Origin of the sequence: Pseudomonas caspiana, from assembly GCF_002158995.1 — a bacterium.
Lineage (GTDB): Bacteria > Pseudomonadota > Gammaproteobacteria > Pseudomonadales > Pseudomonadaceae > Aquipseudomonas > Aquipseudomonas caspiana.
Genome location: NZ_LOHF01000011.1, coordinates 1 through 115,343, shown reverse-complemented (window position 1 = coordinate 115,343; position 115,343 = coordinate 1). Strand labels below are relative to the sequence as shown.

Below are 115,343 nucleotides of genomic sequence, written 5' to 3'. Positions count from 1 at the left end.
CTACAGCGAGCAAGAATCCTTGGGACAGACTCCGCGGCTGCTCGCCTCAGGCCTGCATGACAGCGCGTTCTACGCAGCCATGTGGTATCAGTTGACCGCCGAAGGGCATTGGCAGGGGGAGATCAGTAATCGAAGAAAAAACGGGGAGATTTACCCAAGCTGGCTGACGATCAGCGCTGTAAGAAACAAGGAACAGTTCATCACCCACTTCGTTGCGGTCTTCGCCGACATATCCAGCCTCAAACATGCGCAGGCGCGCCTGGACTATCAGGCCCATCACGACCCGCTCACAGGTCTTCCCAACCGAACGCTGTTCGAAAGCCGCCTGCAAGCAGCCCTGCTGCACAGCGTGGAATCCAACAGCCTTGGTGCTGTACTGTTTCTCGATCTGGACCGCTTCAAACACATCAACGACAGCCTCGGCCACCCAGTGGGCGACCTGCTGCTCAAAGGCATCGCACAACGCCTGAAAGAAACCCTGCGCGATATCGACACCGTCGCACGCCTGGGCGGGGACGAATTCATCATCCTGCTGCCTGGCCTGCTTCATCCTGGCGATGCGGAAGCCATCGCCACCAAACTACTGGCCTGTTTCACAGCCCCCTTTCAAGCGGATGAACACGAGTTTTTCATGAGCGCCAGCATTGGCAGCTGTCTGTTCCCCACCGATGGTCACGATGTGGCCACCGTCGTGAAAAACGCCGATGCCGCCATGTACCGCTCCAAAGCCAAGGGTCGCAACCGGGTCGAAAGCTATACGCAAGACCTGACGTCCCAGGCCAGCGCCCGAATCGCCCTTGAACACGAACTGCGCAGAGCTATCGAGCGTAATGAATTCAGCCTCTGCTATCAGCCGAAAATCAGTCTGGTCAGCCAGCGACTGGTCGGTGCAGAAGCCTTGCTGCGCTGGACGCATCCGACGCTAGGTGAAGTACCGCCCGAGCACTTCATACCGCTGGCTGAAGAGAACGGCATGATCCTGCAGATCGGCGACTGGGTGCTCGAACATGCCTGCCAGCAAATGCACGACTGGAACCAGCTCTACAAATCCTTTGGCGCGCTGTCGGTGAACCTGGCTGGCGCTCAGTTACGTCAGCCGAACCTACTGAGCCGCATTCAACAACTGCTCTCAGACCACCACCTGGCTCCGGATTGCCTGCAACTGGAGATCACCGAAAACTTCATCATGAGCCAGGCCGAGGAAGCCCTCGCTGTCCTGCACAAACTCAAAGCTCTGGGTGTCCAACTGGCCATCGACGACTTCGGCACGGGCTACTCATCCCTGAGCTATCTGAAACGCTTGCCGCTGGACATCCTGAAAATCGACCAGTCATTCGTGCGCAGCCTGCCCGAAGACCCACACGACGTCGCTATCGTGCGCGCCATCATCGCCCTGGGCCGCAGCATGCAACTGACCGTCATCGCCGAAGGCGTGGAGAACAATGAACAACAGCAATTCCTCGCGAACGAAGGTTGCGAACAGATCCAGGGCTACATCGTCAGCCTCCCTCTCCCACCCGATGAATTCAGCGCGAAATTTCTTCGTACGACTCTTTCGGACTTTTCGGATAGCACAGCATCGAAACCGCCGTTATAATCCGCGACCTACTGAGGGCCTATAGCTCAGTTGGTTAGAGCAGGGGACTCATAATCCCTTGGTCCACGGTTCGAGTCCGTGTGGGCCCACCAAATTAAAAAGCCGCGCTAATGCGCGGCTTTTTTGGTTTTGGGTAGAAGGCTTTCATGCCACCGAACGCTTGAAAGGTCCTTAATAGGGACTTATCGGTCCCTTTTTAGGACCGATCGATTTTATATGCCACCTCTACCCTTAAGGTACTACCACGCCGCGCAGCAACGGGCGGCAAAGCCTATGTTCCACTGCAACACTATCTGCGCCGGAACGGACGCCATCGCGAGCAAGCTCACTCCTACAGGAGGTCGGTAGTTCCCGTAAAGATCTGTCGCCTGTTATGCCGCATTCGCGAATGAATTCGCACACAGGTATACCGCGTTTGCAGTTTCGCCCTCTCAATCCACCACAACATGCGGCAAAAACCGGCTGCTGTCCTTGGTGATCAAGCTGTCGTCTTCACGAATACCAATACCTGAAGCCAGGTCGCCCACGACCCATGAACCGATGAGCGTGTAGCTGTCGCCGAAGCGTGGCAGCGGGGCGAACTGTTGCAGGATGTAGGGCGCGTCGTTGTAGGGACCGTCTTCGAAAATAACTTCGTCACCCGGGGTGCGGATTTCGATGTTGGCGCCTTCACGGGAGAAGTAGGGTTTGCGGACCCAGCCTTTCGGGACAGGCGCTCGTGGGTCTTTGTCGACGAAGGTCGGCAGCAGGTTCGGATGCCCTTCGTTGAATTTCCAGAGCAGCGGCAGGATGCCTTTGTTGGAGATGATGGACTTCCACGCAGGTTCGATGAATTGCGTGTCGCATTGCGGGACTGCCTGGCCATGGGGTTCGTGGAACACGTGCTCCCAGGCATGCAGTTTGAAAATACGCTCGATCCAGCGGCCCTCAAGATCGACGAAGCGGCCCTGTGAATTCAGACCAATGTCTTCGATATCGATGTGCCGGGTTTCGATGCCGACATGCTCGGCCATCTTGCGCAGGAATTCAGTGGTGCCTCGGTCCTCGGCTGAACCTGACATCGAGGAGAAGTAGAATGGCCCGCCCTCTCTGATAGCCGCGAAGGCTCGAACCAGATCCTCTGCCAACGAGTTGAACTGCGAAGCGTGTGCAGGCAATACGCCTCGGGCGATCTGCTCTTCCAGCCAGATGAGCTGAAATGCGCCAGCCTCATAGGCAGAGGTTGGCGTATCCATATTGCCTTCCAGGAGTTTCGCCGGATTTACACCGTCGTAACTGAAGTCGAAGCGCCCGTACAAATGCGGGTGCCCCTCCTTCCAGGACGTCCGGACCAGATCGAAGAACGCTGGCGGGATTGCCAGTTCGGTCAGTAGCTCCTCGCTCTCTACCACCCGCTCAACGGCATCCATACACATGGCATGAAGCTCCTGAGTCGGTGCTTCAATGTCGCGGGTTATCTGAGCTTCGCTGAACTGATAGTAGGCGCGCTCATCCCAGTAGCGCTCACCGTCGATGGTGTGGAAATCGAAGCCCTCACGCTCGGCGGTTTCGCGCCAGTCAGGCCGCTCTTCGACACTGATTTTCTTCATGGCTGGCGCTCCCGTTAGCCGCCGAAGCCGCTGCTTTTGCCGCCCCAACCGCTGCGAGCAGTTGCCTGACTGCCAAACCCGCCACGAGAAACCGACGACGAGACTGACGAGTTACGGCCCAGCGTGCTCTTGGTGTAGGCACCAGTTGAGCTGGTGCGCGCCTGAGTGGAATTGCCGAACGTCTTGCCGCGCTCGATCTGACGGGACAGCGTCGAGGACTGATAGCCGCCGCGCCCATCACGCTCCTGATAAACCGGTTGAGAATTGTAGCGACCACCACCGCCAAGGTTGCTGACCATATTGCTGACCAACATGCCCATCAGGAATCCATTGACGCCTGAGCTGGCGAAACCAGAGCCCCCCGACTGACCGGCCTGAGCGTTGGCCGCATCGACCTGCTCTTTGGGTAACTGACCGGAAAGCTCCAGCTGGAAGCCGCCGAGTTTTGGCGTGAACTTGCCATCAGAGTTCTGCTGGCAGTAATCAGGGACAAAGTCTGCCTCACATGCGGCCGCACTGTCGTACGTTGGCGCAATGCGCCGGTGATCCGCCAAGGCCGTCATGTAGGCATCCGAGCAGACGTCGACAGGAACCTTCTGATCCACGCAGGCTTGTACTGTCGGAAATGTCTGTTGCGCCGTGACGTCGACGGTGTCGGACTTGCCGCACGCACTGAGTGCAAGCGGCAACGTGCTGGCCAGGACCAGCTTCAAAGAACTACGTCTCATCGAATACTCCTTTCGATCACAGGCAATCAGGTCGACGGCGTCATGCAGGCCGAATTGAGGAAGCCGACACTGATCGAAACGCTGGCCGCGTAAATGGCAGCGGCCAGTTCGCCACGGGTGATGCGAGCCGAGAGGTCCTTAAGAACAAAATTGGTCGCGGTGAACGCCAGCAATTGCACAACAGCTGCAATGACCGCCCAGATCACCACGTCCAGCACGCTGATGCTGTAAGTGATCACGTTGCTGGCAGGCAGAGCGAAGCCGATCAACGCACCGCCCAGTGCAACAGCGGCAGCGACATTGCCTTCGCGAATCTGCACGAACTCTTTGTGCGGAGTCAGGCGGGTGTAGGCCATCTGGAACAGACAGAACAAACCACCCGCCACAATGATGTAGATAACGAAGCTCAGCACCGACTGAAAGCTGAGGGACAAACTAAGCGCATCAAGCATTTTTACTTCCTTTTAGATGACGGTGAAGTCAGTGGACTGCAGCGTGACGCCAACCGAAGTAGTGAGAGAAACGATGCCCTCTTCATCCTCCTCAACCGACAACAGCAAAAACTCACGACGATCAATCAAGCCCGTGTCGCGGGCGTACAGCATACTCAAATGCTCGATCCGGTAGCTGCCTTCGGGGTTGGCAACCTCTTCGGTCATGGGGGTCAATTCAGTTTGACCTTCTTCCGTGCCCCACTGCCGCTCGTACTCCCAGCCGTCGTGCTCGTACAACGGCAAACCGATTTTGGATTCGGGGCCTACCAGACGCTTCAATTCCGACTCGCTGTTGATGGTCACAACGCTGCTGTAGCCGAACAGGATAACGTCCTGCACATCTTCGGCGGCTGGGCCATTCATCATGACCTGCATCCAGTAGTCTTCATCTTCGAAGTAGAAGCGCACCAGCCGAATGGATTGCCCAAGGTCCACGTGACCCACAGACCAGACCACCTCTTCATTGGGTACAACCAGTTCCGAATGCCCATCAAGCAGCAACTTGAGCGAGTCATCAAGATCCAGCATGCGTCCGCTTGCCAGGCCAAACGGCGTGAGCAACGCTGCACTATTTAACGGCGCGACCGCTGCGGGTGGCTTTGGCGGCGCCAATCCCAAGGCTCGTTTGATCCAACTCATAATGCGTTTCCTTTCATTGGCGCCGAAGCGATGCTCAGCGCGAAAATTGCTCACACCGACGGATTTTCAACCAGCCCTTTTGCGTGCATCAGCCAGGCCACGACAATACCGGCAAGCGCGCCCGCAATGTGTGATTCAACCGAGACGCCCGGCACCGGTATGAAGCCCACGATCAATCCGCTGTAGCCGACCAATGTAACCAATGCGACGGCGAAGCTGATCAGACTGCGCTGAAACCAGGCGCGCGCCAAGAGATAAGCCCACAACCCAAAGATCAATCCACTGGCCCCGACATGAATCGTCGACCGCCCCACTGCCCAGACCAACAGCCCACCCAGTAGCGTTACCAGCAACACTACACGGACATAACGCTGCAAACCTTCGGTCGCCACCAGCCAGCTCAGCACGATAAAGGGCAGCAGGTTACTCAGCAGATGACGAACAGAACCGTGCAGAAACGGGGAAAAAATAACGCCTTGCAGCCCCGACCAGGTTCTGGGGACCAGACCATGATTCAGCAGGCTGTTTGCGGTCAGCGAGTTAATCACCTGAACTGCAATCATCAAAGCAGCGAGGCCAAGAATAACGCGTAGTCCGCTTCCGACTTTCATGTAGGCACCGTTCGAACCAGTAAAAGCAACCAAACAAAAAAAGGGACAAACGGATTTCCGCTTGCCCCTTTTTTCAGACCTTACTGACCCGCGTTGCCGCCTTGGCTCTGCGCTTTTAGACGAGCCAGAACGTCAGCAGCACCACCGGTTTTCGCACCGATACCGGCATCCTGCAAACGACGCTCCAGATCACCACCGTTCGCCGCGTTGTCCAGTTCCTCTGCGGCTTCGAGCTTGGCGTCCTGTTCATCCTGACGCTGCTTGATGCGCGCCAGCGAACCCACGGCAGTTTCCAGACGGCCATTGGCACCGCCTGTGGCCGCGGCGGCGTTGATCTGCGCTTTCTGTACGCTGTCACGCGCCTTGGCCATGTCGGCTTGCTGACGCAGGCCTTTGATCTGGCTTTCGGCCTTGGTGACCTGAGCGGTCAACTTAGTGACCTGAATGCCGAACTGGTCAGCGGCGGCTTTTTCCTGATCACGCAGTGCGGTCAGTTCGGAAACCTTTTCCGCACACTCCAGAGCCAGACCTTCTTCGCCCTTGTTCATGGCGGCGATGGCTTTCTGTTCCCAGTTGGCGATGTTCTTGTCGTGTTCATCCACACGCTGTACGGACAGCTTGTGCTTGGCTTTTATCTGAATCAGCTGGTTACGGGCGGCGAGCATCGAAGCGTCGGCGTCACGGATTTCCTGATCCAGAATTCGTAGGGCTTGAGCGTCGACGATTGCCTCACCGACCTCGGAGGCGCCGCCACGCATAGCGGTAACCATTTTCTTCCAAAGGCTCATTGATTTGTCTCCCGATTACTGTGAGTCAACTGTTAAAAAATCTTCGTAGGCATCAGCGGCGCGGATCACGTTGTCTGCCAGGGTAAACACTTCCTGGACAATGACGGTCAGTGAAGAAGCCGCGCTCAGTGCGCCAAACATGCTGTAGACGGTCTCGCCGTTGGGCATGGTTTCGATACCGATGGACGACAGCGGGAAGATGTCCCGGCTGCGCAATACGGTGTCGTTGAATGCCGCGACGTCTTTTACCTGGGAGGCGTAAACCAGTACGCAATCCACAAGAATCTGGTCGCCCGCAATTGCAATGATGATCGGCAGGCCGCCGAAGTTATTCATCGTCACGCTCAAGCTTGGCTCGGCCCCCTGGACCAGCGTCAACTCGACTTCATTACTCTTTACCACGTCCAGCTCAACGAGCGCCGAGTGCAGCGTGTCGATGGTCCAGTTGGTATTTTCGCTCATGAATTCCTCCAGTTTGATGCGGTTACCCAAATAGGGCTGGCGTAACACTTTTTCGACGTTTCTCAAGACTTCAGCGTTTTCAGGAAGCACATACAGCTCTCTTTTGACGTACCCGGCCGCCGTCAGCCGTGCACGCATTTCACGCATGTAGTCGGTTGAAGTTTTTCGAGCCATCCAAGCGCCTTCCAGAACATCACATGTGATAGGCCAGCAAGCTACGCCGATAAAATCTCACATGCAACACCTCACATGTGATGAAACATTTCATCGCGACTGTGGCTTAGTGACGTCATCCCGCGTCTCTTCCGGGATCGATTCCCAAACCGCGCGGTCTTTAAACGCATGACCAATACCCGCTCTCTCCGTTTGCCTTTCTGGTTGCGTCGCGTTTTGCGGCCCTTGCTGGATCCTTACCGCCGCTATCGCCATGCTCGCCTGATCCATGCGGCGCGGATTGCGGTCGGGTTGCTGGTGACGATTCTATTGACCACGGGGCTGAATCTGCCTCACGGCGAGTGGGCATCGGTCACCATGCTGATCGTGATTGGCGGTCTGCAGCATCACGGCAATATCCGCAAAAAGTCCGTCGAGCGTGCCTACGGAACATTGATTGGTGCGGGGCTTGGGTTGCTGGTCGTTGTGCAGCAGGGTTATCTGGAGATGCCGTTGCTGACGTACGCGATGATGTCGGTGATGTGCGGATTCTTTGCGTATCACGCGATCGGCAAGGGCGGGTATACCGCGTTGCTTTCGGCCATTACGCTATTCATCGTTGCAGGCCATGGTTACAACCCGATCAGCGACGGGTTGTGGCGTACGGTCGACATTCTTATCGGTATCGCGCTGGCGTTGGCGTTCTCCTTCGCCCTACCGCTTTATGCAGTGTTCTCCTGGCGCTACAACCTGGCCAGCGGTTTGCGTGACTGCGCCAAAGTGTATGGCCGCATTATCCATGGCCAACCCGTAGCGGCTGACGAGCATCTGAAGCTAATGGCGCGCCTGAACGCCACCATGTTACAGCTGCGCTCGCTGCTGCCTTCAGTGTCCAAGGAAGTGCGAATATCCATGGTCGAGCTTGATGCGATTCAAGGGCACTTCCGCATGTGCCTGAGCACGTTGGAAATCCTCGCCAACATTCGCCCGGAAGATCTGGATCAAGCGGCCGGCCCGGAATGGCGTGCACGCCTGGATACGGAGTTCCGGCAAACCCGCCGTCAGTTGATCGGTATGGCTCGTGCGTTGCAAACAGGTGCGACGGAGCGCCTGCAGCGTACATCCGAAACGAACCTGCCAGACCTGGGTTACCCGATCCCCGTGCAACTCACCGGGTATCACCTGCTGATGCTGCAGCTGGCGAGCAATATCGACGGCTTGCAACAGCGACTGGCGAAAACTTCAAGACGCTGGAAAATCTGATCAGTCCAGGCAAACGGTAGCGCCCTGCGCGCATTCATACCGGCAGATGACAGACCACCGAAACTGCGATAGCTTGCCTAAAGACACGGTGACATCAGCCGATGACCAAAAAGGAAGTTCAAACTTCCGCACTCCAAGGGGCAATCAATAGCCCCTTTTTCTGTACCTTTTTTTGCACATTGTTTATGTGAAGGCTGCCGCCTCCTATAACTTTTTGAAGCAGAAAGCACATGATCGAACCCGAACGGATAGTCACTCTCTCCCGAGAAGTGGAAGCGTTAGCGAATCGAGGTGTCAGCGACATACAAATGATCACGCGGCAAACTCGACTCTTGGCGATCAATGCACTGATTGAAGCGGCGCATGCGGGTAAAGCCGGATTGGGATTTTCCGTCGTGGCGGAAGAGGTCAAGGACATATCCGAACGGATTTCGAAAATCGCCAGTGGCCTGACCCAGGATTTGCAGGCATCAGTCAATGAACTGACTGATCTGGGCCGAGGCATGTGCTTTGACGTACGCGGTCAGCGGCTGGCGGATCTGTCGCTGAACATGATCGAGATCATCGACCGCAACCTTTATGAGCGTACGTGCGATGTCCGTTGGTGGGCGACCGATGCTTCGCTGGTCGATGCATTAACCACAACCACGCCGGAAACCAGCGCTCACGCCAGCGGGCGGTTGGGAATCATCCTCGACAGCTACACCGTGTATCTGGATATCTGGGTTGCAGACACCAAAGGACGCGTCATCGCCTCGGGTCGGCCTGACACTTTCGGCAAGGTCATCGGTGCCAACGTGGCAGAGGCACCATGGTTCAAGCAGGCCGTGCGGCACTCATCCGGTGATCAGTATTTTGCCGGGGAAGTGGCGGTGGAACCGTTACTTAAAGGCTCGCAAACCTGCGCATTCAGTGCGGCTGTACGCAGCAAGGCCGGCAAGCAAACGCCGGTAATTGGTGTGATCGGGATTTTCTTCGACTGGAAAAATCAGGCGGACTCGATCATCAACGGCGTGCGCTTGAGTGACGAAGAGCGCGCTCGAAGCCGGGTGATTCTGGTCGACGCCAAGCACAACGTCATCGCCAGCTCCGACGCCCAGAGCCATTTGGGGCAGAACGTTGATTTGCAGATCAAAGCCGGACAGGCCAGCGGTTATAGCACCCAGCCCAACAATGTCATCCAGGGCTACTCGATGACGCCTGGATTCGAGACCTATCCCGGCATGGGCTGGCTGGGTGTGATTGAGCAGCAATTGCCAGCGATAGAGGGGTAGCGCGGCGTAGCTCAAGCGAACTGCCTGAAATGCACTCCTGTAGGAGCTGCCGAAGGCTGCGATTTAATTATCCTGAAACACCGCCTTCGCAGCCTTCGGCAGCTCCTACAGGGGCCGTGTTGTTGCGTGATTACACTCAATACCCCGCCGCCGCCCCATTACTACGCGGATCAAACGCACCTTCGAAAGAACCATTTGGCAAGCGTACTGCCGCTGCCGCATGCCCCATGGTTTCGGTAAAGGGCGCGAGTATCTCGACCTCATGACCGAGGGCTTTCAGTTGTTCGATCACTTCGGGCGCGATACGCGACTCCAGCTTCAACGTGTCGCTGCTGTCGCCCCAGGTTCTGCCCAGCAACCAACGCGGCGCGGTGACGGCCTGCTGCAATGATTGATTGAACACCGCATACCGACTGAACACGGCAGCCTGGGTTTGGGGCTGGCCGTCGCCACCCATGGTGCCGTAAACCAGCGTGCGCCCGTCACTCAACCGCGCCGCCGCAGGGTTCAACGTGTGGAACGGTTTCTTGCCCGGCTTCAGCGCCAACAGATGATCGGGATCGAGACTGAATGAGGCGCCTCGGTTCTGCCAGTTCAGGCCGCTTTCCGGCAACACTACGCCGCTGCCGAACTCGTGATAGATGCTCTGGATAAACGACACCGCCAAGCCATTGTTGTCGATGATGCCCATCCAGATCGTATCGCCCGGCCCCTTGCCCTCGCCCCACGCCGCTGCGTGCTGCGGATCGATTCGCTCGGCCAGAGTGTGCAGGTAATCCGCTTCGAGACAGGCCTGCGGCTCGATGGTCATGTGCTCGGGATCAGTAATGTGTTCATCGCGCACAGCGAAGGCCAGTTTGGTGGCTTCCACCAGCGTGTGAATGTGCTCGGCGCTGTCGGCCGTGCATTGGCTCAGACCGGCATGATTTGCGATGCCGAGGATCAATTGCGACACCAACCCCTGACTTGGGGGCGGCATATTGAACACGGTGCCAGCGCTGTGCTGGAGCGCCAAAGCCCGAACACGCTTGGCGCGATATCCCTCCAGGTCGCTACGCGTGACCGGAGCACCCACCCGCTCTAAATCCTTGGCGATGGAGTCCGCCAGCGAACCGCGATAGAAACTGTCCAGCCCCTCTTCTGCCAGCGTTCGCAGGGTCCCGGCGAGGCGAGTCTGTTTGAACAGGCTGCCCGCTCCGGGCGCTTGTCCGTCGTGCAGAAAGGTTTCGGCAAAGCCCGGAATATCCTGTAATTCAGCCTTCTTGCTGGCGGTTGCCATGTGCTGGGACGGGGTGACCGGGATGCCGGATTGCGCATAGAAAATCGCATCAGCCAACAGCCGGGGCAGTGGCAGACGACCGTCCCTTTCAGCGCTGACTTGCAACGCTTCTTGCCAACCGCCGACAGTACCGGCAACTGTCAGCGCCGCGTCAGGGCCGCGAACCGGGATGCGCGTCATGCCCGCGTAGCGCTCCATCGTCGCAAGGCTGCCGGCCGGGCCGCTCGCATCAATGGCAATTGGCTCGCCTTCGGGTGGGACAATCAACCAGAAGCCATCGCCACCCAAGCTGTTCATGTGCGGATACACCACCGCAATCGTAGCGGCCGCCGCGACCATCGCCTCAATCGCGTTGCCGCCCTCGCGCAATATGGCCAATGCCGATTGAGCAGCAAGGCTATGAGGCGCGACGGCAATGCCACGGGCTGCGAGCGTTGTATTAAGCATTCAGACTCCTTGGTTGACAGGCTGCGGGGCATTCTTCGCCAGCCAGTTGATACGCATGCGTTTGAGGACGAAAAAGGCCAGTGCGGCGGTAATAATGTCGAAGCTGATCGCGACGGCAAACACCGGAACCCAACTGTCGGTGTATTGGTGCAGCAATGCCGCCACCGGACCGCCGAAGATTGAGCCAATGCCCTGCGCCATGTACAAAAAGCCGTAGTTGGTCGTCGCGTTTTTGCTGCCGAAGGTATCCGTCAGCGTCGAAGGGAACAGCGAGAAAATCTCACCCCAACCGAGAAATACCACGCCCGACAGCAGTACGAAAAGCACCGGGTTGTCGATGGTCAGAAACCACAACGTCATAGCGACGCCTTCAAAAAAGAAGGCGAAGGCCATGGTGTTTTCCCGGCCCCAATGATCAGAGATCCAGCCAAACAATGGCCGGGTCAGGCCGTTGCAGATGCGGTCGATGGTCAACGCAAGGGGCAAGGCAGCCATGCCCATGACCATCACGTTGGTCATGCCGAAGTCCTTGGCGAAACTGGCCATCTGCGAGGTGACCATCAAGCCCGAAGTGGACATCATGGTGAACATCGCGAACATCAGCCAGAAAAGCGGTGTTTTAAGCATCTGACGGGGCGCCACATCGGCCACCACTCTGCCCACAATCGGCACAGGCTGTTCGGCAAGTTGCGCGGGCGGTTGACGCAAGAACTGAGAAGCGACAAAACCCACGACGCCGAGGATCAGGCCGAAGGTCATCAGCGTCGACTCCATGCCGACATCCTTGAGGCTGTTGCTGATCGGGAAGGTCGTGAGCATTGCGCCCATGCCATAACCCGCCGCGACAGCACCCGCCGCCAGACCACGACGATCCGGGAACCAGCGCACCATCAAACCGACGATGCCGACATACACGATGCCAGTCCCCAGCCCACCCAGCAGGCCATAACTCAGGTACAACGCCGTCAATGAAGTCGCCTGACTGGCCAGCACCCAACTCAAACCGGATAGCACGCAGCCCGTAGCGATCAACTTGCGCAGACCAAAACGATCAATCAACCAGCCTTGGGCCGGTGAAAAGAATGTCTGCAGAATAATTAACAGGGAGAAAGTTATTTGCACCTGAGCCAGTGAAACACCCAACTTCTGTGTTAATGGGCCGGTGAATAAAGTCCACACATACTGCGGACTGGAAATGGCCATCATACAAACCATGCCGATAACCAGCTGATACCAGCGCGAACTGAAAGCCCCGACAGCTGGCTGCTCTAGCGTAAGCGTCTTGCTGACCATAACGATTCTCACTGTGCAAGTGGGTTATGCGTCTTGTTCAGCAAGTGACATGCCAACTCAACTTGAGCGCTCATGGATATAGATGATGGACTTTATATACGCCAGGCAACGTTATGAAAAACAGTCGCCCGCACTTTAAACTTCCGAGGCAAGAGTCGAAATAACGGCATTAATAGTGTTCAGATTAAATTGAGACATTACTTATTAACGACCTTCACTCTACGCCTACCCTCCGGACTCATCTAACGCTAGCCAGACACAAGACATCGCTTAACGGACACATTGCCTTTTTAGTTCAAGAATCGGCTCATGGCGAGCGCACCAGAATGATTCTTCTTGCTTCGTTTTAGCTCGTGGCAACCCATTGGCAGCCACCACAGGTAATATGCCCGCAGCCTTGAAGGAGAGAAGCTTGTCCACAACCCGCCAGCCCGTCCTCGATGAAATCGACCGCCAGTTGATCGCGGCCCTGCAGCTCAATGCTCGCGAAAGCGTTGCGATGCTCGCACGGCAACTGGGTATCGCCCGCACCACGGTCACGTCCAGGCTGGCACGGCTGGAAAGCGCCAAGGTCATCACCGGCTATGGCGTACGCCTGAGTCAGCGTGTAGTCGACGGCGGTCTGCAGGCGTATGTCGGGATCACCGTGCAACCGCGTTCAGGCAAGGAAGTGCTGCGCCGCCTTAGCAGCCTGGCTCAGGTTCAGCAGCTGTGTGCTGTGAGTGGCGAATTCGATTACGTGGCCTGGCTTCGTACCGACTCCCCCGAGCAACTGGACCAACTGCTGGATTTGATCGGCAGCGTTGATGGCGTCGAGAAAACCACGACCTCAATAATCCTCAGCAGCAAGATTGATCGCGGGCAGCCTGTTTAAAACACCGCGCCCCCTGTAGGAGCTGCCGAAGGCTGCGATGCATTTATCCTGAACACCGCCATCGCAGCCTTCGGCAGCTCCTACAGAAAATGTATTTCAATCCAAATTGACCGATACTTTCGTCATATCGCACAAAATCACTCCATAACGACGACACTTTGCGTCTTATCTACGTTCCTGCGCTTGTCTAGACTGTGCCTTTCGCGTTCCAGCCAGGTCAGTCATGAAAAACAATCGCCATCCCGCAGACGGTAAGAAGCCGATCACTATTTTCGGCCCGGACTTCCCCTTCGCTTTCGACGACTGGATTGAGCATCCCGCCGGGCTGGGCAGTATTCCGGCCGAAAATCACGGTCAGGAAGTGGCGATTGTCGGCGCGGGCATCGCCGGGCTGGTGGCGGCCTATGAACTGATGAAGCTGGGCCTCAAGCCCGTCGTCTACGAGGCATCAAAGATGGGCGGCCGTCTGCGCTCCCAGGCTTTCGAAGGGACGGAAGGCATCATCGCGGAGCTGGGCGGCATGCGTTTTCCGGTGTCCTCCACGGCGTTCTACCACTATGTCGACAAGCTTGGCCTGGAATCGAAGCCCTTTCCAAACCCGCTGACCGCTGCCTCGGGCAGTACCGTTATCGATCTGGAAGGCGTGACCTATTACGCGCAGAAACTCTCGGATCTCCCCGCGATGTTTCAGGAAGTGGCCGACGCCTGGGCCGATGCGCTGGAAGAAGGCTCGGGCTTCAAGGATATTCAGCAAGCGATCCGCGACCGGGATGTGCCGCGCCTCAAAGAGCTATGGAACACCTTGGTGCCGTTGTGGGATGACCGCACGTTCTATGATTTCGTCGCCACCTCCAAAGCGTTCGCCAAGCTGTCGTTCTACCACCGCGAAGTTTTCGGCCAGGTCGGTTTCGGCACCGGCGGCTGGGATTCGGATTTCCCCAACTCGATGCTGGAAATTTTTCGCGTGGTCATGACCAACTGCGACGACCACCAGCACCTGATCGTTGGTGGCGTCGAGCAAGTGCCGCTGGGCATCTGGCGGCATGTTCCGGAGCGCTGTGCCCACTGGCCTGAAGGCACCAGCCTTGCCTCATTGCACCATGGCGCGCCACGTACCGGCGTAAAGCGAATTGCCCGCGCCGAAGACGGTCTGCTGGCCGTCACGGATAACTGGGGCGATACCCGCCACTATGCTGCCGTGCTGACCACCTGCCAGAGCTGGTTGTTGACCACCCAGATCGAGTGCGAAGAGTCGTTGTTCTCGCAAAAAATGTGGATGGCGCTGGACCGTACGCGCTACATGCAATCGTCGAAAACTTTCGTGATGGTCGACCGTCCATTCTGGAAAGACAAAGACCCCGAGACCGGCCGCGACCTGATGAGCATGACCCTCACGGACCGCCTGACCCGCGGCACTTACCTGTTCGATAACGGCGACGACAAGCCCGGCGTGATCTGCCTGTCTTACTCGTGGATGAGCGACGCGCTGAAGATGTTGCCGCAGCCCATCGAGAAACGGGTCAAACTGGCACTCGATGCGCTGAAGAAGATCTACCCTAAAGTCGACATCGCGGCGCGGATCATTGGCGACCCGATAACCGTTTCCTGGGAAGCGGACCCGCATTTCCTCGGTGCCTTTAAGGGTGCATTGCCAGGGCATTACCGCTATAACCAGCGGATGTACGCGCACTTCATGCAGCAAGACATGCCCGTCGAGCAGCGCGGCATGTTTATCGCTGGAGACGACGTCTCCTGGACACCCGCCTGGGTCGAAGGCGCAGTTCAGACCTCACTGAACGCAGTGTGGGGCATCATGACCCACTTCGGCGGCAAGACCCACGCCGACAACCCTGGCCCCGGTGATGTGTTCCACGAGATTGGTCCCATCACCCTGACCGACTGAACAAAAGGCTGAATCATGCGCATCGCCCTGTACCAATGCCCGCCCCTGCCACTGGATATCGGCGGCAACCTGCAACGGCTGGATGATAAGGCGCGAGAGGCGGCAGCGCTCGGTGCGGAGCTGCTGGTTTGCCCGGAAATGTTCCTTACCGGCTACAACATCGGTGCCGAGGCGGCGCGTACATTGGCGCAACCCAGTGATGGCTTCGCCGCGGGGGATATCGCCGCGATCGCCAAGGGTTACGGCATCGCGATCCTCTATGGATACCCGGAGTTGGGCGTCGACGATCTGATCTACAACTCAGTGCAGCTGATCGACGGCCACGGCAAAACCCTTTGCAACTATCGCAAGACGCACCTGTACGGCGAACTGGACAAGGCGATGTTCAGCCCGGGCGAGGACCGCTTCCCGATTGTGGAATTAAACGGTTGGCGGCTGGGCTTTCTGATCTGCTACGACGTTGAGTTTCCAGAGAACACCCGACGACTGGCGCTGGAAGGTGCCGAGTTGATTCTGGTGCCGACGGCTAACATGGCGCCTTATGACTTTGTCGCCGAAGTGACCGTTCGCGCCCGAGCTTACGAGAATCAGTGCTACGTGGTTTACGCCAACTATTGCGGCAGCGAAGACGACATCCATTACTGCGGCCTGAGCAGCCTCTGCGCCCCTGACGGCAGCCGCCTGGCCGTGGCACAACAGGATGAAGTGCTGATCTGGGGCACGCTGGACCGAGAGTTGATGGAGCAGTCGCGGTCGATCAATACCTACTTCAATGATCGGCGGCCGGGGTTGTATGTGGGGTTGGGTCAGGGTTGAACTGTAGCCTCTAACGATTTACAAATCACTGAATTGAAATGCACTTTCTGTAGGAGCTCACGAGCACCGCGAGGCCGCGATGGCGTCTTGTCTGATATACCGCCATCGCGGCCTCGCGGTGCTCGTGCGCTCCTACAGGTCTATGGTTTACCGCGAAGCCGCGCGGTGCCATGCACAACCAATTCCGCTAGCATGCCCTGATCACGCCACCCGGAACGCCCATGCCTGCCTCCCCCGCCACCGAACATCTGACGCTCGCCAACGGCCTGAATGTCGTGTTGTGCCATGCGCCGCGGCTCAAGCGCTGCGCCGCTTCGTTGCGGGTTGCGGCGGGTAGTCATGATGTGTCGGCGGCATGGCCGGGGCTTGCGCATTTTCTGGAGCATCTGTTCTTCCTCGGCACCGATCGGTTTGCCGGGGATGAAAAGCTAATGACTTTCGTCCAGCGTCATGGCGGGCAGATCAACGCCAGCACCCGCGAGCGAACCACTGATTTCTTTTTCGAGCTCCCCGAACCGGTCTTTGCTCAGGGATTGGAACGTCTCTGCGACATGCTCGCTCACCCGCGCATGACGCTGGCCGACCAACTGCGCGAGCGGGAAGTCCTGCATGCCGAGTTCATCGCCTGGTCTCGAGACGCCACTGCGCGCCAGCACATACAGATGCTGGAAGGCATCTCTGCCCGCCATCCCCTACGCGCATTTCACGCAGGCAACCGCTACAGCTTGCCGGTGCCACGTCCGGCGTTTCAGCAGGCGTTACAGGCTTTCTATCAGCGGTTTTATCAGGCCGGGCAAATGACCTTGTGCCTGGCGGGACCGCAGTCAATGGACGAGCTAAAACAGCTGGCGACGCGTTATGGCGCAGGGCTGGTCAGTGGCGTGAAGGTCACGCAAGCACACCCGCCTAAGCTGGTGGATGACGAGCGTCGAATACTCGTCAGCCCCGATCAGCAACTGCTGCTGGTCTGTGAGGATTTGCCTGAGGGAGCGGATGAAGCTGCCGCGTTTTTGTGTCATTGCCTGAATGGCAGTCGAGCGGAGGGGGTGGTTGAGGCGTTAAAGGCGGAGGTGGTTTATGAGTTTGCTGGTCAGATTTTGATCAAAGTCGACACCATCGCGAGCAAGCTCACTCCTACAGGAAATGGTGATTCATCTGTAGGAGTGAGCTTGCTCGCGATGGCGTCAACGCTGATTCTGGATTGGATCTGCGCTTTCAAAACCCATTGGTCATCCCTGCGCGACGACTACAACCGCCTTCAGCAACGGCACCTGGATGTCAGCTCCCCTCTTGAGCTAGCGCACTACCACGCCCGCAACCTGCCAAAAGGCCTGTCCAAGAAAGGCTGTACAGCGCTGATCGCTTTGCTGGAGCAGATTCAACCGAACACACGACCTCCAGAAACCCATTGGCAGTTCCCGAAACCCAACCCATTCCTGAACGTACCGAGCAATGGCCACGAAGGCGCGCTTTACCTGCGCTGGTTACTGCCCGCCCCACAGCCGACGCTGTGGCGGATGTTTGATCAAAGCCTGAAGGCTCTCGCTCGAGATGCCAAGCAATCAGGCGTCAGTCTTGAGCTCAGTGCTTACGGCCGTTACTGGCAACTCAAGCTGACCGGCCTAGACGCTCCCATGCCGGATATCCTGAAGCATGCGTTACAACGGCTGAGCGCTCCGGACGATTCGGCACTGGCGTACCTGAGCCAGCCGAGCGATGAACCCGCTCTGATTCCCATTCGACAGTTGCTCAAAGCGCTGCCCGATTGCTTTCTGAACGCAGCCCCCGCCTGTGAAACCACCGATGTTCAAGCTTTCTGGCCAGCGACGCAGTGGATCAGCTTCACCTCAGGCCTTGCACAGGAAACGATCCACGCGCTGAACACCGTATTACTCAGTACGCCGGGCCAGCGCGACGAGCAAACACTGCAAGCGCCAGCACTGGCACCCGGTAAACATTGGCAAGCCGCCGCGCCACACGCCTCGGAAGCCGCCGTGCTGCTGTTCTGCCCCGCGCCCTCTTCGTCCATCGTCGACGAAGCCGCCTGGCGATTATTGGCGCATCTGGCACAAGGCCCGTTCTACCAGCGCCTAAGGGTCGAGCTGCAACTGGGTTATGCGGTATTCAGCGGCCTGCGACAGATCGCCGGACGAACGGGAATACTTTTCGGCGCCCAGTCACCTAACGCCTCGGTGCCGCAGTTGGTCGAGCACATTGAACAATTCCTGAACGATCTACCGCGCTGGATAAACGAAGTGGATATGGCCGCTCAAACTGACGCCCTTATCGCACAACTGGACATCAACGCCATGGAAGCCCCGCAAGCCGCAGAGCTACGCTGGCAGGCGCATCTGGCGGGCCGCGACGAACGATTTATGTCGGCGCTGCATGAAACATTAAGAAACCTCGGCAGGCACACTGTGTTGCAGGCCGCTGCTAGCCTTCAGCATGCAATCGGCGGCTGGCTCTGCCTGACCAACAGCCCGAAAAAACCATGGCACGCCGCGTGATCGTTACCAAAGCTGCAAAAGCTTTGTTCACTAATCCGACAGCCAGAATTTGTTAAATTAAGTAACATAGCTTCCTAACCATCGAACGTATGCCGTCGCAGGTGTACTAACGATTTACCACCCACCGCTGCAATCACCCAGAAGGAGTCTTTTATGTGGACTAAACCTGCTTACACTGATCTGCGTATCGGTTTCGAAGTCACCATGTACTTCGCTAGCCGTTGATTACAACGCGGTGCAAAGCCTCGGTTCGCCGGGGCTTTTTTTATTGGTGAGCTGTTTTTTCTTTTTAGATCCTCCTTTCCATGCCTCGCCCCAGGGAGCTGACATGTACATCCAGATTCTAGGTTCCGCTGCTGGCGGCGGTTTTCCGCAGTGGAACTGCAATTGCGCGAACTGCGCCGGTTTTCGCGACGGTAGCCTGCGGGCTCATGCCCGGACCCAATCGTCCATCGCGCTCTCTGACGATGGCATCAACTGGGTGTTGTGCAACGCCTCTCCAGACATTCGCGCACAGCTTGCTGGCTTTGGTCCTATGCAACCGGGCCGCGCCCTGCGGGACACCGGGATCAGCGCAATCATCCTGATGGACAGCCAGATCGACCACACCACCGGCCTGCTCAGCTTGCGCGAAGGTTGCCCGCATCAGGTCTGGTGTACCGACATGGTTCACGAAGACCTGAGCACTGGCTTCCCGTTGTTCAACATGCTCAAGCACTGGAACGGCGGTCTGATCTGGAACCGGATCGAGCTGGAAGGCAGTTTCGTGATTCCTGCATGCCCTAACCTGCGCTTCACGCCATTCCCGCTGCGCAGCGCCGCGCCGCCCTATTCGCCGCATCGCTTCGATCCGCATCCGGGTGACAACATCGGCCTGATGGTTGAAGACCTCAAGACCGGCGGCAAGCTGTTCTATGCGCCGGGGCTGGGCAAGGTTGATGATGCGCTGATGGAAAAAATGGTCGCCGCTGACTGCTTGCTGGTGGACGGCACGATGTGGGACGACGATGAGATGCAGCGTCGTGGCGTCGGTACGCGAACGGGTACTGAAATGGGCCATCTGGCACAAAACGGCCCTGGCGGCATGCTTGAAGTGCTGGAGCATCTGCCGAAACAGCGCAAGGTGCTTATCCACATCAATAACACTAACCCGATCCTCGACGAAGACTCGCCCGAGCGCGCGGAGCTTGCTCGGCGTAACGTTGAAGTGGCGTTTGATGGGATGAGTATTGAGTTGTAAGAGCTTTGAATACTGACCTGTGGGAGCGGTGCTTGGTCTGGGCGGCATTCCGACGATAAAGACACCTCGATTAAAGTGAACCGCGTCCAGCCTTATCGCGGGCAAGCACCGCTCCCACAGGTCGAGTCATTCAGAAAGAGATGTATTGTTACAGGAGCCAAAATGAGCGAAGCAACGCCGCTGTCCCCCGCTGAATTCGAACAGGCTTTGCGTGCCAAAGGCGCGTACTACCACATCCATCACCCGTACCACGTGGCGATGTATGAAGGCCGTGCGACCCGCGAACAGATTCAGGGCTGGGTCGCCAACCGTTTTTACTACCAGGTCAACATCCCGCTCAAGGATGCCGCCATTCTTGCCAACTGCCCGGACCGTGAAATTCGTCGTGAGTGGATTCAGCGCCTGCTGGATCACGACGGTGCGCCCGGCGAAGACGGTGGCATTGAAGCCTGGTTGCGTTTGGGCCAGGCCGTTGGCCTGGACCCGGATCAGTTGCGCTCCCAGGAACTGGTCCTGCCCGGCGTACGTTTCGCCGTAGACGCCTACGTCAACTTTGCTCGCCGCGCCAACTGGCAGGAAGCCGCCAGCAGCTCGCTAACAGAGCTGTTCGCCCCGCAGATCCACCAGTCACGTCTGGACAGCTGGCCGCAGCATTACCCGTGGATCGATCCAGCCGGCTACGAGTATTTCCGTACCCGGCTGAGCCAGGCGCGTCGCGATGTGGAGCACGGCCTGACCATCACCCTGCAGCACTACACGACTTATGAAGGCCAGCAGCGCATGCTGGAAATCCTGCAGTTCAAACTCGACATTTTGTGGAGCATGCTGGACGCCATGAGCATGGCCTACGAGCTGAACCGCCCGCCTTATCACAGCGTGACCGACCAACGGGTCTGGCATAAGGGGATTGCCCTATGAGCTTTGATCGACAACAAGTCCCAAGCTGGCGTCGGGGCTACCGCTACCAGTTTGAACCGGCGCAAAACGGCCACGTGCTGCTCTACCCGGAAGGCATGATTAAACTCAATGAAAGTGCCAGCGCGATTGGTGGCCTGATCGATGGCCAGCGCAATGTGGCGGCCATCATTGAAGCCCTGAACCAGCAGTTTCCGGGCTTTCCCGAGCTCGGCAGCGATGTCGAGCAATTCATGGAGGTCGCCCGTGGCGAACACTGGATCGAACTTGCCTGAGTCGACCCCGGTCGAGTCAGCCATCAAGATTCCGCCCAAGCCCGCGGTCGGTCTGCCGCTTTGGCTGCTGGCCGAACTGACCTATCGCTGCCCGCTGCAATGCCCGTATTGCTCGAACCCATTGGACTTCGCCAAGCAAGGTCAGGAGCTGACCACCGAGCAATGGTTCAAGGTCATGGCCGAAGCGCGGCAGATGGGGGCGGCGCAGATTGGCTTCTCAGGCGGCGAACCGCTGGTGCGTCAGGATCTGGCTGAGCTTATCCGCGAAGCCCGGCGGCTCGGTTACTACACCAACCTGATTACCTCGGGTATTGGTCTGACCGAACAGAAGATCATCGACTTCAAGGACGCCGGGCTCGACCACATCCAGATCAGTTTCCAGGCCAGCGATGAGCAAGTGAACAACATGCTCGCAGGCTCGAAAAAAGCTTTTGCGCAAAAGCTGGAAATGGCTCGTGCGGTCAAGAAGCACGGCTACCCGATGGTGCTGAATTTCGTCACCCACCGGCACAACATCGACAAGATCGATAAAATTATCGAGCTGTGCATCGCCCTCGAAGCGGACTTCGTCGAGCTGGCGACCTGTCAGTTCTACGGCTGGGCGCACCTGAACCGCCAAGGCTTACTGCCCACCAAGGATCAACTGGTTCGTGCCGAGCGTGTCACCAATGAATACCGCGACAAGCTCGCCGCCGAAAACCATCCCTGCAAACTGATCTTCGTCACCCCGGATTACTACGAGGAACGTCCCAAAGCCTGCATGAACGGCTGGGGCAATATCTTCCTCACCGTGACCCCGGATGGCACCGCCCTGCCGTGCCATGGTGCGCGGCAAATGCCGGTGCAGTTCCCCAACGTTCGCGACCATACGATGCAGCACATCTGGTACGACTCGTTCGGTTTCAACCGTTTCCGTGGTTACGACTGGATGCCTGAACCGTGCCGCTCCTGCGATGAAAAAGAAAAGGATTTCGGCGGCTGCCGTTGTCAGGCATTCATGCTCACCGGCGACGCCGCCAATGCCGATCCGGTGTGCAGTAAATCGCCTCATCACGGGATGATTGTGCAGGCTCGAAAAGAAGCCGAATATGCTACCCAAACAATTGAGCAGCTGGCCTTTCGCAATGACAGAAACTCGCGCCTCATCGCCAAATCCTGACACGTTCACCGCAGCCCAGGCGGTCGCCGCCGGAGTCGACTTCGCCGAGCTGGCAGTCAACCCGCTGGGCTTGTTCTGGAATGAATACCGGCCTGAGGATGGCGCGAGCCGCATCTGGCGCTGGTTTGAGGGCAATAAAACCTGCCTGACACCCGATGGCTTCAGCGTGCGCAGCCGAGTGTATGAATACGGCGGTGGCTCGTTCTGCCTGACTGACGATGCGTTGGTGTTCGTCAACGAAAGCGATCAGCAGCTCTATCGCCAGCCCTTGGTGTTTGATGAGTTCGAAGGCGAGGGTCTGCCTGAAGCCATCACCACCGGCAAGAAACGCTACGGTGACCTGGTGTTCGCCAGCGGGCAGATTCTTGCTGTTGAAGAAGATAAGGACATCCACCAACTGGTCAGCATTGACGTCGCCAATGGCAAGCGTCTGGTACTGGCGCGTGGGGCGGATTTCTATGCGTCGCCGACCCTCAGCCCTGACGGTCAGCGTCTGGCCTGGATTGAATGGCAGAAGCCGCACCAGCCCTGGACCAGCACGTTGTTGATGAGCAGCAAGCGTCAGGCGGCGGGCGGTTGGTCCGAGCCACGCTGTCTGGCGGGCGACCGGGATGAGGAGTCCATTCAGCAAGCGCGTTTTGACGCCACGGGACGTTTGTATTGTCTGAGCGATCAAGGCGGTTTCTGGCAGCCTTGTGTGGAAGGCTCATTCGGCCTGACCCACCTCAAGGCGTCCGACGCCGATCATGCGCCAGCGCCGTGGCAGCTAGGCGGTCGCAGTTGGTTGCCGCTGCCCCACGGTGCCTACCTTGGCACTTGGTCCGAGAATGGAACCGGAGTGTTGGGAATGCGCGACTCCCACGGCACGCTGGAGGACTTCAGCGGTGAGTACAGCCGCTTCCGCAGCCTGGCGCTGGATGATCAATACGTCTATTGCATCGCGGCCTCAGCGACCAGCCCTTCCGCGGTGCTGGCGATCAGTCGCAAAGATCATAGCGTTCAGGTCCTGGCCGGTGGTGTTGCCCCCCTGCCGGCCGAACAGATCAGCCGTCCGCAAGCCCTGAGCTACAAGAGTGGCGACGGTGAAGCTCACGGTTATTTCTATCCGGCCATGAATGCTGTCGGCGCGCCGCCGCTGGTGGTGTTTGTCCACGGCGGACCGACCTCGGCCTGCTACCCGGTGCTTGATCCGAAAATCCAGTACTGGACCCAGCGCGGCTTTGCCGTGGCGGACCTCAACTATCGCGGCAGCACCGGTTACGGCCGGGAATATCGCCAGAGCCTGCACCTGAACTGGGGTGTGGCCGATGTGGAAGATGCCTGCGCGGTGGTTGCTCACCTGGCGGGACGTGGACTGATCAATCCGGATCAAGCGTTTATCCGCGGCGGCAGTGCCGGGGGTTATACGACCCTGTGCGCGCTGGCGTTCAAGAAAGTCTTCCGCGCCGGTGCCAGCCTGTATGGCGTCAGCGATCCACTGGCGCTGGCCAAAGCCACGCATAAATTCGAAAGCGATTATCTGGATTGGCTGATCGGCGATCCGGAAGAGGACATCGACCGCTATCACGCTCGCACGCCGCTGCTACATGCCGCCGAGATTCAGGTGCCGGTGATTTTCTTCCAGGGCGAGCTCGACGCCGTGGTCGTCCCTGAACAAACCCGCGCCATGCTGATGGCCCTGAAATCCCGAGGCGTTGTGGCTGAAGGGCATTTTTACGCCGACGAACACCACGGCTTCCGCAAGGCGATCAACCAGGCAGATGCATTGACGAAGGAGTGGGCGTTTTATCGCAAGGTGATTGATGGGTGATCAACGCTGATTGACTCACCTGACTCTGGCATCGCGGTGTACCTGCAGGAGCTCACCGAGGTTACGAGGCCAGCGATAGTGGAGTGGCAGAAATACCGCTATCGCTGGCCTCGTAACCTCGGTGAGCTCCTACAGATTGGGGTCAACTTATCGGTTCCTTCAAACCGAAGGCTGGGTCGCCTGCATCGACGGTCTCTGGCTGACTTCAAAGTACCAGTTGGCCAAACGCGGATAGCGGCTGCGCCAAGCCAGGTCCGGCTGGCGGAAGTCGATGTAACCTAGCGCCGCGGCGACGCTGATGGATGCCACGTCAAAAGAGGTGCTGAGTTCAGTTATCGCTTCCTGCTCGAAATAGCTGAGGCTGCGCTCGATCTTCTCTTGCTGATTATCAAGCCAGACGTCCCAGTGCTTTTCCGCCGGGCGTAACGCTTGCTCGTACCGAATCAGTAACGCAGCATCCATCAAAGCGTCGGCCAGCGAAGCGAGGGTCAGACGCCGCCAGCGCGACGACCCTTCACGAGGGATCAACGGATTGCCTACATGCTGGTGATCGAGGTAATCGAGAATGACCCGGCTGTCGTGGATGACGTTGCCATCAGCCAGTCTTAACGCCGGTATCTTGCCCGCCGGATTGTCGTTATTCAGCTCTTCAACCGGGGCGACGGGCGTCAGAAGAGTCGGTTGCAGCGTCACCCGGCTCAGTTGTCCGGTTTCATGCAGTACAAGCATCACCTTGCGGGCAAACGGCGAAGCAGCGTTGTAGTACAACGTCATGGTCGGCGCGGACATGGATGTTCCTCGAATAAGACAGTCCATCAGACTAGCCAGCGCCACAGCGGTCCGCAATATTTGCTTTCAGGACTTGCGAGCCAGCAAGCCTCTGATGCTGAACGCTGCGGCTACGCCCATGCCCAGCCAGGCCAGTGCATCCCACCAGCCATCCCCCAACAACGCAGCAAAAAGCCCCAGCCCGGTCAGCAAGGCAATGACTCCCGGCGCGGCAAAGGTCTTCCAGAATGTGGAACGCTTCATTGCAGCGTCTCTTGTGGCAGCGCATCGACTGGCCGTGCCGCCCTTCTGCGTACCCACCAAAGATACAGCCCGCTGGACAGGACAATGATCGTCAGCACATCGAGCACCGCCCACAGCACTTTCATCGGCATGCCGCCGTAATCACCAAAGTGCAGCGGCTGGGACATGCCCAACGCATCCATATACCAAGGCCGCTCGACCACCGCCGTAACGTCCAGGGTTTGCGCATCGATCAGCACCGGCGTCATCAAGTGCGCCGTCAGATGCGTATTCCCTTTCATGAACACCCCATAGTGGTGCTCGCTGGAGAAGCGCGTTCCGGGGAAGGCAATGAAGTCGATCTGCATACCGGGCGCTGCGGATTCGGCGATCTCCCCCAGACGCGTTGCGGGGGCAAGTTGAGTCAGCGGCGGCGCACCGCGATAAGGTTCGATCATGGCGGCCAGCGTGTCGTTGCGCCACGAGGCGATCAACAGGTCGGCGCAGGCACTGATGACTCCGGTCACGCCCACCACCAATGCCCAGGTCAGGGTGACGACGCCGATCAGGTTGTGCAGATCAAGCCAGCGCATGCGCATTGATTTTTCGACGCGCACGGTGGCGAATTTGAGTTTGCGCATGAACGGCGCGTAAAGCACCGTCCCGGAAACAATCGCCAACACGAACATCAGCCCCATGAACGCCAGCAGTAACTTGCCGGGCAGCTCCGCGTACATGTCCACATGCAGACGCAACATGACCATCATGAAACCGCCATTGGCAGATGGCGTCTCCAGGGCTTCGCCGGTGCGTGAATCGAGCATGAACGAGTGTGAATCGTTGGGCTCTGTCCCAGCCGTTTTGGCCATGATCGCCCACACACCGTTCGGGTCGTCGTCCTCCCAACCGAAATACTGCATGACCTCGCCCGGACGATGGGCCTCGGCAGCCACGACCAGTTGCTGCAGATTCAGGTGCGGTGTGTCGGCCGGCATTTCCTTGAATTCCGGCGAATTGCCCAGCAGGTGATCGATTTCATGGCTGAATACCAAAGGCAGCCCGGTCAGCGCCAGCATCAACAGAAACAGGGTGCAGATCAGGCTCGTCCAGGTATGGATAAAGGACCAGCGGCGCACGGTTTGGCTTTTCATGCTCTTCTTCTCGAAAACCTTAATCCAAAACAAAAAGGCCGCTGATCAGCAGCGGCCCTTCAAGGCAAATGAAAAATAACAAGAACGATTCGCGATTCTGTCAGAGCCAATGATTACTGGCAAATGCTGACTGTCGGATGGAATTCTTTGGTAAAACTTTGAGAGAGGTACGCCGTGTCGCTGACGCCGTGGGACCGGCTTTAGCCGGGAAGACTGCATTACTGACGATGGATATGCAGCGGCTGTACCGGCCCTTTCCCGGCTAAAGCCGGTCCCACGTCAAATTGCAGATAAACATAGATCTCCCACTGGTTTACCTCACCACGCCTTCCTCAATCAACAACTTGAGGATCGCCTCTGCACCCGCCTCTGGCGTCACACCCTTGAGCACTTGCCCGCCGCCACCGCTGGCTTTGGCCGTTGCGGCCTTCATCCGGTCCGCGCCGCTTTTGGCCTTGATGACTTTCAGGCGTTTGGGCCGGGGTTTGGCCGGTTGCAGGACTGAGCCGCTGAAAAGTTCGTCGCTGACAATTTCCACCTGTTCGGCTGCAAGTGTGCCGCGCTGCGCAGGGCCGTAGGCGCTTTGCCGGGGCTTGGGCGCGGCGTTGTCCACCGTCGCCAGAAACGGCAGCCGTACTTTCAAGCGCCGACGCTGACCACGAGGTAATGCCTGCAATACAAGCGCGGTGCCGTTATCCAGCGACTCCACTTCAGCCAGGCCCACCACCAGCGGCCATCCGAGCTTTTCCGCCAGTAGAAATGGCAACATGCCAGAGCCTTCTCCGGTTTCTGCCTGGCTTCCAGTGAGCACCATTTGCACACCAGACTCCCGAATGTAATCCGTCAAAGCAGGCAGCGCGTCGGCGTTTTCCGGTTGCTCCAGCACATGCAACTCGTCCAGGCCCATGCCCAGATAAGCACGCAACGCAGGCTCTGCTGCGCTCCCCGCGTGCAGCACGTGCAAGTTATCCCCAGCCAGTTGCAAGCCCAACTCAACGGCGCGGGCATCCTGCTCAGCGCGACGCGCGCGGCCGGATGTAGGATGCGCGCCGATGGAGACCAAGCTGATGACGTGCACCGCAGCGCTACCCACAGAGGAAGCAGTTGGCTCAGGCCGCATCTTGTTTCGCTCCATGACGATAGGTTTCCACTGCGTCGATCAGCGCCGCGAGGATTGCCGCGCTGTCGCCGATCACAGAAAGGTCGGCGCGTTTGATCATGTCGCAACCCGGATCAAGGTTGATTGCCACCACCTTGTCGCACGCACCAATGCCCTGCAGATGCTGGATCGCGCCGGAAATACCCACCGCCACGTACACCCGCGCCGTGACCCAAGTGCCGCTCGCGCCGACCTGTCGATCACGGCCCATGAAGCCGTCATCCACTGCCACGCGGGACGCACCTTCAGTCGCGCCAAGGGCCGCAGCAGTGCGGTGAAACAAATCCCAATCCTTGACGCCGTTGCCGCCGGAGAAGATGAACTCCGCTTCCGCCATTGGAATCATGGCCGGGTCGACGGCGACAGCGCCGAGGTCTTCAATGCGCGGCAGGCTGCGCGCTACGCTTGTGGATAACTCAACCGGCAGAGCCTCATGGCGGGTTTCGCTGACCGGCTCAGCGCATTCGGCAGCAGCGAGAATCAGGCGCGCCAATGGTCTTGCGAGATCCTCCTGGCCCGCACCGGCGCGACCAATGCATTGCTCATCCTTGACTTGCCAGACACGCGTGGCAGGACGCTCGCCCAAACTGGCCGCGAAGCGACGACCCAATTCACCGCCACCGCTGCGACTGTCCGGCAGCAGCCAGTGACGAGGGCTGAACTGGTTATCCACAGCCCGCAGGCCCTGGACACGTTGCTCCGGTGAGTAACCGCTGAACTCGCTACCTTCCAGAACCAGCAAGCGATCAACGCCTGCCGTCGTGAAAGCACTCTCTTTATGCTCGCCAAACACCACCGCGAGTACAGCGCCACTCTGACCGGCAAGTTGATGAGCCAGGCCCAGCAGATCACGGTCGTGGCTGCTCAAGCGCCCACCAACCATGTCCGGCGCAACGCAAATATAGAAAGCCGGTTGCGGCACTTGATGCAGCGGTAACTGCACTTCGGCAGCGGCCGAGCGTTTCACCGCCCCGCCTTGCTGAGCGCCACTGCGGTCGATTCGTTTGATGCCGTTGGGACCGATAAACCCTACGCCATGCACATTCTTGCGCATCAGGCCGTTGGGGCCCATCCAGCTGGATTGTGCCGGTTGCATGGCAGCGTGCAGCGGGTGCAGGCGGTTGCGGGCGATCCATTCAGCGCGAGGATCACGACGGATAATGTCGCTCATCAGTGCACCTCCGCAGGTTCACGTTTGACTGGCGCAGGTTTGCTGGGGATAACTTCTTCCACCAATGCGTCAGCCACTAATTCAGCAATGTCTTTGATCATCGGTCGCGGCTCGACCACGCCTTCGAGCATCGCGGTGCATTGCGGGCAACCGACGGCCACCAGTTCGGCACCGGTTTCGCGGATGTCTTCCATGCGCATGTCAGGAATCCGTTGCTTGCCGGGAATATCCGTAATCGGCGCACCGCCACCACCACCGCAGCAACGGGAGCGGAAACCGGAACGCTGCATTTCCTTGACATCGATTCCCAACGCACGCAATACATCACGCGGTGCTTCGTACTCGCCGTTGTAGCGGCCCAGATAGCACGGGTCGTGATAGGTGACGCTGGAGCCTTTGTGCTGACCCAGATTCAGCGCGCCACCTTGAATCAACTCCGCCATGTAAGTGCTGTGGTGCTGCACCAGGTAATTGCCATCGAACGCGCCGTACTCGTTTTTCAGCACATGGAAGCTATGCGGGTCGCAGGTGACGATGCGCTTGAAGCTGTATTTGCTCAGGGTCTGAATATTGCGTCTGGCGAGCATCTGGAAAGTCGCTTCGTCACCAAGACGCCGCGCTACGTCGCCGCTGTCACGCTCTTCAAGTCCAAGCACGGCGAAGTCGACTTTGGCTGCCTTCAGGACTTTGACGAAGGCGCGCAAAGTACGTTGATTGCGCATGTCGAAAGCGCCGTCGCCGACCCAGAACAGCACGTCGACAGATTTTTTGTCGGAGAGCAGATTCAAACTCAAATCCGCGGCCCAGTTCATCCGTCCGCCCGGTGCGAAACCGCCGGGGTTGTCGGTGGCGATGAGGTTTTCCAGCACTTCAGCGCCCTTGTTTGGCGTCGCGCCTTTTTCCAGAGTCAGGTGGCGGCGCATGTCGACGATGGCGTCCACGTGCTCGATCATCATTGGGCATTCTTCGACGCAGGCACGGCAAGTGGTGCAGGACCACAAGGTCTCAGCGTCTACCAAACCGTTGACGATGGGTTGATGCGGATTGCCGCCGTGCAGACCGATCTCTTTGCCGGGATACGGGCTACCGGCAAATTTGGCGTCAGTGCCGCCGGCCAGGCCAACGACCATGTCCTGAATCAGTTTTTTCGGGTTCAACGGCTGACCGGCTGCAAACGCCGGGCATGCGGCTTCGCACTTGCCGCATTGCACGCAGGCGTCAAAACCCAGTAGTTGGTTCCAAGTGAAATCCTTGGGTTTTTCTACGCCAAGCGGAGCGGTCTTGTCGGCCAGATCCAGTGGCTTGAGGCCCGTCGAGCGACCACCGCCAAAACGTTCGGCGCGACGGTGCCAGGCCAGATGCAACGCACCGGCGAAGGCGTGCTTCATCGGTCCACCCCAAGTCATGCCGAAGAACATTTCCGACACGCCCCACAGGCAAGCCAGGCCCAGCAACGCGACCAGCACCCAGCCGCCGAAGTCCTGCGGCAGGATACCCGCCACTGGCAGCGTGACCAGAAAGAAGCTGACGGAAAACGCCATGAGGCTTTTCGGCAGGCGCATCCATGGGCCTTTGGACAGGCGTGCTGGTGGATTGCGACGGCGCAGGAACATGAAGATTGCGCCGACGAACATCAAGGTCGATGCCAGTAACAGGGCATAACCGAGGATGCGGCTGTGCAAACCAAAACCGTGTACGACGATGGCCAGCAACGCTGAAAGCACAAACCCAAGCGCTGTCGCGACGTGGGTATTGGCGATGTATTTATCCCGAGCCACGACATGGTGCAGATCGACCATATAGCGCTTGGGCATGGCCAGCAGCCCGCCGATCAGGTCGACTTTAGAGGCCCGGCCGTTGCGCCACATATTCATCCGCCGCACAGCCCCCAGGGCAGCAAGGCCCAGAGCAGCGAACAGCAGGATGGGAAGCAAGGTGTTCAACATGTGAAGCTCCTACGGCACGCGGTCCGACAGAGGTCATCGGTCTCCTGAAGGAGTGAGCTTGCTCGCGATAAGGGCGCTGCGGTTCATCAGGACAACCGCGTCATCGTTCATCGCGAGCAAGCTCGGCTCCTACAGGGGTACTCGTTTCTCCTGTGGGAGTTGGGCTTGCCCTCGATAAGGACGCTGCGGTTCATCAGGACAACCGCGTCATCGTTCATCGCGAGCAAGCTCGGCTCCTACAGGGGTACTCGTTTCTTCTGTGGGAGCTGGGCTTGCCCGCGATTTAGGCGCTGCGGTTCATCAGGACAACCGCGTCATCGTTTATCGCGAGCAAGCTCGGCTCCTACAGGGGTACTCGTTTGTTCTGTGGGAGCTGGGCTTGCCCGCGATAATGGCATGCGGTGTATCAGGCAAACCTCGTCATCGTTTATCGCGGGCAAGCGCGCTCCTACAGCGGGTAATCGATCGTCAGAAATCCTTACAAAGACGCAAGCCGTCATAGATCGCCGCATGGGTATTACGTTGTGCCACGCAGTCACCGATACGGAACAACAGGTAGCCGTCACCCGGCTCGCTCAGACACGGTTGCGGCTGAATGGCGAACAGCGCTTCGATGTCGATCTGGCCTTTGTTACGCGAGTCGGCTTTAAGGGCGTAGTAGAGTTCTTCGTCCGGGCGCACGCCGTTTTCGACGACCACCTGATCCACCACGCGCTCTTCTTTGGCGCCGGTGTATTCGTTCTCCAGCACCGCCACCAGCTTGTCGCCTTCGCGGTAGACCTTCTCCAGCATCATGTCGCCGGTCATGATCACTTCTTTCGGATACATGCTGCGGTAGTAAGTCGGGAACGATGTCCCGCCAATCGCCACGCCCGGTTTGATATCGTCAGTGACGATCTCCACCTGGCTGCCTTTGTCGGCCAGGAAATCAGCCGCCGACATCCCGGTGAATTCACAGATGGTGTCGTAAACCAGCACGTTCTTGCCCGGCGCGACCTTGCCGTCGAGGATGTCCCAACTGCTGACCACCAAACCTTCCGCCGCGCCCCAATGTTCGTTCTGCTCTAGAAACGGATGACCGCCCACCGCCAGCACGACGATGTCCGGACGCAGATCCATGATGGTGGCCGGGTCCGCAGCCGTGCCCAGACGCAGATCGACTTTCAAGCGCGCCAGCTCCAGCTGGAACCAGCGGGTGATACCGGCAATCTGGTCACGCTGCGGCGCTTTCGAAGCAGTAGTGATTTGCCCGCCGATAAATTCCTTCTTCTCGAACAGCGTTACGTCATGGCCACGCTCGGCCGAAACCCGCGCGGCTTCCATGCCTGCAGGCCCGGCTCCAACGATCACCACCTTGCGTTTCGGCCCGGTGGATTTTTCGATGATGTGCGGCACGCCCATGTATTCACGGGAGGTCGCGGCGTTCTGAATGCACAGAACGTCGAGGCCCTGGTATTGACGGTCGATGCAGTAGTTGGCACCGACGCACTGTTTGATCTGGTCGATCTGGCCCATCTTGATCTTGGCGATCAGGTGCGGATCAGCGATGTGCGCACGAGTCATGCCGACCATGTCGACGTAACCGCCCTCGAGAATCCGCGTAGCCTGGTTCGGGTCCTTGATGTTCTGCGCGTGCAGCACCGGCGCCTTGACCACTTCCTTGATACCGGCTGCCAGATGCAGAAATGGCTCCGGTGGATAACTCATGTTCGGAATAACGTTGGCCAAGGTGTTGTGGGTGTCGCAACCCGAGCCGACGACGCCGATGAAGTCGATCATGCCGGTCTGGTCGTAATACTTGGCGATCTCCTTCATGTCTTCATGGCTGAGACCGTCAGGGTGAAACTCGTCGCCACAGATACGCAGGCCGACGCAGAAGTCAGGACCGACCTCTTTACGCACCGCCTTGATGACTTCAAGGCCAAAACGCATGCGGTTTTCGAAGCTGCCGCCCCATTCGTCTGTGCGTTTGTTGACCCGCGGGCTCCAGAACTGGTCGATCATGTGCTGGTGCACAGCCGACAGTTCGACACCGTCCAGGCCACCGGCCTTGGCCCGCGCCGCAGCGCTGGCGTAGTTGCCGATCACGCGCCAGATTTCTTCCGGCTCGATAGTTTTGCAGGTTGCGCGGTGTACTGGCTCGCGGATGCCCGAAGGCGACATCAGGGTCGGCCAGTGATCACCATCCCAACGGGAGCGACGGCCCATGTGGGTAATCTGAATCATGATCTTGGCGCCGTGCTTATGCATGGCGTCAGCAAGGTTCTGGAAGTGCGGGATGATTTTGTCGGTCGCCAGGTTGACCGACTTCCACCAGCCTTGCGGGCTGTCGATAGCGACGCTGGAAGAGCCACCACAAATCGCCAGACCAATCCCGCCCTTGGCCTTTTCTTCGTAGTACTTCACGTAACGATCGGTGGTCATGCCGCCATCAGTGGCGTAGACCTCGGCGTGCGCAGTACTCAGTACGCGGTTGCGGATCGTGAGCTTGCCGATTTGAATCGGCTGAAACATCGCTTCGAAAGCCATAACACGATCCTCGACTTACAGCGGCTTGACGATGAACAGGCCGTCGTCGTGGCCTTCTTCCGAACCACCGTAAACCTGCTCGGCGACGGTACGAATCGGGCTGCCCGCTGCGGCGAGAATCTGGTCCATGGCACCGGCAAACCAACCGGTGAACATGTAATCAACCTTGCGGCCGACTTTGCCGTAGACGTACACAAAGCAGGAGTGCTCAAGTTTGATGCTAGCGGTGCCTTTCTCCAGGTCGATGTCCTGAATCTTGAACAGCCCCCAGCCACGCTGCGACAGACGCTTCATGTAATGCTCGAACACCGCAACGCCTTCCAGACCGTGACATTCGGCTTCTTTCTCGCACCAGTGCCAGGCAGATTTGTAGCCCGCCTTGTAGAGAATTTCGGCGTAGGCATCAGCGCCCAACACTTCTTCAATGCCCATGTGGTTGTTCACGAAAAAGTGGCGCGGCACGTAGAGCATCGGCAATGCGTCGGAGGTCCAGACGCCGGTTTCGCTGTCGACTTCGATAGGCAGTTGCGGGGCGATTTTAGCCATGGGGTCAAACTCCAGATGTTCGGGTTACGCCCACTGCGCGAAATGGCAGTGGGGTGATCAATTCAGTAAAGGTTTTGCTCGTGATCGGGGTATTACTCGCCCCAGACATCCTTGAGCACATTCACCCAGTTCTCGCCCATGATCTTGCGCACTACGCGCTCGGAGTGGCCGCGTTTGAGCAAGGTCTCGGTCAGGTTCGGGAACTCGCCAACCGTGCGGATACCCAGCGGGTTGATGATCTTGCCGAAGCTGGTCAGGCGGCGGGCGTAGCCCTTGTCATGGGTCAGGTATTCGAAGAAGTCCTGACCATGGCCCTGTGTGAAGTCGGTGCCAATCCCGATGGCGTCTTCGCCGACGATGTTCATGGTGTATTCGATGGCTTCGGCGTAATCGTCGATGGTCGACTCAATGCCTTTGGCGAGGAACGGCGCAAACATGGTCACGCCGACAAAACCGCCGTGATCGGCGATGAACTTGAGTTCTTCGTCGGACTTGTTGCGTGGATGCTCTTTAAGGCCGGAAGGCAGGCAGTGGGAGTAGCAGACTGGTTTTTTCGATTCCAGGATGACTTCTTCTGAAGTCTTGGAACCCACGTGGGACAAGTCGCACATAACGCCGACGCGGTTCATTTCAGCGACGATTTCGCGACCGAAACCCGACAGCCCGCCATCACGTTCGTAGCAGCCGGTGCCCACCAGATTCTGGGTGTTGTAGCACATCTGCACGATGCCAACGCCGAGCTGTTTGAAGATCTCGACGTAGCCGATCTGGTCTTCATAAGCATGTGCATTCTGAAAGCCGAAGAGGATGCCGGTCTTGCCCAGCTCTTTCGCCTTGCGGATGTCGGCGGTGGTCCGTACCGGCATTACCAGGTCGCTGTTTTCGCGCATTAGCTTCTGGCTTTTGCAGATGCTGTCGATAGTCGCCTGGAAACCTTCCCACACCGAGACGGTGCAGTTGGCCATGGTCAGGCCGCCTTTGCGCATGTCTTCAAACAGCTCACGGTTCCACTTGGCGATGATCAGCCCGTCAATAACGATGCTGTCGGCGTGTAATTCGGCTGGGCTCATCAGGCTGTCCCCTTATTAGGTGCTTGTGCGCCGAATCGTATGCCGACGCTATTGAGGCCAGCATATGCCTGAGGGTCGGCCGAGCCGGGTGCAAAAACGACAGGGGGTTTGCCGAAAGCGTCAAGAAACGACAAAGGGCGACAGGACGCTGCCGGCGTGTATCTCGCCAACCTGTTATTTAGGGCGCGCTTAGGCCAGAATCCAGCTCATCAAATGGAGTGGAGAGACTCGATGAACAAGGTTTTCCTGGCTTTGGTTCTTTTAGCGACCGGCATTGCGGGCGCTCATGCAGCACAAAACCCTGATGTCTCGCCATGTGACGGCGTCGAAGAGGACCAGCAGACCCTTGAGTGCTCCAAGTACAGCCGCGACACGGCTGAGGAGTTGCTGAAAGAGAACTTCCAGAACCTGTTACAGCGGGTTAACACCCAGTTCGGGGCCAATAAGTCGCAGGCCAATGCCTTCGCGGAAAAACTCAAAGCAGCCCAGCTAGCCTGGGAGAAGCTTCGCGACGCCGATTGTGCCGTGGAAGTGTTCCCGGCAGCGGCTGGCAGCAAGGCGTTCAACATCGCCCAGAACGATTGCCTGGCGCGTACCAGCGATGAGCGCTCCGAGTATCTGGAATCGATCGCGCAGGAATGAACACCTGAATGAGCTATGGTGTCTGCCTTTTAACCAAGGCTGTAACGTAAAGGCTCATTCATGATCATTTGTGGTGTAGAAATCAAAGGCAGCGAGGCTATTTTTGCGTTGGCGACCCGCCAGCAAGGTGGCCTCGAACATTTGCCGCTGGCGACCAAGAAGCTGGCCCTTGAAGATGATGACGAGTCGGCCAATGTCAAAACCTTCGCGACCCAGATCGCCAGCTTCGTGCGTGAAAACGGCATCAGCCATGTCGTCATCAAGAAGCGCAGCAAAAAAGGCGAGTTCGCAGGCGGCCCGACGACGTTCAAGATCGAAACGGTTTTCCAGTTGCTGCGCGATTGCGAAGTGACCCTGTTGTCGCCGCAAACCATCAACGCGCAGAACAAGAAACACAACTTCGACCTGCCTGCTTCGCTGAACAAGTATCAGCACGAGGCGTACAAGGCGGCGTGCTCGGGACTAATGAAAACCAAATAAATGCATTCCCTGTAGGAGCTGCCGAAGGCTGCGAAGCATTCATCCTGACACACCGCCATCGCAGCCTTCGGCAGCTCCTACAAGTCCAACGCTTGCCCGAGACAGCGTGATGCCTTACATCCCGAGGCGGCCCCCCACAGAAACATCCCCTCACTCCAACAAAAACGGCCGCGATCATTGCTGATCGCGGCCGTTTTGTTTGCTGCGCGTCAATCGGTCAATTCAACACAGCCTTGCCGGCTCGTTCACCCTTGCGACGACGGGCCACCAGGACACCAGTGGCAATCACCAGAATACTCAGCAAGCCGGTCGCGATGATCTCCACGCGGTGCGACTCCTGGACCAGCATGACGCCCAACACACCGACGATGAACACGATCACCAACCAGGTCAGGTACGGGAACAGCCACATGCGGAACGACAGGGTTTCACCTGCAGCGATGCTCTTCTGGCGCATGCGCAGTTGGGAAACCGCGATCACCAGGTACACCAACAGTGCGATCGCACCGGAGCTGGCGAGCAGGAATTCGAACACGGCAGCCGGGGCTACGTAGTTGGCAAATACCGTCAGGAACGCGGCCGCTGTAGACAGAATGACCGCCCAGTAAGGGGTGCCGCTTTTGCTGGTGCGCGTCGCAACCGCTGGTGCGTCGCCGCGCTTACCCAGCGAGTAAAGCATGCGCGAGGCGGTGTACAGCGCCGAGTTCAGGCAGCTTGTGACTGCGATCAGAACTACGATGTCCACAATCAGCTTGGCGTTAGGGATGCCCATCATGTCCAGCACGGTCTGATAGGAACCCACTTCAGCCAGACGCGGGTCATTCCACGGTACAAGCGAAACAACGATGAAGATCGATACCAGATAGAACAGGCAGATACGCCAGATCACCGAATTGGTGGCCTTGGTGATCTGCTTTTCCGGATTTTTCGATTCAGACGCGGCGATGGTGACGATTTCGGTGCCCATGAACGAGAACATGGTGGTCAGCATCGCCGCCAGCACAGCGCCCATGCCATTCGGCAAAAAGCCCTGAGTATCGAACAGATGGCTGACACCGCTGACCTGGCTATTGGGCAGCAGGCCGAATATAGCCGCAACGCCCAAAGCAACGAAACCGATGATCGCCAGCACTTTGATCAACGCGAACCAGAACTCGAACTCGCCGTAGTTCTTCACGCTGAACAGGTTGGTGATGGTGAGCAGCAAGGTGATCACCAACGTGAACACCCAGATAGCGATGTTCGGGAACCAGGCATGCAGAATGGTTGCGGCGGCGTTGGCTTCCAGGGGAATTACCAACACCCAGAACCACCAGTACAACCAACCAATGGTGAAACCGGCCCAATGCCCGATCGCACGATCGGCATAGGTCGAAAACGATCCGGTGTCCGGCGACGCAACCGCCATCTCAGCCAACATGCGCATGACCAGAACCACCAACGTACCGGCTGCAGCGTAAGCCAGGAGTACCGCCGGGCCCGCTTCGGCAATCGCATGCCCGGAACCTACGAACAGACCGGCACCGATGACACCGGCGATGGACAACATCGTGATGTGCCGAGGTTTGAGCCCCTGATCGAGCTCTGAAGCGTTAGGGATACTGCTCATTCAAAAACTACCTTTGCGTGGTAATCGACTGCCTGACCGTCTTCGTAAAAAGAAAAAAACGGGGCGTTTTTTATTATTTACGCAAATTCTGCGCCAAAATGATTCAAAAACGACGTCGCTCAGGGAAACGCTGGCGCTAGAGCTCAAGGATTAGCGACAAGAAGAATCGTTTCAGCGAACAGGTGACATGTTTTGTTACCGATGTGCACAGCCCCGTCCGCAGAAAACGCACCAAAAATACACAGGACGTTTAAGCGCGCACTATTGAAGTGCTCTGGATCGGTGGTACGGAAACAGCACAAAGCTGCAGGACGACGTAGTGAGCTAGTGGCTATCTTGCGACATGTACAGACATCTATGGCACCACGCTGTCGCGAAGCAAACACTAGACCTGTAGGAGCTGCCGAAGGCTGCGATGACCGCGTGTTCAGGATGAGTGCTTCGCAGCCTTCGGCAGCTCCTACAGAAAGTGCATTTCAATTCAGCGCTCTTATGTGTGTATTGATGCGCAAATGCTGAACCCCGCCGATACATGGCTTAACAAATGCTTCAGGCGACCAGCGACATTTTGCGGTAACTCATGTCCAACAGCAGTCGTCCCCACAGCAGCCCAATAAGTCCCGCAATTGCAACGGAGCAACACCCATGCAGATGTACAAAAAATTCCTGCTGGTCGCAGCCGCCACACTGGCTATCACGACCAGTGCTTTTGCTGTGGAGAAATTGAAATTCGGTGTCGAGGGCGCTTATCCACCGTTCAACGGTAAAGACGCCAGCGGTCAGGCGGTAGGCTTTGACGTCGAAATCGGTCACGCACTGTGCGCAAAAATGAAAGTCGAGTGCGAGGTAGTTACCACCGAATGGGAAGGCATCATCCCGGCGCTCAATGACAATAAGTTCGACTTCCTGATTTCATCAATGTCGATTACCAAAGAGCGCGCTGAGCTGGTGGACTTCACCGAGCCGTACTACTCCAACAAATTGCAGTTTGTGGCGGCGAAAGGCAGCGAGCTCAAAACCGACAAGGCCTCCATTCGAGACTCACTGTTAGGCAAGACAATTGGTGCTCAGGCGTCGACGTTGTCAGCCTCGTGGCTGCAGGAAAATCTGGGCATGGATATCACCCTGAAGCTCTATGACACTCAGGAAAGTGCTTTCACTGATCTGGCCGAAGGGCATGTGGATGCGATCCTCGCCGATAAATATGTCAGCTATGAATGGCTCAAAGGCCAGGCCGGCTCGAGCTTCGAGTTCAAAGGTGACCCTGTTGTGGATAACGACAAAATTGGCATCGCCGTACGCCTGAACGACCCACTGCGCGCTCGACTGAACCTGGCGATCAAGGAAATCATCGAAGACGGCAGCTACAAGAAGATCAACGACAAGTACTTCCCGTTCAACATTCTGTGATCCAAATCGCCTGGCCAACACTTAAGTATTAATATTTTTCTGAGTTCAGACGTCCTTTACGCGTAGACGCCCGATCAGGGCGCTGTTATGAAGAGGGCTGGCGTTTTTCCGCCAGCCCTTTTACGCGTTTGAACCCGACAGCTGACCATGGCCAACGACCTCGCTTTGCACGACGAACAGCTCCGCAGTCGATTCCGGGCCCTGGACAGTTTCCTGTTTGCCTGGCAGCCGCTGTGGCGTCCCCGACCGTTCACTCACTTGCATTTGCCTTGGGAGCGTCAATATCCCGAGCTCGCAGGCTGGCTACGCCAACGCACGTTAAGCGAGGCCGAAGCGGCCCATAATCATCCGGAACAACTCGCAGCGCCGTTCCCGTTTCCACAACTGGCGGCTGAGGCTCAGGCACTGAGTCAAGTACAAACGCTGCCCGCCTTCGACCTTGCTCCGGTAGAGCCGCGCATGAGCGTCGACGTCCCTGGCCGCAAATGGCAACAGATCGAAGCCTTCGCCAGTTGCCTGAGTTTTGAACACAAACCGGCACACTGGCTGGACTGGTGTTCGGGCAAAGGCCATCTGGGGCGACGTTTACTCGAGCCAGACCAGACACTGACCTGCCTGGAACGCGACCCGACGCTGGTCGAAGCCGGACGTCAACTCAGCTCGCGCCTGAACGCCGAGGCCACACATGTACAACAAGACGTCATGGCAGACGATGCCTGGCGCCGACTTCAAGCTCATCACTCACCGGTAGCGCTGCATGCCTGCGGGGATCTGCACGTCCAGTTGATGCGCCTCGCCAGCCAGGTCGGCTGCACTCAGCTGGCTGTTGCACCATGCTGTTACAACCGCATTGAAGCGGAGCATTATCAGCCGCTCTCCGGTGAGGGCCAAACATCTGCCCTGAAACTGTCCCGGGACGATCTCGGCTTGCCGCTAAGCGAAACAGTAACCGCTGGAGCCCGTGTCCGTCGCCAGCGCGACCAGTCCATGGCTCGCCGCCTGGCCTTTGACTTGCTGCAACGACAGTTGCAAAACAGCGACGAATATCTACCCACGCCGTCACTGCCCAGTGCCTGGCTGGATAAACCTTTTGCCGATTATTGTCGTGATCTGGCAGCGCTCAAGGGCCTGCCTGCGGTGGGCGAACAACATTGGTCCACCCTTGAAGCAGCGGGCTGGGAGCGCTTGGCTCAAGTGCGAAATCTGGAATTGGTTCGCAACTTGTTCCGTCGGCCACTGGAGCTGTGGCTGGTGCTCGACAAAGCCCTGTATCTGCAAGAACAGCATTATCGCGTGAGCGTTGGCACCTTCTGCGAAAGCCGTATCACGCCTCGCAATTTGCTCTTGATCGCTCAGTTAAACTGACTTTCGCTACCTGAATAGCCTGTGGATAACTCTGTTGATGAAAATCCGATTGTCGCGCTATTTGCTTAGCAAGCTACTTATCCAAACGGTCAGATCCTAGCCCGCCGACCAAACAAAACACCTTATAAAACATTTAGTTATCTGAAAATTCAAAGATTTCCAGAAATTTCATTCCATTTGGTTATTTTCGCTCACCGCTTGTGCATAAAGATTTGAGCACAAGCGGTACAGAGAGCCGCAGTAACCCATGCTGCAATGTCATCAGGATGCTCACTCGCATCGCCCGTTACGCCGACCGACTACTTGAGGAAGGAAACGTCTGATGAAAAATCTTGAAGCTGCCAAAGAACTGCGCAAAGCCGACTTGCACACGCCCAACAGCCTGGGGGAAGAGGCCCGCCGTAATCTGTCAGCGGAACTCAACACCTTGCTCGCTGATATCTTCGGCCTGTACCTGAAAACCAAGAACTTCCACTGGCATATGTCCGGCCCGTACTTCCGCGACTATCACTTGCTGCTCGACGACCAGGCTGATCAGATTTTCGCAACCACCGACGCCATCGCCGAGCGCGTACGTAAACTGGGCGGCACCACTTTGCGCTCCACCGGGCACATCCAGCGCCTGCAACGCATTGCCGACAACGATGCCGACTTCGTCACCCCGGCCGACATGCTCGCCGAACTGCGTGAAGACAACATGCAACTGGCCAACTACATGCGTGAAACTCACGCACTGTGCGACGAACATAACGACGTCGCCACCGCCAGCCTGCTGGAAAACTGGATCGACGAAGCCGAACGGCGTATCTGGTTCCTGTTTGAGTCTGGGCGTACGGCCTGAGGGAGACGCCATGTTGGCGTGATGTCGTGGGACCGGCTTTAGCCGGGAAGAGGCCAGTACAGTCGCTACATTTTCGTCGTCAGAAATGCCGCCTTCCCGGCTAAAGCCGGTCCCACGTCACCTTGCGGACACACATGATATCTTCCACAAAATTCTGGATATCCAGAAGAACCACCACACCCAACAACTCCTCTGTTGCCCCTCCCCCCCGTGGTCATTAGACTTACGCCTCATTTAAGCGAGAGCAGGGTCGATGTCCACGGTCTTTCCCGAAGATTCTGTCGGTCTAGTCACGCCGCAAACGGCACATTTCAGCGAGCCTCTGGCACTGGCCTGTGGCCGCTCGTTGCCTGCCTACGATCTGATCTACGAAACCTATGGCCAACTCAACGCCGCACGCAGCAATGCCGTGTTGATCTGCCATGCCCTTTCCGGTCACCACCACGCGGCGGGCTATAACAGCGTCGATGACCGCAAACCCGGTTGGTGGGACAGTTGCATCGGTCCCGGCAAGCCTATCGATACCAATCGGTTCTTCGTCGTCAGCCTGAATAATCTGGGCGGCTGCAATGGCTCAACAGGCCCGAGCAGTATCAACCCGGAAACCGGCAAACCCTTCGGTGCCAACTTCCCGGTCCTGACGGTTGAGGACTGGGTCCACAGCCAGGCGCGCCTGGCTGATTTGCTGGGTGTCCAGCAATGGGCAGCAGTAGTCGGCGGCAGTCTGGGCGGCATGCAAGCGCTGCAATGGACCATGACTTACCCGGACCGAGTGCGCCACTGCCTGGCGATTGCCTCGGCTCCTAAACTGTCGGCGCAAAACATCGCGTTCAACGAGGTGGCCCGTCAGGCAATCCTGTCAGACCCGGAATTCCATGGCGGCGACTTCCAGGAGTTCGGTGTCATCCCCAAACGCGGCCTGATGCTGGCGCGCATGGTCGGGCACATCACTTATCTGTCCGATGACTCAATGGGTGAAAAATTTGGCCGCGGCCTGAAGAGCGAGAAACTCAACTACGACTTCCACAGTGTGGAATTCCAGGTTGAAAGCTACCTGCGCTATCAGGGCGAAGAGTTCTCCGGCCGCTTCGATGCCAACACTTACCTGTTGATGACCAAAGCGCTGGACTACTTCGACCCGGCAGGCGCGTTCAACGACAATCTGGCCGCGACCTTCGCCAATGTGACCGCAGACTTCTGTGTCATGTCGTTCACCACCGACTGGCGCTTCTCACCTGCCCGCTCCCGGGAACTGGTAGACGCACTGATGGCAGCGAAAAAGAACGTCTGCTACCTGGAGATCGACGCGCCTCAGGGCCACGATGCGTTCCTGATTCCGATCCCGCGCTACTTGCAGGCGTTCTCCAGCTACATGAACCGAATTGTAATTTGAGGACGCCATGAGAGCCGATCTGGAAATCATCCAAGAATGGATCCCTGCGGGCAGCCGCGTGCTCGACCTTGGTTGCGGCGACGGCGAACTGCTGGCCTGGCTGCGCGATAACAAGCAAGTCACTGGTTATGGCCTGGAAAACGACGCCGACAATATTGCCCGCTGCATCAGCAAGGGCGTCAACGTCATCGAGCAGGACCTGGACAAGGGCTTGGGTAACTTCGCCAGCGACAGCTTCGACATCGTGGTCATGACCCAGGCGTTGCAAGCCGTGCATTACCCGGACAAGATCCTCGACGAAATGCTGCGCGTGGGCCGCCAGTGCATCATTACCTTCCCGAACTTCGGTCACTGGCGCTGCCGCTGGTACCTGGCGACCAAGGGCCGGATGCCGGTGTCGGATTTCCTGCCTTACACTTGGTACAACACGCCGAACATCCACTTCTGCACCTTCGAGGACTTCGAAGAGCTGTGCCGTGGCCGCCACGCCAAGGTCATTGATCGGCTGGCAGTGGATCAACAGCATCGGCACGGCTGGGCCAGCAAACAATGGCCTAACCTGTTAGGTGAGATCGGTATCTACCGGGTCAGCAGTCCGGGTTTGCAGGAACACAAGATCGCGGTTTGAAGCAAACCTGAAACCGGAATCTGTAGGAGTGAGCTTGCTCGCGATTCGGTTTCACTGGCACTAAATTACCGTCTGAACAGACGCTATCGCGAGCAAGCTCACTCCTACAGGATCGTATTTTTCAATTCATAGACAGGAGAAAGATGATGCGTCGCCTGGCAATCATCTTGATGTGCGCCCTGAGCCTGTCGGCATTTGCTGCTGACTACGCCAAGCCCAACCGGCAGGAAACGTTTGGCGACGTGACCGTTTACTACAACGCGTTTGCCTCGACCACGTTGTCAGCGGACGTGGCGAAATCATCCGGCCTGATCCGCAGCAAACAGCTGAATGTATTGAACATCACCGTTCTAAAGACGGGCAAACCAGCGCCGTCCGTGGTGGCAGGCACCTACAAAGACCTGACCGGACGCCCAGAGCCTCTGACCTTCAAGCAAGTCACAGACAAAGGCTGGATCAGCTACATTGCGCAGTTCCCGGTTGAACAAGCCGGAACCTACACCTTCAACATCGATGTGAAAGCCGGGAATCAAGACAACCATTCCTTCAGCTTCAATCAAGAACTCTATCCAGGCGAATGATGACTTTCCCGCAGCTCGTACTGGCCAGCCACAACGCTGGCAAACTCAAAGAACTCCAGGCCATGCTCGGCGACAGCGTGCAACTGCGCTCTATCGGCGAGTTCAGCAGCGTGGAGCCTGAAGAAACCGGTTTGTCGTTCGTTGAGAACGCGATTCTCAAAGCCCGCAACGCGGCACGCATTTCCGGCTTGCCAGCGCTGGCTGACGACTCGGGGCTGGCGGTGGATTTCCTGGGCGGCGCACCGGGTATCTATTCCGCGCGCTATGCCGATGGAAAAGGCGATGCCGCCAACAACGCCAAGCTGCTCGAAGCCCTTAAAGACGTCCCGCAAGAGCAACGTGGCGCCCAGTTCGTTTGCGTACTGGCGTTGGTGCGTCACGCTGATGATCCATTGCCGATCCTCTGCGAAGGCCTGTGGCACGGGCGCATACTGACCGCCGCCAGCGGCGAGCACGGTTTCGGTTACGATCCATTGTTCTGGGTGCCGGAGCGGGACTGCTCCAGCGCCGAACTGAGCCCCGCCGAGAAGAACCAGCTCAGCCACCGCGCCCGCGCCATGGCCATCTTGCGTCAACGCCTGGCTTTGAAATGACCCACGAAACGCCTGCAACACCGCTGTTCCTCGGCACCACCGGCTTCTCATCGACCGAGCCGAGGACAGCCTTGCCGCAACTGCCGCCGCTGTCGTTGTACATCCACATCCCGTGGTGCGTACGCAAATGCCCGTACTGCGACTTCAATTCCCACACCGCCAGCCCTGTGCTGCCGGAAGCGGAGTACATCGACGCACTGCTGGCCGATCTGGATCTGGACCTGCCTTACGTTTATGGTCGCGAGCTCAGTTCGATCTTTTTCGGCGGCGGCACGCCAAGCCTGTTCAGTGCAGACGCCCTGGGCCGTTTGCTCAAAGGTGTCGAGCAACGCATTCGCTTCGCCAGTGACATCGAAATCACCCTGGAGGCCAATCCCGGCACCTTCGAGCAGGTCAAGTTCAGCGCCTATCGCGGTCTGGGCATCAATCGCCTGTCCATCGGCATCCAGAGTTTCCAGGAAGCCAAACTCAAGGCACTGGGCCGCATCCATAACGGCGATGAAGCCATTCGGGCCGCCGACATGGCGCGTCAGGCGGGCTTCGACAACTTCAATATGGACTTGATGCACGGCTTGCCTGACCAGTCACCTGAGGATGCATTGGGCGATCTGCAACAAGCCATCGACCTGAAACCGACGCATTTGTCCTGGTATCAGCTAACGCTGGAGCCGAACACGGTGTTCTGGAACCAGCCGCCGACGCTGCCAGAAGACGACATCCTGTGGGACATTCAGGAAGCCGGGCAGTTGTTGCTGGCGCAGAACGGTTACGCACAGTACGAAGTCTCGGCTTATGCGCACCCCGGCAGACCGGCGCGGCATAACCTGAATTACTGGAGCTTCGGCGACTTCATCGGTATTGGTGCCGGAGCCCATGGCAAACTCAGCCATCCGGACGGGCGCATTGCGCGCACCTGGAAGACTCGTTTGCCGAAGGATTATCTGAATCCGGCCAAGCCGTTCAAGGCCGGTGAGAAGTTGCTCAGTGTCGAAGAATTGCCCTTCGAATTCCTGATGAACGCGCTGCGCCTGACAAATGGCGTGGACGCTGCATTATTTCGCGAACGCACCGGTCTAAGCCTCGATTCGCTGGCCAGTGCGCGCCAGCAAGCAGAGCAACGTGGGCTGCTGCAAGCTGATCCGACCCGATTGGTCGCAACGCCGCAAGGCCAGTTGTTTCTCAACGACCTGCTGCAATATTTTCTGATCTAAGGACCCTGCATGGATTTGATACTCGACCTGCTCGCCACCATCTCCCGCTGGAGCCGCAGCAACCTCTCGGAAATATCCCTCGCCCTGGTGGGCTGTTTGCTGGTGTTGTTTGGCGCTGACTTCAAAGGCTGGGTCGAACAACGCATCAGCAGCTTCGCAGGTGCCTTGCGCATCCCTTTGATGGCGTTACTGGTTACCATCGGCAGCGGCGCGGCGTTGATCTACGCCACGCCGTGGGTGATCCGCGGCCTGAGCCAGTTCAACAACTACAGCCTGGCGCCGGTATTGGTGGTGGTGCTGGTGTTGATCGGGGTTGTTGCGGATCGTAAGTAAACTCACCCTGTAGGAGCTGCCGAAGGCTGCGAATGACCGGGAACCGGTCGCTGCGGTTTCGCCATGCTCGCAGCCTTCGGCAGCTCCTACAGAGGGATTGGTGTCAGTTAATCCACCTTCTCGAATTTCAAATCCCAAACCCCATGCCCCAAACGCTCACCACGGCGTTCGAACTTGGTGATTGGACGCTCGGCCGGGCGCGGTACGCATTTGCCGTCTTCGGCCTGGTTGCGATAGCCCGGCGCGACGTTCATCACTTCCAGCATGAATTCGGCATACGGTTCCCAATCGGTAGCCATGTGCAGAACACCGCCGACCTTGAGTTTGCTGCGCACCAGTTCGGCAAAAGCAGGCTGCACGATACGGCGCTTATGGTGGCGGCTCTTGTGCCAAGGATCCGGGAAAAACAGCATCAGACGATCGAGGCTGTTATCGGCGATGCAACGGTTGAGCACTTCAATCGCGTCGCAGTCGTAGACCCGTACGTTGGTCAGGCCCTGAGTCAGCACGCCGTTAAGCAATGCGCCGACACCCGGATAGTGAACTTCAACCCCGATGAAATCCTGATCCGGCGCAGCCGCTGCCATTTCCAGCAGCGAGTGGCCCATGCCGAAACCAATTTCCAGCGTGCGCGGCGCGGAGCGACCGAATACCTGATCGTAATCCACCGGTGCGTCGGTCAATGGCAGCACATACAGTGGACGGCCCTGGTCCAGACCACGCTGCTGGCCTTCAGTCATGCGACCGGCGCGCATCACGAAACTCTTGATACGGCGGTGCTGGCGCTCTTCGCCTTCTTCGGCAACAGGCAGCTCTGGGTTTGGAACGTCTGGATCAGTCATCAACAAAGTCTCATCAAACAACACGTACTATCTGAATTAGTGCTTTCCTGTAGGAGCTCACGAGCAACGCGAGGCAGCGATAGCGGTGTGTCAGGCAAACCGCTATCGCTGCCTCGCGTTGCTCGAGCTCCTACATAGTTACTGTTTTACCGGATCAACCCATCCAGCGGCGAAGACGCACTGGCATAAAGTTTTCTGGGCATACGGCCGGCAAGGTAAGCCATGCGACCGGCAATCACCGCGTGCTTCATGGCTGAGCCCATCAGGATCGGGTCCTGGGCATGAGCGATGGCCGAGTTCATCAGCACCGCTTCGCAACCCAGCTCCATGGCGATGGTAGCGTCGGACGCAGTGCCGACACCGGCATCCACCAGCACCGGCACTTTGGTTTCTTCCAGGATGATCTGCAGGTTGTACGGGTTGCAGATCCCCAGACCGCTGCCAATCAAGCCAGCCAACGGCATGATCGCGATACAGCCGATTTCAGCCAGCTGACGCGCAATGATCGGGTCATCGCTGGTGTAAACCATCACGTCGAAACCTTCCTTGACCAGCACTTCGGCGGCCTTGAGGGTTTCGATGACGTTAGGGAACAGGGTTTTCTGGTCGGCCAGAACTTCCAGCTTGACCAGATTCTTGCCGTCGAGCAGTTCTCGGGCCAGGCGGCAGGTACGCACCGCCTCGATAGCGTCAAAGCAGCCCGCCGTGTTCGGCAGGATGGTGTAGCGATCCGGCGGCAGGACATCCAGCAGATTCGGCTCACCCGGGTTCTGGCCCAGGTTGGTACGACGTACCGCGACAGTGACGATCTCGGCACCCGACGCTTCGATGGCCAGACGGGTCTGCTCCATATCCACATACTTGCCGGTACCCACCAGCAGGCGCGACTCGAAAGTCCGACCGGCCAGGACAAACGGCTTGTCGCTGCGAACATTGCTCATTGGAAATCCTCTTGGAAGTTGAGGTCTTGCAGTTGAATCAGAAAACGTCGAAGCCTAGCCGCCGCCAATCGCGTGGACGACTTCGACCTGATCGCCTTCGCTCAGGGCCGTGGATTCATGCTGGCTGCGCGGCACGATATCCAGGTTCAGCTCGACTGCGACACGACGCCCGACAAGATCAAGGCGGGTCAGCAATGCCAGAACGGTCGCGCCGTCCGGCAATTCAAAGGGTTCACCGTTCAACTGAATGTGCATGCGCGGGAGCAGCCATCATTTTTGGGGGCGAGCATTCTAGCCCGATCAGCCGGTATGACCAAGGTAAAGCGATGTGTGGGAGCAGAGCTTGCTCGCGATAGGAACGCCATAGATATCAGGTCCACTGCGTGCAGGCCTATCGCGAGCAAGCTCGGCTCCCACATTGACATCATTTCAATTCAAAAATGGACGATCAAACCCCGCCCAACCGCCAAGCGGTCAAGCCCAGCAACGCCCAACCCACCAGAAACGCTAGCCCACCGAACGGTGTAATGATGCCCAGTTTGCTGATGCCGGTCAGGGTCAGCAGGTACAGGCTGCCGGAAAACAGCACAATCCCCAGCGCGAAAGAGAAGCCCGCCCAGGTCATGAGCCTGCCCGGAAGCTGAGCGGCCAGCACCGCCACGCCCAGAATCGCTAACGCGTGGATCAGTTGATAAAGCACGCCGGTATGGAAAATCGCCAGATACTCCGGGCTCAGGCGGTTCTTGAGGGCATGCGCAGCGAAGGCTCCCAGCGCTACGCCGGTGAAACCAAAGAACGCTGCCAACATTAAAAAGCTACGAACCATAACTAACTCCGTTCAAAAATCGTCCAAAGGCGCACGGTCTGTATAATGGCCCGCTCAACGGGTTCGGCCAAGCCATCTCTATGCTGCGTTCACTAGTACGTCTTCTCATTAAAGCCCTGCTCTGGTTTGCAGCGGGCAGCGTGTTGCTGGTCCTGATCTTTCGCTTCGTGCCGCCACCGGGCACGGCGCTGATGGTTGAGCGCAAGATTGAATCATGGGTCGATGGCAAGCCGATTGATCTGCAGCGCACCTGGCAGCCATGGGACAAGATTTCCAACGACCTCAAAGTCGCGGTCATCGCGGGTGAAGATCAGAAGTTCGCCGAGCATTGGGGCTTTGATGTGGAAGCTATTCAGGCCGCCATTGCTCACAACGAGATGGGTGGTTCGATTCGCGGTGCCAGCACCCTGAGCCAACAAGTCTCCAAGAACCTGTTCCTGTGGTCGGGTCGTAGCTATCTGCGCAAAGGCCTTGAGGCGTGGTTTACCGGACTGATTGAAGTCCTCTGGTCCAAACAGCGGATCCTTGAGGTATACCTGAACAGCGTCGAGTGGGATGACGGTGTCTTCGGTGCCCAGGCGGCGGCGCAGCATCACTTCGGCGTGAACGCCAGTGCGCTTTCGGCGCAGCAAGCCAGCTATCTGGCCGCCGTACTGCCTAACCCTCGAGTCTGGAGCGCCAGCCGTCCGACCAGTTACGTCGCAGGCCGCGCCAGCTGGATTCGCCGGCAGATGCAGCAGTTGGGTGGGGATGATTACTTGCTGGGTTTGAATAACAGCCGCAAGTTTTAGCGGGCGGACTCAGTATCACGACCTAATGAACTGCAACGCTACTTCTGTGGGAGCCGAGCTTGCTCGCGATGGGGACGACTCGATCCGAAACCGCGCCGCCCTTATCGCGAGCAAGCTCGGCTCCCACATAAGATCGTATTTCACCACCCGGCTTTAAAACGCTGGCACCACATCCCCGTGGTATTTCTCCAGGATGAACGCTTTCACTTCAGGTGAATTCAGCGCGGCACCCAGCTTTTTCACAGCAGGCAGGTCTGCCTTGTCACGGCGCACATACAGATAGTTGGCGTAAGGCGATTCAGAGCTTTCGATGAATAGCGCATCTTTATGCGGCTCAAGCTTGGCTTCCAAAGCGTAGTTGGCATTGATCAGCGCCAGATCAACCTGGCCAAGGGCACGAGGCAGCATCGCCGCTTCCAGCTCTTTGAACTTCAGGTTTTTCGGGTTGCTGGTGATGTCCTGACGGGTTGCCATGATATTGCCTGGGTCTTTCAGGGTGATCAGGCCTTGTTTGGCGATCAACAACAGCGCACGCCCGGAGTTGGTCGGGTCGTTGGGGATGGCGATAGTTGCGCCATCCTTAAGCTCGGCAATAGATTTGATCTTCTTCGAATAAGCACCGAACGGTTCGATATGCACCGCAACCACCGGCACTTGATCACTGCCCGGATGGCTCTTTTTGTAGGCGTCGTAATACGGCTTGCTCTGGAAATAATTGGCATCCAGCAAACCTTCATCCACCTGACGATCCGGCTGTACGTAATCCGAAAACACTTTCACATCCAGGGTCACGCCTTCCTTGGCCAGTGTCGGCTTAAGGAATTCTAGGATTTCCGCATGGGGCACAGGTACCACTGCGATTTTCAGGGTGTCGGCATAAGCAGAACCTACAGCGGCGACCAATAGCGCCAAGGACAGAGCAACACGTTTCACGATACTTCACCTTTCAAAGTGGGCAGATAAATACAGGAATCGGGGGTTTCAACGCTGATCGTCGAAACGCTTCAAGGAAAAGGCCGACAGGTCCACATCGCTTTTGCCGTTGATGCACCACTGCGCGAGTGCTTCGCCCAGCCCGGCTGAATGCTTGAAGCCGTGGCCCGAGCAGGCGGAAACAACCAGCACGTTTTTCATGGCCGGATGTTCGTCGATGATGAAGTTGTAATCGGGAGTGACGGTATAAGCGCACACCGAGGATTTGACGACCCGCGAGGTCACGCCCGCGATCTTGCCGCGAACCTGAGCGTTGAACATGTCCTGCTCTTCTGCGGTACTGATGGTTCTGTCCAGTGAACCTGCCGAAGAGGCATCACGATACTGCTCAGTGGCGACCTTCATGCTGCCCTCACCCGGCAGGGGCGGAAAACCGTAGTTGATGTCCACCTCACCGGGACCATGCGTCAGGATGAAGCTCGGTGACTGCGGTGCAAAACTCGCGTCCTCCTCCAGCTCGAACCAGAACAGCTTTTGTCGACAGACCCTCAACAATTGATTGAACGGAGCGCCCAGCAAATCCGCCGACCACATGCCCGCGCTGACAACGACTTTATCGGCGTGGATTGTGCGCTTATCTGTGGCGATCGTGACGCCCTGCTTGGTTGAACTGATGCCGGTCACGATCTCACCGGTCAGCAACGTCGCGCCATGCTCTCGTGCCAGCTTTAGCTGCACATCGATGCAGCGCTCTGGTCGCACGTAGCCGCCGTCTGGTTCGAAATAGCCAATAGCAGTGTCCAGCACTGGAGCAAACTGCGGAAAGCATTGGCGAATCTGCTCCGCATTGAGCACTTCGTGATCGATGCCGTAAGTCTTGGCGAGGTGAATGGTGCGATGGGTGAAATCGTTTTCGTCTTGAGGGTCATAAGCAGGACTTGACGTCATCACCAGGACGCCACACTGCTCAAACAACGACTCCCCTGTCAGCGCCTCAAGTTCGCGCCAGATACGGTGAGAGTTGTGGACGATCGGCACATACTCAGCGCCTTCACCCACGGCCAGACGGGTGATACGGGTGTCGCCGTGGCTGGAGCCTTCAGTGTGGGGCGGATTGAAGCGGTCAACGCCGATGACATCAATCCCGGCTTTAGCCAGTTGATACACCGTCGCAGCGCCCATCGCGCCAAGGCCTAACACCGCTACTTCACACCGCTCGTCCATCGACTCATTCGCCCAAAAAGCGAACATTTGAGTATTTATGCTTATGCGAGGCAACGATCAAAAAGCCATAAGCTTATGCCGGAAAAAGCACACCCCTACCTGCGTAAATCAGATAGCGAGTGGTGTTTTACAAGAGGTGCCCAATGTCTCTGAGACCACGCTATTGCGAGCAAACGGGTGACCTGTAGGAGCCGAGCTTGCTCGCGATGAACGATGACGCGATGGACCTGAGAGGCAGCAGCGCCTGCATCGCGAGCAAGCTCGGCTCCTACAGAAGATCATCGGTCGCTACAAAACAAAAACGCCCCAACCGGTTTCCCGGTCAGGGCGTTTCTTTGTCGATGAACCGATGTTACGCGGCTATCGACAATTTGAGCTTGTTCATCGCGCTCTTTTCAAGCTGACGAATACGCTCGGCGGAGACGTTGTACTTCTGCGCCAGGTCATGCAGCGTAGCTTTTTCTTCCGCCAGCCAGCGCTGGTAGAGGATGTCACGGCTGCGGTCGTCCAGCACTTCCAGAGCCTGATGCAGATTGGCAGTGGAGTTGTCAGTCCAGTCGGAATCTTCCAGCTGACGTGCTGGATCGTAACGATGGTCTTCCAGGTAATTCGCTGGCGACTGGAATGCACTGTCGTCGTCGGCTTCAGCAGCCGGGTCGAACGCCATGTCGTGACCGGTCAGACGGCTTTCCATCTCGCGCACTTCACGCGGCTCGACGCCAAGGCTTTCAGCCACGCGATGAACTTCTTCATTGTTCAGCCACGCCAGACGTTTCTTCTGGCCGCGCAGGTTGAAGAACAGCTTGCGCTGGGCCTTGGTGGTCGCGACTTTCACGATGCGCCAGTTACGCAGGATGAACTCGTGAATTTCCGCCTTGATCCAGTGAACAGCGAACGAAACCAGACGCACACCCATTTCCGGGTTGAAGCGTTTAACGGCCTTCATCAGGCCAACGTTACCTTCCTGAATCAGATCTGATTGAGCCAGGCCGTAACCGGAATAACTGCGTGCGATGTGCACGACAAAACGCAGGTGGGCGAGGACCATCTGCCGAGCCGCCCCCAGATCCTGCTCATAATAGAGACTCTCAGCCAGTTCACGCTCCTGCTCAGGGGTCAGCAAAGGAATGCTGTTCACCGTGTGCACATAGGCTTCCAGGTTCGCACCCGGGACTAAGGCATACGCAGGTTGCAAAGAAGTGGTCATACGAAATGTTACCTCCGTCACATGACTCGTGCAGTTCAGCACTGCGAAATTGACCCAGGAACCGCTAAACAAGTTCCCTGTATGAAAAAGTCAATACATGAAGAAAAATTTACCGAGGTGCCAGCTCTCTCAAATGGCGTGCTACTGCAATCCAGGCACCGATATACCCTAACAACACCGCTCCAAGCAAGAGTGATAGACCATCGGACGCCGGAACGCCAGCCAGAGAAAAATCACTTCCATACAATCCGGCAAGACCGATTACCGCATCGTTGAGCCAGTCGAGCCCGAAGGCCAACACGCCCCAAGACAGAAATCCTGCCCCAAGGCCATACAGTGCGCCCATATAAAGGAAAGGACGCCGTACATAACTATCGGTGCCGCCTACCAGTTTAATGACTTCGATCTCAGTGCGACGGTTCTCGATGTGCAGACGAATGGTGTTACCAATCACCAGCAGCAACGCCGCAACCAGCAGCACAGTGAGACCAAAAACAAAGCGGTCGCCCAACTTGAGAATCGCCGCCAGACGCTCAACCCAGACCAGGTCCAGCTGAGCCTGCTCGACGTTTGGCATGCCTGCAAGCTGAGTACGCAAGGCCTCTAGCGCAGGCTTGTCCACCTCATCAGGAGTGACCAGCACAACGCCCGGCAATGGGTTTTCCGGCAATTCCTTGAGGGCCTCGCCCAGGCCTGACTGCTGCTGGAACTCGGCCAGCGCCTGCTCGCGACTGATGTATTCAGCTTCGGCTACACCCGGCATCAGACGAATTTCGTTACGTAATTTTTCGCCTTGGCTGGCACTGGTATCCAGCTTCAGGTAAATCGAAATCTGCGCAGCGCGCTGCCAGGAACCACCCAACCGCTCTACGTTGTTAAGCAACAACGACAAGCCCATGGGCAGACTCAAAGCAATCGCCATCACCAGACAGGTGAAAAAGCTGCCGATTGGTTGCTTGCCCAGGCGCCGCAAGCTGTCGATCAAGCTTGAGCGGTGCGCTTCCAGCCAGGCGTTGAACAGCGTACCGAAATCCGGGCCGTCATCGTCATGGCTGTTTTTTGACTTTTTCGGAGCAGGATCAGCGGCTTTCGGCGATACGCGCTCGGAAACTTTAGGGGAACGTGTAGCACTCATACCCCAGCCTCCCCGTCACCGATGAGGCGACCGCGTTGCAGCGTGAGCATTCGGTGACGCATACGCGCAATCAGCGCCAGATCGTGACTGGCAATCAGCACACTGGTGCCCAAGCGATTGATGTCTTCGAACACTCCCATGATCTCTGCTGCGAGGCGTGGATCGAGGTTACCGGTGGGCTCATCCGCCAGCAGCAAAGCAGGGCGATGGACGATGGCGCGAGCAATGCCGACCCGTTGTTGCTGACCGGTAGACAAATCGCCGGGGTACAGCTCGGCTTTGTCCGACAGTGCTACGCGCTCCAAAGCGGAATCCACACGCTTGGTGACTTCCAGCTTGGACAACCCAAGAATTTGCAGCGGCAAAGCGACGTTGTTGAACACCGTGCGATCAAACAGCAACTGGTGGTTCTGGAACACAACGCCGATCTGCCGACGCAGGAACGGGATCTGTGCATTGCTGATCTGACCGAGGTCCTGCCCCGCCAGCAGAAGTTTGCCGGTGGTCGGGCGCTCCATGGCCAGCAGCAGGCGCAGCAAAGTGCTTTTGCCCGCGCCGGAGTGCCCGGTCACGAACAGAAATTCGCCACGACGCACTCGAAAGCTCAGCTCATGCAAGCCGACGTGTCCGTTCGGATAGCGTTTACCGACCTGTTCGAAACGAATCATGTGCGCTCGCGCTCCGCAAACAGGGCCTGAACAAACGGCTCGGCTTCAAAGGTACGTAGATCATCGATGCCTTCACCCACGCCGATGTAGCGGATAGGCAGGTCGAATTGTTTGGCGAGCGCAAAGATCACGCCGCCTTTGGCCGTACCGTCCAGCTTGGTCAGTGCCAGGCCGGTCAACGAGACAGCCTGGTGGAAATGCTTGGCCTGACTGATCGCGTTCTGCCCGGTACCGGCGTCCAGCACCAGCAGAACCTCGTGAGGCGCGTCCGCGTCCAGCTTGCCGATCACCCGGCGAACCTTCTTCAACTCTTCCATCAGGTTGTCTTTGGTTTGCAGACGACCGGCGGTATCAGCGATCAACACGTCGATACCTCGCGCCTTGGCGGCCTGCACGGCGTCGAAGATCACCGAGGCGGAGTCCGCGCCAGTGTGCTGCGCGATGACCGGAATCTTGTTGCGCTCACCCCAAACCTGCAATTGCTCGACGGCAGCGGCACGGAAGGTATCACCGGCAGCCAGCATGACTTTCTTGCCTTCCAGTTGCAGCTTCTTCGCCAGCTTGCCAATCGTCGTGGTTTTGCCTGCGCCGTTGACGCCGACGACCAGGATCACAAAGGGCTTGCGCGAAGCGTCGATGATCAGCGGCTGTTCGACCGGTTTGAGCATCGTCGCCAGTTCGCCTTGCAGCGAGGTGTACAACGCCTGCGCATCGGTGAGCTGCTTGCGCGCAACCTTTTGCGTCAAGCTCTGAATGATGACACCCGTTGCCTCGACGCCGACGTCGGCGGTCAGCAGACGCGTCTCGATTTCCTCGAGCAGATCATCGTCGATGGCCTTCTTGCCCAGAAACAGGCTGGCCATACCTTCGCCGATGCTGGCGCTGGTCTTGGACAAACCTTGTTTGAGGCGGGCAAAGAAACCGGCTTTGGTCGCTTCAGGCTGAGCAGCAGGTGCTGCCGGGGTTTCGATGATCGGTGCAACGGCTGCAGCAGCCGCAGGCGCCATGGCAGCAACCACTGGCGGAACAACCGGCTCAGGTTGCGGCTCTGGCTCTGGCTCTGGCTCTGGAGTGATGGTCGATTCCGGCTCGGCAATCGGCACGTCAATACGTGCCAATTCGGGCTCTGGCTCAACCGGAGCAGCAACAGGCGCAATCGGCGGCGTGACGTGCAGCTCGTACTCATTGACCAGCGCCACCGGCTCTTCAGCGACCGGCAAGGTGAGCCACGGCTCTGGCGTAGGCTCGCCCGGTTGAACCTGTTCCACGACAGGTTCAACAGCGATTTCGTGCGCAGGCTCGGGCGTCAATGCCGGAGCAGGCTGCGACTCAGCCGTCAACGGAGCCGATTCAATCACTGGCTCCGGCGCTGCTGTAGATAAGTCTTGTGGCTGTTCGGCAGCGGTTTCCTGCGGCTTCTTGCGCAGCCATCCGAACAGGCCTTTCTTCTCGCCAGCCGGGGCTGGGGTCTTCTTGTCGTCGTTGGAACCAAACATGGAGGACGGCTATCTCAAGGTAGCGACGCGCCAGAGCGGCGCCTCTGAAAAATTCTGGTATGCGAAACAGACTGCATTTCAGTCTGCTTGTTCATCTGCTCGCTGAGCATAATCCGAAGTTTCCTGTAGGAGTGAGCTTGCTCGCGATAAGGCTGGAACAGCCTTCTGGCTGATTTGAATTCAAATCCTTTATGCCAGCGCTGCGCACTGGATCGCGAGCAAGCTCACTCCTACAGAGGTCTTTGCCGATCTCCGACCCGAGCGTTCCTGCATCTTTGTCATGGTCGCAGAGCACACAGGCCGCTATCCTAACACCCCCGCGCCCGTGGACGCTAAGTTCAAACGGGCCGTCTTACAGGTTCAAATTACGAATGAATGCTCTAGCCCGCCGTGCCGCAGGCCTGCTGTTCGGCACAATTTGTCTGCCATTCGGTGCAATGGCCGCCGACCCGCAACCTACCCATGAATTCACCCTCGCCAATGGCCTGAAGGTCATCGTCCGCGAAGATCACCGCGCACCGGTTGTGGTGTCGCAGGTCTGGTACAAAGTGGGGTCCAGTTACGAGACCCCGGGCCAGACCGGTTTGTCACACGCCCTTGAACACATGATGTTCAAAGGCAGCTCCAAAACCGGCCCCGGCGAAGCTTCGCTCATCCTGCGGGATCTGGGCGCTGAAGAAAACGCTTTCACCAGTGACGACTACACCGCCTACTACCAGGTATTGGCGCGTGATCGCCTGGCGGTGGCGTTCGAGCTGGAAGCCGATCGCATGGCCAGCCTGACGCTACCTGCCGACGAGTTCAGCCGCGAGATCGAAGTGATCAAGGAAGAACGCCGTCTGCGTACCGATGACAAACCGACATCGAAAGCCTACGAGCGCTTCAAGGCCATGGCTTACCCGGCCAGCGGTTATCACACGCCAACCATTGGCTGGATGGCTGACCTTGACCGCATGAAGGTCGAGGAACTGCGCCACTGGTATCAGTCCTGGTACGTACCCAACAACGCCACACTGGTTGTAGTGGGAGACGTCAAGCCCGACGAAGTCAAAGCCCTGGCTGAACGCTTCTTCGGCCCGATTGCGCGCCGTGACGTACCACCTTCGAAAAAACCACTGGAGCTGGCCGAACCTGGCGAGCGTCGCATCACCCTGCATGTACAGACTCAACTGCCAAGCCTGATGTATGGCTTTAACGTACCAAGTCTGGCGACCGCCGAGGACCCGCGCTCGGTCAACGCGCTGCGCCTGATCGCGGCCTTGCTGGATGGCGGGTACAGCGCACGCATCCCGACGCGTCTGGAGCGTGGCGAAGAGCTGGTTTCCGGTGCGGGTTCGAACTACGACGCTTTCGCCCGCGGCGACAGCCTGTTCATGATCAGCGCCACGCCCAACACCCAGAAGAAGAAAACCCTCGCTGACGTTGAAGCCGGTATCTGGCGTTTGCTCGACGAGCTGAAGACCAAGCCGCCAACCAACGAAGAGCTGGAACGCGTACGTGCTCAGGTGATTGCGAGCCTGGTTTATGAGCGCGACTCGATCACGAGTCAGGCCAGCACCATTGGCGAACTGGAAACCGTGGGCCTGTCGTGGAAGTTGATCGACGAGGAACTGGCCGCTCTGCAAAGCGTGACTCCGGCAGACATTCAGAAAGCCGCCAGCACCTACTTCACCCGTGAGCGCCTCAGCGTTGCGCACGTTCTGCCTGAGGAGAAAGCAAAATGAGTGAGCGCAACGGCCCACGTAAAATGCTGTTTGGCCTGCTGTTGACCACCAGCCTCAGTGTTTTCGCTACACAATCGGCGCTGGCTGAAGAAGCTGCCAGCAACGCCGCGCCCGCCCGCCCTGCTCTGGAGTCCTTGAAAGAACTCGACGGCAAGGCTCCGGCGCGCCGCTCGCTGGACATTCAGACCTGGCAAACCGCCGAAGGCGCTAAAGTCCTGTTCGTCGAAGCTCACGAGCTACCGATGTTTGATATGCGCCTGACCTTCGCAGCGGGCAGCAGTCAGGATCAAAACCTGCCGGGCATTGCCGTGCTGACCAACGCCATGCTCAACGAAGGCGTGAAAGGCAAGGACGTGACCGCAATCGCTCAAGGCTTTGAAGGCCTTGGCGCGGATTTCAGCAACGGTGCTTATCGCGACATGGCAGTGGCTTCGATTCGCAGCCTGAGCGCAACGGACAAGCGCGAGCCTGCGCTGAAGTTGTTCTCAGAAGTCGTGGGCAAGCCGACCTTCCCTGCCGACTCGCTGACGCGTATCAAGAACCAGCTGCTGGCCAGCTTCGAGTACAAGAAGCAGAATCCAGGTTCGCTGGCAGGCGAAGAGCTGTTCAAGCGCCTTTACGGCAAACATCCTTACGGTCATCCGAGCGAAGGCACTGCCGAGTCCATCAAACCGATCACCCTCGCACAGCTCAAAGCGTTTCACGCCAAGGCTTATGCAGCTGGCAACGCGGTAATTGCGCTGGTCGGAGATCTGTCCCGCGACGAAGCTCAGGCAGTCGCTGCGCAAGTCTCGGCATCGTTGCCTAAAGGCCCGGCATTGGCCAAGCTGCCAACCCCTGCCGAACCCAAGGCTGGCGAAACCCACATCGAGTTTCCTTCCAAGCAGACCCACCTGATGCTCGCGCAACTGGGCATCAAGCGTAACGACCCGGACTACGCAGCGCTGTCGTTGGGCAACTCGGTACTCGGCGGTGGCGGCTTCGGCAGCCGCTTGATGACTGAAGTCCGTGAAAAACGCGGCCTGACTTACGGAGTGTCATCGGGCTTCACGCCAATGCAGACTCAAGGTCCGTTCATGATCGGCCTGCAGACACGTGCAGAACTGAGCGAAAACACCCTGAAGCTGGTGCAGGACATCGTTCGCGATTTCCTTGCCAATGGCCCGACCCAAAAAGAACTGGACGACGCCAAGCGTGAACTGGCCGGTAGCTTCCCGCTGACCGCCGCCAGTAACTCGTCCATCGTCGCGCAACTGGGCGCTATCGGTTTCTACGACTTGCCGCTGACGTTCCTCGAAGACTTCATGACCCAATCGCAAAGCGTGACAGTCGAGCAAGTCAAAGAGGTGATGAACAAGCACTTGAGCGCTGACAAGATGGTCATCGTCACCGCCGGGCCGACCGTAGCGCAGAAGCCGCTGCCGCCGCCCACCGACAAACCTGCTGAACGCCCTCTTGGGGTCCCGGAGCATTAATGGCCAATCCACGCCCGAAGGGCCATAACGGCTTGGGCCAACTGCGCATCATTGGTGGCGAATGGGGCAGTCGCAAACTGACGTTCCCTGACGCCCCCGGCCTGCGCCCGACGCCGGATCGTGTCCGCGAAACGCTGTTCAACTGGCTGGCGATGGATATCGCTGGTGCCAAGGTGCTGGATGTCTTCACCGGCAGCGGCGCGCTGTTTTTCGAAGCGCTGTCCCGTGGCGCCAGCAAGGGCCTGGCGCTGGACAACAGTGCCGCAGCCATCGCGAGCCTGCGCCAGAACCTGAGCATGTTGAACTGCACCACTGGCCAGGTCACACAGGCCGACTCGCTGCGCCATCTGGAAACCCAGACCGCCGAGCCATTCGACGTGGTGTTCCTCGACCCGCCGTTCCACCAGAATCTGCTGGCCTCGGCCTGCGCGCTGCTGGAATCCCACGGCTGGTTGGCGGACAACGCCTGGATCTACACCGAAAGCGAAACCCCGCCATCGACCACCGGCTTGCCGGGTAGCTGGCGTCTGCACCGGGAGAAGAAAGCCGGGCAGGTGTATTACGCGCTTTGGCAGCGTGGGTGAATCTGATCCAACGCTGGTAAGGCTTCGCCTGGGCGGGATTCAATATTTGCTCGCCATCTGATGTTAACGACGTGGGACCGGCTTTAGCCGGGAAGGCTCCATTCCTGACACTGCATATGTGTCGGCTGTAAGGGCCTCTTCCCGGCTAAAGCCGGTCCCACGACATTGCGCCGATTCTGTGGGAGCGGTGTCGAACTCACGGCATTGCAATGCATGGGAATAGAGCTAGACCCAACTACCCCCCACCTATCCCTCGCCCATACCGCTGAGCAAAAAATCTGCTCACCGCGCCTATCACTTGTGGCAACGTACGCCTGATACACAATCACAATCTGCCGAGAGAGGACGACCGTGCTCACACGCCCTGCTAAATCCTCCTTTGCTAACCGCTTCGTTCCCGCATCCGGGCTGGGCAATCCCCATCTGCAAACGTTATGGGGGCCGCTATGGCGAAGGAAAATATCCATCGAACGGCAACGCGAGCGCGTCTGGCTGGCCGATGGGGACTTTCTCGATCTTGACTGGTTTGGCCCGCATGAGCTGAACACGCCTCTTGTGCTGGTGCTGCACGGCCTGACCGGTTCATCGAACTCCCCTTATGTGGTCGGCTTGCAACAGGCGATCGTTCAGGAAGGCTGGGCCAGTGTCGCGCTCAACTGGCGAGGTTGTTCCGGCGAGCCGAATCTGCTGTCGCGCAGCTATCACTCCGGCGCCAGCGAAGATCTCGCGTCAGTCATTGCCCACCTCAGGGCCAAGCGTCCATTGGCACCGCTGTACGCTGTCGGTTACTCGCTGGGCGGCAACGTACTGCTCAAATATCTGGGTGAATCAGGCGTGAACAGCGACCTGCAAGGCGCAGTGGCGGTGTCTGTGCCGTTCCGGCTGGATGAATGCGCTGACCGTATCGGCATGGGCTTTTCCAGGGTCTACCAACGGCATTTCATGCGCGAGATGGTCACCTATATCAAAGACAAACAGCGTCACTTCAAGGACGAAGGGATCAGCGAAGGGCTTGCTGAGTTGTCAGCATTGGGCTCGCTGGAAAACATGCGCACGTTTTGGGATTTCGATGGCCGGATAACCGCGCCGCTGCACGGCTTCGCTGATGCCAAGGATTACTACCGGCGCGCGTCCAGCCGCTATTACCTGGGAGACATCCGTACGCCGACACTGATTATCCAGGCGGCAGACGATCCGTTCGTGTTCAAGCACAGCCTGCCAGAACCTGAGGAGCTGTCTGCCAGCACAGAATTCGAGCTACAGGAAAAAGGCGGGCACGTAGGGTTCGTCGATGGATCGCTGAAAAATCCCGGGTATTACCTGGAACGGCGGATTCCGCTGTGGCTGACGAGTGCGCATGGGGCAGTGGTTTAGTTTTATTACATTAACCACATGTCCTGTAGGAGCTGCCGAAGGCTGCGAAAGCTTTCTGTCTGAAACACCGAGGATCGCAGCCTTCGGCAGCTCCTACAGGGCAAATATTTGCCGCGATACAGCGCGATGCCCTGGACACAGAGGCAGCTCATCTCAACTGGAGGAGATTACGCTCAAGCCCCCGTCGCAACCTCTCGCCCCGGATCGGTAATCCACTCACTCCACGACCCCGCGTACAACGCCCCCAGCGGATACCCCGCCAGACACAACGCAAACAGGTTGTGACACGCCGTCACGCCAGACCCGCAATAAGCGACCAGGCTTTCTGGCGGGCGGCCCTGAAGCTTTTCAGTGAAGCGCTGCTTGAGTTGCTCAGCCGGTAAAAGGCGTCCGTCCGGGCCGAGATTTTCGTTGAATGCCGCACATTGCGCGCCAGGAATGTGTCCGGCAACCGGGTCAATGGGCTCCACTTCACCGCGAAAGCGAGCTTCGGCGCGGGCATCAATCAAGGTCAGCGATGGTTCGCCAAGACGCGCCTGCAATTGCTCCGCGGTCAGCACCAGCGAGTCATCCGGCTGACCGGTGAAATTCCCGGGTTCCTTGCCAGGCGGATCAAGACTCAACGGCAAACCCGCCGCGTGCCAGGCCTTTAGCCCACCATCGAGAATGAACACGCCGTCGCGCTTACCCAACCAGGCCAGCAACCACCACGCCCGAGCGGCGTAGACGCCCGGACCATCGTCATAAAGCACGACATCGCTGTCGGCGTTGATGCCCCAATACTGCAAACGCTCAACCAGCTTCTGCGGGTCCGGCAAAGGATGGCGACCGGTTTTCCCTCTGCTGATCGGGCCGCTGAGATCACGCTCCAGATCGGCAAAGGACGAGCCGTCGATGTGCCCGTCGGCATAGCTGCGCTGGCCGTAGGAGGTATCTTCGAGAGCAAAACGACAATCGAGAATCACCAGCCCCGGCTGCCGCTGGCGATCTGCCAACTGCTGCGGGCTGATCAGTTGCGCGATGGACATGACGAGCTCCTGTAGACAATTGAAAGGTTCAGCATCTTCTCTGACCGTTGCCGCTGACGATGTTCAGACTCCATTTGCCAGCGCTTGATGCAACGGAACATAAAATTCTTCGCACAGCGCGTTCACTTCCTGCTGCGCCTGCGGGGTTACATAGCCTGACTCAAGCATCAGAACCTGATAAACGCCACGGCGAATGGCATCTTCACTCAGGTGTGTGCTGTTTTCCCGTGTGGTGCAGAGAAAACGTACCCAGGACGTCAGGATGATCCAGGTGTTGAGCGTCAGCGATTCAATCTGCACTTTGTTCATTTGCAGGATGCCAGCCTCAACAAACCCACCATAAATGGCCATGGCCTGAATCAGACAATGCTGGGAAAAGCGTCGATAACGCGCGGCCAGTTCGGGGTCGCAATCGAGCAGATGCTCCAGATCACGATGCAGGAAGCGATAGCGCCACATCCCGTCGAGGATCTCCAACAAGTAAAAACGCTTGTCTTCAACGCTAGGCAGGCGACCTTTGGGCGGGCGCAGGAAGGTGTTCACCAGGGTTTCATACTCGGTGAACAGTTCGGCGATGATCGCCTGCTTGTTGGGGAAGTGGTAATACAGATTACCCGGCGACATCTCCAGATGCGCCGCGATGTGATTAGTGCTGACGCTGCGTTCGCCCTGCTGGTTAAACAGCTCCAGACTGTTCAGCACGATCCGTTCACGGGTTTTGATACGCGGGGTCAGGCTCACACTTGATCGCTCGGGTTTTATTGGTATCGAGCGATCTTAACGCAAGCGAACGATAAAGCGTGATGTCCGGGTCAACCAATCGGCCCCGGACATCACAAGCCTCAAGGGCGCTTGCCCACTTCAACCTGTTGCGCCGTCCAGGGTTTGACCTGCTCGCTTAGCGTCAAGCCCAATCCCGGACGCGTCGGTACCAGCATGCGACCATCGCGGGTTTCCAGACGCTCATTGAACAACGGCTCCAGCCACTCGAAATGCTCGACCCATGGCTCGGTCGGGTAAGCCGCTGCCAGGTGAACATGCAGCTCCATGGCGAAGTGCGGTGCCAGCATCAACCCGGCCTGTTCTGCCATGGCCGCTACCTTTAGATAAGGCGTAATACCGCCTACACGTGGCGCGTCCGGCATCAGGAAGTCGGCGCCACGCAATTTGATGAACTCCGCATGCTCGGCCACGCTGGTGAGCATTTCTCCGGTAGCGATTGGCGTATCGAATTGCTGAGCCAGCGCCGCATGGCCTTCAGCGTCATAGCAATCGAGTGGCTCTTCGATCCAGATCAGGTTGTACTCTTCGAACTTGCGGCACATGCGCTGGGCCGTAGGGCGATCCCATTGCTGATTGGCATCGACCATCAGCGGGAAGTTATCCCCAAGGTGTCTACGAATGGTGCTGACGCGCTCGATATCCACCGCCCAGTCCGGCTGACCGACTTTCAGTTTGATACCGCCGATGCCCTTCTCCCGCGACAAATCAGTGTTCTTCATCAACTGATCCAGCGGGGTATGCAGGAAGCCGCCAGAAGTGTTGTAGCAGCGCACCGAATCACGCTGCGCACCCAGCAAGCGAGCCAGGGAAAGGTTGGCGCGTTTGGCTTTCAGGTCCCACAACGCTACATCGAAAGCGCCAATGGCTTGAGTCGACATACCGCTGCGACCCACCGAAGCGCCCGCCCAGCAGAGTTTGGTCCATAACTTGGCGATATCGCTCGGGTTCTCACCGATGAGCGCCGGAGCGATTTCCTGAGCGTGAGCAAACTGGCCGGGGCCACCGGCGCGCTTGGAGTAACTGAAGCCCAAGCCACTGTGGCCGTCGACCGTTTCGATTTCCACAAACAGCATGGCGATTTCAGTCATGGGTTTCTGCCGACCGGTCAGCACCTTGGCATCGCTGATCGGATTGGCCAACGGCAGGAATACCGATGAGACCTTCACCCAGGCAATCTGGTCGTGATCGGAGGACTTGATGTTTTCTTGTTGGATTTGCATAAGTGCTTCCTGAGTTCAGCTCGAAAAAAGGGTTCGCGACTTAAATCACGTAGAGATAGCTCAACGAATGATTGCGCAATCATTTAAGGATCAAAAAAAGCTCCACGCCTGAGATACGACGGGAGGCCTTGGAGCGATACTACTATGATTGCGCAATCATTCAACAGCGCCACTCATCAACTTCGGGCAATTGACTCAGGTGGTGGCGCGGTCGATGAGGGTAAAACCGGTATCGATCCGCAAGGGATCTTCGGCGCCAGCGGGACAGTTAAAGCGTTCCAGAAGTGCCTGAGCGGCCATTTGACCAATACGAGAGCCATCAACCTTGACCGTCGACAGTGCTGGATAGACCTGCGCTGCGCTGCTCAAATCACCGAAGCCCATCACCGCCAGATCCTCCGGGACGCGCAGGCCTCGGCTAGCCGCTTCTGCCAATACACCCTGAGCGATGGTGTCCGAGCTGCAGATCACAATTTCAGGGCGTTCTTGCTGATCCAGCAGGCGGCGCAGACCTTCTCGACCGATCTCCAGCGTGGCGGGCGGCGCAAGCACTTCAACCGGTACATCATGAACGCCATGGCGCTCCAGCTCGGCCAACAGACTTTTGCAGCGACGCATGCCTCGAGGATCGCTGATGGTGACGACAGAGAAGCGCCGGTAATTTTTGTCCAACAGATGCCGCGCCACCGCCTCGCCCACCGCCTCATGGGAAAACCCTACCAGCATGTCGATAGGCGCCTCACTCAAGTCCCAGGCTTCCACGACAGGAATGCCGGCCTGGGCCAGCCGTATCCGGCTAGCTTCGGTGTGCAGCGTGCCGGTGAGCACAATGCCGTCTGGCCGCCGCCCCAGAACCGCCTCAAGCAATGTTTCTTCTTGCTCGGCGGAGTAGCCAGTCAACCCCAACAGCGTCTGATAACCCGCTTTGGTCAGGGAATCCATCAGCGCCTGAACCGTATCGGCAAAGATCGAGTTGGCAATCGTCGGCAGGAAAATCGCCACCAATCGGCTTTTGTTGCTGGCCAGCCCACCGGCCAACATGTTCGACACATAACCCGTCGCGCGCACTGCTTCGCGCACCTTGTCGCGGGTCTTCTCGCTGACCAGCTCAGGCCGATGCAACGCCCGGGAAACCGTCATGGGCGAAACGCCCGCCACCTTGGCGACATCAATCAGCGTCAGGCTCGCGCCTTTGGGCGGGGATGGGATGGTAGATCCCGAAGGACCGCCATCTGATGGTTTCGACATGAGTGTTTCCGGACGGCTGCGCTAGACCGGCAAAGATACCGCTTCCGGGGAGACAAATGTAGCCGGGGCGTGAAGTGCTGGTGTATGCCTATAGGGCATGACACAGCGCTGTTGCGCAGCAAACAAAGCCTGTAGGAGCGCACGAGCACCGCGAGGCCGCGATAGCGGTGTATCAGAAAGGTCGCTATCGCTGCCTCGCGGTGCTCGTGAGCTCCTATAGAAAAGCACTCCAAATCAATTAGTTGAATCTTTTTGATCGGAGGCTGCCCTGAATCGCTGACACTACTTGCCTATGGTCATCCGGCCTGAAAAACACTGCAGTCCACCGCGGAATTTGACTTTATAGAGCAACAACTCTAAAACCAGCGGATAACTCCAAAAGGAATTGCCCACATGCCCGCCGAACTCGCCTGGTTACCGGACCTTTCACAACCGCCAAGCGAACTTGAGCGGGTGTTTGCCGAGCAGCGTAAAGCCTTTTCCGCCAACTCGATGCCCACCGCAGGGCAGCGCCTGCAATGGCTTGCCAGCCTGCATGACCTGCTGTGCACCGAGCAACAGGCTTTGATCGAGGCAATCAGCAGTGACTTCAGCCATCGCAGCGCCGATGAGACGCTGCTGGCCGAAATGATGCCTAGCCTGTTTGGCATCAAGGACGCCCGTAAACACCTGAAAAAATGGATGAAGCCTTCAAGACGAAAAGTAGGCATCGCTTTCCAGCCCGCATCGGCCAAGGTGGTGTATCAACCATTGGGCGTAGTTGGCGTTATCGTGCCTTGGAATTACCCGCTGTTTCTGGCCATCGGGCCGATGATTGGAGCGTTGGCGGCGGGTAACCGGGTGATGCTCAAACTCAGCGAATCAACACCCGCCACCGGCGAACTGCTCAAGCGTCTGTTCGCTCGGGTGTTCCCGGAGGATCTGGTAGCGGTGGTGCTGGGCGAAGCCGACGTAGGCATTGCGTTTTCAAAGCTGCCGTTCGACCACTTGCTGTTTACCGGCGCAACCAGCGTTGGCAAGCACGTGATGCGTGCCGCAGCGGAAAACCTCACGCCGGTCACGCTGGAGCTGGGCGGCAAGTCTCCGGCCATTGTTTCCCATGATGTGCCGCTCAAGGACGCGGCCGAGCGCATCGCTTTTGGCAAGACGCTCAACGCCGGGCAAACCTGCGTCGCGCCTGATTACGTGTTGGTGCCGGAGGATCGCGTTGAGGAGTTCGTCGACGCTTACAGGTCCGCCGTGCTCGGGTTTTATCCCGCGCTGGCTGACAATCCTGATTACACGGCAATCATCAATCAACACCAGCTCGCTCGCCTCAACCACTATCTGACCGACGCGACTGAAAAAGGCGCGAAGGTTATTAACCTCTACGAAAGCGGGCAGGATCGACGCATGCCGTTCAGCCTGCTGCTTAACGTCAGCGACGACATGTTGGTGATGCAGGACGAGATCTTCGGCCCGCTGCTGCCTATCGTGCCCTACTCACGAATTGACCAGGCGCTCGCCTACGTTAACCAGCGCCCTCGCCCACTGGCCTTGTATTACTTCGGCTACGACAAAGCCGAACAGCAGCGTGTGCTGGAACAGACCCATTCCGGCGGCGTGTGCCTGAATGACACCCTGTTGCATGTCGCTCAGGACGATTTACCGTTCGGCGGCATCGGCCCTTCAGGCATGGGGCATTACCACGGGCATGAAGGCTTCATGACGTTCAGTAAAGCCAAGAGCGTGTTGATCAAGCAGCGCTTTAACGCTGCGAGGCTGATCTATCCACCTTACGGGAAAGCGATTCAGAGGCTGGTTTACAAGCTGTTTATTCGGTGATGGCGGGGATCTGTCTAGTGCATACGAATCGACACCGCACTGCAGGAGCTCACGAGCAACGCGAGGCAGCGATGGCGTTATACCTGATACATCGCTATCGCGGCCTCGCGGTACTCGTGCGCTCCTACAGAACGCATCCCCATGCAAACCACTGGATTGAAATGCAGCTCCACAGGTCCTATGTTTGCCGCGAAACAGCGGGGTGCCATCGACACCGGGCAGTTCCTGCAAATCTACCGCTTGGCGCGCAATAGCGCGGACTCCCGCAGAAATACGGGATACACCGCTTTAACACTCAATTTTGATAGCAATACGACCTTAGCCTTCAGCACTCCGACTTGGCCCACCGGGAATGCTGCGCTACCATCCGACTCCCCAAAGGACTCCGACCAGGACGACGCGATGAACCGAGTGTTGTATCCAGGCACCTTCGACCCTATTACCAAGGGCCACGGCGATCTGGTCGAGCGCGCATCGCGCCTGTTCGATCATGTGATCATCGCCGTTGCCGCCAGCCCGAAGAAAAACCCGCTTTTCCCTCTGGAACAGCGCGTGGAGCTGGCCCGGGAGGTCACTAAACACCTGCCGAATGTCGAAGTGGTAGGTTTTTCGACGCTGCTTGCGCACTTTGCCAAAGAACAGAACGCGAACGTGTTTCTGCGAGGCCTGCGTGCCGTTTCTGACTTCGAATACGAGTTCCAGCTGGCCAACATGAACCGCCAACTGGCACCGGACGTCGAAAGTCTGTTCCTTACGCCATCCGAACGGTATTCGTTCATTTCCTCGACGCTGGTCCGTGAAATCGCGGCATTGGGCGGGGATATCACCAAGTTCGTCCATCCGGCTGTCGCTGAAGCGCTGACTGAACGCTTCAAACGCTGAGTTTTACGGCAACGTCCGGGTGCAACGAAACGACTAATGCGGCACAATTCGCCGCATTGGATTTCATATGCCCCGGCATCGACCGCGGCAGGAGTGTTTCATGTCCCTGATCATCACTGACGATTGCATCAATTGCGACGTCTGCGAACCCGAGTGCCCGAACGAGGCGATTTCTCAAGGCGAGGAGATCTACGTGATCAACCCGAGCCTGTGCACTGAATGCGTTGGCCACTACGACGAGCCGCAATGTCAGCAAGTCTGCCCCGTGGATTGCATCCCGCTGGATGAAAACCGCGTTGAAAGCAAAGACGAACTGATGAGCAAATACCTGATCATTACCGGCAAGGCTTGAACCGTCGGCGTCGTTGAATCGCCGACATCAAGCTCATCTTGTCGGCCGACCAAAGCGAGCCCGGCATGATCCTCAAGCACGTTCTGTCCAGCGTTTTGCTGCTCTGCGCCATGTCCGCGCAGACCATTGTCGCTGCTGAAACACCGTTTCCCCGCCCTGCACACTCCGCCATCGCCAGTCCGCATCCGCAAGCCAGCGCCGCTGGTCGGGAAATCATGGTGGCGGGCGGCAACGCTTTCGATGCCGCAGTAGCCGTCAGCGCTGCACTCGCCGTGGTTGAACCCTACGGCTCCGGATTGGGCGGCGGCGGGTTCTTTCTGCTACGCCAAAGTGGCCCGCAGCCTGGCTATGTGTTTCTGGATGCGCGAGAAAAAGCCCCGATCAAAGCGACTTATGACATCTATCGCCGCGATGGCAAGGTTCAACCCAGCCTTTCCCTGAACGGACCGCTGGCCGCTGCCATTCCAGGCCTGCCCGCAGCATTGGTCGAGCTGGCAGAGCGCTATGGCAAGCTACCGCTGAATATCTCCATGGCGCCGGCCATTCGCTTGGCCTATCAAGGTTTTCCGGTCGACCGAATTTATCAGCAACGCGCTACGGCTCGCCTTTCAGCACTGCGCGACGATCCGGAAAGTGCTCGGCTGTTTCTGCGTGACGGCGAAGTCCCGGCGATGGGCACGATCATCCAGCAGCCGGACCTGGCCGTGACACTCAAACGACTGGCCAACAACGGTCGCGATGGTTTCTACGCTGGCCTGACCGCTCAATCGATGGTTAATGGCGTAAAAGCAGCAGGAGGCATCTGGAAGTCAGAAGATCTGGATCAATACCAGGTCGCGACGCGCGCACCTTTGCGCTTTCGCCTGGATGACCAGCGGGAGCTGATCAGCGCCCCGCCACCCTCGGCAGGTGGCGTTGCGTTAGCCCAAAGCCTGACGATGCTGCAGCAACTGCCGTGGCAACAGTCAGACAAAGTCCAACGCGCCCACTATGTGCTGGAAGTCCTGCGTCGTGCCTATCGTGACCGTGGTTTGCTGGGCGATCCGGACTTCGTCGCCAATCCCCTTGATCACCTGCTTGATCGTGAGTATTTGGTGCACTTGGCGGGCAGCATCGACCCGCACAAAGCAACGCCGAGCAGCAGCCTGGAGCCTTCACCGCGCTGGCGTGAGGGCGAACACACCACCCACTTTGCCGTGCTGGACACTGACGGCAATGCGGTCGCGGCGACGCTCTCGGTCAATTTACCGTTCGGCGCAGCGTTCACCGTACCGGGCACGGGCGTTGTGCTGAACGATGAGATGGATGATTTTGCCGCCGACCCGCAAGGCAGCAACGCATACGGACTGGCAGGCAGCAAAGCCAACTCCATTGCGGCAGGCAAACGTCCGCTGTCGAGCATGAGCCCAAGCTTTCTGGAAAGTCCTGATGAGTTCGCTGCATTCGGTACGCCGGGCGGCAGCCGCATCCCGAGCATGGTGCTGCTGTCGATGCTGGAGTATCTGGATGATCAACCGATTGCCAGGTGGCCTGCCGTGCCGCGTTACCATCATCAGTACTTGCCGGATGTGGTCGAGCACGAGCCGGGAGCGTTCAGTCAGGAAGATATGAAAGCGCTGCGATCGCGTGGTTATGACTTCAAGGAAGTTTCCCGCGGCTATGGCAATCAGCAAGTGTTGCTATGGGACAAGACCGGGAAGCGTATCGAAGCGGCCAGCGATCCGAGAGGCCTTGGAGTGTCAGAGACCTTCGATCCGAAGGTCAGACAAATCGCGCCCTGAGCGGACAGGTCCTACTCCTGTTTGGCGTAGCCATCGCCCGTACATCCAAGGCAACGCACGAAAGCGGCTTTGCCAGGATCGACCACCAATGCTTTGCCAGTTGCGCCGAGGTTTCCGCCAGCAGCGGCGAATGGAGAGGCAATGACAAACAGACCGGCGCCGACAATGGTGGCGGCGATTAACAAAGGCCGGGCGATCAACAAGTCGCCGATCATGGCGTAGGCCGGTGGGTTCTGAATGCTGTAAACCGGATCTCCGCTGCCGTGATTCACCGGCTCGTTGGCCAATACAGGCATTGCCTGCATGCCGAAAATCAAAGCCAGGCTGGCGGCGATCAGTCGAAACGGCTTCATGGCATGGTCCTTCACGTACAGCGGGATGGGATTGGGTTAACTATAAACAGCGATGACGGTTAAGCAAGTGAGGCAGTATTGCGGATCATTTTGGGCCCACCAATATCCGATTCAACCGATGCCCCTGTAGGAGCTCACGAGCAACGCGAGGCAGCGATGGCGGTGCATCAGACAGAACGCTATCGCTGCCTCGCGTTGCTCGTGAGTGCCTACAAAAAACCGGAATTACCGGACTACTTCTGACATTTGGGGCAATACACACTCGCCCGCTGCCCCAGCTTGATTTCACGCAACGTAGTGCCACAGACCTTGCAGGGCTGCTCGCCACGCCCGTAGGCAAACAACTCTTGCTGAAAGTACCCGGGCTGACCATCGCCACCAATGAAATCACGCAGTGTCGTACCGCCACGCTCGATGGCGGCTGCCAGGATGCGCTTGATCTCAATCGCCAATCGCAAATAACGGGCACGAGAAATGGTTTTCGCCTCACGGCGCGGATCGATACCGGCGGCAAACAAGGCTTCGGTGGCGTAGATATTCCCCACACCAACCACGACAGCGTTGTCCATGATGAACGGCTTGACCGCCATGGACTTGCCCCGCGAACGCTCGAACAGGCGCTGACCATCAAACAGGTCGGTCAACGGCTCAGGCCCGAGGCGTATCAATAGTTCGTGGTTGAGCGGGTCCAGACTCCAGAGCATCGCGCCAAACCGACGCGGATCGGTATAGCGCAGCGCCAGCCCGGACTCAAGCTCGATATCCACATGTTCATGCTTGAGCGCTGGCAAGCCCGCTTCCACCAGACGCAAGTTGCCCGACATACCCAAGTGGCTGATCAACGTCCCCACTTCGGCCTGAATAAGCAAATACTTGGCGCGCCGCTCGACCACTACAATCTTCTGGCCTGAAAGGCGCACATCCAGATCTTCAGGGATCGGCCAGCGTAGACGCCGGTCACGGACAATGACGCGGCTGACCCGTTGACCTTCGAGGTGAGGCGCGATGCCCCGGCGGGTAGTTTCAACTTCGGGTAATTCAGGCATGGGTAACTCGGTAATGCGCGAAGCGACACAACTGCGCGCGGGATCAGCGCGCGGACAGCTCGCGAATGCTCTCTTTGAGGTTTTCGAAATCGTAGTCGGACAGCCCGACGTAATCGAGAATCAGATGCCCGATGGCGTTCCACTCATGATCTTCATCTTCATTGCCAAGCACTTTGTGTGATGCGCAGATGTGCTCGGCCATTTTCAGCACCGCCAAGAGATTTTTCAGCGGAGCATTGCGGTTGGAGTCGTCCTGAAAAATCGCCAGCGCATTGTGGTGATTGGCGATGGCATTGGTGACATGTTCGGGCAAACGCCAGGACTTGGCAGTGAAATAACCGACAACGGCGTGGTTTGTATCAAACCTCTCGTTCTCGGTATCCACGACACGATGTTCCGCACTTGCATTGGTATAGGCCTGCTCAAGCACGTCCATATAGTCCGGAAAACGCTTGAGCATCAGCGGAATGCCGCAGTCGTGGAACAGACCCAACGCGTAGGATTCATCCACCGTTTGCGAGCCAATGCGCTTGGCCAGCGTCAGGCTGGTCATCGCCACGTCCTGAGTCGAATCCCAGAAACGATTCAACGTCACGATGGTTTCGTCGCTCATTTCGCCCTTGATCGACTGCGCATTGATCAGGTTGATCACTGAGCGAATCCCCAACAGATTGACCGCCTTCTGGATCGAGGCAATCTTGTTGGCAAGTCCATAGTGAGCCGAGTTGACGATTTTCAGCAACGCCCCGGACAGGCCGGGGTCCTGAGAAATCAGCTTTGCAATCACATCAAGATCAGGGTCTGGCATGTACTGCTCCATCTGCAAATCCACCATGATTTGCGGTTGCGGAGGCACACTGATGCCCTGCAGGACTTGCTGAATCTGCTCGGACGTAAGCTCTTCGGACATAGGTAAACACTCAAGGACAGATCTGGATTCTACTCCTTCATACCTGTCGCTTTACAGTCACCGACGCATACGGCAAGCGCTTTAGAGGCGTCAATTAACCCGCTACTGAACCGGCAGCTCTCGCAAGCCGTTAAAAGATATCGAGATGTGAAGCAATTTTCGTCCGTGATGATTCTGTAGAAATTCATTTCAGACGCAAGCCTTGCGCAACTTCCAGAGGGCCATCTAACCACTAGCCGGTTAATTCACATCATCGCGGCCTCTGAATGAAATGACGCGCTATAATCCCGCTCTTTTTTCCGGAGCGACGTCATGTCCCTGCCTAGCTTGCGCCTCAAAGCCAACGCCGACCGTCGCCTGCGCGCCGGCCACTTGTGGGTCTACAGCAACGAAATCGACGTAGCCGCGACCCCACTGCACGGCTTTGCCGCAGGTGATCAAGCCGTGCTGGAAGCCGCAGGCGGCAAACCGCTGGGCATCGTCGCCATGAGCCCGAACAACCTGATCTGCGCCCGCCTGCTGTCGCGGGACGTCAAGTTGCCGCTGGACAAGTCGTTGCTGGTGCATCGCCTGAACGTGGCTTTGTCTCTGCGTGAGCGCCTGTTCGACAAGCCGTTCTACCGTCTGGTGTACGGCGATTCGGACTTGTTGCCGGGTCTGGTTGTTGATCGCTTCGGCGACATTCTGGTGGTCCAGCTGGCTTCCGCCACCATGGAAAACCATAAAGAAGACGTGCTTGCAGCTTTGGTTCAAGTGCTCAAGCCAAGCGGCATTCTGTTCAAGAACGACTCGGCTGCCCGTGATGCAGAAGGCCTGAACCGTTACGTGGAAACGGCATTCGGTCTGGTCCCGGAATGGGTTGCTCTGGAAGAGAACGGCGTGAAGTTCGAAGCGCCGGTCATGGAAGGCCAGAAAACCGGCTGGTTCTACGACCACCGCATGAACCGCGCGCGCATTGCTCCGTACGTCAAAGGCAAACGCGTTCTGGACCTCTACAGCTACATCGGCGGCTGGGGCATTCAGGCGGCAGCGTTCGGCGCAACTGACGTGACCTGCGTCGACGCCTCTGCATTTGCGCTGGACGGTGTAGAACGTAACGCGGCCCTGAACGGCTTTGCGGAAAAGCTAACCTGCATTGAAGGCGACGTGTTTGCTGCGCTGAAAGAACTGAAAGCGGGCGAAGAGCGTTTCGACGTGATCGTTGCCGACCCTCCAGCCTTCATCAAACGAAAGAAAGACCTGAAAAACGGCGAAGCCGGATACCGTCGCCTGAACGAGCAAGCCATGCGTTTGCTCAGCAAGGACGGCATCCTGATCAGCGCGTCGTGCTCGATGCACTTGCCGGAAGATGACCTGCAAAACATCTTGCTGACCAGTGCCCGCCATCTGGATCGCAACATCCAGTTGCTTGAACGCGGCGGCCAAGGCCCGGATCACCCGGTACACCCGGCGATCGCTGAAACGCGCTACATCAAGAGCATCACCTGCCGCTTGCTGCCGAATAGCTAACCGGAAGCGCGTTTGCTTGCTGCAATGGCAGGCAAACTCGGCTTTTTGTAGGAGCCAACTTGTTGGCGAGGCGTAATCATTGCTTACGCAGACCCATGACTCGCCAACAAGTTGGCTCCTACAGGCTCTCCGTTTACATCGCGTCATTGCGTCTATGCAAGACCGTATGCACCTACCGCAAGTCAGAAAACCGTCACCGTCCCACCCTCGCAATGAACCCGAACGATTTCTGACGGTCAGTGTGTGGGGATAAAAAAGGATGGCGTTGCTGGCGTTGAGCCCCAAAAGGCTCATGTATTCCCCTTCTCGCCCATGCCGATCATCCATCGCAGTTGCAGTGCTTTTGCGCTGTAGATCACTGCCCCATCTTTACCGGCCCGACCATCGGCGCCTTTATCTTTCCTTTTATCGAAGATAACCATGTCTATGTCTCGTCATCTTTCAGCATTCATTTCTCGTCTTCCTCGTGTTTTCAACTACCGCACTCTGGGCGCTGGCTTGCTGATTGCCGCTTGCAGCACTGTGCATGCAGCAGAATCCAAACCTAATGATCGCTGGGTCAGTGACAGCCTCAATACTTATGTGCGCAGCGGCCCCACCGACGGCTATCGTATTGTCGGCACCCTCAAGTCCGGCCAGAAGGTTGAATTGATCAGCACCCAAGGCGAGTACAGCCAGGTGCGCGAGGGTGGCAACTCGGTATGGATTCCGACTGCTGACCTGCAGAGTGAGCCCGGCCAGGCTGAGCGCTTGCCGGAACTGACTCAACAGGTGGCCGACCTGAGCGGCCAGCTCAAGACCATCGATGACGGCTGGAAGGTTCGCGTGCAAGGCATGCAGGAAACCCTGGATACCCGTAAAAAGCTGATCGATGAGCTCGAAGCCCGCAGTAAAGGCCTCAACGAGCAACTCACCGCGGCCCAGTCAGAACTGCGCACGACCCAAGCCAAACTCGGCGATGAGAACAACCTCGTCCTGATGCGCTACATGGTCTACGGCGGCAGCATCGCCGGTGCCGGCCTGCTGATCGGCCTGATCATCCCGGCCATGACCCGTGGGCGTAAGAAGAATGATGGTTGGGTTTAACCTGCGTAGCGGCAACTGACGTTATCGCGGGGAATCGCGCTCCTACAGGATCACAACCAAACGCATTATCAACCCTGAATTTTGCGTTGCTGCACATGACGCTATCGCGAGCAAGCTCACTCCTACAGTTGGAATGCGTTCCCCTGTAGGAGTGAGCTTGCTCGCGATGACGGACTCAAAGCCAACAGCATCCCAGAGCGGATAATCCCCAACGCGCCTTACCAGCCTTGCTCTTAGCGGGTTCGCGATGATATAGCGAGCGGCCGTCAGTAAATCCTCGTCATAGCGCAGAGCACGGTCGTGAAATCCTCGTTGCCAAAGCTGTTCGCTACATCCCCTCATACGATTGACCGCAATCGCACTACGGGATTTTGTGCTCTGCATCAACGCTTTCAATGTTCCAGACCTTAGCTCGACAAGCCAATGGAAGTGATCTGGCATGATGACCCAGGCCAGGGAGTTAGCCAGCCCCTGTTCTTGCGCCCATCGAAATTCTTTTACGACTAATCGGCCCAGCCTCCAGTCCACGAAAACAGGCCGTCGGCTCTGAACCACCGATGTAAGTAAATAGGGGCGGCCCGTCTCGGAATATCGCCCCGCCCGTGCTTGTTCACTACGATGCAAATCTGGCAATCCATTGCACTCCGCTGAAAGCTTAAAACGCTAGCCCTTCGGCGCTGATATTGCCGCAAGGTAAGTGATGCCGAATGTATAGGCCCAGGCATTCATCCATAAATCCCCCGCTTAACATCCCTTCTGCCCCTCACAGGTGTAGAATCGCGCTATTCATCGCCAGTCATCCCCGGCGGGTTTATGAGCTCAGGCCGAGCGCACGGCGATCCCGTGGCGTCGGTTTCCCTCGCAGCAAGCGGTCACTGCCGCTGGCTCTGTGAAGACAGGGGACTGTATGAAAAGTCGGCGAGCGCAGCCACTTTACGTACAGAACCAAGAAGCTCACTCCCCCATACTTACCTGATTAGCCGCCCGGAGTGCTCCATGCCTGATTACCGCTCGAAAACGTCCACCCACGGCCGCAACATGGCCGGCGCTCGTGCCTTGTGGCGCGCCACCGGGATGAAGGACGCGGACTTCAAGAAACCGATCATCGCCGTTGCCAACTCGTTCACCCAGTTCGTACCGGGCCACGTCCACCTCAAAGACATGGGCCAACTGGTCGCCCGTGAAATCGAGCGGGCCGGTGGCGTCGCCAAAGAATTCAACACCATCGCCGTGGATGACGGCATCGCCATGGGCCACGACGGCATGCTGTATTCGCTGCCGAGCCGCGAGATCATCGCCGACTCCGTGGAATACATGGTCAACGCCCACTGCGCTGACGCCATTGTCTGCATCTCTAACTGCGACAAGATCACCCCAGGCATGTTGATGGCCGCTTTGCGCCTGAACATCCCGGTTATCTTCGTTTCCGGCGGCCCGATGGAAGCCGGCAAGACCAAGCTCGCCTCCCACGGTCTGGACCTGGTCGATGCCATGGTGATCGCAGCTGACTCGACAGCCAGCGACGAAAAAGTCGCCGAGTACGAGCGCAGCGCCTGCCCGACCTGCGGCTCGTGCTCCGGCATGTTCACCGCCAACTCGATGAACTGCCTGACCGAAGCACTGGGTCTGGCACTGCCGGGCAACGGCTCGACACTGGCGACGCACAGCGACCGTGAGCAACTGTTCCTGCAGGCTGGCCGCACCATCGTCGACCTGTGCCGTCAGTACTACATCGAAAACAACGACGCCGTGCTGCCGCGCAACATCGCCAACTTCAAGGCGTTCGAAAACGCGATGATGCTCGACATCGCCATGGGCGGCTCGACCAACACCATCCTGCACTTGCTGGCAGCCGCTCAGGAAGCCGAGATCGCTTTCGACCTGCGTGACATTGATCGTCTGTCCCGCAAGGTTCCTCAGCTGTGCAAAGTGGCGCCGAACATCCAGAAGTACCACATGGAAGATGTGCACCGCGCAGGCGGTATCTTCAGTATCCTCGGCTCGCTGGCCCGCGGCGGTCTGTTGCACACCGACCTGCCGACCGTCCACAGCCCGTCCATGGCCGAAGCCATCGCCAAATGGGACATCACCCAGACTGACGACGAAGCCGTGCACACGTTCTTCCGTGCAGGCCCGGCCGGTATTCCGACGCAGACGGCGTTCAGCCAGTCGACTCGCTGGGAAACCGTAGATGATGACCGTGAAAACGGCTGCATCCGTAGCTTCGAGCACGCCTATTCACAGGAAGGCGGTCTCGCCGTGCTGTACGGCAATATCGCGCTGGACGGCTGCGTCGTTAAAACCGCAGGCGTTGACGAATCGATCCATGTATTCGAAGGCAACGCCAAGATCTTCGAAAGCCAGGACAGCGCAGTTCGCGGCATCCTCGCTGACGAGGTCAAAGCAGGCGACATCGTGATCATCCGCTACGAAGGCCCGAAAGGCGGCCCGGGCATGCAGGAGATGCTGTACCCGACGTCTTACCTGAAATCCAAAGGTCTGGGCAAAGCGTGTGCATTGCTCACCGACGGCCGTTTCTCGGGGGGTACTTCAGGCCTGTCCATCGGCCATGCGTCGCCGGAAGCAGCCGCTGGCGGCGCGATCGGTCTGGTGCGTGATGGCGACAAGGTGCTGATCGACATCCCGAACCGCTCGATCAACCTGTTGATCGACGACGCAGAAATGGCCGCACGCCGCGCCGAACAAGACCAGAAAGGCTGGAAGCCGGTTGAAGTACGCCCACGTAAAGTGACGACTGCCCTGAAAGCCTACGCTCTGCTTGCCACCAGCGCCGACAAAGGCGCTGTGCGCGACAAGGCGTTGCTGGACAAGCTGGTGCCTTAAGCTTTCTCAGCGACCACAAAAAACCCGGCAGCGATGCCGGGTTTTTTATTACTCACGAACATGTTTCTAAACGAGGGACGCCGACATCCCAGCCACAGCGATTGGCTCGCAAAAAGCATTGGACCTGTAGGAGCTTACGAGCACCGCGAGGCAGCGATAGCGGTGCATCAGACAGAACGCCATCGCTGCCTCGCGTCGCTCGTGAGCTCCTACAGAAAATATTCCAAATCAGATAGTTGTGAGTCTTTTGATAAGCACTCTATTTACTGAATCTCATCCGGCTTGACGATCACCCAGTTCTTGTCCGCCGTCACAGGCAAACCTTCTTTGGCCTGAGCCTCGGCATTGCTTTTGATCATGCCGTTCAACTGGGTCATGTATTTGTCTTTGCGGTTGATCCACAGGTGCACGCCGCCTTTGCTGACGTCTACTCCGTGGAACAGCATGTAGCCATCGCTTGTAGGCGTATCGCCGCCGACCAGCACCGGCTTTTTCCATTGATCGATGTAGGTCAGGATCGCTGCCTGCTTGCCCGCCATCCAGGTCGCAGGCGTCCAGAGATAAGGCGTCAACTCCAGACCGAGGTTAGCCTTCTCGTCGTACTTGCCCGCCGTGATCTGCTTGCGCGCGGTAGTCAGCTCGCCGGTCTTCTTGTCCTTGAGTAGCAGGGTCACGCCAATCACGTTCTGCGGTTTTACGTTGTAGCCGTACTTGGGATCGGAGGCGACCATCCGCACCAGCTCTTCGGATGCGGCTGTCATCACGTAAACCTCAATGCCGTTTTCCATCAGCTTGTTGAACAGCTCTTTCTGGCCGGTGAAGATACGTGGCGGCTCAACGTCGAGCTTCTTGACCACATCGCCATCGTAGTAAGTCGCCGGGATCGGTTTACCCAAGGCCATCAGCTCATCGACATAGCCTTTGAGTTCTTTGAGGGTAAAGCCTGAGAACACCTGAGCGACCCATGGGTAGCAAACCATGTCGTCGACTTCACACAGGCGGTAGTAATAGCTGAACAGGCTTTCCTTGTGGTCAGCCGTGTCCTTGAAAGGCATGAGCTTGAGGGACGGATCGAGTTTCTCTCGGGTGATCAGCCCTTTGCTTTCCATGTACGGCAGCAGCGACTCTTCGAGGTCGAAGCGGTAGCTGGTGTTGTCCATGTCGAAAACCGCGTAATTGCCCTTGTTGGCATTGGCAGCAATCATCGCGTCGAGTGCTTTTGCGGCGGGCTCAGGCCAGTGCTTCAACTCGGTGGCAGCGAACGCCTGCCCGGCCAGACCAAGGCAGAGCGCAGCGGCAAGCAATCGTGGAGCGAACTTCATCGTGGTATCCCCCTGAAAGTTAAGAGGATCGACCGTAACAAATTATGATGACTGATTGGGGATGCCAGCGACTGTGTACGTCCCGAGGGCGTCACACTGGAAGCGATTCGCGACGGAGATTTCCGATTGCGACACTTTTGTGGAGGATTTCAAACCGCTATCGCGAGCAAGCTCACTCCTACAGCTGACCGTATTTTTCTGTAGGAGTGAGCTTGCTCGCGATAGTAATTTAACGGCGCTCCCAAACCTCAAAGCTATACGCAGGCTTGTTATCCACCGCCGGATTCAACACCTCGGACACCAAGGCCCACTCCGCCAGATCAAACTCCGGAAACCACGCGTCGCCTTCGGGACTCAACGCCACACGGGTCAGATACAAACGATCTGCCTGAGCCAGACCCTGGGCGTACAACTGCGCGCCGCCGATCAGCATCACCTCCGCAACGCCCTGCTCCAACGCCCATTCCTCGGCGCGGGCAACAGCGGACTCCAGCGATGTGAAAACCTCGGCGCCCTCCAGTTGCAGGTCCGCCTGACGCGTGACCACCAGATTCAAGCGACCGGGCAGCGGCCGACCCAGCGAATCCCAGGTCTTGCGCCCCATGATGATGGGCTTGCCCAAAGTCGTGGCTTTGAAATATTTGAAATCCCCCGGCAAGTGCCAGGGCATGGAATTGTCGACGCCAATCACTCGGTTCTCACCAAGAGCGGCAATCAGGCTGAGCGGAAGTTGATTTTTCATGGCGGCGAGAATAACAGACGCTGACACTGAATTCGTAGCGGCCGAACTGCTCGAATGTATGGCGCAAAGGTTATGCTCCTTTCCTGATTCATTCGACGAGACGCTGTGTGACTGCTCTGACTCCCCTCGATACCCTCTGGCTGACCGAAGCCGTGCGCCTGCGCGAAGAACAGGCCGGCCCGCTGGAAGACCTTGAAGCCAACCGTCGCGCCCGGGCCAACGGTGGCGACCTGACGAGCCGCGTGCAAAGCCGCGCCCTGTGGCTGGCCGAACGCGACGGCATGCGCGCCGCGCTTCCACACTGGAAACAAGGCGCCCGACTGGCGCTGATCGCACTGGCGATTTTCTCGGTGTTCAGCGGTGCGGGGCTGGCATTCGCGGCACTGGGCGACGGCCAGACTCCGGTCAATGTGTTTTGGGCGCTGGGCAGTCTGCTCGGGCTGAACCTGATTCTGCTGCTCAGTTGGGCGATGAGTTTTGGCGTCGCCGGACAAAACACGGCGAGCCTTGGACGCCTCTGGCTATGGCTCAGTGAAAAACTCGCCCGCGACGCCCAGGCCGCACAGCTCGCCCCCGCGTTGATTGTGCTGTTGCAGCGCCGACGGCTTAATCGATGGGTACTGGGCGCGTTGATCCATGGCTTGTGGCTGCTGGCACTGGTCAGCGCACTGGTGCTGTTACTGCTGCTAATGGCGACGCGACGTTATGGCTTTGTGTGGGAAACCACTATTTTAGGCAGCGACACTTTCGTCAGCCTGACCCAGACGCTCGGCATACTCCCCGCTTTGCTGGGTTTCACTGTCCCGGACGAGTCCATGATCCGCGCCAGCGGCGACAGCGCCGTGGTTGTTGAATCAGGTCGCCAGGCCTGGGCCGCGTGGCTGGTCGGCGTGCTATTGGTTTATGGAATTGTGCCGCGGCTGATTCTTGCGTTGGTCTGCCTGTGGCGCTGGCGCATCGGCCGGGCTGCGCTAAGTCTGGACCTGACCTTGCCCGGTTACAGCCAGCTTCGCGAACGGCTTATGCCCAGCAGCGAACGACTTGGGGTCAGCGACGCAGCGCCAGAGCAACTGCATCAAGTACTGCCCAATGGCGCGGCACAACACAGTGACGGCGCAGTGCTGGTCGCTATCGAGCTGGACGATGAACAGCCCTGGCCGCCTCTATTGCCGCAAGGCGTGGTCGATGCCGGCATTCTCGACAGTCGGGAATCCCGGCAAAAACTGCTCGATCAACTGACCCGCTTTCCACCCGCACGACTGGTTATTGCCTGCGATCCGCGTCGCTCACCTGATCGCGGCAGCCTTGCACTGGTTGCCGAACTGGCTCGCTGTGCAGGCGCAACGCGGGTCTGGTTGCTACCAGCACCCGACGGGCAACATCTGAACCCTGAGCGAGTCGGCGACTGGCAGGCAGCGTTGCAGCAGCTGGATCTAGCGTGGAGCAACAGCGCGCCACTGAACTGGCTGGAGGCAGGCCATGACTGACAAGGACAAGATTCGCCCGCTGAAACTGGCGGTGGTCGGCCACACCAATGTCGGCAAGACCTCGCTACTACGAACGTTGACTCGCGATGTGGGCTTTGGGGAAGTCTCCCACCGGCCAAGCACGACGCGCCATGTAGAAGGTGCGCGGCTGTCCGTGGATGGTCAGGCGCTGCTTGAACTGTACGATACACCAGGCCTGGAAGACGCCATCGCGCTGCTGGATTTTCTCGAACGCCAGGATCGACCGGGCGAGCGCCTGGACGGCCCCGCACGACTGGCGCGCTTTCTGGAAGGCAGCGAGGCGCGGCAGCGCTTTGAGCAGGAAGCCAAAGTCATGCGCCAGTTACTGGCATCCGACGCAGGGCTGTACATCATCGACGCCCGTGAGCCGGTGCTGGCCAAGTACCGTGACGAGTTGACGATTCTGGCCAGCTGCGGCAAACCGCTACTGCCGGTCCTGAATTTTGTCAGCAGCGCGGATCATCGTGAACCCGCGTGGCGTGAGGCGCTTGCACGCCTGGGCCTGCATGCCTTGGTGCGTTTTGACAGCGTTGCACCGCCAGAGGATGGCGAACGGCGCCTGTATGAAAGCCTTGCGCTGCTGCTGGAAAACTCCCGCGATCAACTGGAACGGCTGATTCTGGATCTGGAAGCCCAGCGTGACGCGCGTCAGCAAAGCGCCAGCCGTTTGATCGCGCAGTTGCTTATCGACTGTGCGGCCTGCCGACGCAGCGTTTCCACTGAGTCGGGCCATGAACAACAAGCCATTGATGAACTGCGCAAAGCCGTGCGTCAGCGTGAACAGCGCTGCGTGGAGGAACTGCTCAAGCTTTACGCGTTTCGCGTTCAGGACGCTGCGGCCGGTGATCTGCCCTTGCTGGACGGGCGTTGGGGCGACGACTTGTTCAATCCCGAAACCCTCAAGCAATTGGGCGTACGAGTCGGCGGCGGGATTGCGGCAGGCGCGGCAGCGGGTGCGGGAGTCGATTTGCTGGTGGGTGGCATCACCATGGGCGCGGCGGCCTTGGCCGGGGCTATAGCGGGCGGGGCACTACAGACGGTGCGCAGCTACGGCGGGCGGTTGCTCGGCAAACTCAAAGGCCAGCGCGAACTGACGGTGGACGATGCGGTGTTGCGGCTGCTAGCGCTGCGTCAGCGTCATTTGCTGATGGCCTTGGCCGCACGAGGCCATGCCGCCATGGACAGCATTCAGCTGAGCACTCCGCAGGACAAAACCTGGCGCGAGGGTAAACTGCCTGAAGCTCTGCATAAGGCCCGTGCTCATCCGCAATGGTCGTCGCTGAATCCTGGGGCGAAGCTGAGTCAGGCCGAGCGCCAGGAGCAGATTGAAGAATTGGCGAAAGTGTTGGTAAAAACCTGACTGTATGAATGCTTGGGGATCACACCGCGAACCCTGCCCCCCACAGGAACCACTAAGGACGTGGGACCGGCTTTAGCCGGGAAGAGGCCAGCTCATTCACTACATCTTTATCGTCAGGAATGCCGCCTTCCCGGCTAAAGCCGGTCCCACGTCAACTTGCAGACATAGAATCTCCCACAGAGGTGCAGCGCCGTTTGCAAATGTCCGGCAGTCGCATTCGTGATTTTTGATTACTCGATTTCCCCGGACACCGGTATCATCGCGCGCCCGATACACCCGGAACCGTATTGCTCATGAAACCGACCTTGATCGCCGCCGCAGAAATCGACCGTATCGATACCTGGGCCAAATACTCCAGTCACATGTGCGGAGGCTGCATTTCCAGCTGCTGCACGCTGCCTGTGGAAGTGAAGATCAAGGACTTGATCCGCATCGGCATCGTCGATGAATTCGAACGGGGCGAACCGGCGAAGAACATCGCCAAGCGTTTGCAGAAGGAAGGGATCGTCGAGCGTTACAACCAGAAGTCAGAAATCTTCACCTTGCAGCGCATGAGCAACAATGACTGCCTGTATCTGGACCGCAAGAGCCGCTTGTGCACCATCTACGACAAACGTCCGGACACGTGCCGCAACCACCCCAAGGTTGGCCCGCGTCCCGGCTACTGCGCTTACAAGCCTAAAGATGTGGTTCGCCAGGCGAGCGGCACGCTGAAGAACAACACCAGCACGCCGTTTCCGAAGTTCTAAGGGAGTACAGGCGCGAATCCTGGTAGGAGCGAACTTGTTCGCGAGGCGACATTTCTGATCAAGCAGGACCGAAGCCTCGCCAACAAGTTGGCTCCTACCAAGACAAGTGCTGGTCCCGCACCACACAAACAAAAACGCCCCCGACCTTGCGGTCGGGGGCGTTTTTTCAAGCCTGATTAAAAACTAATCAGTTCTTGGCTTTCTTGGCAGCGCGGGTACGCTCGCTTTCGTCCAGGATCTTCTTGCGAAGACGGATGGACTTAGGAGTTACTTCGCACAGCTCGTCGTCCTGGATGAATTCCAGAGCCTGTTCAAGGGTGAACTTGACAGGTGGAACCAGAGCGATGGTCTCGTCTTTACCCGAAGCACGCATGTTGTCGAGCTTCTTGCCTTTGGTTGGGTTAACACCCAGGTCGTTGTCGCGGCTGTTCAAGCCAACGATTTGACCACCGTAGATTTCCTGACCGTGCTCAACGAACAGCTTGCCGCGAGCCTGCAGGGTTTCCAGGGAGTAAGTCAGAGCCTTGCCGGTTTCAACCGAAACCAGAACGCCGTTCTGACGGCCGGACATGTCGCCGGACTTCATCACGTCGTAACGGTCGAAGATCGAAGTCAGGATGCCAGCACCGGAGGTGAGGGTCAGGAACTCGTTACGGAAACCGATCAGACCACGAGCCGGGATGTTGTACTCGAGACGTACACGGCCTTTGCCATCCGGAACCATGTTGGTCAGGTCGCCTTTACGCAGACCCATTTGCTCCATGATCGCGCCTTGCGCTTCTTCAGGCAGGTCGATGGTCACGTTTTCGTACGGTTCGTGCTTCACGTCACCTACGCGACGGATGATCACTTCCGGACGGCCTACGGCCATTTCGAAGCCTTCGCGACGCATGGTTTCGATCAGAACCGAAAGGTGCAGCTCACCACGACCGGAAACCTTGAACTTGTCAGCCGAGTCGCCTTCTTCAACGCGCAGAGCAACGTTGTACAGCAGCTCTTTGTCCAGACGTTCCTTGATGTTACGGCTGGTGACGAACTTGCCTTCTTTACCGCAGAAAGGCGAATCGTTTACCTGGAAGGTCATGGAAACGGTTGGCTCGTCAACGGTCAGTGGCTTCATCGCCTCAACGTTGTTTGGATCGCAAAGCGTGTCGGAGATGAACAGCTCTTCGAAGCCGCTGATGCAGACGATGTCGCCCGCTGCTGCTTCTTCAACGTCGATGCGGTGCAGACCGTGGTGACCCATCAGCTTCAGGATACGGCCATTGCGCTTTTTGCCATCAACGTCGATAGCCACAACCGGAGTGTTCGGCTTGACGCGACCACGAGCGATACGGCCAACGCCGATAACACCCAGGAAGCTGTTGTAGTCCAGAGCAGAGATCTGCATCTGGAAAGGACCGTCACGGTCAACAGCCGGCGCAGGTACGTTGTCGACGATCGACTGGTACAGCGGGGTCATGTCTTCAGCCATGTCGGTGTGGTCCAGACCGGCAATACCGTTCAGGGCCGAGGCGTAAACAACTTTGAAGTCCAGCTGTTCTTCGGTAGCACCCAGGTTGTCGAACAGGTCGAAGATCTGGTCCAGAACCCAGTCCGGACGCGCGCCTGGACGGTCAACCTTGTTGATGACCACGATCGGACGCAGGCCGGCTTCGAAAGCCTTCTTGGTCACGAAACGGGTTTGCGGCATAGGGCCGTCTTGAGCGTCAACCAGCAGCAGCACGGAGTCAACCATCGACATTACGCGCTCAACTTCACCACCGAAGTCGGCGTGGCCCGGGGTGTCCACGATGTTGATGTGGTAGCCGTTCCAGTTGATGGCGGTGTTTTTCGCCAGAATGGTAATACCGCGCTCTTTCTCCTGGTCGTTGGAGTCCATCACGCGCTCGTCGTTGAGCTCGTTACGCTCCAGAGTGCCGGATTGACGCAAGAGTTTGTCTACCAGGGTGGTTTTACCGTGGTCAACGTGAGCAATGATGGCGATGTTGCGTAGATTTTCGATCACTTGTGTATCTCGATCAGAGGATTCGGTTAGCTGAATACTGCTAAACAGCTATTTATAACGTCAGAGTCGGCCAAAGCCGTTACGGCTAGACGACTGGCGTCGGGGGGCCGGTGACGCAAGCCACAGGCAAACAGCCCCGGGCACTTAGCTCGGTCTATAAACGCGCACATTGGCATACCCCTCACTGAGCAAATGGTGAGCATGCAGGCGACTCATGACGCCTTTGTCGCAATACAACAGGTACTGGCGCGTGTTATCCAGTTCCTTGAAGCGGCTGTTCAGTGCATAGAACGGCAGCGCCTGTATTTCAATGCCAGGCAATACCAGCGGCTGATCTTCCTGGGCATCCGGGTGACGGATGTCGACGATGACCTGCCCTGCCAGTGCCTGACTGACTTCTTCTATCTCGACACTCTGGCTCAGATCGTCAATCACTCGATCGATCGAAACCAGTTTGGCGTTCTCCAGCGCTCGCTCGAGAACCGCCATGTCGAACTGTTGCTCTTCGTACTCAACGCGGTTGCGCTTTGCGTTGGTCTTGGGGTTGATCGAAATCACCCCGCAATACTCAGGCATGTGCCGGGCGAAATCGGCAGTACCAATTTCAACCGCCTGATCGACGATATCCTGCTTGTGGCTGGTGATCAGCGGACGCAAGACAAGCTTGTCAGTCGCGGCGTCAATCAACGACAGGTTCGGCAACGTCTGGCTGGCAACCTGTGAAATCGCTTCGCCGGTAACCAGCACATCGATATCAAGACGGTCAGCGATAGAGGATGCAGCGCGTAACATCATACGCTTCAAAACTACACCCATATGACTGTTATCGACTTTCTGCAGGATTTCTCCGAGAACTTCCTCGAAAGGCACGCTGATAAACAGCACGCGCTGGGAGCTGCCGTACTTCTTCCAGATGAAATGCGCGACTTCCATCACGCCCAGTTCATGTGCACGACCGCCCAGATTGAAGAAGCAAAAATGCGCCATCAGCCCGCGACGCATGACCTGATAGGCCGCCACCGTCGAATCGAAACCGCCGGACATCAATACCAGGGTCTGTTCCAGGGCGCCTAACGGGTATCCGCCGACACTGTTGTGCTGGCTGTGGATCACGAATAACCGTTTGTCGCGAATTTCCATTCGCACCACGATTTCCGGCTTTTTCAGCTCGATACCAGCCGCACCGCACTGCTTGCGCAGCTGGCTGCCGACGTATTTTTCGACATCCATAGAGCTGAATGCATGCTTGCCCGCCCGCTTGCAGCGCACTGAAAACATCTTGCCCGGCAGCAAGTCGGCGTAGTGCAGTTTGCACTTCGCGACAATGTCGTCCATGTCGCCCAGCGGGTATTCGGCCACCTGAAGGAAATTGGCGATGCCCGGCATGCAGCTCAGGCGATCGGTCATGTCCTGCAGGGCCTTGGGGTCGGTCAGTTTCGTCTGAACCTCGAGGTTGTCCCACGAGCCATCCACCACCAGCACCGGATCCAGATCACGGAGCACGGTACGGATGTTCTTGGCCAGCTGGCGGATGAATTGCTTACGCACCGGCGGGCTTTTGATGATGATCTCGGGGAAGACTTTTACGATTAGTTTCATGAAAACAGCGCGCGAGGTGCCAGCCGAAAAAGAGGGGGCGGGATTATAGCGGAAATTGCTCAAGGTTTAACCAGTTATCGTGCAACCAATCATCGACGCACCAAAAAAGACCTTACGCACAATATCGAGCATCATTAAGGTGCACCAAATTTTCAAATAACCGTTTTTTATCCCGAAATAGCGAGCGTTTGGGGCATAAAACCCAACTCGGGGCACTGGCATGCAATTTGCTCCCTTGTGAGGCAGGTTGCCTTGGCAGAGTATCTGCGCCGGCATCACCCAAATTCTAAGGGCCCAAACCATTAAATAGGCCCGAAGCCACCCGGAGGACACCATGTCGAAGTCGGTTCAACTCATCAAAGATCATGACGTTAAGTGGATTGATCTGCGCTTCACGGACACTAAAGGTACACAGCACCACGTGACCATGCCGGCTCGCGATGCGCTGGAAGACGACTTCTTTGAAGTCGGCAAGATGTTCGACGGTTCCTCCATCTCTGGCTGGAAAGGCATCGAAGCCTCCGACATGATCCTGCTGCCGGACGATGAAACCGCAGTACTGGACCCGTTCACCGAAGAGCCAACCCTGATCCTGGTTTGCGACATCATCGAACCTTCGACCATGCAAGGTTACGATCGCGACCCACGCGCTATTGCTCACCGCGCTGAGGAATACCTGAAGTCGACCGGTATCGGTGACACGGTATTCGCCGGCCCAGAGCCAGAATTCTTCATCTTCGACGAAGTGAAATTCAAATCCGACATCTCCGGTTCCATGTTCAAGATCTACTCCGAACAAGGTTCGTGGATGTCCGACGCCGACATCGAAGGCGGTAACAAGGGCCACCGTCCAGGCATCAAAGGCGGTTACTTCCCGGTTCCACCATTCGACCATGACCACGAAATCCGCACCGCAATGTGCAACGCTCTGGAAGAAATGGGCCAGACCGTAGAAGTTCACCACCACGAAGTGGCAACTGCTGGCCAGAACGAAATCGGCGTTAAATTCAACACGCTGGTTAAAAAGGCTGACGAAGTTCAGACCCTGAAGTACGTTGTTCACAACGTTGCTGACGCTTACGGCCGCACCGCTACTTTCATGCCTAAGCCGCTGTACGGCGATAACGGTTCGGGTATGCACGTTCACATGTCCATCTCCAAAGATGGCAAGAACACCTTCGCAGGCGAAGGCTATGCCGGCCTGTCCGATACCGCTCTGTACTTCATCGGCGGCATCATCAAGCACGGTAAAGCACTGAACGGCTTCACCAACCCTGCTACCAACTCCTACAAGCGTCTGGTTCCAGGCTTCGAAGCTCCAGTAATGCTGGCGTACTCGGCTCGTAACCGCTCCGCTTCGATCCGTATTCCTTACGTCAACAGCCCTAAAGGCCGTCGTATCGAAGCTCGCTTCCCGGATCCAGCAGCCAACCCGTACCTGGCTTTCGCAGCACTGCTGATGGCTGGCCTGGACGGTATCCAGAACAAGATCCACCCTGGCGACGCAGCTGACAAAAACCTGTATGACCTGCCGCCTGAAGAGGCCAAAGAGATCCCACAAGTTTGCGGCAGCCTGAAAGAAGCCCTGGAAGAGCTGGACAAAGGTCGTGCGTTCCTGACCAAAGGCGGCGTTTTCAGCGACGACTTCATCGACGCTTATATCGCTCTGAAAAGCGAAGAAGAAATCAAAGTACGTACCTTCGTACACCCACTGGAATACGAGCTGTACTACAGCTGCTAATCCAGTCGCGTCAGCAACTTTGACGCACCAAAGAGGCCTCCTTCGGGAGGCCTTTTTTATGGGCGGGATTTAATAGCCGGTAAATAGTTGTTGCCTGAAGCGCTGTGCGCGAGTGCATGCTGTCGTATCGCGAACGCCGCCCCTGTAAGAGCGCACGAGCACCGCGAGGCGCGATAGCAGTGCATCAGACAGAACGCTATCGCGGCCTCGCGGTGCTCGTGCGCTCCTACAGATTCAGCACCAATGCCCCGATCAACATAAGAGAAGAAGAGATATGTGCAATCCAACACGCTTGCTTTTCCTCTGCGCAGTGCTCACCAGCCTGACCGCCTGCGCAGGCGCACCCCAGACCTCAACCGCCCCTGCGCCGCTGGCACCTTTGCTGGCAACAATCAGCGAACGCCTTGCCGTCGCAGATCAGGTTGCGCTGACCAAATGGGACAGCGGGAAACCGATTCAGGACAGCTCTCGCGAAGCACAGGTCATCGCCGCAGCAGCAAAGCTCGCCCCGACCTATAGCCTGGACGCACAGGAAGTCAGCCAATTCCTCGCCGCGCAGATTGAAGCGAACAAGCTGGTGCAGTACGCACTTCTTGCCAAATGGCACGAGACCGGCAAGGCGCCAGACACACCAAGGCCGGATCTGGTCGGGCAAATTCGCCCGCATCTGGACCAACTGCAAACGCGGCTGCTGCGTGAATACTCAGCCTTTGCGATGTATCGCCAGGATCCAGAATGCCCAAACTGGCTGATTCAACAGTCCCGTCTGCAAGCAAAGGATCCCATTCATGATCTGGCGCTGACACGCGCAGTGGGCGAGCTGTGCATAATCCGTAAATGATCGTAAGCCGCTCAGGCTGATTTATGTTCTATGCTGCGCCCATAACACTGCCAACCGCATCAAAGCCACGGAGCCTGCATGCGCCGAAGTCTCATCTGTCTGCTGCTGTTGATCGCTTTGCCCGCAGCGGCGCAGATCTATAAATACACCGACGCAAACGGTAATACCGCGTTCAGTAATCAGCCACCTGACGGGGTCAAGGCCAAGGTAGTGGAATTGCCGCCACTCAACAGCGTCGACACCCAGAAAATGGCCACCCCTGTGACGCCAGCGCAAACCCCACCGGCCCCGGCTCAGGCACAAACCGGCTACCAAACCCTTGAGCTGACTGACCTGCCTGCAGACGAAGCATTACGCGCCAACAATGGCACCTTCACCGTGGGCGTAGCGATAAAGCCAAGGCTGATACAGGGGCATCTGCTGCAATTACTGGTCGACGGCAACCTTTATGGCCAACCCGGTAATGTGCCGCGCCTGCAAGTGGTCAACATTGAGCGCGGCGAACACAGCTTTGCGGTCGTGGTGCTGGATAAAGGCCGCATCATCCAGCAGAGTCCGACCATTACCCTGACGGTGCAGCGCGTTCATGTCGGCAAACCTTAAATCCCCAGGACTGCTCAGCGCGCTGTTTTGCCTGCTGATCACGCTGCCCGCTTTAGCATTGGCGGAGGTTTACACCTACACAGACGCCGAAGGTAATCGGGTTTTCACCGATCAGCCTCACAAGAACGCCAAGCGCGTGGAGATCCTGCCCAGCAACAACACCAGCGGATCGCCACCAAAACGTACCGTCCACCAAAGCGCGCCACCCAAGGCAAAACCCAAGGCGATATTTCGTTACGACTTGCTAAGGATTCTGGTGCCAGAACCGGACGCGACAGTGCGCAGCGCTCCAGGCGAACTGATTGTCACCGTCACCAGCGACCCAGCCCTGCAGCCCGGTCATAGCTATCGACTCCTGGTAGATGGCAAGCCTTACGCCCAGGCCGGACGCAGCCCTGTGTTTCCGTTAACGAATGTTGATCGAGGCACTCATCAGCTTGCGGTAGAGATTCTCGATGAAGCAGGACGCGTGCTGGAAAAGACACCTAACCAGCCCTTCCATATGCTGCGCATTTCACTGGCGCAAAAGCGCACGGCCAATCCCTGCAAAACCGCCGAATACGGCGTGCGCCCCGAGTGCCCTCTGAAAGACAAGCCAGAAGAAGAAAGCAGCATCCTGCCTTTCTTTTGATTCACCCCCCGCCCTCCGAACACCAAAGCCCTATATTGGTGCAAGATATTACGAGTCGACAGCAAGTCGAGCCCATTTTGGGTCGAAAACAACCCAAACCAATGAACCAATCAAACGCACTGTCCAAAAAAAGCCCGATTTTGCAGATTAAACGCTTCTTTTCGGAGCCTTGGTTTGGTTTTTGCAACTTGGCCATAACAGCATCTTTATCTGCACTGGATACAAACGTATCAGTGGCGTTACCCACGCTGGAGAAGACCAACCAGCGCCTGTGATCCGAGGCTCGCCTGGAATCGCAATGAGCCAAAAGAGGTCAACGACTTTAATGACTATCAGCGACGCGCTGCACCGTTTGTTACTCGACAACCTGACCACTGCCACCATTCTGCTCAATGCTGATCTGCGCCTTGAGTACATGAACCCGGCAGCGGAAATGCTGCTGGCCATCAGCGGTCAGCGCAGCCATGGGCAATTCATCAGCGAGCTGTTTACTGAGTCGGCAGAAGCCCTGAGTTCCCTGCGTCAGGCGGTAGAACAAGCGCACCCGTTCACCAAGCGTGAAGCCATGCTCACTGCCCTCACAGGTCAGACTCTGACTGTTGATTACGCTGTGACCCCCATCCTCAGCCAGGGCGAGACCTTGCTGTTGCTGGAGGTCCACCCGCGTGACCGCTTGCTACGCATCACCAAAGAAGAAGCCCAGTTGTCCAAGCAGGAAACCACCAAAATGCTGGTGCGTGGCCTCGCTCACGAAATAAAGAATCCGCTAGGCGGCATTCGCGGCGCAGCGCAATTGCTGGCCCGCGAGCTGCCTGAAGAGAGCTTGAAGGACTACACCAACGTCATCATCGAGGAAGCCGACCGCCTGAGAAATCTGGTGGATCGTATGCTCGGATCGAACAAGCTGCCTTCACTGGCCATGACCAACGTGCACGAAGTGCTCGAACGCGTCTGCAGTCTGGTCGAAGCAGAAAGCCAAGGGTGCATCACTCTGGTGCGCGACTATGATCCAAGTATTCCCGACGTATTGATCGACCGCGAACAAATGATCCAGGCCGTGCTCAATATCGTGCGTAACGCGATGCAAGCCATCAGCAGTCAAAACGAACTGCGCCTTGGCCGGATAAGCCTGCGCACCCGTGCGATGCGTCAGTTCACCATCGGCCATGTGCGTCACCGGCTGGTCAGCAAAATCGAAATCATCGACAACGGCCCCGGTATTCCGGCCGAGCTTCAGGAAACCATTTTCTACCCGATGGTCAGCGGCCGCCCTGACGGCACTGGGCTCGGCCTTGCGATAACGCAGAACATCATTAGTCAGCACCAGGGGCTGATCGAGTGTGACAGCCATCCTGGCCACACCACCTTCTCGATATTCCTGCCGCTGGAACAAGGAGCAGCTTCGACATGAGCCGTAGTGAAACTGTCTGGATCGTAGATGACGATCGTTCCATTCGTTGGGTTCTGGAAAAGGCCTTACAGCAAGAAGGCATGACCACACAAAGTTTCGATAGCGCCGATGGCGTGATGAGCCGCCTGGCTCGTCAGCAACCGGACGTGATTATCTCTGACATCCGCATGCCGGGCGCCAGTGGTCTGGACCTGCTGGCGCGTATTCGCGAACAGCATCCGCGCCTGCCGGTCATCATCATGACCGCCCACTCGGACCTGGACAGCGCTGTTGCCTCTTATCAAGGCGGCGCGTTCGAATACCTGCCAAAACCATTTGACGTCGATGAAGCCGTTTCCCTGGTCAAGCGTGCCAACCTGCACGCTCAAGAACAGCAAGGCATGGACGTTGCGCCAACGCTGACCCGCACACCTGAAATCATTGGCGAAGCGCCAGCGATGCAGGAAGTGTTTCGGGCCATCGGCCGCCTGAGCCACTCCAACATCACCGTGCTGATCAACGGCGAGTCGGGCACCGGTAAAGAACTGGTTGCCCACGCCCTGCACCGCCACAGCCCACGTTCGGCATCGCCATTCATAGCGCTGAATATGGCTGCGATTCCGAAAGACTTGATGGAATCGGAACTGTTCGGCCACGAAAAAGGCGCGTTCACCGGCGCAGCAAACCTGCGTCGCGGTCGCTTTGAACAAGCGGACGGCGGCACCCTGTTCCTCGACGAAATCGGCGACATGCCTGCCGACACCCAAACCCGTCTGCTGCGGGTTCTGGCTGACGGCGAGTTCTATCGCGTGGGCGGCCACACGCCGGTCAAAGTCGACGTGCGTATCATCGCGGCGACTCACCAGAATCTGGAAACCCTGGTGCAGGCTGGCAAATTCCGGGAAGACTTGTTTCACCGCCTGAACGTGATCCGCATCCACATCCCGCGCATGTCGGATCGTCGTGAAGACATTCCGACACTGGCCAAGCACTTCCTCAGCCGTGCGGCTCAGGAGCTTGCGGTCGAACCGAAACTGCTCAAAGCGGAAACCGAGGAATACCTCAAACACCTGCCTTGGCCGGGTAACGTGCGCCAGCTGGAAAATACCTGTCGCTGGATCACCGTCATGGCATCCGGCCGTGAAGTGCACATCAGCGACTTGCCACCCGAGCTGCTGAGCTTGCCGCAAGATGCAGCGCCAGTGACCAACTGGGAACAGGCGCTGCGCCAATGGGCCGATCAGGCGCTGGCACGCGGTCAATCCAGCCTGCTGGACAGCGCCGTGCCGACCTTCGAGCGCATCATGATCGAAACCGCCCTCAAGCATACCGCTGGCCGTCGTCGCGACGCCGCGGTTCTGCTGGGCTGGGGCCGCAACACCTTGACTCGCAAGATCAAGGAGCTGGGCATGAAGATCGATGGTGGTGACGATGACGAGGGCGATGAAGGCTGATTAAAGCCTTCACCAAAGAGCCCAGGGTTGCGTATGCAGCCCTGGGCTTTTTATTGCCTTGCAGGCTTGTTGCCACTGTCATTTGTGACAGTTTACAGACCCGTGCTCCAGTGATTAGCTGCTTGCGAAACCTCTAATACGAGGCCACAAGGAGCTAATGGTTATGGATAACTCTTTCACTGAAACACGGCAATTTACTCCCGAAGAGCAGGCCAATAACGCCCGGCTTTTGGCTGCACTTCCGATAGCTTCATCCGTTCCCAGACGCGAGCGCATCGTGGATTACGAAGTCGTCGAGATGGCCGCGCTACTTCGTTCAGGCGACCTGACCTCCACCGAGATCACGGGCGCCTATATAAATCGCATAGACCTGTTCAACGGCGACTTTGAAACCTATGACGAAAACGGAGGCTATAACGCCTTCGTTCGCATCGATACAGAGCAATCGCTGGAACAGGCCCGGCTCGCTGATCTCTGGCTGCAAAACCCCGACGACGAACGCGGGCCGGCACCACCGTTATGCGGTATCCCAATGGGAGTCAAGGATTCGATCGGCATTGAAGGACGCAAGAGCACCAATGGCTCGGAAGCGTTCAGCTTGAACATCGCGCTCAAAGACGCCACGTGCGTGGCCAAACTCCGGGCACAAGGAGCTGTGCTGCTAGGGCACAATACCTGCTCGGCCTACTCCGGGAGCACGACAGGAACCTTTGCCGGAAATGCCTGGGATCCGGACCGGATTCCCGGCGGATCCAGTCAAGGCTCAGGTGTCGCCCCGATAGCGCGCCTTGCCGCTGCATCACTTGGCGAAGAAACGGGAGGTTCGCTGATTGTTCCGACGGCCGCCAACGGAGCAAGCGGCATCAAACCTTCGCTTGGCCTCGTATCTGTCGCAGGCTTGATGCCAGGGCAAAACGGGCTTGATGTCATTGGTCCTGTTTGCCGTTCAATGCGCGACGCATCAATGATTCTTTCCGTGATTTCGGGCACCGATCAAATCAACGATCCCCACACGTTGTCTGCCCCGATACCACTTCCCGAGTTACCCATTACCCCTCAGGATCACCCACAACCGCTACAGGGATTGACCATCGGCATACCGCAAAAAGACTGGATGCGCGAATGGAAGGTCCCTCCCGCCGATACCTATGATGTGGATTACAAAGCCGCGTTTGATCGATTCAAAGAGCAACTGACACAGCTTGGCGCGACACTCGTGAGCTTCCCTTTTCTGGACTTGAGTGACAATCAGGACGCACCTTTCTCCGCCTTTGAAGTGCTAGGGACGCTTCCAGACAAAGACGCATATGACGTCACGATCACTCCCATGTCTGCTGTGTTTTTGTCCAACCTGTATGAGACGAGACAAGGGCCAGCAATCGAAGCTTTCTCAGTGGATATCAGCCCTGAACACAGGGCAGAACTTCTATTGCGCTACGATCCGGAAAACTTCTTGAAAGTTAACGGCTCCATCCCGATAGCATGGCGAGCAGAGGGTGAACGCCGTCGACGCCTGGAGCAAGCTGGCTGTCAGCAAGCACTGGACGAAAAGGGGGTGGATTTCATGATGGTGATGCCGCTGGGTGCCCATATCGGGCAGAGATTTGAAGGGGAGGGACTGCCAAACCAGCGTGCCAATTACCCTTCACCCAATCTCCAGGGTTGGCCGATGTTGAGCTTCCCTATCGGTTATGGCGAAACCGGCGTGCCTCTGAAATTGCCCATAAACGCAGCGTTCTGGGGGCCACGATTTAGCGAGGCTTTGATCATTCAGGCGGCAATCGACTTTCAGCACCACTTCCCTGATTACCATAACGACGCGCCGCCTGATCCTGTGTTCAGCACTCGGCGTCCAGCGAATGTGCCTCGTGTACAACCTGAAACCCCGGAAACCACGACCGACCCGCTCATCAGACAAAGGGCGCGCTCATGAGCCTTATCAGCAGCACGCCATTTTTTACCGTCAGGTGGGAGCCACCAGTGGCCCCGGGCCTTTTACCCACGCATCCATCCAGAGAAGAGCAGCCTCTTATGACTATTGCATGGAGAGCCAGGCTCGGACCAACTTACTATCCGTATCGCCGACTTGATCAAGGACGCGGGCCCGGCTTTAGCCGGGAAAGCAGCAGTACTGACGCCGCAAACGCATCAGATAACCACCGCCTCCCAACTCAAGCGAATCAAACCCCCTAGCGCACCAAATGCAGGAACTGCATATGGCGCTCGTACTGGTCGAGGATGTCGTTGATGACCTGCTCTTTGGTGTAACCCACCAGGTCGTAATCCTGACTGCCTTCGCTCAGATGTACTTCGGCGCGGTAATAGCGACGATTGTTCAACTGCTTGGAGCCCATTCCTCCACGCGCGAACGACGGCGTGAAGAAGCCCTTCATCATCACCTGATAAATGAACGGACGTTCTTCGCCATGGCCGATTTCCAGGCTGACGCTGTCGTTGGCCGGATCAGGCTGACTGACTACGTTCAGGCCTTTCTCGGCAAACACCGCCGTGACGTCTTCGATAGCCGGGCGCACGGTTTGGTCGAGGAAGCGATACACCTCGTCTCGCGACGGATAATGCACGGCCTGGCTCAAGCGCTGACGCCAGCCGCCACGTCTCGCACCCGACACCGGGGCCAAGGAGTACAGCTGCGCGATCTGTCGCTGGGACTCCATGAAGAATGCTTTATGCAGACCCCACATCATCAACAGCAGAATCAGCGAGAACGGCAACGACGTCAGCACCACCGCTGATTTCAGCGCATCGATACTGCCAGAGAACAGCAAGCCACTGGTCACCAGCGCAGTCGCCACACCCCAGAACACCCGCAGCCACTTGGGACCGTCTTCATCAGCGTTACCGCCTTTGGCCGACAGCGTCGAAAGCACCACTGTGCCCGAGTCTGCCGAGGTGACGAAGAACACAAAGCTGATGAACACCGTCACCGCAATAACGGTTTTGCTCCATGGATAGGTTTCCAGCAGCAAATAAAGCGTGCGTGACGGATCATCAATGGCCGATTGACCCAGCGCGACCATGCCGTGATTAAGCACCTGATCGATGGCGCTGTTACCGAAAATAGACATCCACGCCAAGGTAAAGCCCAGCGGAATCAGCAGTACACCGAACACGAACTCACGAATGGTCCGGCCCCGGGAAATGCGCGCAATGAACAGACCTACAAACGGCGACCAGGCAATCCACCAGGCCCAGTAAAACACCGTCCAGCCGCCCAGCCATTCGCTCGGCTTGTCGTAGGCATACACATCAAAACTCTTGGTAGTGATCGCCCCAAGGTAATCACCGATGTTCTGCACCAACGTGTTGAGCAGATGCTGCGTCGGGCCAGCAAACAGCACAAACAGCAGCAGCGCACAGGCCAGCAGCATGTTGATGTCCGACATGACGCGCACGCCCTTGTCGACACCCGCCACGGCCACCAGAATCGCCGCGCCCATCATCAGCGTGATCAGCCCGACCTGAATCCATTGGGTATGGGGAATATCAAACAGGTAATCGAGCCCGGAATTGAGGTGCAAGACCCCAAAGCCCATGTCGGCACCGAGACCGAAGATAGTCGCGATGATGCCGAAGCCATCCACCGCATAACCGATAGGACCGTTGATACGTTTGCCGATCAGCGGGTACAGCGCGGAGCGCAGCGCCAACGGCAGGTTATGGCGATACGCAAAATACGCCAGCGCCATACCAACAAACGCAAACACGCCCCAGCCATGCAGGCCCCAGTGCAGAAACAGCAACTGCATCGCCTGACGCGCCGCCTCAGTCGTGCCCGCCTCGCCTTGTGGCGGCTGCAGCATGTGAGTCAGTGGTTCCGAGACGCAGAAGAAGAACAGCGTGATACTGATCCCGGCAGCGAACAGCATCCCCGCCCAGGACAGATAACTGAATTCGGGTTCGTCGTGGTCGGCACCGAGCTTGATCTTGCCGTAGCCAGACAAGGCGGTGACCACCACGAAGACCAGATAAATCGTCATCGCCAGCATGTAATACCAGCCGACCGTATTGGCCGCCCAGTTCTGCGCTGCCAGCAACCACTGGCCAGCCGTCTCAGGGAAGGAAATGACCAACACACCGAACAGCAAAATAACCGTTGCCGCGAAATAAAACACCGGCGGATTCATGCGAACCATACCGCTGGATTGGCTAGCAGGTGCACTCATGAGCCATGCACCTCAAGGTCGTAGGCAAAGACGGCAACAAACGGATTAAACAAAGGTAAGCCTCCTGTAATGAGCGGGCAGCGAACCACCGGTTTTAGTTGAACAAGCGTTCAATTAAAACATGTAAGCCCCGCAGAGACTAATTGCGAGGCCGATGGATGCTGGCTCAAGGGAGGTTATGACGCCCGGTTCACGGGAATCGTTCCCGTTTGTCGGGTTAAAGAATAGAGCTTCTTCCTACCTGCTAAGCCCGCTGTTTCTGATGGCCATCTTAGGAGCGCATACCTCCTTTCCCGGCCACTGGGAGCAAAAAATCTTTTTGGGGAAATACCCTTCAATCTTTATAGCCATTAAAACTAAAACACTGAGAAGCCGGGCTATCTAGCCCGGCACCCGTTAAACGCTCTGATTAGCGCGCTGCCCCTTTTATCTCAAGCCCTGTCAGAGACTGATCAATAACACTCCGGGCCATATCGATCAGGTGCAATACCGACATTGCTAGAAGCCGGTCCGAACCGCTCAGGCGATCGCCGCTTTCATAGGCTGTGACGGCTGCGCATTGCAGCAGGTGAGAAGCGTGATTCAAGGACTCCTCGATATTTGAAGGAGAAACGTCTGTGAGTTGGATCATGATTGAATTCCCTGACTCTATAAAAAACTGACCGCCAGGTATCGCTACTAAACGATAAGGGTGGCAGCTGTGCGAAGGTTAGTAGACCGGGAGTCAGCACCGGCGCGCTCGAAAGCGCCCTGCGCACAGCCGCCATAAAATGGACGTGAAAAAACGTCTGTTTCAAGGTTGAGTGCTGCACGACTGACTACCTGGGCTACTAAACCCAATCGCTGACATTGCAGCGACCGAGGCACCTTAGTAGCCGAATTCGTCAGCCGCAAGTGGGCGAGATTGTCTAGGAAATTTCACTCAAGAAAAAGAGAAATGTAGCGCAGGCATCGTGGGCGATTGCCTGCAAATTCGACTAATGCGCTCGCCCGCTTACCTCAAGCGAAGATGCCTAGCTCAATAAAACGTTTCCGAGAAACATCCTTCAATCCTTTGAGATTCGCCCTACATAGCCATCCGTAACTTTCGTTTAGCGTCGGTCCACTCGCAGTGGCCACCAGTCACGCAGATATCGTTAAACCAAAGAATCAGGATGAATGATATGAGCACCGCCGCACTTCAGTCGTACACCAACGAGTTCACACCAGAATTGCTTCGCTCTCTGGACGTATCGCCCTTCTCCGAGCAACAGCTAGCCGAGCTCAGCGAAGAGGCCTTGAACTGCATTCGCGAGCAACAGGCATATCGAAAAGCACATCCTCCCATCGCGATTTACCGGTTTGCAACAGAAGGAAGCCAAACCCGCGATGGCGGCGTGATCGAGCAGACGGAATCAGCCATGACGATTGGGGTGAACAACAGCAAACAAGTTCGAGTCGCCCACAAAGGTGATTACGCCGTATACCCCGATGGCCGCAGAGCGCAGATCGTGACGAGCGCGGGGCGCGGGGCGCGCAAACAGCGATATTGCGCTGGTCGGCAGCGTTCTGAGTAATGGCGACATGATCATCAATACACCACAAAATACCGCCTTGTTTCTGCAACGGGACGGCGAATCGATAGAAGAAGATTTCCTTCCGGTTGTGGAGGCCTGACTCATGGCTAGAGGTTATTTCATCCGAGAGGGCGACAAGACCTCATGTGGTGGAGTCGTACTAGCAGGAGACGGCCGCACCACCATGATGGGTTTCAATCATGCTCGGGAAGGCGATCCTGTTACATGCGGCATAAACGGCCAAGCCTACGAAATCGTAGGCGGTATTGGATTCATCGACAGCAACGGTAGGTCTCCAGCAGGAACACTGGACAGCACTAGTTCGTGCCCTTGCCGTTCTCAGCTCATTAACTCGCTAGGTCACTCTTACGAAAAAGCAAACAAGCCCACGGCCCGAGCACCTGCTAGAGCTTCGGCTCAACCGCAGCCCCGCGCGGACAGTCAGCCTGCATCTGCGCCTCAGATAATTGACCCCGTCCCCCCGCCTCCTACGAACCCCATAACCTGCAATCACCCGGATCGCATGGAGGAACTGGCTGCTTATATTGCTGATGAGATGAATCGCAATATTAGCCATCCCTCGGTTCTGGAAATGAAGGAACTGAATAGCTATGACGCTGAGGCAGAAACCAGAGAATACATGGCACTGCCGTTTTATAAGAGGCTGGGGACGCAGCCAGACTTCCATGCTTTTGCCTTGGCCAAACAAGCTAGGGCGTTTGCGTTATGGACTGAGCGGGTTGGGCAGAATAGGCCTTGGGATCATAAGCCCATGATCAAATCGAAATTTGACGGTGCTTGGCAGAAGCAAGGGGCACACGACTACTTTCACGATATTTGGTCGAATATTCACTACGGGTACGTAGGGATCGCAAGCGGGTTTTCGGAGAGCGTACTTTTTGATGGCGCGGGTGCAGAGCAAATAATTTCAGATACGGTTAGAAGAATTCAACATGGGGAAAAATATCCGGGACCAAGCAAAACGCCCAATGTAGAGGGATTGAGGGCTTGGGATGACGCCCCCGATAGGGAGTCAATACAAATAGGAGTAAACCTTTACCACCGTTACCCTCAAGGTGGGATTAGATCCAAAATAATTATGGAAAAAGTACTTGAGATACACCCTGCTCGCTGGATGAAGGGGATACGACCACATGAGTGCGAGTAAACCTTGGTATCGTTCAGTCTGGCGAGTTCTACTGCTCACGCTAACTGCCTTGTACAGCTTTTGGTACATGGCAACGCCAAGAGTAGCTGTTTACTACTCAGTCAAGGCCGTGGGGCAGTTGGACTTCATCTGGGATACTCAACATAGTATTTATAAAGGAGAAATATCTCCTGGCGGCACAACAGGAGACATAGGAGATATATTCCCGAATGACAGGTTTTTCATGGATTTTCATTGGACTGCGTCAAGGAAAAATAACTGCATAAGGATTAGTCCTAAATGGCCAACGACAAGTATCTATATCGGCCCAGACGGTAATATTGACATGAGTGAAGGAAGTGGCACTGACGTCGACCGGCTGTATAAATGCTCATGGAACTAGCGAGCCATTCGAGTTAAAGCAGGTTTCGCTAAGCCGGACTAGTTTAGCACGGCCAGATTGCCCTACCGGCCCTGCGGCTATTACACCCAACGACTTATCGATATAGAGTCCGCGTCTATGATTACCAATAAAACTCAAAAAGGGCTTATAAAATGGTGGCTCATTCCGCTGCTACCCGTAATGGCCTTTATTCTATGGCGCACCGCATTACCCGGAGTAACCGTGCATTACCCCGAAGAAGCCCAGGAAGAATTGAGCTACATATGGAATGTTCAAGACCGAATATATAAGGGACGCACGACGCCTGGAGGTGGAGCATTTGATACTGGACTTCTATTTCCGAACGAGGATTTTTTCATGGTATTTGATTGGCGGACTAGAAAGGGCAACGGACGACATTGCGTTAACATAAATCCGAAGTGGCCTAATACTGACATCTACCTTAATGCAGACGGCAGTATTGACCTGAGCGAAGGAGGCGGAACCGACGTAGATAGATTTAGTAAATGTCCATGGGATTAACGCAGCACTAAGCTAGGTGCCCATTCGCGAAAGTACCTAAAAATCTAGGTCCAGTCAGATCAGGCAGTGCAGTAGCCGGTTGTTTTTTCATGGGAAAGCAGAAAACCTATACAAAATCGCCCCAACCATATGTCGGGGCGAACTGGTCAGACATCAGCAACTCGCCACTGCAACGTCGCCTACTTCTGACTCCCATCATCCTGCTGCAACAAATTAGCCTGCGTCAGGTTGCAACCCGCTGGCACGCTGCGCGTCAGCCACACGTTGCCGCCGATGGTCGAGCCTTTACCAATCGTGATGCGGCCCAGAATCGTCGCGCCAGCGTAGATCACGACGTCGTCTTCGACGATGGGGTGGCGGGCGTGGCCTTTTTGCAGTTGGCCGTCTTCGTCTGCCGGGAAGCGTTTGGCGCCCAGAGTGACGGCCTGGTAGATCCGCACGCCCTCGCCGATGATGGCGGTTTCGCCTATGACGACACCCGTACCGTGGTCGATAAAGAAGCTCGGGCCAATCTGTGCGCCGGGGTGGATGTCGATGCCGGTGGCGGAGTGGGCGATTTCCGAGCTGATTCGGGCCAGCAGCGGTAAGCCTGCGCGGTACAGATGATGCGCGATACGGTGGTGGATGACGGCGAGAATTCCGGGATAGCACAGCAGCACTTCATCAACGCTGCGGGCCGCGGGGTCACCGTGATAAGCGGCCAGCACGTCAGTGTCGAGCAGCTTGCGCATCTCAGGCAATGCACGGGCAAAGCCCTGAATCAGGTCCAGTGCCTGCTTATCGAGCGCACGAACGTCTTCGGAGCGTTGATGCGCCACGTAGCGCAGCTCCAGCCGAGCCTGCGCCAGCAGCGCATTAAGTGCGACGTCGAGGGTATGACCGACATAAAAGTCTTCACTTTCTTCGCGCAGATCTACCGGCCCCAGACGCATGGGGAACAGCGCGCCGCAGAGCGCTTCAAGAATGTCGCGCATGGCAGCTCTGGAGGGCAGCTCTCGGCCGCCGTGCTCACCACTGACCCGCTTGTTACGTGCCCGCCAATCATCACGCGCGGTACGCAGCTCACTGACGATCTGCTGTAACTGCCAGTGACTGGATCGGCCTTCGGCGGATGCCTCTGGGATATCACTCACGCTGACTTCTCCTCGGTTCGGGGTACGGCCTTATCGCGCTGGCCGCTGATGCGGCCACTCTACGGCAAACATTTCAGGCTAAAAAATAACAATTTGAGTAGGTGTTCTCCTCTGAGGGCATAAGCAGTGAGAAGTTGCCCTGTAGGAAGCGTCTGCTTATAGTCCTGCGACTCTTTACACGGCTTACCTATCCTCATGATCAAACAACAGCTCGCTCAATTTAATCGCCTGGACTTGATCGGTGCTCCCACAGCACTGGAAAAACTGGAGCGCCTGTCGGTCTGGGCGGGCCGCGACATCTATATCAAGCGCGATGACACCACGACGCTGGCCCTGGGCGGCAATAAGGTTCGCAAGCTGGAATACCTCGCCGCCGATGCGCTGGCGCAGGGCGCTGACACCCTGATTACAGCGGGCGCGATTCAATCCAACCATGTGCGTCAGACCGCTGCCCTGGCCGCCCGTCTGGGCCTGAGCTGTGTGGCGCTACTGGAAAACCCGATCGCCACCGAAGACAGCAACTACCTGCACAACGGCAACCGACTGCTGCTGGACCTGTTCGACGCCAAGGTCGAGATCGTGGAAAACCTCGACAACGCCGACGAGCAGTTGCACGCATTGGCCGCGCGTCTGCGTGCCAGCGGCAAAAAACCTTACTTGGTGCCGATTGGGGGCTCCAGCCCGGTGGGCGCACTGGGTTATGTGCGGGCAGGCCTTGAGCTGGCCGAGCAGATCAAACAGACCGGGCTGGATTTCGCGGCTGTCGTGCTGGCCTCCGGTAGCGCCGGTACGCATAGCGGGCTGGCCCTTGCCTTGGCTGAGGCCTTGCCGCAGTTGCCCGTGATTGGCGTAACCGTGTCGCGCCCTGAAGAAACTCAACGCCCGAAAGTGCAAAGCCTGGCCGAACGCACCGCCGAGTTGCTAGGAATAGCGCTGCCCGACGCTTTTAACGTGGAACTGTGGGACGAGTACTTCGGCCCGCGCTATGGCGAACCGAATGCGGGCACCTTGTCTGCGATAAAACTAGTAGCCAGTCACGAAGGTCTGTTGCTGGACCCGGTCTACACCGGTAAGGCCATGGCCGGATTGCTGGACGGAATCGGCCGTGGTCGCTTTGATGACGGCCCGCTGATTTTTCTGCACACCGGTGGTGCACCCGCACTGTTTGCTTATCCGGGTGTGTTTGCTTGAGCTCAATACCTGACGCTATTTGTAGGCGTTGGGTCCTGACACCACGCAATGTTTGACTGAAAAGATCGGTAGGAGCCAACTTGTTGGCGAGGCTGTTGCTTGAGACACCGCGTCAGAGCAGCTCGCGAACAAGTTCGCTCCTACCGAACCAGATGTATATTCCATAAAAGACTATAAAATTATTTTTAATTATTTTGAGCCATAACCAGCTGCTCTTATGATCGCCGCCAGCACGGATCAAAGCGTTGAAAAAGCTGGATAAACATTCGCTGCCAACGTAGCGTTCGTCAGGTCCGATTCTTGCCTGAAACCAAACAACTTAAATGGGGCTTGTCATGATTATTTCTGCCATTCGGCGCACCGTTCTTCTTTCCACTCTGGGCCTGGTGCTCGGTTCCAGCTTGATGGGTCAAGCGGTTGCGGGTGAGCAACTGGATCAAATCAAAAAAGCCGGCACGATCAAGGTCGGCCTTGAAGGCACTTATCCTCCTTTCAGCTTCGTGGATGAGAGCGGCAAACTGACCGGTTTCGAAGTCGAGTTTTCCGAAGCGCTGGCCAAAGAGCTGGGCGTGAAGGTGCAACTGCAAGCCACTCCATGGGCAGGCATCCTCGCGGCGCTGGAGTCCAAGCGTCTGGACGTGGTGGTCAACCAGGTCACGATCTCCGAAGAGCGCAAGAAGAAGTATGACTTCTCCGAGCCGTACACCATCTCCGGTATTCAGGCGCTGGTGCAGAAGAAAAACGCAGCCAAGTTCAAAACCGCAGCAGACCTCAAAGGCGCCAAAGTGGGTGTAGGTCTGGGTACTAACTACGAGCAATGGCTCAAAGAAAACGTACCGGACGCCACTGTCAAAACCTACGACGATGATCCAACCAAATACCAGGACCTGCGTGTCGGCCGCATCGACGCCATTCTGGTTGACCGTTTGGCTGCACTGGAGCTGATCGCCAAAACCAAGGACAGCCTTGCAGTTTCCGGCGAACCCTTCTCCCGTCAGGAATCAGGTATTGCCATTCGCAAAGGCGAGCCTGAACTGGTTGCGGCCATCAACAAGGCGATCGACAAACTGCGCGCTGACGGCACTCTGGCCAAACTGTCGGAGAAGTACTTCCAGGCTGACGTGACCAAATGATTGAAGAGGGTCTAAAGCTTGCGCTGGACTCCGCGCCCTTTCTGATAAAGGGCGCGTACTACACGGTCTTCCTGAGCCTGGGCGGTATGTTCTTCGGCCTGCTGCTGGGCTTCGGGCTGGCGCTCATGCGCCTGTCACCGCTGATGCTGCTGCGCGGCATCGCCCGGGTTTACGTATCGTTCTTTCGTGGCACGCCGCTGCTGGTTCAACTGTTCATGATCTATTACGGCCTGCCGGAACTAGGCATCGAACTGGAACCGCTGACCGCTGCGCTGATCGGTTTCTCGCTGAACATGGGTGCTTATGCCTGTGAAATCCTGCGCGCCGCTATCGCATCCGTGGATCGCGGCCAATGGGAGGCCGGTGCAAGTATCGGCATGACCCGCGCGCAAATCATGCGGCGGGCCATTCTGCCTCAAGCCGCACGCACTGCATTGCCGCCACTGGGCAACAGCTTTATCTCGCTGGTCAAAGACACCGCGCTGGCGGCCACTATTCAGGTGCCGGAACTGTTCCGTCAGGCACAACTGATCACCGCCCGCACCTTCGAAATTTTCACCATGTACCTGGCGGCCGCCTTGATCTACTGGATCCTGGCCACGGCGCTTTCGTACCTGCAGAACCGTCTGGAAGAGAGAGTCAACCGCCATGATGTGGAGTCCTGAAGCATGATCGTGGTTGAAAAACTGACCAAGGAATTCAAAGGTCAGCAAGTGCTCAAAGGCATCGACCTGAAGGTTGAGGCCGGCGAGGTCGTAGCGATCATCGGTCCTAGCGGTTCGGGTAAAACCACCCTGCTGCGCTGCCTGAATTTCCTGGAAGAGCCCACCAGCGGCAAGATCATCGTGGGCAACATTGAAATCGACGGCAACCGTCCGCTGAGCAAGCAGCAAGGCCTGATCCGAGAGCTTCGTCAGCACGTGGGTTTTGTGTTCCAGAACTTCAATCTGTTCCCGCACCGCACCGCGCTGGAGAACGTCATTGAAGGCCCGGTCGTGGTCAAGAAGATGCCGCGTGAAAAAGCCTCCGAACTGGGTCGACAACTGCTGGCCAAAGTGGGTCTGGCAGGCAAGGAAGACGCCTACCCACGGCGCTTGTCGGGCGGTCAGCAGCAACGCGTGGCTATCGCCCGTGCCTTGGCCATGGAGCCGGAAGTGATTCTGTTCGACGAACCCACCTCTGCTCTGGATCCTGAGTTGGTGGGCGAAGTGCTAACGGCTATTCGCGCGTTGGCTGAAGAAAACCGCACCATGGTCATCGTCACCCACGAAATGAACTTCGCCCGAGACGTAGCCAACCGCGTGGTATTCATCGATAAGGGCGTAATCGTCGAGCAGGGCGACGCGAAAGAGCTGTTCGCCAACCCTCGTGAAGAAAGAACGCGGCAATTTCTGGAGCGCAGCCGCTCCTGATCCTACAAGGTACTTTCCGGAAACTGGCGCCTTCTGGCGCTGTTTCCGCTCGCCTTACATTTGTACATCAATCAATTGATCAATCTAGCCGTTGATCGCTGCCTAAAGCCCCCGCAAAAAACATCTAAAAAACTGAACGCAAAGCCTGTCTCGATTGCCATCCATTACAGGGCAAGGCGAGTCTGTGAGGATTTGAGTTCTTACCAGCTTTGTCAGCTAGCAGGTTTCCTTGCGCAATAAACATAACCCGATATTTCAACAAGTAGGACGGACCAAGTCGTTACGGTCAACAGTTCGATCATTTCATGTAGGAATAATCTTATTTACTCAAACAACTAACATTCAATCCATTAGCGCCTTGACAGATATGCGCAAACGACATTAGCTCAAGAACAACAGAAAACCTCATCACCTTCGGACAGTTACAAGCGGAATTTACCGACACTTTGTAATGCTTCCCATAAACCGAATCTATACGTTAACTATCCACAGGCTGAACTCGAGGTGCTTATCAATGATGTCACTTACAACTTTGTTACAACTATCAATGACCAACTCAATTATGACGGGCATTCAGACATGACTCACACACTTGGCAAAACCAGCGGTCAAAAACTGTTCCCACCGTATGTCCCGCAGGCTCACAGACATGGCGTAGGCATCCGTGCCGCGGCCCACCTGCTGGTCAACATTGATCCCTATCCGGACATGGACGCAGGCGATCTGATCGAATTATTTTGGGGCGGCAGCTACGTCGCATCGAAATTACTTGATGAGTCCGACGTCGGTTACACCATGGTCCTACGGGTGCCGGAGAGCTTCCTGCAAAGCGGCACGATCAAGACCTACTACCGGCTCATGAAGGTCGGCGGAGCGCCCATTACCTCACCTTGCCGTAGGCTGAGAGTGAAGCTGGACATGCCCGGCGGGCTGTTGATCAACGACAGCGACGAAGAGAATCAGGGGCTCGCACCGGTTTCACTGCCCGATACCGTGATCCGCAACGGCCTGATCACCAGCGACGTCAAGAAAGGCCTGCCACTGTCCATCGAGCCTTACCTGAACATGGCGCCCTGCGACGAAATCACCCTGCGCTGGGGCGATGTGCGCATGGATCTGGAGCCGCTGGAGGCCGCTAACGTAGGCAAACCCGTCAAGCTGATCGTACCTGCCACTTTGATTCTGGAAGCTGGCGATGAACCGCAACTGGAGGTGACCTATTGCGTTATTGATCGAGTTGGCAACAATTCTCGATGGGCTCCCCCACGGGCAATTAACGTCAGCACCCTGGATATTCACCAAGGGTATGAGTGAACAGTTTTTAATTCACGCCGATATGCGAAGGCATAAATACTTCGTATATCGGCTTACGTATCAGAAACCGAGAACTGACTCACAGCCAGGCCACTCCCAAGAATAATCCTACAAACATTTACATATTTACCTACGCCTCCCGGCATAACCTTTACAGACAACTGACTAGGCTTCCCTGAACAAGCTATTGCCATTCAGGACACTCCTCATGAAAGTAAGCAAGCCCGTCAAACTATGCATTCTAATTGTTCTGCTCGGCTCCTGCCTGACCTACGCTCAGACCGCATGAGCAGCCGTGATGCCGTGATTTAGCCTTCTATGCTTATTCCAAAAAATTCGTATATTTAATTTTTTAGTCGCCTTAGGGTATATGCACCGGACCACCGGACATCGTGTTTTTTCTTCGCCTTCTCTGGACGGCGTTTTTGCGAGGTTTGAATGGTCGTTTCAACGTCTCACACCACCCTGATTGATAAAGACGCGGATATCGCGCCGCCTTTGCATCCTGCGCGGATATTACAAAATGACGCCCAGGCAATCGAAGCCGCCCACGCATTGGCTGCACAAGCCCGCCTGCAGGCTGCAGAGCGTGATGCTCAACGTTTGCTTCCCTGGCAGCAAATCGAAGCGTTCACCCGAAGTGGCTTGGGCAGTATTTCCATTCCGCGCGCGTATGGCGGGCCTCAAGTATCGTTCGTCACCATCGCTGAAGTATTCAAGATCATCTCTGCCGCTGACCCGGCGCTGGGCCAGATCCCGCAAAACCAGTTCGGCATCATCCACTTGTTGCTGGGCAGCGCCAACGAGCAGCAGAAAAAGGTGTTGCTCAAGAGCGTGCTCGACGGCTGGCGGATCGGCAATGCCGGACCTGAACGCGGCACTAAAAACACTCTGGAGCTCAAGGCTCGCATCACCCATCACAAAGGGCGTCTGGTCATCAACGGCCAGAAGTTCTACTCCACGGGCGCATTGTTCGCACACTGGGTCGCAGTCAAGGCGCTGAACGATCAAGGCCAGCAGATCATGGCCTTTGTGCCACGGGGTAGCGCGGGCCTGCGAATCGTCGACGACTGGTCGGGATTCGGCCAGCGCACCACCGCGAGCGGAACCGTACTGCTCGACAACGTGCCGGTTGACGCCGAACAGGTGGTCGAAAACTGGCGTCTGTCGCTGACACCCAATATTCAGGGCGCAGTCTCTCAACTGATCCAGGCGGCCATCGACGCAGGCATCGCCCGTGGTGCCATCGACGACACCATCTCGTTCGTGCGTGAGCGTTCCCGACCCTGGGTCGACGCTCAGGTCGAGCGCGCCGGTGACGACCTCTACGTGATCGCCGACATCGGCAAACTCAAACTGGAACTGCACGCGGCTGAAGCGCTGTTGCGCGAAGCGGCCAAAGTCCTTGATGAAGTCAACGCCAGCCCCATCGACGAATACGCCGCTGCACGCGCCTCGATAGCCGTTGCCCGCGCCAAGGTGCTGACTACTGAAGTATCACTGCTAGCCAGCGAAAAACTGTTCGAGCTGGCTGGCAGCCGCGCCACCCTGGCCGAGTTCAACCTCGACCGACATTGGCGCAACGCCCGCGTTCACACCCTCCATGACCCCGTGCGCTGGAAATACCACGCCGTCGGCGCGTGGCACCTCAACGGCACCCTGCCCGCCCGCCATTCGTGGATTTAAACCAGACCACTGGAGTACAGCGTTATGAGTTTGCCATCCCCGTTACGGGACCGTGCTGCCGTTATCGAAAACGATGAACAGGCCCTGCACATCGCTCAGGAACTGGCCGCCCACTTCAAACGTGAAAGCGCCGTACGTGATCAGGAGCGTCGGCTACCCCATGCTGAACTGGATCTGTTCAGCGCCTCGGGCCTTTGGGGCATCAGCGTGCCCAAGGTATATGGCGGCGCGGGCGTTTCAAATGTCACCCTCGCCAAAGTCATCCGTCTGATCGCCGAAGCGGATGGGTCTTTGGGGCAAATTCCTCAGAACCACTTCTATGCTCTGGAAGTACTGCGCGTTAACGGCAGCCCGCAACAGCAGGAGCGTCTGTATGCCGAAGCATTGGCAGGTTTGCGCTTCGGTAATGCACTCGCCGAACTGGGTACCAAGACAGCCCACGATCGCACTACTCGCCTGAGTCGCGACGGCGACGGCTATCGCATCAACGGCCGCAAGTTTTACTCGACTGGCGCACTGTATGCCCAGCGTATTCCGACTTCGGTCATCGACGAAAACGGCGTTCAACAATTGGCGTTCGTGCCTGCTGACAGCGACGGCCTGACCGTCATCGACGACTGGAGCGGCTTCGGCCAGCGCACCACCGGCAGCGGCTCGGTGGTCTTTGAAAACGTCTACGTGGACGCTCGCGACGTCGTGGCATTCCAAAGCGCGTTCGAGCGCCCGACCACCGTCGGGCCATTGGCACAAATCCTCCATGCAGCCATCGATACCGGCATCGCCCGCGCTGCTTTCGAAGACGCTCTGCACTTCGTTCGTACGCGCACCCGCCCTTGGATCGACTCAGGCATCGAAAAGGCCGTGGACGACCCGCTGACCTTGAGCAGCTTCGGCAAACTGAGCATTCGTCTGTATGCCGCCGAAGCGCTGCTGGACCGGGCCGGGCAGTATCTGGATATTGCCCAGGCAGACACTAACGCCGAGACCGTGGCCGCCGCATCAATTGCCGTCGCCGAAGCCCGCGCCATCAGCACTGAAATCTCACTGGCGGCGGGGAGCACGCTGTTCGAACTCGCTGGTAGTCAGGCGACTCTGGCCGAGCATGACCTTGACCGGCACTGGCGCAACGCCCGCGTCCACACGCTGCACGACCCGGTACGCTGGAAGTATCACGCCATCGGCAATTACTACCTCAATGACAAAAATCCTCCACTGCGGGGGACGATTTGATGGCGAAGAAAAAGATCCTGCTCAATGCCTTCAACATGAACTGCATTGGCCACATCAATCATGGTTTGTGGACTCATCCACGGGATAACTCCACGCAGTACAACACACTCGAATACTGGACCGAACTGGCACAGCTGCTGGAGCGGGGCCTGTTCGATGGCTTGTTCATCGCCGATATCGTCGGCGTGTATGACGTTTATCAAAACTCGGTGGACGTGACGCTCAAAGAGTCCATTCAGTTGCCGGTCAATGATCCGCTGCTGCTGGTATCAGCCATGGCCGCCGTCACCAAAAACCTCGGCTTCGGTCTGACCGCCAACCTCACGTACGAAGCACCGTATTTGTTTGCCCGGCGCATGTCGACGCTGGATCACCTGAGTCGTGGACGGGTGGGCTGGAACATCGTCACCGGTTATCTGGACAGCGCTGCGCGGGCCATGGGCCTGACTGAGCAAGTCGAACATGACCGCCGCTACGATCAGGCCGATGAATACCTGCAAGTGCTCTACAAACTCTGGGAAGGCAGTTGGGAGGACGACGCAGTCATCAACGACCGCGAGCAGCGGGTTTACGCGCAGCCGGACAAGGTTCACAAGGTCAGCCACACAGGCGAGTTTTACCAGGTTGAGGGATATCACCTGTGTGAACCCTCCGCTCAACGTACCCCGGTGCTGTTCCAGGCCGGCAGCTCGGATCGCGGCCTGCAGTTTGCCGGGCAACATGCCGAATGCGTGTTTATCAGCGGCCAGAACAAAGCCGCGACCCGGGAGCAAGTCGACAAGGTCCGCGCCAGTGCCGTCGCGGCAGGGCGCAACCCGCAAGACATCAAAGTATTCATGGGCCTGAACGTGATCGTCGGCAAGACCGAAGCCGACGCGCAGGCCAAACTTGCGGAGTATCGCGAGTTCGCCAGCGCCGAAGCCGGCGTCGCGCACTTCGCCGCTTCAACCGGCATCGATTTCTCCCAGTACGAGCTGGATGAACCGATCCAGTACGTGAAGAGCAACGCCATTCAATCGGCGACCAAGAACCTCAAGAACAACGACTGGACCCGGCAAAAACTGCTCGACCAGCACGCCTTGGGCGGGCGCTACATCACCTTGGTGGGTTCACCTGAACAGGTCGCCGACGAGCTGGAATCGTGGATCGCCGAAACCGGTCTGGACGGCTTCAACCTGACACGCATCGTCACCCCGGAAAGCTACGTGGACTTCATTGACCTGGTGATCCCCGAGCTGCAACGCCGAGGCTCCTACAAAACCGCTTACGACAGCGGCAGCCTGCGGGAAAAGCTGTTTCCAGAGGGCGGCGCGCGGTTGCCAGAGCAGCATGTCGGAGCGAGCTACAGATCCCGCTGATGGCGTAGATCCTGTGGGGGCGGTGCTTGCCCGCGATGGCGTGGAAACCCAATCGCAGGCAAGCCTGGCTACCACAATTGAATGCGATCAAACCCAACAAACAACACAACTAACTCCTGCAACACATCGGACATCCACCATGAAAAAACTCATCAGCACCTTGGCACTCAGCCTCGTAGCCCTCACCGCCCATGCAGCGGACGCGCCTCTGAAAGTTGGCACCACCGCCGCTTTCGCCATCCCGCTGGAAGCCGCTGTCCAGGAAGCAGCCAAGCAAGGCCTGAAGGTCGAGCTGGTGGAATTCACCGACTGGATCGCGCCCAACGTCAGCCTCGCGGCGGGCGATATCGACGTGAACTACTTCCAGCACATTCCGTTTCTGACCAACGCCAAAGAAGCGGCCGGGTTTGATCTGGTGCCATACGCGCCGGGGATCATCAACAACGTCGGCCTGTACTCCAAGAAGTACAAAAGCTTCGATGAACTGCCAACCGGCGCCACCGTGGCCATCGCCAACGACCCGATCAACAGCGGTCGCGGTCTGCAACTGCTGGCCAAGGCCGGTTTGATTACCCTCAAGCAAGGCGTGGGCTACAAGGCCACCGAGGAAGACATCGTCGCCAACCCGAAGAAGCTCAAACTGATTCAGGTCGAGGCCGTGCAACTGGTTCGCGCTTATGACGACGCTGATCTGGTTCAGGGCTACCCCGCCTACATTCGCCTGTCGAAAACCTTCGACGCCGAATCGGCCATCCTCTTTGACGGTCTTGATCACCCGGAATATGTCATCCAGTTCGTGATCAAGCCGCAGAGCAAAGATGATCCACGCCTGGCCAAATTCATCGACATCTACCAGCACTCGCCAGTCGTGCGCGCCACGCTGGACAAGGTTAACGGCAAGCTCTACCAAGCCGGCTGGGAAGGTTGATATGAATGCATCCGTGCAACGCCAACTGCCACTCGAACCCACGGGCGCAGCGCATTCGGCAGATCATTCGACAACCAAGGCCGAACTGCACGCCGACCTGAACCGCGCGCACGTGCGGTTCATTAATCTGGGCAAAACCTATCAGGGTCAGCAAGGCCCGGTAGATGCGCTGCAAAACATCGACCTGGCGATCCAGAAAGGCGAGATTTTCGGCATCATCGGCCGCAGCGGCGCGGGCAAATCCTCGCTGATCCGCACCATCAACCGCCTGGAACAACCCAGCAGCGGCCGGGTGCTGATCGAGCAGACAGACATTGGCGAACTCAATGAAGACAAGCTGGTGGAGCTGCGCCGTCGCATCGGCATGATCTTCCAGCACTTCAACCTGATGTCGGCCAAAACCGTATGGCAAAACGTCGAGCTGCCGCTCAAGGTGGCGGGCGTGCCCAAGGAACAGCGCCAGCGCAAAGTCACTGAACTGCTGGAACTGGTGGGCCTGCAAGACAAGCACAAGGCATACCCGGCGCAATTGTCCGGCGGCCAGAAACAGCGCGTGGGCATTGCCCGCTCGCTGGTGCATGACCCGGCGATTCTGCTCTGCGACGAAGCCACTTCAGCGCTGGACCCTGAGACCACCCAGTCGATCCTAGGTCTGCTGCGCGAGATCAATCAACGCCTGGGCCTGACGATCATTTTGATCACCCATGAAATGGCCGTGATTCGCGATATCTGCGACCGCGTTGTGGTGCTCGAACAAGGCCGCGTCGTCGAGCAGGGCCCGGTCTGGCAAGTGTTTGGCAACCCGCAGCATGAGGTCAGCAAAACTCTGCTCGCACCTCTGCAGCATGGCTTGCCGGAAGACCTTCAAGCGCGATTGGCTGCCCAGCCGCAAACCCCTGATGCCAAAGTCGTGCTGGACCTGCACTTCACGGGCGACAGCGGTGAAGAGCCGGATCTGGCTGCGCTGTTCGCGGCACTCGGTGGCCGCGTCAGCTTGCTGCAAGGCGGTGTTGAACGGATTCAAGGGCGTGCGCTGGGCCACTTGCTGCTGTCAGTGGCGGGCTCACCGCACAGTATCGACACCCTGTTGAGCCAGGCGCGCAAACAAGCGCAACACGCGGAGGTTCTGGGCTATGTGGTTTGATCGTTTGCTGCAGGGCGCCATTGATACCTTCCTGATGGTCGGCGTCTCATCGTTTATCGCACTGGTGTTGGGCATTCCGCTGGCAGTGATTCTGGTCACCAGCGGCAAAGGCGGGATTTATGAAGCGCCTGCACTCAATCAGGTCTTGGGCGGCTTCGTGAACCTGCTCCGCTCCATTCCGTTTCTGATCCTGATGGTGGCGCTGATTCCGTTCACCCGAATGATCGTCGGCACTACCTATGGCGTTTGGGCTGCGGTGGTACCGCTGACCATTGCCGCCACGCCATTCTTTGCGCGGATCGCCGAAGTCAGCTTGCGTGAGGTCGATCACGGATTGATCGAAGCGGCGCAGGCCATGGGTTGCCGCCGCTGGCACATCATCTGGCACGTGCTGCTGCCTGAAGCACTGCCGGGCATCGTCGGTGGTTTCACCATCACACTGGTGACCATGATCAACTCCTCGGCCATGGCCGGCGCGATTGGCGCGGGCGGGTTGGGAGACATCGCCTACCGCTACGGCTATCAGCGCTTCGATAGCCAGATCATGCTGACCGTGATCGTGCTGTTGGTGATTCTCGTTGCAGTCATTCAACTGGGCGGCGATCGTCTGGCCAGAGGTCTGAACAAGCGCTAAGTGAGTTATATTTGGCGCCTCACTGCTCAGACAGAGTCGCCATGAAGCTCCAAGCGCAAGACCTCGCACAGATCACCGACAAAACCCTTGGCCACTACAACCAGGTGGCCGAGGACTTCCGCGAAGGCACCCGCGACCACGACGTCAGCCAGAACATTGCCGCGTTGTTGCGCCACATTGAAGGTCAGGCGCCGTGGCAGATTCTGGATTTCGGCTGCGGGCCGGGCCGTGATCTGCAGACGTTCAGCGGTATGGGCCATGTGCCGGTGGGCCTGGACGGCTCCGAGCGCTTTGCCGAAATGGCCCGCGCTGAAACGGGCTGCGAGGTGTGGCAGCAGAACTTCCTTGAGCTGGACCTGCCTGCTGAACGCTTCGATGGCATCTTCGCCAACGCCGTGCTGTTTCACATCCCCAAACAGGAACTGCCGCGCGTGCTGAGCGAACTGCACGCCACACTGAAACCGGGCGGCGTCCTCTTCAGCTCCAACCCTCGTGGCGACAACCGCGAAGGCTGGAACGGCCCCCGGTATGGCTCATATCACGACC

105 protein-coding genes, 1 tRNA gene and 2 pseudogenes (1 of these 108 running past the window's edge) are annotated in these 115,343 nt (G+C 57.6%); 63 read left to right on the top strand and 45 right to left on the bottom strand.

Going from position 1 to position 115,343, the window contains the following annotated elements:
- A protein-coding gene (locus tag AUC60_RS14685) for a sensor domain-containing protein (RefSeq protein ID WP_087268630.1) crosses the window boundary here: on the top strand, positions 1 to 1,597 show its final stretch. 1,610 nt of this gene lie to the left of the window's left edge; only the last 1,597 of its 3,207 coding nucleotides appear in the window; the start codon falls outside the window, past its left edge; the stop codon is at positions 1,595 to 1,597.
- 15 nt (positions 1,598 to 1,612) lie between these two features.
- Positions 1,613 to 1,689: transfer RNA gene (locus tag AUC60_RS14680), tRNA-Ile, on the top strand.
- Between the two features lie 339 nt (positions 1,690 to 2,028).
- Here the strand turns inward: AUC60_RS14680 and AUC60_RS14675 are convergent.
- From AUC60_RS14675 to AUC60_RS14645, 7 genes are all read right to left on the bottom strand, one after another.
- Complete coding sequence (locus tag AUC60_RS14675; protein ID WP_087268627.1) at positions 2,029 to 3,186, bottom strand: glutathionylspermidine synthase family protein; 1,158 nt, start codon at positions 3,184 to 3,186, stop codon at positions 2,029 to 2,031.
- A gap of 14 nt (positions 3,187 to 3,200) precedes the next feature.
- A complete protein-coding gene (locus AUC60_RS14670) occupies positions 3,201 to 3,914 on the bottom strand; it encodes a DUF1190 domain-containing protein (RefSeq protein ID WP_087268624.1) in 714 nt (237 codons plus the stop codon).
- A 26-nt stretch (positions 3,915 to 3,940) separates the two neighbouring features.
- Complete coding sequence (locus tag AUC60_RS14665; protein ID WP_087268621.1) at positions 3,941 to 4,366, bottom strand: DUF350 domain-containing protein; 426 nt, start codon at positions 4,364 to 4,366, stop codon at positions 3,941 to 3,943.
- 12 nt (positions 4,367 to 4,378) lie between these two features.
- Positions 4,379 to 5,047, bottom strand: a complete 669-nt coding sequence (locus AUC60_RS14660) for a DUF2491 family protein (RefSeq protein WP_087268617.1) — start codon at positions 5,045 to 5,047, stop codon at positions 4,379 to 4,381.
- Between the two features lie 50 nt (positions 5,048 to 5,097).
- Positions 5,098 to 5,658, bottom strand: coding sequence for a rhomboid family intramembrane serine protease (locus AUC60_RS14655; protein ID WP_087268614.1), 561 nt, complete (start codon positions 5,656 to 5,658; stop codon positions 5,098 to 5,100).
- Between the two features lie 80 nt (positions 5,659 to 5,738).
- Complete coding sequence (locus tag AUC60_RS14650) at positions 5,739 to 6,446, bottom strand: PspA/IM30 family protein (RefSeq protein ID WP_087268611.1); 708 nt, start codon at positions 6,444 to 6,446, stop codon at positions 5,739 to 5,741.
- Positions 6,447 to 6,461: 15 nt separating this feature from the next.
- The gene (locus AUC60_RS14645; RefSeq protein WP_087268609.1) at positions 6,462 to 7,082 is read right to left on the bottom strand and encodes a YjfI family protein; all 621 of its coding nucleotides are present in this window, start codon (positions 7,080 to 7,082) and stop codon (positions 6,462 to 6,464) included.
- Between the two features lie 168 nt (positions 7,083 to 7,250).
- On the opposite strand from AUC60_RS14645, the gene AUC60_RS14640 reads away from it, so the two are divergent.
- Both AUC60_RS14640 and AUC60_RS28285 read left to right on the top strand, forming a co-directional pair.
- Positions 7,251 to 8,324: an FUSC family protein gene (locus AUC60_RS14640; protein ID WP_087268606.1), complete on the top strand. Its 1,074-nt coding sequence runs from the start codon at positions 7,251 to 7,253 to the stop codon at positions 8,322 to 8,324.
- Between the two features lie 230 nt (positions 8,325 to 8,554).
- Positions 8,555 to 9,598 (top strand): methyl-accepting chemotaxis protein, encoded by a 1,044-nt coding sequence (locus AUC60_RS28285; protein WP_087268603.1) that lies wholly within the window; start codon positions 8,555 to 8,557, stop codon positions 9,596 to 9,598.
- 136 nt (positions 9,599 to 9,734) lie between these two features.
- Here the strand turns inward: AUC60_RS28285 and AUC60_RS14630 are convergent, their stop codons facing one another.
- Positions 9,735 to 11,324, bottom strand: a complete 1,590-nt coding sequence (locus AUC60_RS14630; protein ID WP_087268600.1) for a gamma-glutamyltransferase family protein — start codon at positions 11,322 to 11,324, stop codon at positions 9,735 to 9,737.
- Positions 11,325 to 12,617 (bottom strand): oxalate/formate MFS antiporter, encoded by a 1,293-nt coding sequence (oxlT, locus tag AUC60_RS14625; protein ID WP_087268596.1) that lies wholly within the window; start codon positions 12,615 to 12,617, stop codon positions 11,325 to 11,327.
- Positions 12,618 to 13,029: 412 nt separating this feature from the next.
- Here oxlT and AUC60_RS14620 point away from each other — a divergent pair, with 412 nt between their 5' ends.
- The 10 genes from AUC60_RS14620 to AUC60_RS14575 all read left to right on the top strand — a co-directional run bounded on the left by AUC60_RS14620 (position 13,030) and on the right by AUC60_RS14575 (position 24,119).
- Positions 13,030 to 13,491, top strand: coding sequence for an Lrp/AsnC family transcriptional regulator (locus AUC60_RS14620; protein ID WP_087268594.1), 462 nt, complete (start codon positions 13,030 to 13,032; stop codon positions 13,489 to 13,491).
- 223 nt (positions 13,492 to 13,714) lie between these two features.
- Complete coding sequence (locus tag AUC60_RS14615; RefSeq protein ID WP_087268591.1) at positions 13,715 to 15,394, top strand: flavin monoamine oxidase family protein; 1,680 nt, start codon at positions 13,715 to 13,717, stop codon at positions 15,392 to 15,394.
- A gap of 15 nt (positions 15,395 to 15,409) precedes the next feature.
- Complete coding sequence (locus AUC60_RS14610; RefSeq protein WP_087268588.1) at positions 15,410 to 16,210, top strand: carbon-nitrogen hydrolase family protein; 801 nt, start codon at positions 15,410 to 15,412, stop codon at positions 16,208 to 16,210.
- A gap of 221 nt (positions 16,211 to 16,431) precedes the next feature.
- Positions 16,432 to 18,720 (top strand): pyrroloquinoline quinone biosynthesis protein PqqF, encoded by a 2,289-nt coding sequence (gene pqqF / locus AUC60_RS14605; RefSeq protein ID WP_087268585.1) that lies wholly within the window; start codon positions 16,432 to 16,434, stop codon positions 18,718 to 18,720.
- Between the two features lie 153 nt (positions 18,721 to 18,873).
- Positions 18,874 to 18,945 (top strand): pyrroloquinoline quinone precursor peptide PqqA, encoded by a 72-nt coding sequence (pqqA, locus tag AUC60_RS14600; protein WP_008365141.1) that lies wholly within the window; start codon positions 18,874 to 18,876, stop codon positions 18,943 to 18,945.
- A 103-nt stretch (positions 18,946 to 19,048) separates the two neighbouring features.
- Positions 19,049 to 19,960 (top strand): pyrroloquinoline quinone biosynthesis protein PqqB, encoded by a 912-nt coding sequence (gene pqqB / locus AUC60_RS14595; protein ID WP_087268582.1) that lies wholly within the window; start codon positions 19,049 to 19,051, stop codon positions 19,958 to 19,960.
- Positions 19,961 to 20,122: 162 nt separating this feature from the next.
- The gene (gene pqqC / locus AUC60_RS14590; protein WP_087268579.1) at positions 20,123 to 20,878 is read left to right on the top strand and encodes a pyrroloquinoline-quinone synthase PqqC; all 756 of its coding nucleotides are present in this window, start codon (positions 20,123 to 20,125) and stop codon (positions 20,876 to 20,878) included.
- Complete coding sequence (gene pqqD / locus AUC60_RS14585; RefSeq protein ID WP_087268576.1) at positions 20,875 to 21,150, top strand: pyrroloquinoline quinone biosynthesis peptide chaperone PqqD; 276 nt, start codon at positions 20,875 to 20,877, stop codon at positions 21,148 to 21,150. The genes pqqC and pqqD overlap by 4 nt, the downstream gene beginning before the upstream one ends.
- Entirely contained in the window at positions 21,122 to 22,309 is a 1,188-nt protein-coding gene (gene pqqE / locus AUC60_RS14580) for a pyrroloquinoline quinone biosynthesis protein PqqE (RefSeq protein WP_167384352.1), read from the top strand. Before pqqD ends, pqqE begins: the two co-directional genes overlap by 29 nt.
- Entirely contained in the window at positions 22,275 to 24,119 is a 1,845-nt protein-coding gene (locus tag AUC60_RS14575) for an alpha/beta hydrolase family protein (RefSeq protein ID WP_087268569.1), read from the top strand. The genes pqqE and AUC60_RS14575 overlap by 35 nt, the downstream gene beginning before the upstream one ends.
- Before the next feature lie 159 nt (positions 24,120 to 24,278).
- Here AUC60_RS14575 and AUC60_RS14570 read toward each other — a convergent pair whose 3' ends face one another.
- The 9 genes from AUC60_RS14570 to AUC60_RS14530 form a co-directional block, all read right to left on the bottom strand.
- Positions 24,279 to 24,908: a glutathione S-transferase gene (locus AUC60_RS14570; RefSeq protein ID WP_087268566.1), complete on the bottom strand. Its 630-nt coding sequence runs from the start codon at positions 24,906 to 24,908 to the stop codon at positions 24,279 to 24,281.
- Positions 24,909 to 24,974: 66 nt separating this feature from the next.
- The gene (locus AUC60_RS27965; RefSeq protein WP_087268563.1) at positions 24,975 to 25,151 is read right to left on the bottom strand and encodes a hypothetical protein; all 177 of its coding nucleotides are present in this window, start codon (positions 25,149 to 25,151) and stop codon (positions 24,975 to 24,977) included.
- Positions 25,148 to 26,281, bottom strand: a complete 1,134-nt coding sequence (locus AUC60_RS14560) for a PepSY-associated TM helix domain-containing protein (protein ID WP_087268561.1) — start codon at positions 26,279 to 26,281, stop codon at positions 25,148 to 25,150. The genes AUC60_RS27965 and AUC60_RS14560 overlap by 4 nt, the downstream gene beginning before the upstream one ends.
- A gap of 313 nt (positions 26,282 to 26,594) precedes the next feature.
- On the bottom strand, positions 26,595 to 27,401 hold the full coding sequence (etfB, locus tag AUC60_RS14555) for an electron transfer flavoprotein subunit beta (RefSeq protein ID WP_087268558.1): 807 nt from the start codon (positions 27,399 to 27,401) through the stop codon (positions 26,595 to 26,597).
- Positions 27,391 to 28,611 carry an electron transfer flavoprotein subunit alpha gene (gene etfA / locus AUC60_RS14550; RefSeq protein WP_087268555.1) on the bottom strand — a complete coding sequence of 407 codons (1,221 nt, stop codon included), beginning with the start codon at positions 28,609 to 28,611 and terminating at the stop codon, positions 27,391 to 27,393. The genes etfB and etfA overlap by 11 nt, the downstream gene beginning before the upstream one ends.
- Positions 28,611 to 30,557 (bottom strand): dimethylglycine demethylation protein DgcB, encoded by a 1,947-nt coding sequence (dgcB, locus tag AUC60_RS14545; RefSeq protein WP_087268552.1) that lies wholly within the window; start codon positions 30,555 to 30,557, stop codon positions 28,611 to 28,613. Before dgcB ends, etfA begins: the two co-directional genes overlap by 1 nt.
- Positions 30,558 to 31,025: 468 nt before the next feature.
- Positions 31,026 to 33,086 carry a dimethylglycine demethylation protein DgcA gene (gene dgcA / locus AUC60_RS14540; RefSeq protein ID WP_087268550.1) on the bottom strand — a complete coding sequence of 687 codons (2,061 nt, stop codon included), beginning with the start codon at positions 33,084 to 33,086 and terminating at the stop codon, positions 31,026 to 31,028.
- 15 nt (positions 33,087 to 33,101) lie between these two features.
- Complete coding sequence (locus AUC60_RS14535) at positions 33,102 to 33,632, bottom strand: DUF5943 domain-containing protein (RefSeq protein ID WP_087268546.1); 531 nt, start codon at positions 33,630 to 33,632, stop codon at positions 33,102 to 33,104.
- 92 nt (positions 33,633 to 33,724) lie between these two features.
- Positions 33,725 to 34,702 (bottom strand): dipeptidase, encoded by a 978-nt coding sequence (locus AUC60_RS14530; RefSeq protein WP_027899496.1) that lies wholly within the window; start codon positions 34,700 to 34,702, stop codon positions 33,725 to 33,727.
- A 231-nt stretch (positions 34,703 to 34,933) separates the two neighbouring features.
- Between AUC60_RS14530 and AUC60_RS14525 the strand changes: the two genes are divergently transcribed.
- Together AUC60_RS14525 and AUC60_RS14520 are read left to right on the top strand one after the other, a co-directional pair.
- On the top strand, positions 34,934 to 35,344 hold the full coding sequence (locus AUC60_RS14525) for a lysozyme inhibitor LprI family protein (protein ID WP_027899497.1): 411 nt from the start codon (positions 34,934 to 34,936) through the stop codon (positions 35,342 to 35,344).
- Between the two features lie 60 nt (positions 35,345 to 35,404).
- Positions 35,405 to 35,824, top strand: coding sequence for a DUF3010 family protein (locus tag AUC60_RS14520; RefSeq protein WP_087268542.1), 420 nt, complete (start codon positions 35,405 to 35,407; stop codon positions 35,822 to 35,824).
- A 217-nt stretch (positions 35,825 to 36,041) separates the two neighbouring features.
- Here AUC60_RS14520 and gabP read toward each other — a convergent pair whose 3' ends face one another.
- Positions 36,042 to 37,433 (bottom strand): GABA permease, encoded by a 1,392-nt coding sequence (gabP, locus tag AUC60_RS14515; protein WP_087268539.1) that lies wholly within the window; start codon positions 37,431 to 37,433, stop codon positions 36,042 to 36,044.
- A 645-nt stretch (positions 37,434 to 38,078) separates the two neighbouring features.
- On the opposite strand from gabP, the gene AUC60_RS14510 reads away from it, so the two are divergent.
- From AUC60_RS14510 to AUC60_RS14470, 9 genes are all read left to right on the top strand, one after another.
- On the top strand, positions 38,079 to 38,843 hold the full coding sequence (locus AUC60_RS14510; RefSeq protein ID WP_087268536.1) for a transporter substrate-binding domain-containing protein: 765 nt from the start codon (positions 38,079 to 38,081) through the stop codon (positions 38,841 to 38,843).
- Positions 38,844 to 38,990: 147 nt separating this feature from the next.
- Positions 38,991 to 40,208: a methyltransferase gene (locus AUC60_RS14505; protein WP_087268533.1), complete on the top strand. Its 1,218-nt coding sequence runs from the start codon at positions 38,991 to 38,993 to the stop codon at positions 40,206 to 40,208.
- Positions 40,209 to 40,530: 322 nt separating this feature from the next.
- Positions 40,531 to 41,049, top strand: a complete 519-nt coding sequence (locus AUC60_RS14500) for a Dps family protein (protein WP_087268530.1) — start codon at positions 40,531 to 40,533, stop codon at positions 41,047 to 41,049.
- Positions 41,050 to 41,302: 253 nt separating this feature from the next.
- The gene (gene metX, locus AUC60_RS14495) at positions 41,303 to 42,442 is read left to right on the top strand and encodes a homoserine O-succinyltransferase MetX (protein ID WP_087268528.1); all 1,140 of its coding nucleotides are present in this window, start codon (positions 41,303 to 41,305) and stop codon (positions 42,440 to 42,442) included.
- A gap of 7 nt (positions 42,443 to 42,449) precedes the next feature.
- On the top strand, positions 42,450 to 43,070 hold the full coding sequence (metW, locus tag AUC60_RS14490; RefSeq protein WP_087268526.1) for a methionine biosynthesis protein MetW: 621 nt from the start codon (positions 42,450 to 42,452) through the stop codon (positions 43,068 to 43,070).
- 146 nt (positions 43,071 to 43,216) lie between these two features.
- Positions 43,217 to 43,651 carry a DUF4426 domain-containing protein gene (locus AUC60_RS14485; RefSeq protein WP_087268523.1) on the top strand — a complete coding sequence of 145 codons (435 nt, stop codon included), beginning with the start codon at positions 43,217 to 43,219 and terminating at the stop codon, positions 43,649 to 43,651.
- On the top strand, positions 43,648 to 44,244 hold the full coding sequence (gene rdgB, locus AUC60_RS14480; protein WP_158099123.1) for an RdgB/HAM1 family non-canonical purine NTP pyrophosphatase: 597 nt from the start codon (positions 43,648 to 43,650) through the stop codon (positions 44,242 to 44,244). The genes AUC60_RS14485 and rdgB overlap by 4 nt, the downstream gene beginning before the upstream one ends.
- Entirely contained in the window at positions 44,241 to 45,455 is a 1,215-nt protein-coding gene (gene hemW, locus AUC60_RS14475; RefSeq protein WP_087268518.1) for a radical SAM family heme chaperone HemW, read from the top strand. The genes rdgB and hemW overlap by 4 nt, the downstream gene beginning before the upstream one ends.
- A gap of 9 nt (positions 45,456 to 45,464) precedes the next feature.
- Positions 45,465 to 45,788, top strand: a complete 324-nt coding sequence (locus AUC60_RS14470) for a DUF3392 family protein (RefSeq protein WP_087268516.1) — start codon at positions 45,465 to 45,467, stop codon at positions 45,786 to 45,788.
- Between the two features lie 107 nt (positions 45,789 to 45,895).
- Here the strand turns inward: AUC60_RS14470 and trmB are convergent, their stop codons facing one another.
- From trmB to AUC60_RS14450, 4 genes are all read right to left on the bottom strand, one after another.
- On the bottom strand, positions 45,896 to 46,543 hold the full coding sequence (trmB, locus tag AUC60_RS14465) for a tRNA (guanosine(46)-N7)-methyltransferase TrmB (protein WP_218927839.1): 648 nt from the start codon (positions 46,541 to 46,543) through the stop codon (positions 45,896 to 45,898).
- 233 nt (positions 46,544 to 46,776) lie between these two features.
- Complete coding sequence (locus AUC60_RS14460; RefSeq protein WP_087268514.1) at positions 46,777 to 47,571, bottom strand: thiazole synthase; 795 nt, start codon at positions 47,569 to 47,571, stop codon at positions 46,777 to 46,779.
- Positions 47,572 to 47,625: 54 nt separating this feature from the next.
- Positions 47,626 to 47,826, bottom strand: coding sequence for a sulfur carrier protein ThiS (thiS, locus tag AUC60_RS14455; protein ID WP_087268510.1), 201 nt, complete (start codon positions 47,824 to 47,826; stop codon positions 47,626 to 47,628).
- Between the two features lie 193 nt (positions 47,827 to 48,019).
- Positions 48,020 to 48,397, bottom strand: a complete 378-nt coding sequence (locus tag AUC60_RS14450; RefSeq protein WP_027899702.1) for a DUF423 domain-containing protein — start codon at positions 48,395 to 48,397, stop codon at positions 48,020 to 48,022.
- Positions 48,398 to 48,477: 80 nt separating this feature from the next.
- On the opposite strand from AUC60_RS14450, the gene mtgA reads away from it, so the two are divergent.
- Complete coding sequence (gene mtgA / locus AUC60_RS14445; RefSeq protein ID WP_087268507.1) at positions 48,478 to 49,188, top strand: monofunctional biosynthetic peptidoglycan transglycosylase; 711 nt, start codon at positions 48,478 to 48,480, stop codon at positions 49,186 to 49,188.
- Positions 49,189 to 49,341: 153 nt separating this feature from the next.
- Here the strand turns inward: mtgA and AUC60_RS14440 are convergent, their stop codons facing one another.
- The 6 genes from AUC60_RS14440 to ftsY all read right to left on the bottom strand — a co-directional run bounded on the left by AUC60_RS14440 (position 49,342) and on the right by ftsY (position 55,851).
- Entirely contained in the window at positions 49,342 to 50,121 is a 780-nt protein-coding gene (locus AUC60_RS14440; protein ID WP_087268504.1) for a MetQ/NlpA family ABC transporter substrate-binding protein, read from the bottom strand.
- 48 nt (positions 50,122 to 50,169) lie between these two features.
- The gene (solA, locus tag AUC60_RS14435; RefSeq protein ID WP_087268501.1) at positions 50,170 to 51,345 is read right to left on the bottom strand and encodes an N-methyl-L-tryptophan oxidase; all 1,176 of its coding nucleotides are present in this window, start codon (positions 51,343 to 51,345) and stop codon (positions 50,170 to 50,172) included.
- 352 nt (positions 51,346 to 51,697) lie between these two features.
- Entirely contained in the window at positions 51,698 to 52,552 is an 855-nt protein-coding gene (gene rpoH / locus AUC60_RS14430; RefSeq protein ID WP_027899700.1) for an RNA polymerase sigma factor RpoH, read from the bottom strand.
- Positions 52,553 to 52,661: 109 nt separating this feature from the next.
- Entirely contained in the window at positions 52,662 to 53,687 is a 1,026-nt protein-coding gene (ftsX, locus tag AUC60_RS14425) for a permease-like cell division protein FtsX (protein ID WP_087268498.1), read from the bottom strand.
- Positions 53,684 to 54,355, bottom strand: a complete 672-nt coding sequence (gene ftsE, locus AUC60_RS14420; RefSeq protein ID WP_027899698.1) for a cell division ATP-binding protein FtsE — start codon at positions 54,353 to 54,355, stop codon at positions 53,684 to 53,686. Before ftsE ends, ftsX begins: the two co-directional genes overlap by 4 nt.
- The gene (ftsY, locus tag AUC60_RS14415) at positions 54,352 to 55,851 is read right to left on the bottom strand and encodes a signal recognition particle-docking protein FtsY (protein WP_087268495.1); all 1,500 of its coding nucleotides are present in this window, start codon (positions 55,849 to 55,851) and stop codon (positions 54,352 to 54,354) included. Before ftsY ends, ftsE begins: the two co-directional genes overlap by 4 nt.
- Before the next feature lie 371 nt (positions 55,852 to 56,222).
- Here ftsY and AUC60_RS14410 point away from each other — a divergent pair, with 371 nt between their 5' ends.
- From AUC60_RS14410 to AUC60_RS14395, 4 genes are all read left to right on the top strand, one after another.
- Positions 56,223 to 57,575: a M16 family metallopeptidase gene (locus tag AUC60_RS14410; protein ID WP_087268492.1), complete on the top strand. Its 1,353-nt coding sequence runs from the start codon at positions 56,223 to 56,225 to the stop codon at positions 57,573 to 57,575.
- The gene (locus AUC60_RS14405; protein WP_087268489.1) at positions 57,572 to 59,050 is read left to right on the top strand and encodes a M16 family metallopeptidase; all 1,479 of its coding nucleotides are present in this window, start codon (positions 57,572 to 57,574) and stop codon (positions 59,048 to 59,050) included. The genes AUC60_RS14410 and AUC60_RS14405 overlap by 4 nt, the downstream gene beginning before the upstream one ends.
- A complete protein-coding gene (gene rsmD / locus AUC60_RS14400) occupies positions 59,050 to 59,634 on the top strand; it encodes a 16S rRNA (guanine(966)-N(2))-methyltransferase RsmD (protein WP_087268486.1) in 585 nt (194 codons plus the stop codon). Before AUC60_RS14405 ends, rsmD begins: the two co-directional genes overlap by 1 nt.
- Positions 59,635 to 59,985: 351 nt before the next feature.
- On the top strand, positions 59,986 to 61,008 hold the full coding sequence (locus tag AUC60_RS14395; protein WP_087268483.1) for a hydrolase: 1,023 nt from the start codon (positions 59,986 to 59,988) through the stop codon (positions 61,006 to 61,008).
- 173 nt (positions 61,009 to 61,181) lie between these two features.
- On the opposite strand, the gene AUC60_RS14390 is transcribed toward AUC60_RS14395, so the two are convergent.
- The 4 genes from AUC60_RS14390 to AUC60_RS14375 form a co-directional block, all read right to left on the bottom strand.
- Positions 61,182 to 62,036 carry a sulfurtransferase gene (locus AUC60_RS14390; RefSeq protein ID WP_087268480.1) on the bottom strand — a complete coding sequence of 285 codons (855 nt, stop codon included), beginning with the start codon at positions 62,034 to 62,036 and terminating at the stop codon, positions 61,182 to 61,184.
- Positions 62,037 to 62,099: 63 nt separating this feature from the next.
- Positions 62,100 to 62,771: a TetR/AcrR family transcriptional regulator gene (locus tag AUC60_RS14385; RefSeq protein ID WP_087268779.1), complete on the bottom strand. Its 672-nt coding sequence runs from the start codon at positions 62,769 to 62,771 to the stop codon at positions 62,100 to 62,102.
- Between the two features lie 107 nt (positions 62,772 to 62,878).
- Positions 62,879 to 64,039, bottom strand: a complete 1,161-nt coding sequence (locus AUC60_RS14380; RefSeq protein WP_087268477.1) for an L-talarate/galactarate dehydratase — start codon at positions 64,037 to 64,039, stop codon at positions 62,879 to 62,881.
- A 195-nt stretch (positions 64,040 to 64,234) separates the two neighbouring features.
- Positions 64,235 to 65,287, bottom strand: coding sequence for a LacI family DNA-binding transcriptional regulator (locus AUC60_RS14375; RefSeq protein WP_087268475.1), 1,053 nt, complete (start codon positions 65,285 to 65,287; stop codon positions 64,235 to 64,237).
- Positions 65,288 to 65,680: 393 nt separating this feature from the next.
- Here AUC60_RS14375 and AUC60_RS14370 point away from each other — a divergent pair, with 393 nt between their 5' ends.
- The 4 genes from AUC60_RS14370 to ggt all read left to right on the top strand — a co-directional run bounded on the left by AUC60_RS14370 (position 65,681) and on the right by ggt (position 70,126).
- Positions 65,681 to 67,111 carry a coniferyl aldehyde dehydrogenase gene (locus AUC60_RS14370; protein WP_087268472.1) on the top strand — a complete coding sequence of 477 codons (1,431 nt, stop codon included), beginning with the start codon at positions 65,681 to 65,683 and terminating at the stop codon, positions 67,109 to 67,111.
- 402 nt (positions 67,112 to 67,513) lie between these two features.
- A complete protein-coding gene (coaD, locus tag AUC60_RS14365) occupies positions 67,514 to 67,993 on the top strand; it encodes a pantetheine-phosphate adenylyltransferase (RefSeq protein ID WP_087268469.1) in 480 nt (159 codons plus the stop codon).
- Positions 67,994 to 68,093: 100 nt separating this feature from the next.
- A complete protein-coding gene (locus AUC60_RS14360) occupies positions 68,094 to 68,345 on the top strand; it encodes a YfhL family 4Fe-4S dicluster ferredoxin (RefSeq protein ID WP_087268466.1) in 252 nt (83 codons plus the stop codon).
- A gap of 65 nt (positions 68,346 to 68,410) precedes the next feature.
- Positions 68,411 to 70,126 carry a gamma-glutamyltransferase gene (gene ggt / locus AUC60_RS14355; RefSeq protein WP_087268463.1) on the top strand — a complete coding sequence of 572 codons (1,716 nt, stop codon included), beginning with the start codon at positions 68,411 to 68,413 and terminating at the stop codon, positions 70,124 to 70,126.
- Positions 70,127 to 70,137: 11 nt separating this feature from the next.
- Here the strand turns inward: ggt and AUC60_RS14350 are convergent, their stop codons facing one another.
- The 3 genes from AUC60_RS14350 to AUC60_RS14340 all read right to left on the bottom strand — a co-directional run bounded on the left by AUC60_RS14350 (position 70,138) and on the right by AUC60_RS14340 (position 72,381).
- Entirely contained in the window at positions 70,138 to 70,479 is a 342-nt protein-coding gene (locus AUC60_RS14350; protein ID WP_087268460.1) for a multidrug transporter, read from the bottom strand.
- Positions 70,480 to 70,712: 233 nt separating this feature from the next.
- A complete protein-coding gene (gene mutM, locus AUC60_RS14345) occupies positions 70,713 to 71,525 on the bottom strand; it encodes a bifunctional DNA-formamidopyrimidine glycosylase/DNA-(apurinic or apyrimidinic site) lyase (protein WP_087268457.1) in 813 nt (270 codons plus the stop codon).
- A gap of 43 nt (positions 71,526 to 71,568) precedes the next feature.
- Entirely contained in the window at positions 71,569 to 72,381 is an 813-nt protein-coding gene (locus AUC60_RS14340; RefSeq protein ID WP_167384356.1) for an HDOD domain-containing protein, read from the bottom strand.
- Between the two features lie 366 nt (positions 72,382 to 72,747).
- Here AUC60_RS14340 and AUC60_RS14335 point away from each other — a divergent pair, with 366 nt between their 5' ends.
- Positions 72,748 to 73,944 carry a class I SAM-dependent rRNA methyltransferase gene (locus AUC60_RS14335; protein ID WP_087268451.1) on the top strand — a complete coding sequence of 399 codons (1,197 nt, stop codon included), beginning with the start codon at positions 72,748 to 72,750 and terminating at the stop codon, positions 73,942 to 73,944.
- Between the two features lie 290 nt (positions 73,945 to 74,234).
- Here the strand turns inward: AUC60_RS14335 and AUC60_RS28280 are convergent, their stop codons facing one another.
- The gene (locus AUC60_RS28280; protein ID WP_274521394.1) at positions 74,235 to 74,366 is read right to left on the bottom strand and encodes a hypothetical protein; all 132 of its coding nucleotides are present in this window, start codon (positions 74,364 to 74,366) and stop codon (positions 74,235 to 74,237) included.
- Positions 74,367 to 74,370: 4 nt separating this feature from the next.
- Between AUC60_RS28280 and AUC60_RS14330 the strand changes: the two genes are divergently transcribed.
- The gene (locus AUC60_RS14330) at positions 74,371 to 75,030 is read left to right on the top strand and encodes a TIGR04211 family SH3 domain-containing protein (protein ID WP_193441865.1); all 660 of its coding nucleotides are present in this window, start codon (positions 74,371 to 74,373) and stop codon (positions 75,028 to 75,030) included.
- A 183-nt stretch (positions 75,031 to 75,213) separates the two neighbouring features.
- Here the strand turns inward: AUC60_RS14330 and AUC60_RS14325 are convergent.
- Positions 75,214 to 75,663: pseudogene (locus tag AUC60_RS14325) on the bottom strand (REP-associated tyrosine transposase); the annotation flags it as partial.
- Between the two features lie 363 nt (positions 75,664 to 76,026).
- Between AUC60_RS14325 and ilvD the strand changes: the two are divergent.
- On the top strand, positions 76,027 to 77,874 hold the full coding sequence (ilvD, locus tag AUC60_RS14320; protein WP_087268445.1) for a dihydroxy-acid dehydratase: 1,848 nt from the start codon (positions 76,027 to 76,029) through the stop codon (positions 77,872 to 77,874).
- Positions 77,875 to 78,137: 263 nt separating this feature from the next.
- Here ilvD and AUC60_RS14315 read toward each other — a convergent pair whose 3' ends face one another.
- Together AUC60_RS14315 and AUC60_RS14310 are read right to left on the bottom strand one after the other, a co-directional pair.
- Complete coding sequence (locus AUC60_RS14315) at positions 78,138 to 79,196, bottom strand: HAD family hydrolase (RefSeq protein ID WP_087268442.1); 1,059 nt, start codon at positions 79,194 to 79,196, stop codon at positions 78,138 to 78,140.
- 229 nt (positions 79,197 to 79,425) lie between these two features.
- Positions 79,426 to 79,938: a dihydrofolate reductase gene (locus AUC60_RS14310; protein ID WP_087268439.1), complete on the bottom strand. Its 513-nt coding sequence runs from the start codon at positions 79,936 to 79,938 to the stop codon at positions 79,426 to 79,428.
- A gap of 107 nt (positions 79,939 to 80,045) precedes the next feature.
- Here AUC60_RS14310 and AUC60_RS14305 point away from each other — a divergent pair, with 107 nt between their 5' ends.
- From AUC60_RS14305 to AUC60_RS14295, 3 genes are all read left to right on the top strand, one after another.
- Positions 80,046 to 81,425 (top strand): DUF2868 domain-containing protein, encoded by a 1,380-nt coding sequence (locus AUC60_RS14305; RefSeq protein ID WP_087268436.1) that lies wholly within the window; start codon positions 80,046 to 80,048, stop codon positions 81,423 to 81,425.
- Positions 81,418 to 82,806: a GTPase/DUF3482 domain-containing protein gene (locus AUC60_RS14300; protein ID WP_087268433.1), complete on the top strand. Its 1,389-nt coding sequence runs from the start codon at positions 81,418 to 81,420 to the stop codon at positions 82,804 to 82,806. The genes AUC60_RS14305 and AUC60_RS14300 overlap by 8 nt, the downstream gene beginning before the upstream one ends.
- Before the next feature lie 293 nt (positions 82,807 to 83,099).
- Complete coding sequence (locus tag AUC60_RS14295) at positions 83,100 to 83,555, top strand: YkgJ family cysteine cluster protein (RefSeq protein ID WP_087268430.1); 456 nt, start codon at positions 83,100 to 83,102, stop codon at positions 83,553 to 83,555.
- 187 nt (positions 83,556 to 83,742) lie between these two features.
- On the opposite strand, the gene typA is transcribed toward AUC60_RS14295, so the two are convergent.
- Both typA and thiI read right to left on the bottom strand, forming a co-directional pair.
- Positions 83,743 to 85,563 (bottom strand): translational GTPase TypA, encoded by a 1,821-nt coding sequence (gene typA, locus AUC60_RS14290; protein WP_087268427.1) that lies wholly within the window; start codon positions 85,561 to 85,563, stop codon positions 83,743 to 83,745.
- Positions 85,564 to 85,707: 144 nt separating this feature from the next.
- A complete protein-coding gene (gene thiI, locus AUC60_RS14285; protein ID WP_087268424.1) occupies positions 85,708 to 87,162 on the bottom strand; it encodes a tRNA uracil 4-sulfurtransferase ThiI in 1,455 nt (484 codons plus the stop codon).
- 334 nt (positions 87,163 to 87,496) lie between these two features.
- Between thiI and glnA the strand changes: the two genes are divergently transcribed.
- From glnA to AUC60_RS14245, 7 genes are all read left to right on the top strand, one after another.
- Entirely contained in the window at positions 87,497 to 88,903 is a 1,407-nt protein-coding gene (gene glnA / locus AUC60_RS14275; RefSeq protein ID WP_087268421.1) for a glutamate--ammonia ligase, read from the top strand.
- Positions 88,904 to 89,177: 274 nt separating this feature from the next.
- Positions 89,178 to 89,744 (top strand): chorismate mutase, encoded by a 567-nt coding sequence (locus tag AUC60_RS14270; protein WP_087268417.1) that lies wholly within the window; start codon positions 89,178 to 89,180, stop codon positions 89,742 to 89,744.
- Positions 89,745 to 89,822: 78 nt separating this feature from the next.
- Complete coding sequence (locus AUC60_RS14265; protein ID WP_087268414.1) at positions 89,823 to 90,347, top strand: DUF4124 domain-containing protein; 525 nt, start codon at positions 89,823 to 89,825, stop codon at positions 90,345 to 90,347.
- Positions 90,331 to 90,978, top strand: coding sequence for a DUF4124 domain-containing protein (locus AUC60_RS14260; protein WP_087268411.1), 648 nt, complete (start codon positions 90,331 to 90,333; stop codon positions 90,976 to 90,978). Before AUC60_RS14265 ends, AUC60_RS14260 begins: the two co-directional genes overlap by 17 nt.
- A 325-nt stretch (positions 90,979 to 91,303) precedes the next feature.
- A complete protein-coding gene (glnL, locus tag AUC60_RS14255) occupies positions 91,304 to 92,389 on the top strand; it encodes a nitrogen regulation protein NR(II) (protein WP_027902132.1) in 1,086 nt (361 codons plus the stop codon).
- Positions 92,386 to 93,822, top strand: a complete 1,437-nt coding sequence (ntrC, locus tag AUC60_RS14250) for a nitrogen regulation protein NR(I) (protein ID WP_027902131.1) — start codon at positions 92,386 to 92,388, stop codon at positions 93,820 to 93,822. The genes glnL and ntrC overlap by 4 nt, the downstream gene beginning before the upstream one ends.
- A 163-nt stretch (positions 93,823 to 93,985) precedes the next feature.
- Positions 93,986 to 95,755: an amidase gene (locus AUC60_RS14245; RefSeq protein WP_158099122.1), complete on the top strand. Its 1,770-nt coding sequence runs from the start codon at positions 93,986 to 93,988 to the stop codon at positions 95,753 to 95,755.
- Positions 95,756 to 96,011: 256 nt separating this feature from the next.
- Here AUC60_RS14245 and betT read toward each other — a convergent pair whose 3' ends face one another.
- Positions 96,012 to 97,967, bottom strand: a complete 1,956-nt coding sequence (gene betT / locus AUC60_RS14240; RefSeq protein WP_238599585.1) for a choline transporter BetT — start codon at positions 97,965 to 97,967, stop codon at positions 96,012 to 96,014.
- A 448-nt stretch (positions 97,968 to 98,415) separates the two neighbouring features.
- Positions 98,416 to 98,637 carry a DUF6124 family protein gene (locus AUC60_RS14235; RefSeq protein WP_087268401.1) on the bottom strand — a complete coding sequence of 74 codons (222 nt, stop codon included), beginning with the start codon at positions 98,635 to 98,637 and terminating at the stop codon, positions 98,416 to 98,418.
- 532 nt (positions 98,638 to 99,169) lie between these two features.
- On the opposite strand from AUC60_RS14235, the gene AUC60_RS14230 reads away from it, so the two are divergent.
- From AUC60_RS14230 to AUC60_RS14215, 4 genes and pseudogenes are all read left to right on the top strand, one after another.
- Positions 99,170 to 99,562: a hypothetical protein gene (locus AUC60_RS14230; RefSeq protein ID WP_238599582.1), complete on the top strand. Its 393-nt coding sequence runs from the start codon at positions 99,170 to 99,172 to the stop codon at positions 99,560 to 99,562.
- Between the two features lie 103 nt (positions 99,563 to 99,665).
- Positions 99,666 to 99,869 (top strand): annotated as a pseudogene (locus AUC60_RS28560) (PAAR domain-containing protein); the annotation flags it as partial.
- 216 nt (positions 99,870 to 100,085) lie between these two features.
- On the top strand, positions 100,086 to 100,730 hold the full coding sequence (locus AUC60_RS28145; RefSeq protein ID WP_405623712.1) for a polymorphic toxin type 44 domain-containing protein: 645 nt from the start codon (positions 100,086 to 100,088) through the stop codon (positions 100,728 to 100,730).
- Positions 100,731 to 101,229: 499 nt separating this feature from the next.
- Positions 101,230 to 101,634 carry a hypothetical protein gene (locus AUC60_RS14215; protein ID WP_238599581.1) on the top strand — a complete coding sequence of 135 codons (405 nt, stop codon included), beginning with the start codon at positions 101,230 to 101,232 and terminating at the stop codon, positions 101,632 to 101,634.
- A 179-nt stretch (positions 101,635 to 101,813) separates the two neighbouring features.
- Here the strand turns inward: AUC60_RS14215 and epsC are convergent, their stop codons facing one another.
- The gene (gene epsC, locus AUC60_RS14210; RefSeq protein ID WP_087268395.1) at positions 101,814 to 102,767 is read right to left on the bottom strand and encodes a serine O-acetyltransferase EpsC; all 954 of its coding nucleotides are present in this window, start codon (positions 102,765 to 102,767) and stop codon (positions 101,814 to 101,816) included.
- Between the two features lie 195 nt (positions 102,768 to 102,962).
- Here epsC and AUC60_RS14205 point away from each other — a divergent pair, with 195 nt between their 5' ends.
- From AUC60_RS14205 to AUC60_RS14150, 12 genes are all read left to right on the top strand, one after another.
- On the top strand, positions 102,963 to 103,958 hold the full coding sequence (locus AUC60_RS14205; protein WP_087268392.1) for a D-cysteine desulfhydrase: 996 nt from the start codon (positions 102,963 to 102,965) through the stop codon (positions 103,956 to 103,958).
- Between the two features lie 335 nt (positions 103,959 to 104,293).
- Positions 104,294 to 105,091 carry a cystine ABC transporter substrate-binding protein gene (tcyJ, locus tag AUC60_RS14200; RefSeq protein ID WP_087268389.1) on the top strand — a complete coding sequence of 266 codons (798 nt, stop codon included), beginning with the start codon at positions 104,294 to 104,296 and terminating at the stop codon, positions 105,089 to 105,091.
- Entirely contained in the window at positions 105,088 to 105,756 is a 669-nt protein-coding gene (tcyL, locus tag AUC60_RS14195; RefSeq protein WP_087268386.1) for a cystine ABC transporter permease, read from the top strand. The genes tcyJ and tcyL overlap by 4 nt, the downstream gene beginning before the upstream one ends.
- 3 nt (positions 105,757 to 105,759) lie before the next feature.
- Positions 105,760 to 106,503 carry an L-cystine ABC transporter ATP-binding protein TcyN gene (tcyN, locus tag AUC60_RS14190; RefSeq protein ID WP_087268384.1) on the top strand — a complete coding sequence of 248 codons (744 nt, stop codon included), beginning with the start codon at positions 105,760 to 105,762 and terminating at the stop codon, positions 106,501 to 106,503.
- A gap of 579 nt (positions 106,504 to 107,082) precedes the next feature.
- The gene (locus tag AUC60_RS14185; RefSeq protein ID WP_087268771.1) at positions 107,083 to 107,817 is read left to right on the top strand and encodes a hypothetical protein; all 735 of its coding nucleotides are present in this window, start codon (positions 107,083 to 107,085) and stop codon (positions 107,815 to 107,817) included.
- A gap of 438 nt (positions 107,818 to 108,255) precedes the next feature.
- Positions 108,256 to 109,503, top strand: coding sequence for an SfnB family sulfur acquisition oxidoreductase (locus AUC60_RS14180; RefSeq protein ID WP_087268381.1), 1,248 nt, complete (start codon positions 108,256 to 108,258; stop codon positions 109,501 to 109,503).
- Positions 109,504 to 109,527: 24 nt separating this feature from the next.
- Positions 109,528 to 110,733 (top strand): SfnB family sulfur acquisition oxidoreductase, encoded by a 1,206-nt coding sequence (locus tag AUC60_RS14175; protein WP_087268379.1) that lies wholly within the window; start codon positions 109,528 to 109,530, stop codon positions 110,731 to 110,733.
- Positions 110,733 to 112,091, top strand: coding sequence for an LLM class flavin-dependent oxidoreductase (locus AUC60_RS14170; RefSeq protein WP_087268376.1), 1,359 nt, complete (start codon positions 110,733 to 110,735; stop codon positions 112,089 to 112,091). Before AUC60_RS14175 ends, AUC60_RS14170 begins: the two co-directional genes overlap by 1 nt.
- Before the next feature lie 139 nt (positions 112,092 to 112,230).
- Positions 112,231 to 113,019 carry a MetQ/NlpA family ABC transporter substrate-binding protein gene (locus AUC60_RS14165; RefSeq protein WP_087268373.1) on the top strand — a complete coding sequence of 263 codons (789 nt, stop codon included), beginning with the start codon at positions 112,231 to 112,233 and terminating at the stop codon, positions 113,017 to 113,019.
- A gap of 1 nt (position 113,020) precedes the next feature.
- Positions 113,021 to 114,163 (top strand): methionine ABC transporter ATP-binding protein, encoded by a 1,143-nt coding sequence (locus tag AUC60_RS14160; protein ID WP_087268370.1) that lies wholly within the window; start codon positions 113,021 to 113,023, stop codon positions 114,161 to 114,163.
- Positions 114,153 to 114,797 (top strand): methionine ABC transporter permease, encoded by a 645-nt coding sequence (locus AUC60_RS14155; RefSeq protein WP_087268367.1) that lies wholly within the window; start codon positions 114,153 to 114,155, stop codon positions 114,795 to 114,797. The genes AUC60_RS14160 and AUC60_RS14155 overlap by 11 nt, the downstream gene beginning before the upstream one ends.
- A 41-nt stretch (positions 114,798 to 114,838) precedes the next feature.
- The coding region (locus tag AUC60_RS14150) for a class I SAM-dependent methyltransferase (RefSeq protein ID WP_087268363.1) at positions 114,839 to 115,343 on the top strand (505 nt) is incomplete at its 3' end.

Coding starts and splice junctions, on each gene's coding strand:
- AUC60_RS14675 (WP_087268627.1), bottom strand. CDS start 3,186: ATGAAGAAAATCAGTGTCGAAGAGCGGCCTGACTGGCGCGAAACCGCC.
- AUC60_RS14670 (WP_087268624.1), bottom strand. CDS start 3,914: ATGAGACGTAGTTCTTTGAAGCTGGTCCTGGCCAGCACGTTGCCGCTT.
- AUC60_RS14665 (WP_087268621.1), bottom strand. CDS start 4,366: ATGCTTGATGCGCTTAGTTTGTCCCTCAGCTTTCAGTCGGTGCTGAGC.
- AUC60_RS14660 (WP_087268617.1), bottom strand. CDS start 5,047: ATGAGTTGGATCAAACGAGCCTTGGGATTGGCGCCGCCAAAGCCACCC.
- AUC60_RS14655 (WP_087268614.1), bottom strand. CDS start 5,658: ATGAAAGTCGGAAGCGGACTACGCGTTATTCTTGGCCTCGCTGCTTTG.
- AUC60_RS14650 (WP_087268611.1), bottom strand. CDS start 6,446: ATGAGCCTTTGGAAGAAAATGGTTACCGCTATGCGTGGCGGCGCCTCC.
- AUC60_RS14645 (WP_087268609.1), bottom strand. CDS start 7,082: ATGGCTCGAAAAACTTCAACCGACTACATGCGTGAAATGCGTGCACGG.
- AUC60_RS14640 (WP_087268606.1), top strand. CDS start 7,251: ATGACCAATACCCGCTCTCTCCGTTTGCCTTTCTGGTTGCGTCGCGTT.
- AUC60_RS28285 (WP_087268603.1), top strand. CDS start 8,555: ATGATCGAACCCGAACGGATAGTCACTCTCTCCCGAGAAGTGGAAGCG.
- AUC60_RS14630 (WP_087268600.1), bottom strand. CDS start 11,324: ATGCTTAATACAACGCTCGCAGCCCGTGGCATTGCCGTCGCGCCTCAT.
- oxlT (WP_087268596.1), bottom strand. CDS start 12,617: ATGGTCAGCAAGACGCTTACGCTAGAGCAGCCAGCTGTCGGGGCTTTC.
- AUC60_RS14615 (WP_087268591.1), top strand. CDS start 13,715: ATGAAAAACAATCGCCATCCCGCAGACGGTAAGAAGCCGATCACTATT.
- AUC60_RS14610 (WP_087268588.1), top strand. CDS start 15,410: ATGCGCATCGCCCTGTACCAATGCCCGCCCCTGCCACTGGATATCGGC.
- pqqF (WP_087268585.1), top strand. CDS start 16,432: ATGCCTGCCTCCCCCGCCACCGAACATCTGACGCTCGCCAACGGCCTG.
- pqqB (WP_087268582.1), top strand. CDS start 19,049: ATGTACATCCAGATTCTAGGTTCCGCTGCTGGCGGCGGTTTTCCGCAG.
- pqqC (WP_087268579.1), top strand. CDS start 20,123: ATGAGCGAAGCAACGCCGCTGTCCCCCGCTGAATTCGAACAGGCTTTG.
- pqqD (WP_087268576.1), top strand. CDS start 20,875: ATGAGCTTTGATCGACAACAAGTCCCAAGCTGGCGTCGGGGCTACCGC.
- AUC60_RS14575 (WP_087268569.1), top strand. CDS start 22,275: ATGACAGAAACTCGCGCCTCATCGCCAAATCCTGACACGTTCACCGCA.
- AUC60_RS14570 (WP_087268566.1), bottom strand. CDS start 24,908: ATGTCCGCGCCGACCATGACGTTGTACTACAACGCTGCTTCGCCGTTT.
- AUC60_RS27965 (WP_087268563.1), bottom strand. CDS start 25,151: ATGAAGCGTTCCACATTCTGGAAGACCTTTGCCGCGCCGGGAGTCATT.
- AUC60_RS14560 (WP_087268561.1), bottom strand. CDS start 26,281: ATGAAAAGCCAAACCGTGCGCCGCTGGTCCTTTATCCATACCTGGACG.
- etfB (WP_087268558.1), bottom strand. CDS start 27,401: ATGCGGCCTGAGCCAACTGCTTCCTCTGTGGGTAGCGCTGCGGTGCAC.
- etfA (WP_087268555.1), bottom strand. CDS start 28,611: ATGAGCGACATTATCCGTCGTGATCCTCGCGCTGAATGGATCGCCCGC.
- dgcB (WP_087268552.1), bottom strand. CDS start 30,557: ATGTTGAACACCTTGCTTCCCATCCTGCTGTTCGCTGCTCTGGGCCTT.
- dgcA (WP_087268550.1), bottom strand. CDS start 33,086: ATGGCTTTCGAAGCGATGTTTCAGCCGATTCAAATCGGCAAGCTCACG.
- AUC60_RS14535 (WP_087268546.1), bottom strand. CDS start 33,632: ATGGCTAAAATCGCCCCGCAACTGCCTATCGAAGTCGACAGCGAAACC.
- AUC60_RS14530 (WP_027899496.1), bottom strand. CDS start 34,702: ATGAGCCCAGCCGAATTACACGCCGACAGCATCGTTATTGACGGGCTG.
- AUC60_RS14525 (WP_027899497.1), top strand. CDS start 34,934: ATGAACAAGGTTTTCCTGGCTTTGGTTCTTTTAGCGACCGGCATTGCG.
- AUC60_RS14520 (WP_087268542.1), top strand. CDS start 35,405: ATGATCATTTGTGGTGTAGAAATCAAAGGCAGCGAGGCTATTTTTGCG.
- gabP (WP_087268539.1), bottom strand. CDS start 37,433: ATGAGCAGTATCCCTAACGCTTCAGAGCTCGATCAGGGGCTCAAACCT.
- AUC60_RS14510 (WP_087268536.1), top strand. CDS start 38,079: ATGCAGATGTACAAAAAATTCCTGCTGGTCGCAGCCGCCACACTGGCT.
- AUC60_RS14505 (WP_087268533.1), top strand. CDS start 38,991: ATGGCCAACGACCTCGCTTTGCACGACGAACAGCTCCGCAGTCGATTC.
- AUC60_RS14500 (WP_087268530.1), top strand. CDS start 40,531: ATGAAAAATCTTGAAGCTGCCAAAGAACTGCGCAAAGCCGACTTGCAC.
- metX (WP_087268528.1), top strand. CDS start 41,303: ATGTCCACGGTCTTTCCCGAAGATTCTGTCGGTCTAGTCACGCCGCAA.
- metW (WP_087268526.1), top strand. CDS start 42,450: ATGAGAGCCGATCTGGAAATCATCCAAGAATGGATCCCTGCGGGCAGC.
- AUC60_RS14485 (WP_087268523.1), top strand. CDS start 43,217: ATGCGTCGCCTGGCAATCATCTTGATGTGCGCCCTGAGCCTGTCGGCA.
- rdgB (WP_158099123.1), top strand. CDS start 43,648: ATGATGACTTTCCCGCAGCTCGTACTGGCCAGCCACAACGCTGGCAAA.
- hemW (WP_087268518.1), top strand. CDS start 44,241: ATGACCCACGAAACGCCTGCAACACCGCTGTTCCTCGGCACCACCGGC.
- AUC60_RS14470 (WP_087268516.1), top strand. CDS start 45,465: ATGGATTTGATACTCGACCTGCTCGCCACCATCTCCCGCTGGAGCCGC.
- trmB (WP_218927839.1), bottom strand. CDS start 46,543: ATGCGCGCCGGTCGCATGACTGAAGGCCAGCAGCGTGGTCTGGACCAG.
- AUC60_RS14460 (WP_087268514.1), bottom strand. CDS start 47,571: ATGAGCAATGTTCGCAGCGACAAGCCGTTTGTCCTGGCCGGTCGGACT.
- thiS (WP_087268510.1), bottom strand. CDS start 47,826: ATGCACATTCAGTTGAACGGTGAACCCTTTGAATTGCCGGACGGCGCG.
- AUC60_RS14450 (WP_027899702.1), bottom strand. CDS start 48,397: ATGGTTCGTAGCTTTTTAATGTTGGCAGCGTTCTTTGGTTTCACCGGC.
- mtgA (WP_087268507.1), top strand. CDS start 48,478: ATGCTGCGTTCACTAGTACGTCTTCTCATTAAAGCCCTGCTCTGGTTT.
- solA (WP_087268501.1), bottom strand. CDS start 51,345: ATGGACGAGCGGTGTGAAGTAGCGGTGTTAGGCCTTGGCGCGATGGGC.
- rpoH (WP_027899700.1), bottom strand. CDS start 52,552: ATGACCACTTCTTTGCAACCTGCGTATGCCTTAGTCCCGGGTGCGAAC.
- ftsX (WP_087268498.1), bottom strand. CDS start 53,687: ATGAGTGCTACACGTTCCCCTAAAGTTTCCGAGCGCGTATCGCCGAAA.
- ftsE (WP_027899698.1), bottom strand. CDS start 54,355: ATGATTCGTTTCGAACAGGTCGGTAAACGCTATCCGAACGGACACGTC.
- ftsY (WP_087268495.1), bottom strand. CDS start 55,851: ATGTTTGGTTCCAACGACGACAAGAAGACCCCAGCCCCGGCTGGCGAG.
- AUC60_RS14410 (WP_087268492.1), top strand. CDS start 56,223: ATGAATGCTCTAGCCCGCCGTGCCGCAGGCCTGCTGTTCGGCACAATT.
- AUC60_RS14405 (WP_087268489.1), top strand. CDS start 57,572: ATGAGTGAGCGCAACGGCCCACGTAAAATGCTGTTTGGCCTGCTGTTG.
- rsmD (WP_087268486.1), top strand. CDS start 59,050: ATGGCCAATCCACGCCCGAAGGGCCATAACGGCTTGGGCCAACTGCGC.
- AUC60_RS14390 (WP_087268480.1), bottom strand. CDS start 62,036: ATGTCCATCGCGCAACTGATCAGCCCGCAGCAGTTGGCAGATCGCCAG.
- AUC60_RS14380 (WP_087268477.1), bottom strand. CDS start 64,039: ATGCAAATCCAACAAGAAAACATCAAGTCCTCCGATCACGACCAGATT.
- AUC60_RS14375 (WP_087268475.1), bottom strand. CDS start 65,287: ATGTCGAAACCATCAGATGGCGGTCCTTCGGGATCTACCATCCCATCC.
- AUC60_RS14370 (WP_087268472.1), top strand. CDS start 65,681: ATGCCCGCCGAACTCGCCTGGTTACCGGACCTTTCACAACCGCCAAGC.
- coaD (WP_087268469.1), top strand. CDS start 67,514: ATGAACCGAGTGTTGTATCCAGGCACCTTCGACCCTATTACCAAGGGC.
- AUC60_RS14360 (WP_087268466.1), top strand. CDS start 68,094: ATGTCCCTGATCATCACTGACGATTGCATCAATTGCGACGTCTGCGAA.
- ggt (WP_087268463.1), top strand. CDS start 68,411: ATGATCCTCAAGCACGTTCTGTCCAGCGTTTTGCTGCTCTGCGCCATG.
- AUC60_RS14350 (WP_087268460.1), bottom strand. CDS start 70,479: ATGAAGCCGTTTCGACTGATCGCCGCCAGCCTGGCTTTGATTTTCGGC.
- mutM (WP_087268457.1), bottom strand. CDS start 71,525: ATGCCTGAATTACCCGAAGTTGAAACTACCCGCCGGGGCATCGCGCCT.
- AUC60_RS14335 (WP_087268451.1), top strand. CDS start 72,748: ATGTCCCTGCCTAGCTTGCGCCTCAAAGCCAACGCCGACCGTCGCCTG.
- AUC60_RS28280 (WP_274521394.1), bottom strand. CDS start 74,366: ATGGTTATCTTCGATAAAAGGAAAGATAAAGGCGCCGATGGTCGGGCC.
- AUC60_RS14330 (WP_193441865.1), top strand. CDS start 74,371: ATGTCTCGTCATCTTTCAGCATTCATTTCTCGTCTTCCTCGTGTTTTC.
- ilvD (WP_087268445.1), top strand. CDS start 76,027: ATGCCTGATTACCGCTCGAAAACGTCCACCCACGGCCGCAACATGGCC.
- AUC60_RS14315 (WP_087268442.1), bottom strand. CDS start 79,196: ATGAAGTTCGCTCCACGATTGCTTGCCGCTGCGCTCTGCCTTGGTCTG.
- AUC60_RS14310 (WP_087268439.1), bottom strand. CDS start 79,938: ATGAAAAATCAACTTCCGCTCAGCCTGATTGCCGCTCTTGGTGAGAAC.
- AUC60_RS14300 (WP_087268433.1), top strand. CDS start 81,418: ATGACTGACAAGGACAAGATTCGCCCGCTGAAACTGGCGGTGGTCGGC.
- AUC60_RS14295 (WP_087268430.1), top strand. CDS start 83,100: ATGAAACCGACCTTGATCGCCGCCGCAGAAATCGACCGTATCGATACC.
- thiI (WP_087268424.1), bottom strand. CDS start 87,162: ATGAAACTAATCGTAAAAGTCTTCCCCGAGATCATCATCAAAAGCCCG.
- glnA (WP_087268421.1), top strand. CDS start 87,497: ATGTCGAAGTCGGTTCAACTCATCAAAGATCATGACGTTAAGTGGATT.
- AUC60_RS14270 (WP_087268417.1), top strand. CDS start 89,178: ATGTGCAATCCAACACGCTTGCTTTTCCTCTGCGCAGTGCTCACCAGC.
- AUC60_RS14265 (WP_087268414.1), top strand. CDS start 89,823: ATGCGCCGAAGTCTCATCTGTCTGCTGCTGTTGATCGCTTTGCCCGCA.
- AUC60_RS14260 (WP_087268411.1), top strand. CDS start 90,331: ATGTCGGCAAACCTTAAATCCCCAGGACTGCTCAGCGCGCTGTTTTGC.
- glnL (WP_027902132.1), top strand. CDS start 91,304: ATGACTATCAGCGACGCGCTGCACCGTTTGTTACTCGACAACCTGACC.
- ntrC (WP_027902131.1), top strand. CDS start 92,386: ATGAGCCGTAGTGAAACTGTCTGGATCGTAGATGACGATCGTTCCATT.
- AUC60_RS14245 (WP_158099122.1), top strand. CDS start 93,986: ATGGATAACTCTTTCACTGAAACACGGCAATTTACTCCCGAAGAGCAG.
- betT (WP_238599585.1), bottom strand. CDS start 97,967: ATGAATCCGCCGGTGTTTTATTTCGCGGCAACGGTTATTTTGCTGTTC.
- AUC60_RS14235 (WP_087268401.1), bottom strand. CDS start 98,637: ATGATCCAACTCACAGACGTTTCTCCTTCAAATATCGAGGAGTCCTTG.
- AUC60_RS14230 (WP_238599582.1), top strand. CDS start 99,170: ATGAGCACCGCCGCACTTCAGTCGTACACCAACGAGTTCACACCAGAA.
- AUC60_RS28145 (WP_405623712.1), top strand. CDS start 100,086: ATGGAGGAACTGGCTGCTTATATTGCTGATGAGATGAATCGCAATATT.
- AUC60_RS14215 (WP_238599581.1), top strand. CDS start 101,230: ATGATTACCAATAAAACTCAAAAAGGGCTTATAAAATGGTGGCTCATT.
- AUC60_RS14205 (WP_087268392.1), top strand. CDS start 102,963: ATGATCAAACAACAGCTCGCTCAATTTAATCGCCTGGACTTGATCGGT.
- tcyJ (WP_087268389.1), top strand. CDS start 104,294: ATGATTATTTCTGCCATTCGGCGCACCGTTCTTCTTTCCACTCTGGGC.
- tcyL (WP_087268386.1), top strand. CDS start 105,088: ATGATTGAAGAGGGTCTAAAGCTTGCGCTGGACTCCGCGCCCTTTCTG.
- tcyN (WP_087268384.1), top strand. CDS start 105,760: ATGATCGTGGTTGAAAAACTGACCAAGGAATTCAAAGGTCAGCAAGTG.
- AUC60_RS14185 (WP_087268771.1), top strand. CDS start 107,083: ATGACTCACACACTTGGCAAAACCAGCGGTCAAAAACTGTTCCCACCG.
- AUC60_RS14180 (WP_087268381.1), top strand. CDS start 108,256: ATGGTCGTTTCAACGTCTCACACCACCCTGATTGATAAAGACGCGGAT.
- AUC60_RS14175 (WP_087268379.1), top strand. CDS start 109,528: ATGAGTTTGCCATCCCCGTTACGGGACCGTGCTGCCGTTATCGAAAAC.
- AUC60_RS14170 (WP_087268376.1), top strand. CDS start 110,733: ATGGCGAAGAAAAAGATCCTGCTCAATGCCTTCAACATGAACTGCATT.
- AUC60_RS14165 (WP_087268373.1), top strand. CDS start 112,231: ATGAAAAAACTCATCAGCACCTTGGCACTCAGCCTCGTAGCCCTCACC.
- AUC60_RS14160 (WP_087268370.1), top strand. CDS start 113,021: ATGAATGCATCCGTGCAACGCCAACTGCCACTCGAACCCACGGGCGCA.
- AUC60_RS14155 (WP_087268367.1), top strand. CDS start 114,153: ATGTGGTTTGATCGTTTGCTGCAGGGCGCCATTGATACCTTCCTGATG.